The sequence below is a fragment of the Chryseobacterium salivictor genome (assembly GCF_004359195.1).
Taxonomy (GTDB): Bacteria; Bacteroidota; Bacteroidia; order Flavobacteriales; family Weeksellaceae; genus Kaistella; species Kaistella salivictor.
Window position 1 is genome coordinate 403700 of sequence record NZ_CP037954.1, and the last position, 115343, is coordinate 519042.

Sequence of the window (115343 nt, forward strand, 5' to 3'; positions counted from 1 at the left end):
AAATTTAAAAAATCAAATTATCCTCGCCTCTCTAATGCTAATCGTCGCCAACGGAATGACGACCGTCGCCGAAAAACATTTGACCAGCAGTTTGGCCTCGCTCATCAGCTCCACTTCTCCACTTCTGGTGTTTATTTTGAGTCTGTTTTTCAGTTTACAAAAATTTACTTTTCGAGGTTTAATTGGCGTGCTTTTAGGATTTTCGGGAATCTTGCTGATTTTCAAAAACGGCCTGCAGGATTTACTCAACGCAGAATATAGAATGGGAATCATTTACATGTTTTTTGCCATTTTCGGTTGGGCATTTGGAACGATCTTCTCAAAAAAAATGAATCATCAGCCGCAGAATATATCGCTCAATCTTTTTTATCAGTTTAGTTTCGCCGGTATTGTTCAGATTATTTTCGGATTTCTTTTGTCGGAAAACATCAATATTTACAGCTGGACGTTGAAGAGTTTGTCTGCTACGGTTTATCTCGCCCTGTTTGGTTCTGTGATTGCTTTTTTTGCATTTCATTTCGCATTAAAAAGAATTTCACCGATCCAGATTTCGATCCTTTCTTACGTGAATACGATTATTGCGATTTTTCTGGGTTGGCTGGTTTTAAACGAGCCTATTTCACTTCAGTTCATTGTCGCGGCAGCACTGATTATCACCGGAGTTTTCATCACCAATTACAAACCGGGAATGTTTAAAAAAGCCTGATTCCTGTTTAATTGGACGCCTTTCCATCTGAAATCATTCTCAGCTTTGTCGAAGGAATTCCTTTTTTTTTGAAGTCACATTTCACGTTACAAAAGAAAGAGTTCCGTTCAAAATCGTCGCATATTCTTATAAAACAACGTTTCATTTTAGTAAAAAAGAGCTTTTTTGAATCGAAAAAATCAGACAGAATATTTTAAGGAAAGGTCCTTCAGATAATTATCAACCTTCATTAAATGGGTACCGAACCACGAAAACGCTTCGCCGTCAACTAAGATGATTTCTTTTGTCGGCATTTCTTTCTGAAGTTCATCGATATGTTTTTGCTGAAATGGAAATGGTTCCGAAGAGAGAAAAATAAGATCTGCTTCCTTCAGTTCTTCCACCGAAATTTCGGGATATCTTTTTCTGTTTTTAAATAAATTTTCAAATCCCGATTTCTGTAAAACTTCATTAATAAAAGTATCAGAACCTACGGTCATATATGGATTTTTCCAAATTAAATAGGCGATTTTTTTCGGCAAAGAAACTTTAATATCATTAAAAACAGAATTGATTTTCTGATTAAAATTTTGTGCAGAAATCTCTTTATTTAAAAGGCTTCCGAGCTCAGAAATGAAATTTTGATTGTCTTCTAAAGTTTCGATATCGGTGACCCAAACTTTAAAATATTTCATCAGTTCTTCAACTTGAAGTTTTTCATTTTCTTCTTTATTGGCAATGATTAAATCAGGTTGCAGTGATTTAATTTTTTCAATATTTAAATTTTTAGTTCCACCGATAATTTCCACATTTCTCACCAGATTCAGAGGATGAATGCAGAATTTTGTGCGCCCGATAACTTCATCAGCCGTTAAGCCAAAATCAAATAATGTTTCGGTAATACTGGGAACCAGCGAAATGATTTTCATGAAAGTTAAAGTAATTTACCCGCCAGAAACATTCCGGCGACGGTGAAGTAGATAATCAAACCCGTTACATCGACCAATGTCGCTACGAAAGGTGCAGAAGAAGTCGCAGGATCGAGTTTGAATTTTTTCAAAACAAATGGAATCATCGACCCCGAAAGGGTTCCCCACAATATTATTAATAAGAGGGAAACCGCGATACTGAACGCAATATAAATCCAGTGTTCGCCGTAATCATACAAACCTGTTTCCTGCCAGATCATGATTCTGATAAAACCGATAACTCCCAGAATTCCCCCGAGGAAAACTCCGGAGACAATTTCTTTCCGCATGACGTACCACCAGTCTTTCAAACCGATTTCCTGGAGCGCCATGGCACGGATGATCAAGGTTGCCGCCTGAGAACCGGAGTTCCCGCCACTGGAAATAATTAAGGGTACAAATAAAGCAAGCACCACTGCTTTTTCGATTTCATGTTCGAAAAATCCCATGGCCGACGCCGTTAACATTTCAGAAAAGAAAAGAATCACCAGCCAGGTTCCTCTTTTTTTGATCATCTCCGTCCATGAAGTTTGGGTATAAGGCATATCGAGCGCATCAACACCCCCGAATCTCTGAATATCTTCGGTATTTTGTGCTTCGATCTGATCCAAAATATCATCGATGGTTACGATCCCCACCAGAACGCCACTTTCTGTGACAATCGGCAAAGCAGACCGGTCATATTTTTCGAAATAGGTGACCGCATCTTCTTTTGTAGTGGTGGTGGTAATGGCAACAAAGTGATTATCCGTAATTTCTGAAATCAGCGTATCTTCTTCTGCCAATAACAGGGAACCGATTGCGATATCGTCTACCAGGCGGTTTCTTTCATCAACCACATAAAGATGGTTCATGGTTTCTACCTTTTTACCTACTTTTTTTATCTGTTGAAAACATCTTTTTACCGTCCATTCTTTCCGGATCTGAATATAATATGGCGTCATCAGACGCGCAATGGAATCTACGTGATACCCCAAAAGCTTCAGTGCAATTCTTCTTTCCTGAGGGTTAAGATGATTGATGGAATATCTGATCAGTTCATCAGGAAAGTCCTCTAAAAGCGCGGTTCTGTCATCCGGACTCATGGCGTTCAGAATCTCAGAAACCTCCTCACTGCCGATTCCGCGAATGGTTTCTTCCTGGAAATCCGGATCCAAATGTGAGAATACATCTGCTTTGTATTCCTTCGGAACTTTTAGAAATGCCAAAAGACGCTCATCAGCACGAAGTTGGCTGAGCGTTTCTGCAATATCCTGCGGATTAAAAATAAGATCCTGAGTTTCCAAAGAGGGTATTTATTAAGATGTGCAAAAGTAACGAAAATAAAAAAGATAGGGAATTAAAAAAAATGTGTTTTTGAGAATTAATGGGTATTTCCATCCATTAACAATTCAATTCAAACAAAATGGATAATATCGGCAAACGGTTATCATTCCAGCTGATCGCAAGTAAAACTTAAAAAAAATTTCTTACCAACGCGCTGACCTTCTCTTTCCAGCAATTCTATTCACAGTATTTTTAAAAAACAGTAAAACATTCAATGCCAAACCCTTAATTAAGTTTCGTTAGTTAAAAACAATAATTCTTGTTTTCACGCTTGTTGTGAGTTCAAATTTTCGCATTAAATCTTAAAAAATTTAACTTTCCTTTACAATACTTTCAGAGACAAATTTCCTAAATTTACGTCATGAAAACCTTTGGCAGAGATTTACTCACAAAAATACAGCAGGCAAAACTTCAGGGTGAAGCAGCGCACGAAATTTATTCACCTCCCTATCGGCCGCTTTATTCTTACGATGAAATTTTAACAAAAAATCCAAAATTCGCGGCTGTCAATATTTTATTATATTTAAAAAATAACGAATGGTATCTGCCACTCATCGTGCGCAGCGAAAATGAACGTGACCGGCACAGTGGTCAAATTTCTTTACCCGGCGGAAAAAAAGAAGATTTTGATGCTGATTTTGGAGCAACTGCCAAACGCGAAACTTCAGAAGAAGTAGGAATTGAGGAACATTATATTAGAATTATCCGCGAGCTTTCGCCCATTTATATTCCACCGAGCAATTTTTACGTGAAAGCGTTTGTTTCTTACACCAGGAAAAATCCCGAGTTTATTCTTCAGCAAAGTGAAGCAGTTGAATTAATTGAATTTCCGATCTCCTCTATATTAAATCTGGATAACGAACCGGAAATGAGAATCTTACCAAGTTCCCGCGGTGTGAAAGTTCCGGTAATTGATTTCCACGGTTATATCATCTGGGGCGCGACTTCGATGATATTAAGCGAGTTTAGTCAGTTGCTGAAAAATTTGTAAATTCGCGGACTATGTTAATTAGATAATGGCCAAGAAAAATATTTTCACGGATGCCTTTGGTAATCTGTATTTCCTGAAAAGACTGATTATTTTCGTCTTAGGAATGATTTCCTACAGAAGGTTCAATGGTTTTAATAAACTGAAGATTTCCGGTACTGAAAACCTGGTTGATCTTCCGGATTCCAATGTCCTTTTCGTCTCAAATCACCAGACGTATTTTGCAGATGTTGCTGCGATGTATCACGCTTTTTGTGCGGTAAACAATGGTTATTTAAACTCCATTAAAAATCCGATTTATCTGCTCAATCCAAAAGTAGATTTCTATTACGTTGCGGCTGAAGAAACCATGAATAAAGGTTTGATGACCAAACTCTTTAAACTGGCAGGCGCGGTTACGGTAAAAAGAACATGGCGGGCAGAAGGGCACAACGTGAACAGAATGGTGGATTTAACTGAGGTAGAAAATATCATGAAAGCCCTGGACAATGGCTGGGTAATTACCTTTCCACAGGGCACAACTTCAGCTTTTGCACAAGGTAGGAAAGGAACAGCTAAACTGGTTAAAAACCAAAAACCAATTGTGATCCCCATAAAAATAAACGGTTTTCGCCGTGCATTCGACAAGAAAGGTTTGCGGGTAAAAGTGACAGGCTGTACACCAACGATGGAATTCAAACCTGCTCTGGATATTGATTATGAGAAGGACGACTCGAGAACCATTATGCATAAAATCATGGTGGCGATAGAGCAAACCGAGGATTTCAACGTTCTGCATGATTACGATGAAGAGCGCAAAGCGCAGAAAAACGAAGTTAAAGTTAATACTGGTTTATTATGAAAAAAATGATTTTTGTCTTTCTACTGATTATTGCAGTAGGATGCAGCAGCAGCGATCAAAACAAATATTCTGATTTCGACTACAGTTTTGCGCGAAGTGGCGGCATCTCGCCAATTTATGAAAACTTACTTATTAAAGGGAATAAAGTTCATTATTCATTTGAAGGACAGGGAAAGAATATTAAAAAAAACTTTACCATTTCTAATGAAGATTTGATAACAATAGAAAACACACTTACTGAAAATAAGTTTACCAAAATTCAGGAGGATTACAAAAAATTATACGATAATATTTCTGTTGAAATCAATATTAAAAAAGGAAATAATGCAGGTAATAAAAGCGATGCTTCTTTAATTATGCAAAAAAACCAACAGCATTGGGAAAAAATCGTCAGCGCTTTTCAGCAGATCATCAACAAGAATATCAAAACCGAATCCTAACAACAATTCGCCCCTACTGATGGAAAATCTCTTCGAGGAATCAAAAAACAAAACAAGAGTTCTCATTCTAAGTACCCAACCTTCTGTAGCCAGATTATTACGGGAAGTACTCCAGTTCCACGGAAAAGATTTTGACTTTTATGCAGAAAACGGTGTTTTCACCAATTCAAATAATGATTTTGTTATCGTTGAAACTTCAGATCTTGCAAAAGCAACTTTATTTAAACCGAATATCGTTCTGATCAGTTCTGAAATATCCGGTGAGGAGGTAATTTCTGTTTTGGAAAACATTATTCCGGGCGGTATTTTGGTCTACGATGCAAGCCTAGCTGAAACCGTAGAAAAATCATTGAACTTTTTCAGAAAATTAGAATATTCGGGAACCAATTTTTCAAAATCCAATTCTCATTTTACTTTGCAGACCAATATTGGGGCAATTCCCATTTCGTCTTCTGATGAAAATTTAATTAAAAATATAGACGGTATCAAATTACTTTCTCAACAGTTTGGCGTGATGGAAGAGGATTTCTACGAACCGGTGATGAATTTTGAATAGAATGCCAGGAATGCACGAATAAGAAATCTGCAGAATCTCTACCATAAACTTCCAATTACTGTAGCAAGAAAATTCGTGAATCCGTGGCAAATAATTAAAATAAGAAGCCACAAATGCACGAATAAGAAATCTGCAGAATCTCTACCATAAACCTCCAATTACTGCGGCAAAAAAATTCGTGAATTCATGGGAAATAATTAAAATAAAAAGCCACGAATTCACGAACAAAAAATATGCAACGTTTCCAGCATGAGCGTCCACAAAAAAATTCGTGAAGCCGTGGCTAAAAATTAAAAGAAATTCGTGAATCCGCGGCAAGAAAAAATTCATTAATTTTATCAATCTAAAATTGTAAAAAAATGAGTTATCAGAAATCCGGGAAAATTCCCGCGAAAAGACATACGGTTTTCAAATCACCGGATAATCACTTTTACTACGAGCAGTTGTTCGGGACTGAAGGATTTCACGGTATTTCCTCTCTCTTATATCATATTCACCGGCCAACACAGATTAAATCAATCAGCGAACCGAAAGATGTAAGTCCGAAAATTGCGGTTGCCAAAAACGTTACTCCACGGATGTTTAAAGGAATGAACGTTGCTCCGGAAAATGATTTCCTGGAAAGCCGAAAGATCTTATTGGTCAACAACGACCTCAAGCTGGGACTTGCAAAACCGAAAAAATCAACCGATTATTTTTATAAAAATGCTGAATGTGACGAACTTCTTTTTATTCACGAAGGAAGCGGAACACTGAAAACTTTTCTGGGAAACCTTGATTTTTCTTATGGTGATTATTTAATTATTCCAAGAGGAACCATCTACTCCATCGAGTTTAAAGATGAAAAAAACACGCTTCTTTTCATCGAAAGTCACTCGCCGATCTATACGCCAAAGCGCTACCGAAATGAGTTCGGCCAAATGCTGGAACACGCGCCTTTTTGCGAGAGAGATATGATCGCGCCTACTTTTGTAGAACCGATTGACGAAAAAGGAGAATTTTTAATTAAAGTAAAAAAAGAAGATCAAATCTGGGATTTCATTTATGCCACGCATCCATTTGATATTGTCGGTTGGGACGGTTATTTTTATCCTTATAAATTCAATATCAAAAACTTCGAGCCGATTACGGGTCGCGTACATTTGCCGCCACCGATTCATCAGAATTTCGAAGCGCACAATTTCGTGGTTTGTTCGTTCGTTGCCAGAATGTACGATTATCATCCACTGGCCATTCCGGCACCGTATAATCATTCCAATATCGATTCGGATGAAGTTCTGTTTTACACCGAAGGAGACTTTATGAGCCGCAATCATATTGATTTAATGGACTTCACCCTTCATCCGGGCGGAGTTGTGCACGGCCCACATCCCGGCGCGATGGAACGCAGCATCGGCAAAAAATCCACCGAAGAATTTGCCGTAATGGTTGATCCGTTCCGACCTTTTAAAATTACCCAAGAAGCGATGAAAGTAGAAGATCCTTCTTACAAAACTTCCTGGCTTGAGGATGAAGATCATCATTTATATGATCGCAGCCAGGAATAATTTTTCTTATGACTTTTATCAAAACTGATTTTGCTCATTTCAAATCTGAAATGAAAGAATTACTTTTGAGAAGTAAACAACAGCAATTAAAAAAATAAAAATATGGTTCAGTATGTAAGCGCCGAAGAAGCAGTTTCATTAATTAAAAGTGGTGACCGGATATTTTCTCACGGCAGCGCCTGCACGCCCAATCTTTTGATCAGCGAACTGGCCAATCAGGCTGGCCGGCTAAGGGATATAGAATTCGTTTCGATTACGCAACAGGGAAATGTGGAAGTAGCGAAACCTCAATATAAAGACAGTTTCTATATCAATTCACTTTTCGTTTCGACGCCCGTTCGGGAAGCGGTAAATTCTGACCGGGGCGATTTCGTACCTGTTTTTTTAAGTGAAATCCCTCTACTTTTTAAGAGAGGAATACTGTCGCTGGATGTTGCGATGGTAACTGTTTCTCCACCAGATGCTCACGGATACTGCACTTTGGGAACCTCGGTAGATGTGGCAAGAAGTGCCGTAGATACTGCAAAAATAATCATCGCACAGGTAAACCCGAGAATGCCGAGAACTCACGGTGACGGGATGATTCATTATTCGAAAATCCACCGAATGGTATGGCACGAAGAAGAGTTACTAACCATCGATTACGGCGCAAAAGTAGGTGCCGATGAAATGCTGATTGGCAAAAATGTGGCAGAATTAATTGATGACAGATCCACTTTGCAAATGGGAATCGGAACTATTCCTGATGCTGTTCTTAAATGTCTTCATAACCATAAAGATCTGGGAATTCACACCGAAATGATTAGTGATGGGATTGTAGATTTGGTCACAAATGATATCATTACTAATAAATTTAAAGGAACCCATTGTAACAGAACAATTACCAGTTTCGCCTTTGGAACAAGAAAATTGTACGATTATATCGATGACAACCCATCCTTTGAATTTATGGATGTGGAGCATGTGAATTATCCGATCAACATCATGAAAAACAAAAAAATGGTTGCGATTAATTCCGCCATTGAAATTGATTTAACAGGGCAGGTTTGTGCAGATTCTATTGGCACCTATCAGTTTAGTGGGATCGGCGGTCAAATGGATTTCATGCGTGGTGCAGCACTTTCTGATGGTGGCAAACCAATTATTGCCATTTCTTCAAGGACCAAAAAAGGAATCCCGAGAATTGCTCCTTTCCTTAAACAAGGCGCAGGAGTGGTAACTACCAGAGGACACATACATTATGTAGTAACCGAATATGGCGTCGCTTACCTATATGGTAAAAATTTACGTCAAAGAGCAAAAGCATTAATTGAAATCGCCCATCCTGATGACAGAGAAATGCTTGACGCAGCAGCTTTTGAAAGATTTAAAGTATTGATTTAAAAAAAATAAACCCTTATAAATCCTCTCTAAAATTGAAGATTTATTGTTCATCGTAGTTTTATGCTGAATCATGGTTTTTTTGAAAAAAATTATTAAATAATCACTGATGTATCCGTATCAGCTAAAGAATACTATATTTGTGAAACAAAAACATCTGATTTGGAAAAAATCTATAACGCAATAAAAGGAGACATCAGGAGTCATCCTGAGGTTAATTCATCACTTTTGGGAATAGTTGATGACTGGAAAAGAAGCCAGTATGTTATTCTGGCAGATCTTATCTCCAAACATCTGGCTAAGTCTCCGATATTAACTGAGGAGAAAAGACTAAGTCTGGGAACTACGATTTCACCGATTACCTTACAGCGCTTCTATGAAAACGAATATCAGATAAAGACGCATAATGATCTGCGATTTATCAAAACACTGGATAAACTTTGCATCTTTCTGGGCAAAACTGATCTGAATGATTATATTCATAAAAATTTTCAAAAAGACGACAGTGCACCAAATGATGACGGCAATACTTATCTATCTGATAAAGAATTGGTCACTAAGTTCTGCCAGTTTCAGTTTGATGCGCTGAAACATTTGCCCGCAATCAATGTGGCGGAATTTTCAACGATAGTCTGTAAAGATTCACCCATATTAGAACGCACCACTCAATATCTTCAGGAAAAAGGAAATAAGAATCTGGTTTTTGTTACCGAAAATAACCGTTCAAACTACGAGATTTTTCAAATCACTAAAATCTCAGAAGATCCGGAACTTAAAGTAATTAAAACACGGGAATTTTGGAATTTGGTTTTTAAAGATGATAAAGAAAACAGCTACGTTGTCCATCATTTGAATACGCAGTTTTATTTTATAAAAAACCTTGATAACCATTGGAAAATCTGGGACAATTTCAATCCCGATTATGGCAATATTTTAAAAATAAACTAAGCCTCAGAACTGGGCTTAGTTTAAATCATTTGTGTTCTTAGAATCGTCGAGGCTCTACGCTTAGTATTGCAAATATATGTTGAATGATCAGGAAATTTTAGACTTAAAAAAACTTAAAAAAACATATCAGTATTTGCATTTTATTTCACACCGTTTTAGTACTCCTGAAATTTTTGTACTTTGCAATATCTAAAAAAGAATAAAATGTCAACACTTACATTTGCCGAGAAGATCGCTCAAGCAGAGAATTTCCTGCCGATTAACGGAACAGATTATATCGAATTTTATGTCGGAAATGCCAAGCAGGCAGCCCATTTTTACAAAACAGCTTTTGGTTTTCAGTCGTTAGCTTATGCCGGACCGGAAACAGGGATCAGAGACCGTGCTTCTTATGTTTTGCAACAGGGCAAAATTCGACTCGTACTAACTTCCGGACTCAATTCTGATTCCCCGATTTGTGAACATCAGAAAAAACATGGCGATGGCGTAAAAGTTCTCGCGCTTTGGGTAGATGATGCTTATTCGGCTTTCGAAGAAACCACCAAACGCGGCGCCAAACCTTATCTGGAACCGACTACGCTCACCGATGAAAACGGCGAAGTAAGAATGTCCGGAATCTACACTTATGGTGAAACCGTTCACATGTTTGTAGAACGTAAAAATTATACCGGTGAATTTATGCCGGGTTTCCAAAAATGGGAAAGTGATTATGCGCCAGCTGATGTAGGGCTTTTATATGTAGATCATTGCGTTGGAAATGTCGGCTGGGACAGAATGCTTCCGGTCGTAAAATGGTACGAAGAGGTGATGGGATTTGTGAATATTCTAAGTTTTGACGACAAACAAATCAACACCGAATATTCTGCCCTGATGTCTAAAGTAATGAGCAACGGAAACGGTTTTGCAAAATTCCCGATCAATGAACCTGCGGAAGGAAAGAAAAAATCTCAGGTAGAAGAATATCTGGATTTTTACGAAGACGAAGGTGTTCAGCATATCGCAGTGGCCACCAAAGACATCATCAAAACGGTTGTAGAATTAAAAGCAAGAGGAATCGAATTTCTTTCTGCTCCTCCAGAAGCGTATTACGAAATGGTTCCCGAAAGAGTTGGCCATATCGATGAAGATTTAAAGAGACTTCAGGAACTGGGAATATTAATCGATCATGACGAAGAAGGTTATTTACTTCAGATTTTCACCAAACCGGTGGAAGACCGCCCTACCCTTTTCTTCGAAATTATCGAAAGACATGGCGCGCAAAGTTTCGGTGCCGGAAATTTCAAAGCCCTATTTGAAGCCCTGGAAAGAGAACAGGAAAAAAGAGGAAATCTTTAAAATATTAATCTAAAATTGCCGCTAACTTCAAATTAAAATTTACCATGAAAAAAATATTTTTCATTATTCTGTTTTCCTTGTCAGCATTGGGAGTGAAAGCACAGTATGGTTCCATCAACGCAATTTTAGACCGGCTCGAAGAAAAAAGAGGCATCAACCGAAATCTGGAAAACGTAAATATCAACGATATCAAATTTGTTTTGATTAAAGATTTCGATGATCATACCGAAAGGAATTTTATCATTATTAAAGGGAATCTGGCCACCTATGTAGAAATTTTCGATGATAAGAAAACCGGGGAATCCTCAGTCAATGTTTTCTCCGGTGATATTGTCCGGTCTACTCACCAGATTATTTCGCTTCGGGCAGATCGGTTAGAAGACAGAAAAATCCCAATTCCGGTGACCAAAACTTTTTTAATGACCGAACAGAAAAAAATTCTTTACCTCATCGACATCAACTCTAAGGAAAGATGGATCGAGGAAAGAGCCATTAACAAAAAATAAACTGCAAACAAAATAAGGTTCAAAACAGCAATGTAAATTCATTCTTTTGAACCTTTTCTTTAAATATAATTAATATGAAATCATTTATCAAATATCCCGAAAACTCAGACTTTTCGATCTATAACATTCCCTTTGGTGTCGGAGTTTTCAACAAAGAATACATTGCCTGTTGCTCCCGGATCGGTGATCAGGTAATTGATCTGGCCACTTTGTACGATTACGGTTTTTTTGATGAAATCGAAGGTATTGACGAAAATGTGTTCGAGGCCTTTACTTTAAATGAATTTATTGCACTGGGAAAACCGGTGACCAAAGCTGTACGTTTAAAACTCCAGGAAATATTGGGAGAGAATTCTAAACTGGCGGGCGATAAGAAAACGATTGAAGAGTGTTTTTATGATTTTGATAAAGTACAGATGATGATGCCGGTTCACGTTCCCAATTATACCGATTTCTACAGCAGCATTGAACACGCCACCAATGTTGGAAAAATGTTTCGTGATCCGGAAAACGCATTGCTTCCGAACTGGAAACATCTTCCGGTTGGCTATCACGGCCGGGCTTCATCTATCGTGGTTTCCGGCACAGAATTTCACCGTCCGAAAGGTCAGACGAAACCTGCCGGCGCGGAAAATCCAATTTTTGGTCCCTGTAAACAACTCGATTTTGAACTGGAAATGGCATTCATCGTAAATAAAAATACCGAAATGGGCGACAGTATTTCGACTGCCGAAGCCGAAGATGCCATTTTCGGATTGGTCCTGTTTAATGACTGGTCCGCCAGAGATATTCAAAGTTGGGAATATGTTCCGCTTGGACCTTTTTTAGGTAAAAATTTCTGCTCTACAATTTCGCCCTGGGTGGTTACTTTAGAAGCTTTAAAACCCTTTAAAACTGATTCTCCTAAACAGGAACCGGAAGTTTTAGATTATCTGAAATTTGAAGGACTGCAAAATTTTGACATCCATCTTCAGGTTTATATTCAACCGGAAAACGGAAAAGAAAATTTGATTTCTAAAAGCAATTACAAATTCATGTACTGGAATATGCTGCAACAACTGGCGCATCACACTGTGAATGGCTGTAATGTAGAGGTTGGTGATCTCTACGCATCAGGAACCATTTCGGGCAGCGAAAGGAGCTCTTTCGGCTCCATGCTGGAATTAACGTGGCGGGGAACGGAACCTTTAAAATTATCAGACGGCACAGAACGTCAATTCATCAATGATAATGACACGGTAATTATGAGAGGTTATGCGGAAAAAGAAGGAATGCGCGTTGGTTTTGGCGAGGTTAGAGGGAAAGTGTTGGCGGCTAAAATGTAAACCATAAAGTATTTTTGTAACACATTAGTTTACTTTTAAAGAACCTACTCTAGTAAACATTGGATCACATAAGATTGAAAAATCAAAGATTTTTATAATGGAAATTACGCAAACTTATATTAACGAACTAACGTATAAAATTACTGAAGCTTGTATCGAAGTTCATAAAATACTTGGTCCTGGACTTTACGAAAACATTTATCATCAATGTCTCAAAAAAGAATTGCATTTATTAAATATAGAATACAAATCAGAGTTGACAATTCCATTCAATTATAAAGGAGAACCTATTGATTGTTTGGTTAAATGCGATTTCTTAATCGAAGATCTTATTGTTTTGGAATTAAAGGCAGTAACTGAGTTTTTTAATATCCACAGAGCACAAACAATGAACTACATGAATTTATTGAAAGTACCTAAAGCAATCTTGGTTAATTTTAATGTAACTAATTTGTATCATGAAGGTCATGAAACATATATAAGTTCACACTTTAAAAAACTTCCAAAAAGTTGATCAATAAATTTTTGATTTTTCCCCAGCTAATGTGTACTAAATATTTTCCAAGTGATACACTAAAACTAATGTGACTAATGTGTTAAAAAAAAATATCATTGTAATAAAATATGAAAACAATATCTCCTCAGGATTTAAACAACTTTCAATTGCAAACGCTGCTGCAGACAGCGATTGCTCCACGGCCGATCGCTTTGGCTTCAACGGTTGATCAACAGGGAAACGTGAATTTAAGTCCTTTCAGTTTCTTTAATATGTTCAGTTCTAATCCGCCGATTGTGATTTTTTCGCCGGCGCGGAGAGTTCGGGACAATACCACGAAACATACTTTGGAAAATGTTTTGGAAGTTCCTGAAGTTGTGATTGGAATTGTAAATTATAAAATTGTTCAGCAGATTTCACTCGCTTCTACGGAATATGAGAAAGAAGTCAACGAGTTTGTAAAATCGGGCCTGACCATGCAAGACGCAGATCTGGTAAAGCCAAAACTGATTGCAGAATGCCCCGTCAACCTGGAATGTAAAGTTATAGAAATTAAACATTTAGGAGCTGAAGGAGGTGCCGGAAACTTAGTCATCTGCGAAGTAATAAAAATTCATGTTCGGGAAGAATACCTGAATGAAGACGGGAATCTTGACCAAAAGAAATTGGATCTCGTCGCAAGATTGGGTGGAAACTGGTATTCCAGAAATAATGAAAATAATTTGTTCGAAGTTCCAAAACCTTTAGTAACCAAAGGAATTGGCTTTGACAGATTACCTGATGAAATCAAGTTCAGCATTGTTTTCACGGGAAATGATTTGGGAATGCTCGCCAATACCGAAGATTTACCGGAGGGCAATTTCACGTCTGATGAAGAAATTCACCGTGAGGCACAGAAACTTCTTCACCACAATAAAATTGCGGAAGCGTGGAAAATATTGAAATGTAACTAAGGATTTAAAAAGAAAACTCAGATCTTTTTAATTGTTTTTTAAACAAAATTGCTGAAAAAGAGATCGCTCTACCCACTTTAAAACCTGGTTTTTATCTCGTGAAAGTGCTCACTGATAAAGGATCAAATTATACCACAAAAATCATTAAAGAATAATTCCTAAAATAAAAAATCCTGCTTCAATTTTCGAAGCAGGATTTTTTTTCTTCTATTAAGAAGATTCTATACCAATTCATTTTCAAAAAATGAAAAACCTGTATTAATCGTTTTCATCTTTGATGCTTAAATCTTTGTTCAGATCCGGATTTAATTTCAGCGCTTTCCTGTTTTGATTATTTCTCAGTTTGATGTTTAAAACTTCGACCAATAAACTGAACGCAAGACAGGAATAAATGATATTTTTACTCACATGCTGATGAATTCCTTCTGCCACCAACATTACCCCAATCACCACCAAAAAGGCAAGCGCCAACATTTGTAAACTTGGATATTTATTGATAACCGCAGAAATAGGACCGGCGAAAGCCATCATAATCCCAATGGAAATAACCACCGCAATGATCATCAACATCACATTATCTACCAAACCAATCGCGGTAAGAATAGAGTCGAGCGAGAAAACCATGTCGATTAAAATAATCTGAATAATCACCATGGTCATCAGGGAAGAACCTGCAGATTTTGGTTTGTGATTTTCATCGTGAAGCTGCATTTTCCCATGGATTTCAAAGGTGCTTTTTCCAATCAGGAAAATCCCTCCGAGCAATAGGATTAAATCTTTCCAACTTAGTGCCAATGCGATATCAGTTCCCGGTTCTTCTAAAAACGGTAACGTTAAGATCGGTTCTTTCAAACCGATGATCCAGTTGATCATTAATAATAATCCTACCCGGAACACCATCGCAAATGTCAACCCGATATTTCTGGCAAATTTTTGTCTGGCTTTAGGTAATTTATCAGAAATGATAGAAATAAAGATAATATTATCAACCCCGAGAATAATCTCTAGAAAAGTAAGGGTTAATAAACTGATCCAGATTTGCGGTTGACTAAAATCTGGAAATTCGAGCACTGACAGTAACATCATAAATTAAATTTTGGTCGGTAAAAATAAAGCATTTCTGAATTTATCTAATATTAATTTTTGTTTACATTAAAATTTCAAAATGGCTCCTGATAAATTGAATCATTTTTGAGCTTGCTTTCTCTAAATCTTCCGGCAGCTTATTTTCTGTCCAGGGTTCTTTGGCGCCGAAAGTATGGTTCGCATTTTCTAAAAGTACAAGTTCTGAAGTTTTACACCATTCATTCAGCAGAAATGCTTCTTTGTCTTTCACAGCCTCATCATCGGTTCCCTGAATAATAAGGAAGGGTTTTTCTAAATGTTGCGCAGCATATTGAATATCAAATCTTCTTTCATTTTTCTCAAAATCCTCAAAAAACTGAAAATAATGCGGCATTTGCTGATGCGTTCTTTTGTTTTCGGAGTACATCACTCCCTCTCTTTTCCAGTCTTCAAAACGTTCTTTCGTCGGGAACCGGTATTTAAAATTGCTGACACCGGCTAAAGTGATCAGGATTTTTATGCGTTCATCTTCAAATGTTTTAATAACGGTAATTCCGCCACCACGACTGTGACCGATGATGCAGATTTTTTCATTATCGATTTTCAGATGGTTATAAAAATGATTCAAAACCTCATCAAAGTCTGACATTTCTTTAGAAAAGTTATTATGTCCGAAAGCTTCTAAATCTGCAAAGTCTTTGGGCTGCGCGATTGTTGTTCCATTGTGCGAAAAATTAAATTTAACAAAGAAAAAACCTGCTTCCGCCAATTTCTTGGCCATCAAATCCCAGGCACCCCAATCTTTATATCCTTTGTAACCGTGGGCGAAAATAATGAGCGGTAATTTCTCAGCATCTTCCGGGTAATAGGCGTCCGCTAAAAAATCATGGGTCTCAGCGTTTTTGATGATGATATTTTTTTCGATATTGAGTTTCATTTGAATATGTTTTATGTTCTTTAAAGTTACGGATTAAAAACAAAAATCCTTTTACCTGATTAGAGTGAAAGGACTTCAAATTCAATAACAAAACTAAATTTTGATGTTAATTATAAATATTTAATAGACCTGAACCATCTGGTTGGTGGAATTACGGGAGACTTTTTCTATAATATCCGCGAAATTGGTTTCATTGGGACGCGGCATATTTGCATTGAAAATTTTACCGTCAGGATCCACCACCATAAATCTGGGAATACCTTCTACACCAAGCTGTTGTAAAGCTTTTGCATCAGATAGCCACCATTGTTTCACATTAGACCGTGTGTTCTTTAAGTCCAGTTTCCATTTATTTTGGTCCTGGTCTAAACTTATGGCCAGAAAAACTAGGTTATTATTATATTTATTTTTTTTGGCTTGATAGGCAAAAACGGGAGAAGTTTCTTTACAGGGCGCACACCATGTTGCCCAGAAATCAATGACGACAAATTTTCCTTTGAATTGAGACATATTGACTTTCTTTCCATCGGTGTCTTTAAAAGCCAAAGCTGGAAACGCTTTTCCTTTTTGTTGATTGTTGACAATTTCTAAGTTTTTCGCTACAAAATTTTTAAACTTGAGATTTTTAATACCTTCAATATTTTCCTGAAATATTAAATTCCTCTTAGCTTCATCATTCTCCATCTTTATCATTTTAATGATCTGGGTACTTAAAAGTTGATCTTTCGCACTGCCTGAAGTCATTGCTGCTAATTTAGCAAATAGGATACTGTCTGAATTTGCACTTCCTTCTTTTGGCAATAATTCTTTCAATTTCCAGGATTTATAAGTATCGGTGGCATATAGTAAAGGACTGGGTTTTCGAATAATATTTTCTAATTCAGTGATGAAGGACGGTTCAGGCGCAAACTTTTTATCGGTAAAGGAGGTTATTTTTTGATAATCATAAAGAGCAGATAGCATTTTTGTCGCTTTTTTCTGTAGTTGGTATTCCTTAAAATCACTTGTAAGATAGATATTCTCGGCTGTTCTAAAATCTTTTAAATCCTTTAATTCATTCTTCCATTGTTTCTGCGCTTCCTTATAAAATAATGATGGATTATCGCTATACAATTTATCAGCTACAATATAATCGTAAAAAGAAGAATTATACTTTTCCATTTTCCTGAAGAGATCTTCGGCTTTTCTCGTGCCCTTTACTACAACAACTGATTGTTTATCATCCATTTTTATATCGAAATGTAAATTGTCGCCTTTAGAAAACACAAAGGGATAAGATTTACCTTCATAGCTGATGGCATATTGAGCGAAGGGAATTTCTTCTTTAGTATTCCAGGTAAACTCACCGTTTATCACTGGGATCTGAACAATTTTATCGCCGAATTCTTCAGAAGTTATGGTAACATTTTTAATCGGTTTTGGAGATTGGATTGAACCACTAATTACAGAATGATCTTTAAATTTTTGTGGATAAATAGGCTTTGTTATGAAATAATACATACTCACAAACACGATTATTCCAATTACTGTAGAAACTTTCGCTTTGCTGCTATTCAGAAAAGCATTTTTAAATCCCCTTCGACTGTACCAAAAATATCCGATAATGAAAAACAATAATGTCCAAAATAAACTCAGATATTCCGTATAGTTAAAAAAATGATTGAGCTGAAAAGAATCTTTAAATTTCAAACCCGTTTGTACAGCATTATAAGGAATAAAATCATACGTTTCCTGTCGAACAAATGCCACAACATTGATCACAAATCCCAAAAATCCAATGGCAAAAGGCCAGATAAAACCAGTAATGATAGTCGAAAGCATTAACTGGAAAGAAATGATACACAGACTTAAAATGAAGATTCTCGCGAATGTCTGAAACTGCCAATAAAAATCTACGCCTATCTGCAGCTCTTTCTGCGGGAAAATAAATAGGGTGAGATTTGAAAATAATGCGGATGATATAAAATAAACCACAAACATGATTAAACTTAATAGCGTGAGGACTAAAAATTTAGCGCTATAGATATTTAATTTTGAAACTGGCTGTGTTTCCAGGAAGGTCCAGCCGTTATTTTTATGATCGGTCTGGGTAATTCTGGTTGCCGAAATAATGATAAACAACAGCATAAAGAAACCGCCAAATTGCCCAATGGATTCCTTAATATCCTTGGTGGCGGCCTTAGTTAACAAACCATCGTAAAGGCGTGCATTCTCGCTAAAAACACCAATAGTAAAAAATAATGCAGGAAGAAACAGCGCAAAAACAATTGCAATTGTGACTAACCCTAAACCTTTGATTTTCAGCCATTCTGCTTTGAAAACCATTGCTAAAGTAGATCTTTTCTTCATCTTTCTAATTTTGTTTTGAAATTTCCATGAACCATTCTTCTAAACCTCCTGCAGGAGAGATCTGATGAATCTCTGCGCCATGATCAACTAAAATTTTATTGATGTCAGAGATCTGCTTGGGTGAATTGGTTACGATTTCACAATCCGTCTCATTTTTAAATTCTACCTGATAATTTTCTGCTAAAAGCGCTTCAAAGTTTTTGGCATTTTTCAAGCTGAATTTTGTTTTCTGAAATCGGTAGAGTTCATTAAGATCCTCTTTACTGCCTTGAAATTTTATCTCCCCATTTGAAATGATCCCAATGTGTGTTACCATTTTTTCGATTTCTAAAAGCAAGTGACTTGAAATAAAAACTGTGACGCCATATTCCTTATTTAATTTAATCAATAGTTCCCGAACTTCCTTCATTCCATTCGGATCCAATCCATTTACGGGCTCATCTAAAACCAGCAGTTCAGGATCGCTGATTAAAGCCAAACCAATTGCTAATCTTTGTTTCATCCCCAGAGAATATTTTTTCATTTTTATATTTCTCGCCTCTGTCAGTCCAACCAATTCTAAAATCTCATCGATTCTACTAATGTTCAAGTTCCTCAAAATACATACGATCATTAAATTATCATAGCCGGAAAGATGATCGTAAAAAGCGGGATAATCGATGAGGGAACCAATTTTATTAAAACCTTCCGGATACAAATTTGAAACTAACGTATCAAACACTTTTACAGAATTTGCATCATCATTAAAAAGTCCCATTATCAGTCGCATCGTTGTGGATTTTCCAGCACCGTTGGAACCCAGAAAACCATAGATCGATCCTTTCGGTACCATTAAATTGACATCTTTTAATATCGGTTTATTTTTATCGAAGCCAAAGTTCAAATTTTTAATTTCAATTATATTGTCGATCATTTCTAATTTATTAAAATGTTTCTGAATTAATAACCCAGGAAGACTTAACCTTTACTTCATTATTTAATTGGTAATTAAATTCCTCAAAACGTTACATAATTTAAAAAAATAAAGGTTATAAATTGTAATAAAACTGATGTTTTAACAAAAATAATGACGATATTATTTTTAATTAAAAAAAAAACCCTTTCGTCCTTTTTAAAGGCTGAAAGGGTTCAAAATATGTCTGTTATCCTATTTTACCAGATCTTTATTCTTTCTTCCGGTGCTTTATATAAATCATCACCCGGCTTGATGTCGAACGCTTTGTAGAATGAATCCTGGTTTACCAAAGGTGCAAACGCCCGGAAATACCCTGGCGAGTGAGGGTCGGTTTTCACCTGATTCACCATATATTGCTCTGTAGATTTGGTTCTCCAAACCGTGGCCCAACTCATAAAGAATCTTTGATCCTGTGTAAATCCACTGATTAATCCCGGATTTCCATGATCTTTCAAATACATTTGAAGAGCGGTATAAGCAACTGCTACTCCACCCAAATCACCGATGTTTTCGCCGCTGGTAAATTTACCGTTAACGAAACTTCCTTTCACCGGTTCGTATTTATCATATTGCGCAGCAAGTTGCCCCACTTTTGCATCGAAATTTTTACGGTCTGCGTCTGTCCACCAATTATTCAAATTTCCATCTCCGTCAAATCTTGAACCGGAATCATCGAAACCGTGGCCGATCTCGTGACCGATCACCGCACCAATTCCCCCGAAGTTAACGGCAGGATCTGCTTTGAAGTTGAAGAAAGGCGGCTGAAGAATGGCTGCCGGGAACACGATTTCGTTGTTAGAACCACTGTAATAAGCGTTCACGGTTTGCGGCGACATTCCCCATTCCGTTTTATCAACTGGTTTTCCAACTTTAGCTAAATTCTTTGCATAAGACCATTCGGTGATGTTCTGTAAGTTTTTATAATACGTTCCACCTTCGGCCGGGCCGGTCAGTTGCAGTTGAGAATAATCTTTCCAGGTATCTGGATAAGCGATTTTCACAGAGAATTTTGATAATTTTTCTTGTGCTTTAACTTTCGTTTCGGGAGACATCCAGTCATTGTCTGCAATATGCTGCTGGAATGACTTTTTCAAATAACCGATATAGGTTTCCATCTGCTGTTTCGCTTCAGCCGGGAAATATTGGTCTACATACAATTTACCGAAAGCTTCGCCCAAGACTCCATTAATAACGCCTAAACCTCTTTTGTTCATCGCTCTCTGCTCCTGCTGACCCTGAAGATATTTAGAATAGAAATTAAAATTCAGATCATCCAACTGCTTGTCAAGATTACCTGCGTTACCGGCAATCATTCTGGCTTTCATATATTCTTTGATCAGCGGAAGGTTTTTATCGGTCATCCAGGAATCCATATTCTGGTAATATTTCAGCTCGCTTACGATGACTTTATCCGTTTTCACACCGGCCTCGGTCAGGTATTTCGGCAAGTTAACATTCTTCACCAATTTTGAAAGTTCAGGCAATGTTTTAGGATTATAACGAAGATTGGCATCGCGGTTCTGCTCGTTGGTCAAAAGATCTTTCGCAAGTTTCTTTTCGAAATTCACAACGTTCTGTGCCGTTTGATCTGCGTTTTTCTGACCAATAATGGTAAACAACTGCGCAAGGTAATTTTTATATTCCGCCAAAGTTTTGGTATTCGCGTCGTTGTCTTTTTGATAATAGTCACGGCCTAAACCTAATGATGCGCCACCAAAGTAAACAGCGTTCATCACGGAGTTTTTCATATCCGGACTTACCCGCCAGGCGTAGAAAGGATTATCTCCGGTTTTGGTTGCTTCTGTTAAATAGCTTTGTAATTGTGCAACTGTTTTGATTTGATCAATCTTTTGTAAATCACCTTTAACCGGATTAATTCCGTCGGCATTTCTCTTGTTCCAATCCATAAATGTTCCGTACAGGTTTTGGATTTTCTGACCTTCGGAACCCGGCGCGAATTTGTCAGCCAGGATTTTATCTAAAATTCCTAAAGAAGCATTGTCAACATCTTCTCTTAAAGCGTTGAAGCTTCCCCAGCTTGTTTTATCAGAAGGGATTTCGGCAGTTTTCATCCAGTTTCCATTGACATAATTAAAGAAATTATCCTGTGGACGAACCGTGGTATCCATATAGGAAAGATTGATTCCCTCGTCTTTGGTTGGTACTGGCTTTACATCAGTAGTTACTGTCGTTTCTGTTTCTGTAGTTGCAACTTTCGCAGTTGAACAGGAATTCAGTAAAACAACTCCCGTAAAAGCGAGGGCTGCGATGGTAATTCTTTTCATAAGACTTTATTGATTATTATTAAGATTATTTCAAAGATAATGATTATTTATTGTTTATAAATGCTTTTATGACTCAATTTGTTATTACGCCAAAAGATTGGAACGACCATCTTTTTTTCGGACGGTTAGCGCAGTAACAAAAAAAGATACAGTGGAAAAGCCCGGCCTGATCATAAAGCATTAAGAGCAACCGAAGCGCTTTTAACACTGGCATGAAAAGGGTTACGCCATTAAAAAAATCACTCAAAATAAATGGAGTGATTTTTCTAAAATAATTTACTGTTGGATTACCAGATTTTCACTCTGTCTTCTGGTTTTTTATAAAGTTGATCTCCTTCTTTCACATTAAAAGCTTTGTAGAAAGCATCAGTGTTTACGAGTGGACCGAATGCACGGTACAACCCGGGCGAATGCTCATTGGTTTTGATCTGATTAATCAGAGCGGCTTCTTTCTGAAGGGTTCTCCAAACCGTTGCCCAACTCATAAAGAATCTTTGCTCCTGTGAATAGCCACTGATCAATCCTGGATTTCCGTGGTCTTTTAAATACATCTGCAAAGCATCGTAAGAAATATTTACACCACCTAAATCTGCGATATTTTCACCATTGGTAAAAGTTCCGTTCACGAAAGTTCCTTTAACAGGTTCATATTTGTCATATTGCGCTGCGAGAGCTTTCGTGGCTTTCTCGAAATTGGCTTTATCTTCTGGCGTCCACCAGTCTACCAAATTCCCATCTGCATCGAACTGTGCTCCAGAATCATCAAAACCGTGGGTGATTTCGTGACCGATAACCGCTCCGATTCCGCCGAAATTAATGGCTGCATCTGCTTTTGGATTAAAGAAAGGCGGCTGTAAAATCGCGGCCGGAAAAACGATTTCGTTGTTTACCGGATTGTAATATGCATTCACCGTCTGAGGCGTCATTCCCCATTCGGTACGGTCAACCGGCTTGCCTACTTTCTCGAGTTCTCTGTCATATTGCCAGGAAGTTAAATTCTGTAGATTTCCGTATAAAGTGCCACCGGTATCTTTAGGATTAATAGCCAGTTTAGAATAGTCTTTCCACTTGTCTGGATAAGCTACTTTTACGGTAAATTTATTCAGTTTGTTTAAAGCTTTTTCTTTGGTAATGGGAGACATCCAGCCTAAATTCGTGATATGCTCAGCGAAACTCTTTTTCAAATAACCGATCAGTTCTACCATCTGAGCTTTTGCTTCAGCCGGGAAATATTTGTCAACATACAACTTTCCGAATGCTTCACCCAGAGAGCTGTTGATCAATTCGAACCCTCTTTTATCCTGCGCTCGCTGAACATCCTGACCTCTTAAATATTTACCGTAGAAATTAAATTTCATATCATCTAAATCTTTCGAAAGATAACTCGCGCTTCCCGAAAGAAGATGAAATTTCATATAATCTTTAATTAAAGGAAGATTTTTCGCATTGATGAATTGATCTAAATTTTGGTAATATTTTAATTCCCCGATAATCGCTTTATCCGTATTTACCCCAACTTCTGTCAAATATTTTGGCAGGTTTACATTTTTCACCAACTTTGACAGTTCCGGCATTGTTCGCGGATTATACTGTAAGGTGGCATCGCGGATTTGCTCATTGGTCAGATAAGTCTGAGCGATACTTTTCTCGAAATTAACAATATTATTTGCAGTTGCCCCGGAGTTTTTATATCCTAAAACATTTAACATCGAAGAAACATAATCTGTATATTTTGCCAGCGTTTCTGTATTTTTTGGATTTACCTTCTGATAATAATCTCTTCCTAGCCCAAGGCTGGCGTCTCCTAAATAGACTGCGTTCATTTTCGAATCTTTCAAATCTGAAAACACAGCCCAAGAGTAAAAAGGATTTTCTCCGTTTTTAGTCGCTTCAATCAAATAATTCTGTAAATCTGCAAGTGATTTAATGCCATCTATTTTTGCTAAATCGGCTTTGATAGGTGAAATTCCGTCCGCATTTCTTTTGGCCATATCCATGTAAGTGCCGTACAAATCCTGGATTTTTTTACCCTCGCTTCCGGGCGCAAATTTATCATTCAGCAAAGAATGAAGGATCGTCATCGAATTATTATCCGTGTCTTCCGCCAGTTTATTAAATGAACCCCAGGTCGATTTATCTGCAGGAATTACTGCAGTTTTCATCCAGCTTCCGTTCACAAAATTATAGAAATCATCCTGCGGACGGACGGACTTATCAAACGTGGTGAAATCTAAACCGTTTTCCGGCGTTTCTTTTACAGTTTCCACCGCCGGCTCAGCGGGCTGTACCGGATTTGCCACTTTAGAAGCACATGAATTCAGGGCGATTACTCCGGCAAAAGCCAGAATACCGATGTTTATATTTTTCATAAGGAAATCCTTTTTTATTTAGTCTGATGTTTTTTTTATTTGTTACAACATTCTGTAAATAAAAAAAGTCATTCTTAATTGAATGACTTTAGGTTATCTATTTAAAGGTGATCTTGCCGCCAATCACATTTTTAAATTTGCGGTCGTCTGGGTCGCCATAAACATCGATGATTCCGCCAGCTCTTGTGGTTGCATTTACGGATTCACTAGCAAACACTTCAGCAATTCCACCGGCATTTGCGGCAACGGTTGCGCTTTGAGATTCTACATTTTGACCATTAAATTTACCACCGGAATTCACCACGATATCCTGATGGTCCGCTTTTCCGGAAACTTTAATTTCTCCGCCGGAATTGGTTTTGATATTCAGTTTTCCGGTATCAATTCCTAAAATAATTCTTGAACCTTCATTGGCGGTTAAACTCAACATTTTCGATTTCAAAGTTTCGGTTGAACTGATTGAAGATCCCTGGCTGGCCTGCAAATCGTTGAGCGTTTGATAATACACTTTGACAGAAACCTGATTTCCCTGCAATATTCTGACCGGAGCCATTCTTATTTTCAGCTCGCCGTTTTTGTTCACCGTTTCTACATCGGCACTTTCGGCTTCTACTTTATTTTGATTCGATGGAATAATCACCACATTGATTTTATCATATACTTTCAGTGATGAAAATTCTCCTACATTTCTTGTCACCTGCGCAAAAGAATATTGCATCACAAACATCATCAAGCCCACAGCTATCTTTTTCATAATTTCTAATTTATTGGAGTAAAGATAACGCTTTGCGACAGAATTTATTTTAAATTTCTCCTAAAATTTTGCTTTAATAATTTAAATCATGTGACTAACTTTACTACACATGAAAAATTAATTTTAAAAAACACGTTGATTTTCAGAGAAATGAAAGCATTACCAATAAGTCTATTTTAATTTGAAAAATATTTTGAATTTACCTGCGAAACACTATCTTTGATTCCGGTTTTTCCCAATATACTATCACCCCAAGCACTTTAAACTAAATGAAGCAATATCCGATCCCCGATAATGAAAGAGAACGTATCGAAAAATTAGAATTTTTGGATTTGTTGGATTTGGAAAAAGATCCAGAGTTGAATGTTTTTGCAGAGGGAGCAAGTCTTATCGCAGATTGCCCGGTTTCCTTGATCTCTATTATGGCAAAGGATTCGCAGCATATAAACAGTTGTGTAGGCCTTCAGCTAGATTGTGTAAACCGTCAGGATACGGTGTGCCAATATGTGATTGCTAACAAGGAAATATTAATTATTAGTGACACCCTTCTGGACGAGCGGTCTTCTCATAACGCGTTGATTATAGAAGCAGGAATCCGTTTCTATCTGGGAATTCCACTGATCGATGATGAAGGGTTTGCTTTGGGAACGCTTTGCGTGATCGACTACCAGCCAAAAAAACTTTCCGAAAACCAGATCATCACGCTTCAAAAAATGGCTGAAGCCGTAACAAAACTTTTAATTAACAAAAAAAAGAATATTCAAGCCGATTATTTTCAACAGATTTTTGATATTACCAATAATTTAGTTTGTGTACTCCATTCGGATTTTAAACTGAAAGACCTGAACCCTGCTTTTGAAGAAGCTTTTGAAATCAAAAAAGAAAGTACGCTTCATCAGTCTTTGGTAACTATTTTAGGAGAAAACAATACCGAACTCAAAACGCTGGCGGAAACTTTCCCCAGAAAAGATGAAGTATTATGCACCACCTCCACTGTTACTGATCTGCAAAAAACGATAACCGTGGAATGGTCCTTCAAACAAAACCATTCTGATATTTTTTGTTTTGGCCGGAACATCACCTCTCAGATAGAAGAAAATCAGAAACTCGAAAACGCTGAAAAAAGGTTTAGAAATTTTTTCCAGAATGCGATCGGACTCATGAGCCTGCACGATTTAGAGGGGAACATATTGGGTGTTAACCAAAAAGGCCGTGAACTGCTTGATTATTCCGAAGAGGAGATCAAAGGTTTGAATTTAAAGGATCTTGTTCCGCAGGCAAACTGGCCATCACTGAATGATTACCTAACCAGAATTGCGTCGAATAAGAAAGACATAGGAAATATGCTTCTGCAGAAAAAAGGTGGCGAAGAAGTAATCTGGATGTACCACAACATACTGGAAACTGATGAAGAAGGTAACCCCTATGTCATGAGCACCGCCCTGAATGTCACTGAAAAAATGGCTTTGGAAAAAGATTTAATTTATACCAAAAAAATACTTGAGCAGACCGGTGATGTTGCGCAGGTAGGAGGATGGGAATTAAACCTGCGAAAAAACACCATTTACTGGTCACAATCTGTGAAGGAGATTCATAAAGTACAGCCGGATTTTACCCCTACATTTGAGAATGCCACAGAATTCTACCATGGAGAAAATAATGAAAAACTTAATTTTTCACTTCAGCAGGCGATACAAAAAGGAATACCTTATGACCAGGAACTTCAGCTTCTGCGGGCAGACGGTGTGCTGATTTGGGTAAGAGTTAAAGGAGTTCCGGAATTCGACAATGGCGTCTGCACCAAAGTCTTTGGGATTATTCAGGATATTGATGCAACCAAAAGAACCTATCTGGAACTGGCAGAAAAGGAAGCGATGCTGCGGTCTTTTATTAAATACACGCCTGTGTCTGTAGCAATGTTCGACCGAAAACTCAATTATCTGTCTGTAAGCAAATCCTGGGAAAAAGAGTTTTACATGAATGATTCCGAAATCATCGGCGAGCACATGTTCACGATCTCTCCTAATATCCCGGAAGAAAGATCCAAAATATATTTTGATGCCTTAAAAGGTAAAGCTTATAAAAATGAAAACTTAGAGATTAAAGTTGCCGGCAGTGACGAATTGAAAAATTACAATATAGAAGTAAGTCCCTGGTATCTTTCAGAAGGAAACATTGGTGGCGTAATCGTTTCGGCACAAAATATTACCGATTATATTAAAGTAAATGAGGATCTAAAAAAGGCAAAAGAAATAGCAGATATCGCCAGCAAAGCCAAGTCCGAATTTTTATCCAATATGAGTCACGAAATCCGAACGCCGCTCAATGGAGTTATTGGATTTTCAGATCTGTTACTCAAAACTCCGCTTAATGAAATGCAGACTCAGTACCTCAATTACATCAATGAGTCAGGCGAAAGTTTGCTTAATATCATCAATGATATCCTTGATTTTTCTAAAATAGAATCAGGGAAAATGGAACTGTTGGAAGACAAATCCAATATCTATGACCTGGTAAGTCAGGTGGTGAATGTCATTCTTTATCAGTCACAGAGAAAAAACATAGAACTGCTTCTGAATATAGAACAGGGACTGCCAAAAACGCTGTGGCTGGATGAATCCAGAATCAAACAAGTCTTAATCAACCTTCTCGGCAATGCCGTTAAATTTACAGACCACGGAGAAATCGAACTCAAAGTGGAGAAGCTGAATATAGAAAACGAAAATCTCACGTTGCGTTTCGCAGTGAGGGATACCGGAATTGGTATACCTGCCGAAAAACAAACCCGCATTTTTGATGCTTTTATGCAGGAAGACAGTTCCGTAAGTAAAAAATATGGCGGTACCGGATTGGGACTTACCATTTCCAATAATATTTTAAAATACATGGACAGTCACCTGTCGCTTTCCAGTGAACCACAAAAAGGTTCTGTGTTTTATTTCGACATCACCGTTCCTTATGAAACTGAAAGTTTTGGTGATGAAGAGGATTTAAATATAAATAATGCACTGATTGTAGATGATAACGAAAACAACCGTATCATTCTGCAACATATGCTGGCCTACAAAAACATCAACTCAACATTAGCTGCCAATGGAATGGAAGCGCTTCAGATTTTAATGAAAGGAGAACGCTTTGACGTTATATTAATGGATTATCACATGCCGGTAATTTCCGGTTTGGAAACCATCCAAAAAATAAAGGAGCTATTCCACCAGCAGGATGAACTTTCGCCGCTAATTGTATTGCATACCTCCTCGGAAGAACACGAAGTGATCAATTCTTTCCGGCAGGATGACAAATCTTTCTGTCTGTTAAAACCGATTAAATCAGATGAACTTTACACTACATTGAAGCGCGCTGTTAAAGATCAGGTTAAGCAAACTGAAGAACTCAATGGTCCGTCCGAAAATAAGCAGTCTCTGTTTCCAGATTCATTAAATGTTCTTCTGGTTGATGACAATCCTGTGAATATGGTATTGAACAATAAGATCATGCAGTCCCTTATTCCGCAAGCACATTTAACGGAAATGGCAGATGGTATGCAAGCACTGAATGCCTGCAAAAACAATAGCTTCGATCTTATCCTTATGGATGTTCAGATGCCTGTGATGGACGGAATAGAGGCGACAAAACACATCCGTTTATTACCTCAGTATAAAGAAGTTCCTATCATTGGCGTTACGGCAGGAAATATTTTGGGTGAAAAAGAAAAATGCCTCGCCGCAGGAATGGACGATTTCTTACCTAAACCTTTAAGACAGGCCGACCTTTTAGAAAAACTGATTCAAAATGTCGCTCTTCATGAAAATGAACAAACTGCCAAAATGGTAAACCGCGATCAATATCTTGATGTCAGTTTACTGAATGAACAGGTTGGCGAAGATCAGGAGTTCCGAATAATGTTCTTAAATTTGGTCCTGCAGGAACTCACTCTTTCTCAGGAAAGATTAAAAAATGCAATCATAGAGGGTAATATTGATGATATTAAAAAGATACTGCACAAACTGAAAGGAACTTCCGGAACCGCCGGCCTGTTTAAACTCGCAGAAACTTCTGCAAACTGGGAAAACAAAATAGAAACATCTGGAGATTGCCAGTCACTGGAGAAAGAGATGAAAACTGAAATAGCAATTGGGCTGGATTTAATGAAAGGACTGCTAAATTAAAAAAGAAAGATATGGTAATTCTAATCGCCGAAGACGACGAATTGATTCTAAAAACAATTGAACATAAATTACTCAAAGATGGATATAAAGTTATTTTAAGCCGGAATGGTAAAGAAGCCATCGACCATATACAAAACACAGACATAAACCTTATCATCACGGATATAATGATGCCTTTTGCCTCGGGAATAGAAATCCTTTCGGCCATTAAATCAACAGGGAAAAAAATACCCGTTATTATGCTTTCGAGTATGGGGCAGGAAGAAGTGGTTCTGAATGCTTTTGATTTGGGCGCCTCTGATTTCATCGTGAAACCTTTCAGTCCCAATGAATTGATGTTGAGAACCAAAAGATTGATTTCAAAATAGAAGACTAATGCTGTTTCTAGACATTTCACTCCATTTTCTTTTCGATACATTTCTGGGAATATTGTTAATCGTTTTCTTGTTAATTGCCGGGGTACTGTACTACAGTTTTTACCTCTTCAAAAAACTCATCGATCTTATATACTGGTCAAAGGAAATAGATTACAAAGTGTCGCAGGCAATTGTTCACGGCAGTGATGAAGGAGAACAAAAAGACAGCGGCACTTTCAGTCAATATTCTAATAACTCTTCTTTCCGCGATTTATTTTTAGAAAAACTGGTCGACTCAGAAAAGAAATTTTCGGGAACAGCACAGAACGAAATCAATAAACTTTTTCAGGATTATAATCTTGAAAAAGAGGCCTTGAAAAAATTAGATTCAAAAAAAACTCACCTTATTGCAGGCGGCATACAGGAACTTACCTCCATGCGGGTAGAAGCGGCAGTTACAAAAATAAATTCTTTTTTAACCCATCCTTCGCCTCTTGTTTATCAGGAAGCGCAATATGCGATGGTCGGTTTTAAAGGTTTCAACGGCCTGCAGTTTTTGAATACCGTTTCAAATAAAATTTCGGAATGGCAACAATTGCGCTTGCTTATTTCGATCCCACACATTCCTAAAAATTGCGATGATACCGTAAATAGTTGGTTACAAAGTGAAAACAATTCCGTCATTATCTTTACGCTTCGGTTAGCGAGAAAATTTCAGATGTTATCATTTTATTCTCCAATTCTACATTTACTGAACCATTCTTCAGAGCAGATCAGAATACAGGCAGTACAAACCTTACAGTCCCTGGAAAACCCTTCTACTGTAAATGATCTTACCGCATCTTATGCGAATCAGACAACAGACGTTCAGGTTGAAATCATAAAGGCTTTAAAAATGGCAAAAGACCAAAGTTCTACAGATTTTTTAAAAACACAACTGATTGAGCATCCTTTTCCAAAGTTAAAAATCTTCGCGGCCGAAGCTCTTTTCGCGCTCGGCCAGGAATCTTTTTTAATCAGTCTGGCAGAAGACGGATCTGCTCCGGAGCAAATTATCCAAATTATTAAACACTCAATGCAGGAAAGGATATGTTAGCGTTTTCACAGATCATTTATGAACTTATCATCTGGCTGTTCCTATTGTATGGAACAGCGGTATTTCTCGTTTACGGATGGATCGGAATTTATGCGCTCGGTGCTGTTATCCGATACAAAAAAGAGAATACTTTTACCGATTACAGCATTATCGCATCTAACCCGAATGCGCTCACTTTCAGCGTTATTGCTCCCGCTTATAACGAAGGCATGACCATCGTAGAGAATGTAAGATCTCTTTTGTCTCTCTATTATCATAACCTGGAAATCATCATTGTAAATGATGGAAGCAAAGACGATTCGATATTAAAACTGATTGAGGCTTATGAACTTGAAGCAGTCTCTTTTTTTGTACAGGGTGAAATAGAAACCAATAAGATCCGCGAAGTTTATAAAAGCAAAAACCCCGCCTTCAAAAAATTAATTATCGTAGACAAAGACAATGGCGGTAAAGCAGATGCGCTGAACGTCGGAGTCAATATATCTTCCGGTGAGTATCTTGTCTGTATCGACGTAGACTGTATTCTGGAACAGGACGCGATCTTGAAATTAGCAAAACCTTTTCTGGAACAAACCGATAAAAAATTGATTGCCTGTGGTGGAATCATCCGTCTGGCCAATAACTGTAAAATAGAAAATGGCAAAGTCACCGACATTAATATTCCCAAAACACTGTTAGGAAGAACCCAGGCTTTAGAATATATCAGAGCTTTTGTCTTAGGGCGAATGGCCTGGTCACGCGCTTCAGGATTAATTTTAATTTCAGGGGCTTTCGGTGTTTTTGACCGAAAAATAGTTCTCGCCTGTGGAGGTTACGACCGGAAAACCGTTGGCGAAGATATGGAGTTGGTGGTCCGTATGCGAAAGTATATGGAAGAACAAAACGAACCCTACGAAGTTATCACCATTCCCGATCCTTTGTGCTGGACCGAAGCACCGGAAACAAAGGATATTCTAAAAAAACAGCGAAACCGCTGGATGCGTGGCACCATGGAGACGCTGTGGAAGCACCGTAAATTAATGTTTAATCCAAAATATGGAAAACTGGGAATGATCAGTCTTCCCTACTGGTTTTTTTTTGAATTCCTGGGCCCGCTGGTTGAATTTTTAGGTTATGTTATTTTTATTGTTTTTTTGATTTTAGGAATTATCAACTGGCCTTTCTTTATTATTTTATTCGCTTTGGTTATTTCATCAGGATTTCTTTTTTCGATCTATGGTATTTTGGTAGATCTCTTAAGTCACCAGGTTTATGCTAAAAGGAAAGATTTCCTCGCCTTAATCGGTACCGCCCTTTTAGAACCGTTCTATTTTCATCCTCTGGTGGTTAAAGCAGGAGTGAGCGGGTTTATCGATTATTTTAAAAAATCCCACACTTGGGGCGAAATGACGAGACAGGGCTTTCATCAGAACCATCAGAATTTACCGTTCAAAAAGCGGGTGTGGGCAAAGCTCCAGCTTGGGCTTCATCAGTGGGGCCTATTTGCAGGTGTCTTTTTACTGCTGTTTTCAGTGGGAACCGTTTCAGAGTGGATTTGGTACCGACATACTTTTCAAACGCTGAACAGTCCAATGCTCGGCGAACATCTTTTACTGAATAATCTGATATTTGTATTAAAATTGATAATGGGTTCTGGGCTCATTTATTTAATTTTAAATTTCCTGAAAGAAAGCTGGGCGAAAACTTTAATCGTCCTCACCTTCACCCTCGTCATTGTCACCCACTACCTTTTATTCATTTATTTTTCAGAATCTCATAATTTATTAGGTGCCGATATTCTGTATTACAGTAAAGCTGAAATGAAGCAGATTTTAGAGGCAAGCGGAATGCTCAGTTATAAAAACTTTGCCTTACTGGGAATTTTAGTTACCCTCTCTTTCATTCCTTTCTGGTTCGCTTCTAAATCCTCTTTTAAACCCAAATATGTTGGCGCAGTATTTTTAGGTCTCGGAGCAATCAGTTTTTCTGTCCCTAATGATATGCTGCTGTCAGATCATTCAAAAGGTTTAAATGAATTTGATCAGAACGCCGCGAAAAGCAAATGGGCTTATTTTTTAAATTCTAACATCGATAACTTCATCAGTGAACATCCGGAATTAATTGCTTTTGGTGGTGATTCAAATAATTTTGAAATCAATTCGGGGATGCTCGACAAATCGTTCCCATTTTGGCGAAAAGAAAATACCCCGGACTTTTTAGGCTCGTATCTGAACAAATCTGAAAAAGTACCGAATCTTGTTTTCGTCCTCGTCGAAGGTTTAGGGCATGCCTACAGTTCGCCGAACGGCTATGTCGGGAACTTCACGCCTTTCATCGATTCACTCGCAGGCAAAAGCCTTTATTGGGAAAATAATTTAAGTTCCACCGGCAGAACATTTGGCGTTCTACCTACGATTACAGGTTCATTACCTTTCGGAAAAAACGGCTTTTTGGAAATAGAAAAAACGCCCGACCATTTCAATCTGTACACTGTTTTAAAATCAAACGGATTTGAAACAGGTTTTTTCTATGGCGGCAACAGTGCTTTTGACCGTATAAAAGAATTTCTGGAATACAGCAAAGTCGATAATATAATAGATCAGTTTTCATATGATGCACCCTATCAAAAATTGCCGGCGAGCGTGGGCGGCGAAAGTTGGGGCTATGAGGATCAGGCTGTTTTCGGAAAAATGCTGCAGGTTCAGAAACCATTGGTAAAACCGTATTTCGATATTATTCTTACTTTATCAACGCATAATCCGTTTTTAATTAATAATGCTCCTTATTACGAGAAGTTGTTTACGCAACGGGTGAATTCAAATCAACTGTCAAACAAGCAGAAAAGATGGGCGCTGGATAACAAAAAGCAGTTGGTTTCAGTATTAAATCTGGATGATGCATTACATGATTTTTTTAAAAGTTACCGAAAACGCGAAGATTTTAATAATACCATTTTTGTGATCACCGGTGACCACAGTATGCCGGAAATCACGCTGGAATCGAAAATAGACCGCTACCATGTTCCTTTGTTGGTGTATTCTCCTCTGCTAAAGGAGTCCAAACATTTTAGAAATATCGTAAGCCATTTTGATGTGGCACCTTCGATTCTGGCCTATTACAGAGAAAATTATACTATTTCGACTCCGTCTACTGTTACCTGGGTGGGCAGAGGTCTTTCAGAAAAACCAAGAACTGACCAATTGAGGATTCCATTAATGCAGAGTAAAAATCAACTGATCGACTACGTTTACGGAAAATATCACCTGCAAAATAACCAACTTTTACTTTTAAATAATCTGCAGGAAAATGGTATAAATAACCAAGCAGCTTTTAACAAAGCCAACGGGAGTTTCAAAGAGTTCAAAAATATGAATTCTCAGTTTTACAGCACTAAAAAGCTGATGCCGGATTCCGTGATCTCCAGCTTCATGAAAAAAACCCGATCGAACTTTTAAAACTTTTTGGTATATCCAAGAGAAAAATCATACTGATTTCCCTTTGTTTTAGGCAAATATTCTGTATTGTAATACATCGCAGAAATAGAGAACAGGTTTGTTTTTTGCACCGCAAAATTATATTCTCCGCCAATTTTGAAAGTTTTCAGTTTGTAGATTTCGTTTTCCAATAAATTGCTGAGATAACTTTCTGGGCTGATGCCGGTTCCGATTTGAAAAGCAAAATAATCCGTAGCTCCTGTGGTATAATAGCGAACCGTCCCCGTATAAGACTGAGAAATATTATCATTATCCGGCGTAATATAGGTCCTTAAATTAAACCAGAAATTCTTGTAATATTTTCCTACAGATGCCGTATACATCCAAATATTATTACTAAAATAAAGTTGTCTGTAGCCTACTTCAGCTTCATAACTTTTGGGAAGATTCGCATTTAAAGAAACACCGCTTCTAAATTTCGGAAAGATTCCGACGTCATTGGAATAGCCCGCGCCTACATACAGATAAAACATTTTCGATAACTTCGGATAAGCCTCAAGTTCAAACTGAGTGCCGCTTGATGCAAATTTATTGGCGTAATTCCCTTTCAGAATAACCGACCCGATTGGCGTAACCCTTTTATAGCTGAGTCCTACAATATGCCAGTCATCATCAAACTGTTTATCAAAATGAGAAAAATTATAGGCAATACCCATGGCATTTTTAGAAGTAAAATCATTTATTTTAATGGAAAGAGCTCTGGCTTCTGTATTTTTGGGATTAATTCGTATAAGAGTATTGACAGCCTTCTCAGCGTCTGCGTAATTCGAATTATTAAAATCCACTTTCCCCTTCAACAATAAAAGCGCTTCGGATTGAGGATGGTACTCCAGTCCTTTATTCAGGATTTCAATTGCTTTATCATTTTGGTCGTTCCAATATTCCAGAGAAGCGTATGCTATAAAAAAATCTTCATCACGAACTTCTTTTTTCTCAAGTCCATCAAACACAGCTCTTGCTGAACTTAAATCATTAGTCCACGTGTAAAGACGGCCTAAGAAAACAGAAATGTCGGTATAATCCGGTGCCTTTTCCAGCGCTTCCTTTGTGAGTTTAATAGCGGCGGTATAATCTTTCTGCTCAAAAGCAGCGTTCCGCGCTTCACTGAACAATTCATCAGCACTTAAATTTTGCTGGCTGTACAGTGCAAAAGGAAATAACAATACCATTAAAAAACCAAGACAATTTTTCATCAAATTTCAAATAAAGGGTAAAAGATATTTTATATAAATTCAGGAAACAAATATATTGAACTTTTATTTAGTTATGCTTAATAACAAAAAGTGAAACTTCTATTTTTCATTACCCGAAATAGTCTGATGCCGACAATCTGAAGAGAATAATTCTCATTCAGGGGCAATAAAAAAGGTAAACCCTTTTTTTTAACCTGGAAATAACCGGAAAATATTGGCTTAATTTTCGCTTTTAATCTCTAAACTTTTAATGAAAAATCCAACTTTTATTCGCCTCACCGATAAAGGAATATACTGCATTCCGGGTAAATTCTACATTGATCCCTGGAAACCCGTTGATCTGGCCGTAATTTCTCACGGGCACGGTGACCACGCACGTTGGGGAATGAAAAAATATTTGTGTCATCGGTTTACGAAGCCCATTTTAAAACATAGAATTGGGGAAGATATTGAAATTCAAACGGTGGAATATGGAGAAGAAACTATTATTAATGGAGTAAAAATTTCCTTACATCCTGCCGGACATATCATCGGATCGGCGCAGATCAGAATGGAGTACAAAGGTTATGTGATTGTCTTTTCCGGAGATTATAAAACAGACGACGACGGATTGTCAACGCCATTTGAATTGGTGAAATGCAATGAATTTATCACCGAAAGCACTTTTGGACTACCAATTTACAACTGGTTAAAACCGCAGGAATATTCAGAATTAATGCAAACCTGGGTTCAGCAAAATCGCGAAAACGGTAAAACGTCTGTCTTCATTGGTTATTCTTTAGGAAAAGCCCAACGGATTATGAAATCGATAGAAGGCAGAGGAAAGATTTTCGTTCATCAGTCGATCGGTAAACTGAATGAGGGAATGGAATCGGTCGGGATCGATTTACCCGAATATGAAACGCTGAATTTTCAGGAGAGTTTAAAATCAACCAACGGCGAAATCGTGATTTTACCGCCCGCATTATTTGATTCCAACATCATAAAAAAAATACCGAATCGTGCCACCGCGATCTGTTCCGGCTGGATGCAGGTTCGGGGTTCCAGAAGGTGGCGCTCTGCGGATGCCGGATTTGCAATTTCCGATCACGCAGACTGGAACGGATTAATTGAAACCGTGAAAGCCACCGAAGCCGAAAAAGTTTATGTCACCCACGGACAAACCGCCGTATTTTCTAAATATTTAAATGAAATCGGAATCAATGCCGTAGAATTAAAAACCATTTTCGGAGATGAAGAAACCACCGAAAAAGAACTGATAGAAACTAAATGAAAGATTTTGCCCAACTCATCAATGCGCTCGACAGCACCAACAAAACAACCGCGAAAGTAGAGGCGATGGTTTCTTACCTGAACACCGCAGATGCCAATGACAAGTTATGGTTCCTAGCTTTATTTACCGGCAAAAGACCGAAAAGACCGGTAAACACTAATCTTTTAAAACAATGGGCTTTAGAAATCACACTGCTTCCGGAGTGGCTTTTTATAGAATCGTATGCTGCCGTAGGCGATCTGGGCGAAACATTATCACTAATCCTTCCCAACGCAGAAAACCAAATCGATAAACCGTTAACACAATGGATGACCGAATTGACTGCCTTAAAAGACCAAACCGATGATGAAAAGAAAAAGTATGTCCTGGAATCCTGGAACGGTTTGAATCATGTGGAACGATTCATCTTTAACAAATTAATTGGCGGAAGTTTTCGAATCGGAGTTTCTAAAAAACTGTTAATCAATGCACTGTCTAAATATTCCGGTATTGAAACCAATATTCTGATGCACAGCATTATGGGAAAATGGAAAATCGAAGATAAGAATTTTGACGATTTAATTCTGGGAACCCATATCAATCCTGATGCTTCCAAACCTTATCCTTTTTGTCTGGCGTATCCTTTAGAAAAAGAAATTCAGGAACTGGGCGACCGGAAAAACTGGCAGGCAGAATTTAAATGGGACGGCATCCGCGGGCAGTTCATCAAGCGAAATGAAGAAATATTTATTTGGTCCCGCGGTGAAGAATTAGTCACAGAACAGTTTCCCGAAATTGTTTCCGCGTTAAAAGAAGTGGAAGGTAATTTTGTAATCGATGGTGAAATTCTCGTGGTAAAAGACGACAGAGTTCTTAATTTTAATGAACTGCAGAAACGCCTGAACCGAAAAACAATTCCTAAAAAAATGCTGGAGGAACTTCCTTGTCATATTTTTGTTTATGATATTTTGGAACTGGAATTTGAGGATCTGAGAGAAAGGTCTTTGTCTGAAAGACGATTGCTTTTAGAAAGTTTACTTGTAGATGCTCCACTCAAAAACATTAAAATATCAGAGATTATTACAACCGGCACTTGGGAAGAATTAGCCCAAATCAGAGAAAACTCCCGGGACAATAATTCTGAGGGTTTAATGTTAAAAGAAACAAATTCGCGATACCACGCCGGCAGAAAAAAAGGCGACTGGTGGAAATGGAAAGTCAGTCCGCTCACGATTGATGCGGTATTAATTTATGCTCAAAAAGGGTCCGGCCGCCGAAGCAGCTACTATACTGATTATACTTTTGCAGTAAAAAATGATGATAAACTCGTCACCATTGCGAAAGCTTATTCAGGTTTGACGGACAAAGAAATTATGGAAGTCAGCAAGTTTGTGAACAAAAACGCGATCGAAAAATTCGGGCCCGTCCGAACCGTAAAACCTGAACTGGTTTTTGAAATCGCTTTCGAAGGAATCGGTTTCAGCAGCCGGCATAAAAGTGGCGTGGCATTGCGCTTCCCGCGAATCGTTCGTTGGCGGCGGGACAAAACAGCCGATCAAATTGATGACCTCGAGGAAATTAAAAAACTGATTACTTAATTTTTAAAACTACGAAAGATCTCATAATTTTTTAATGATAATTTTGTTAAAGCAAGACGTACGGCACCATAAAAAAAAAAGATTTTCCCTTTATTTTAATCGTGAAATATAAGAGTGAAACTGGTGTTTGAAAATATATTTAAATTCTGAATGACCGAAAAATTTAAAAATTCCACAGGTTTCCAGATCATCGAAAAATGGATGGAAGACAAAGACCGGGAACCATTTGGTTTTCAGTCTGAAACATGGTATAAATTTTCCCAGAATTATTCGGGAATGGTGATCGCGCCAACAGGTTTTGGAAAAACATTCTCGGTTTTTTTAGCCGTCGTCATCGATTATATGAACAATCCGGACCACTACAAATCCGGCATGAAACTGTTGTGGATCACTCCACTGCGCGCTTTAGCAAAAGATATTGCGAAAGCGATGAGTGAAGCTCTGGAAGAAATCGGATTAGACTGGGAAGTTGCTGTGAGAAATGGTGATACACCTAAAGAAATCCGGGCGAAGCAGACCAAAAAAACGCCTGATATTTTAATCATAACGCCCGAAAGTCTGCATCTGCTTTTAGCACAAAAACAACACCCGAAATTTTTTAAAAATCTTCAGTGCATTGTTGTTGATGAATGGCACGAGCTGCTCAGTTCGAAACGCGGCGTGATGACCGAACTCGCCGTTTCAAGGATATTTAGTTATCAGAACAAAATAAAAATCTGGGGAATCACAGCAACCATCGGAAATCTGGACGAAGCCATGGAAGTCCTTATTCCCTACCCGATTAAAAAAACTAAAATTGTTGCCAAAGAAAAAAAGAAAATCGAAATCAAATCTGTTTTCCCCGATGATGTCGAAGTTTTGCCTTGGGCAGGACATTTAGGAACCAAACTCGCTGATAAAATAATTCCCATTATTCTGGAAAGTCAAACAACTTTGGTGTTTACCAATACCCGAAGTCAGGCCGAAATGTGGTATCAGGTTTTGCTGAATGAACATCCCGATTTTGCGGGACAGATCGCGATTCATCACAGTTCCGTGGATAAAGATATCCGGATCTGGATTGAAGAAAATTTATCTTCAGGATATTTAAAAGCCGTCATCTCCACCTCATCGCTGGATTTGGGCGTAGATTTCAAACCCGTTGACACCGTTATTCAGATCGGCTCCAGTAAAGGAATTGCAAGATTTTTACAACGTGCCGGACGAAGCGGACATTCGCCTTTCGAAACTTCAAAAATCTATTTTGTTCCAACCCATTCTTTAGAACTTATTGAAGTTGCGGCTTTGAAGGAAGCCGTGAAACAAAATAAAATCGAACCGCGCGAACCTCTGGTTTTATGTTATGATGTTTTACTTCAATTTGTTTTAACACTCGCAGTTGGAGATGGTTTTGATGAAAAAGAAACCTTCAGCCAAATTACTCAGACGAATGCTTTTAAAGAGTTGTCACCTGAAGAATGGAACTGGATTTTAACGTTCATTACGGTTGGCGGAAAATTAAAAAACTACGAAGAATATCATAAAGTTGTAATTGAAAACGGTCTGTATAAAGTTATTTCACGCAGAATTGCAATGCTGCACCGGATGAATATTGGCGCGATTGTAAGCGATTCCATGTTGAAAGTAAAGTTTTTCGGCGGCGGATATATCGGCATGATCGAAGAGTATTTTATTTCTAAATTAAATAAAAATGATAAGTTCGTTTTGGCCGGAAGAGTTCTTGAAGTTTCCCACGTCAAAGAAATGACCGTGTACGTTCGGAACTCCAGTGGAAAAGGAATCGTCCCGAGTTATTTGGGCGGAAGATTACCTTTATCCTCCTATTTGAGCGGTTTTCTGAGACAAAAACTTTCAGAATCTCTCAACGCGAAATCTTCTGAAAAAGAACTGCGGTTTTTGCATCCGCTTCTGGTCAGCCAACAGGAAAACTCACATATTCCAAGCGAAAACGAGTTTCTGGTCGAACGCATCAAAACCCGCGAAGGCCATCATCTGTTTATGTATCCGTTTGAAGGCAGATTGATTCACGAAGTGATGTCGGCCTTGGTTGCCTATCGAATTTCCAGGATTTCACCCATTTCTTTTTCAATTGCGATGAATGATTATGGTTTTGAATTATTTTCGAAAATCGAAATTCCGTTGAGTGAAGAAAATATTTCAGAAATATTATCCAAAGAACATTTAATCCGCGATGTAATGGCGTCAGTCAATTCAACGGAAATGGCCAGGCGGAAGTTTCGGGATATCGCAGTAATTTCTGGAATGGTCATCAGGACGTATCCGGGACAGCAGAAAAATAATAAAAATTTACAGTCATCTTCAGGTTTAATATTTAATGTGCTGGAGGATTACGATCCCGAAAATTTATTATTTAAGCAGGCATATTCCGAAGTTTTTTTTCAGCAGATCGATGAAGCGAGATTGGTCGAGGCCTTTGACCGTATTCATAAAAGTGAGATTATTATTAAAAATTCAAATACCTTTACTCCCTTAAGTTTTCCTATTAAAGTTGACAGTCTGCGCCAAAGTTTGAGCAGCGAAGATCTGAAAGCCCGTATTCTGAGAATGAAAATGGAAGCCATGAAAAAGAAAATGAAAAAATGAATCTGCAGACTATAGAAAAAACCGTTCAGAAAGAAACCCTCATTTTTACCAATCAGCGTGCCCTTTTTTGGACGGAAAATAAAGCTTTAATTATCAGCGATTTACATTTAGGAAAAACCGCTTATTTTAGAAAAAACGGCATCCCGGTTCCGTCGGATATTTTAGAAGATGATCTGGAAAGACTGGATTTTTTAATTCAACATTTTGAAGCAGAGCAACTTATCGTTGTCGGTGATTTTTTGCACGCCGGAAAAAACGCAGATTTCAAAATATTTGAAGAATGGCGAAAGTTAAATATTACCCTGAAAATTATTTTAATTAAAGGAAATCATGATATAAAAAATGCTGACTTTTTACTTGATTTAAACATCCACATCATTGAAAATTCTCTTTACACCGAACCTTTTACTTTTATTCATATCCCGGAAAATACAGAAAATCAGTTTTCAATTTCCGGACATCTTCATCCCGGCGTTACGGTAAAACTGGAAAAGCGAAAATCTGTAAGATTGCCGTGTTTTCGGCTTTCAGAAAATCAGTTAATTCTTCCGGCTTTCAGTAAATTTACCGGCCTGGACACTCAGTCCTGTCAGGATTTTGAATGTATTGCCTTTACGGAAGATTTGATTTTTGAACTTTAGAGTCAAGTTCAAAATGCTAAATTTTAAAAGCCCAAAAAAACAAAACTTTCAGTTTTCTATCTATAATTTTAAATGACTGAAAAATAGAGCCGTTTACTTTGTAATTAATTAAAATTTCTAATATGGCGCGCGAATTAAAATCTCAACCAAATCCTGTAAAACTCGCTGTGATACAAAATTGACGAAATCATTTCGTTCGAAATGGGGAAGATGCAAACGGGTGGTCTTTTCGAAATCATTAACCCGAATCGAGTAAAAAGCAATTCCGATTTCATTACTGAATTCATCAGAATTCGGCCCGGCAACTCCGGTGGTAGAAAGCGAAATATTTGTTTTGAAAAGCTTTTGAGCACCCAAACTCATTTCCCGTGCAACTTCTTCAGAAACCACTGTTTTCTCCTGAATCGTTTTTTCAGAAACGCCCAGAATTTCTATTTTTTTGTGATAATCGTAAGCGATAATTCCACCAAGGAAATAAGTAGAACTTCCTGAAATTGAAGTGAGTAATTTTGAAAGTTCGCCGCCGGTACAACTTTCAGCTGTAGAAACCGTGAGCTTTTTTTCATCTAAAATTTCTTTTAAAATTTCCTGAATATCGTCACCGTTCCAGGAAATGACATGATTACCGATTAAAGGATTTAATTTCTGAACTTCCTCTTCAATCCGCAGTTCGAGTTCTTTCTGATTTTTACCCTGAGCAGTTAAGCGCAATTTAATTCGGTTTCCCACGGGAAGATATGAAAGCGAAATATCCTTTGGTAAAGCCAATTCCCAACTTTCAATTTGTTCAGATAATACACTTTCAGGAATTCCGACCACAGAAATAGTGTGCGTTACAATGTAATTCAAACTCCATTTTTCGGCGAGAAAAGGAATGATTTTATGTTTAATCAAAGGTTTTACCTCGAACGGAACTCCGGGCATACAAATGGCAATCTTTCCATTTTCCTGAATCATCTGACAGGGCGCGCTTCCGTTCTCGTTTTGAAAAATAAAGGCTTTGCTTAAGACTTCGGCCTGTGGTTTATTGAGTTCTAAAAGATGGGCACGGTTTCTTTTCTCAAATAACCTCCGCAAATGGTCGTAAGTTTCGGGATCCAGAATGATTTCATCATTAAAGAATTCTTTAAAAGCGGTTTTGGTTTTATCGTCTTTGGTAGGGCCCAAACCGCCTGTCGTAATCACCAAATCTGCCATTTCAAAAGCTGATTTCAGGTTTCTTTTAATGCTTTCTATTTCATCGGAAACCGTTAAAATCTGCACCACCGGAATTCCGATTTTCTTGAGTTCGGCTGCGATGAAATTAGAATTGGTATCGACTGTATTTCCCGACAAAATTTCGTCGCCTATGGTGATGAGAACTGCTTTCATATCAAATTTTAAGACGATAAAATTACTGAATTATATTCCAGCCACCGAAATAAAATCCAGTATTTTTTGGATGCCGAATCTGCAGCCCGGCTTGAATGAAACTCATTTTTTAGCTAAGAACCAGCCATGAAAAAAATAGCGGGAATGGAAGACGAAAAATGCTGCCATAAAAAATCAAAATAGATCCTGCTTTGTCAATGGTTTGGCTAAAATAAAAAATATTACTCATCCTGTTCCACCCAAATCAAATTTCCTGTTTGATAACCCAATTTTTTAGCTTTCTCCAAAAACCTTTCTCTGTAGGAAACGGGAATGGTTTTCTCCCGTGAAAGAATCCACAAATAATCGAGATTGTTGCCAGCTACTAAGGCATATTTGTAATCCTCATCGATATCGATGATGTTATAGCCTGCCCAAATTGGTTTAAAAAAAGAAACTTTCAACCTCGCCACATTTTCATTTTCTACGAATTTGGCTTCGCCGATACTTTCTTTCCATTTATTTTTCACGTAGTCATAACCTCTATTATCCACTTTGATATTGCCGTTGTCTTTCATGGAATAGGTTGCGGTGACGTTCTTCATATTCCTCTCAAAACGGTAATCGAAACGGGCTATCTCATACCATTTTCCCAAATATTTTTTAGCGTTAAAATTTTGGACGGCAGTTGCTCCTTTAGGAATTCCCACAGAACAGGAATGTAGAAATGCGACACCCAAAATCCCAAGCGCAACGGGGATTGCGAGTTTATTTAAATTTTTCATACTTTTTATTTAACGGCCAAACCTGAAATATTCGGCCAGATGATGTGTTTTTTTTCTCAGAAAATCAGAAACCATTTTCATTCCGGTTACAGAAAAAGTGATGCCATTTCCGCCGAAACCAAGAACGAAATAAGAATTTTTAAATTTTGGATGTTCACCGATATACGGTAATCCGTCTTTGGTTTCCCCGAAAGTTCCTGCCCAAACGAAATCGGTATCAAAGGGCTGATCCGGTAAAACACTGTTATAGATTTTAATAATTTCTTTTTGCTTTTTGCTCAAAAATTGATCCCGCTTTTCCGGATTTTGAAAATCTTCATCGCCGCCGCCCATGAGAATTCTGCCGTCATCAGTAGATCTCATATAAAGATACGGATCATCGGTATTCCAAAACAGGGTTTTCGAAAAGTTTTTGTTTTTAATCTGTCCCATTTCAGAAACCATCGCAAATGTACTTTTAAGCTGTACAAAATCTTCTTTGATGAGATTTTTACTTTCGTAACCGATACAGTAAATAATTTTCCTGGCTTTGATTTTAAAACCGCTTGCTAATTTCACTTCATTATAATTCGGGTGATATTCAACAGATTTCATTTCGGTTTTATCGAAAATTTTCAATCCTTTCGCTGCATTGTACTGCAAAAGTTCATGAGCCAAATTAAAGGCATCAACGCTTGCTCCCTGTTTTGATAAAATCCCGCCATGCGTTTTTTTCAAACCAAACTGATCTGCAATCTCGTCGGGATCAAGCCATTTCACTTTAAATCCTGCTTCTTTTCTGGCCTCAAATTCTTTCTTTAGCCAGGAAACATGTTTTTTCTTCGAAGCGAAATACAGTGACTCTTTCCGCTTAAAACCTGCTTTTGATTTTATTTTTTTTGAAATCTTCTCCAGTTCATCGATGGAAACTGAGCACGCCTGATAACTTGCTAATGCTGCCTCATTTCCGATTTCGTCTTTCAATTTATAAAGTGGAATATCGATTTCGTATTGCAACATTGATGTGGTTGCAGAAGTGCTTCCATTGCAGATTTCGCGTTTGTCGATCAGAATGGTTTTGTAGCCTTCTTCCGTCATCTGATGAGCGATTAAACTTCCTGTAATTCCTGCGCCGATGATAAGAATCTCACATTTTTCATCTTGTTTTAAAGAAGGATAGGAAGAAAGCAGTCCGTTCTTCACCAGCCAAAAAGGTTCATTTGATTTTAAATCCATACTCATTATTTTGAATTGCTGAAAATCAAAAACTAAGCCGCAGTATTAAATCCACAATAAAAGCCTTCTTATTTTATCAAATCATCTTATTTAATAAAACTTTAACATGCTAAAGTTTTAATTACTGCGTTTTGGTTTGCTTTTTGAATGGATATGAGCACCGCAAAAAAATTGATTTAATCTTTTTCACAGGAATCAATTTTATTTAATCCTTAAAAATTCGATAATATGTCTACCGAAAACTTAAATCAAAAAGAAGCAATTGAAAAACTGAAAAAACTTTCTGAAAGTGCGCGAATATGTATGTTCTGCACCGATTTAGATTCTCATCCCAATTCCTGCCGTCCCATGAGTTTACGGGAAACTGATGATCAGGGAAACCTATGGTTTATCAGCAGTGATCAGAGTCATAAGAACTTTGAAATTCAAAAAGACAATCGGGTTCAACTATATTTTATGAACAACAGTGATTCTGAATATCTTTCTATTTTGGGGAAAGCATTTATTTATAAAGATAAAGAAACTATTGAAGAAAAATGGAGTGCAATGGCAAATGCCTGGTTCGATGGAAAAGACGATCCGAATGTGTCTGTCATCAGAGTTACTCCAGATGAAACCTATTATTGGGAACCGAAAGTTGGAAAATTTGTTTCAATGCTTCATTTTGCAACCGCGGCCATTTCAGGTCAGAAATCTGATAATGATGATGGAAGGGAAGGAACATTACACATTTAATATTAACTCATTAAAATATAAATTATGAAACCAGACTTAGGAATTACGCAAAAAAACTTAACCGCCGTTCACAAAATTTTAAATGGTGTCTTGGCTGACGGAAATATTCTTTACATCAAACTAAGAAAATTTCATTGGAATTTATCCGGTGATAATTTCATGGAACTGCATCTTTTGTTCGAAGACCAGTACACTCAAGTGGGTGAAGCAGTAGACGAAGTTGCAGAGAGAATCAGTACTTTGGGCGGCACTGCAATCGGAACCTCGATTGAATTCGCGAAAGAATCCCAGTTGAAGGAAACTCCTGGAAAAGTGCCTGACACTCAGGGAATGCTGAAAGAACTAGTGGCTGATCACGAAACAATCGTCAAATCATTACGCGACAATTTAGATAAAGTAGAAGAAGATCATAATGATGCAGGAACTGCTGATTTCTTAAATGGATTGATGCAGGAGCACGAAAAAATGGCCTGGAAACTGAGAAAATATTTCAAAGAATCATAAAATTCGTCTTTGAGCTAAAACCATCAAATTCTGCATGATGTTTTACTGTTATTATAAATTTAAGATAACAAACTGAAACAAAAAGTACAGCTGAAAAAAAATCAGCTGTACTTTTTTATATGGAATGTAAATATTATATCTGGTTTAATCTGGACAAACGAATAATTAATCCCACAACATAAAAATTTCCCTTCCGGAAATGAAAGGGAAAAAACATTATTAAGAATTGAAATACTATTTAAAAATTTTAGCTAAAAAAGTTTTCATGGCTTCCCAGGATTTCTTGTCGACTTCTTTATTGTAAGCGACTTTCAGATTGAATTTCTCGCCAATTGCGGTAGACGCAGGATTGGTAAATGAATGAATGGCATTTGGATAATCGATGAACTGATAATCTATTTTGGCAGAATCCATTTGTTTTTTGAAAGCTGCAATTTCTTTGGCGGGAACATAAGTATCTGCCTCGCCGTTTAAAACTAAAATTTTTACCTCATTATTTTTCGGTTTGATTCCGGTCATTAAATTTCCATGAAAAGAAACAGCACCTTTCAGTTCGTCTTCCAAACGTGCCATATTTAAAGCTTGCGCTCCACCAAAGCAATATCCGATTACGGCAATTTTATCATAATTGGCATTGGGGAATTTCAGAAGCTGCGCCTTTGCCTTATCAAATTTCAATTTTGCATCGATAGGAATTTTATAGAATTCTCCTGATAATTTTGCGGCTTCTTCGGGATTATCAACGGTTTTTCCATCGCCGTAATAATCCACGGCCATTGCAAAATAGCCTAATTCTGCCAGTTGTTTAGCCCGGTTTTTTACATAATCAGTTACGCCCCACCATTCCGGAAGAACCATCACAACAGGTCTCACCTCGTTTGCGTCCCCTAAATATGCAACAAATGACTGATAACTTTTGCCGTCAATGTCATAAGTTACTTCTTCTGTAGTCATTTTTCCGGTGGTCGATTTCACAGAATTTAAACCATTTCTTACATTGTCTTTTTTCTCCTTACAGGAAAAAATAAAAAGCAGCAAAACAATTACCGCAGAAATTTTGAGTATTTTCATGATTAAAATATTAATAATTTGAATGATTAAAGGTAAGAATTCTAAAGTTCAAATAATAAAAAACGCAACGGTATCGCTGCGTTTTTTAATAGTATTAAAGTTGATTTTTTAATGAATATGTTTTTCGGCATGGTAAGAACTTCTCACCAATGGCGAACTTTCTACGTGACGGAATCCCAGACTTCGGGCAAAATCACCGAATTCATTAAACTCTTCCGGAGTAACAAATTTTTTCACGGGCAAATGTTTCTTTGTCGGCTGCAGATATTGACCGATGGTAATGACATCCACATTGGCATTTCTTATGTCTTCGATGGTTTGGAAAACCTCAGCATTTTCTTCACCTAAACCAAGCATTAAACCGGTTTTCGTTCTTTTTTGCCCAGCTTCTTTTAAGTAAGAAAGAACTTCTAAACTTCTTTCATATTTCGCCTGAATCCTCACTTCTCTGGTTAATCTTTTCACGGTTTCCATATTATGGGAAATCACTTCCGGATGAACTTCAATTAAACGATCGATATGTTTGGTGATTCCCTGAAAATCCGGAATCAACGTTTCCATGGTTGTTCCGGGAGAAATCCGGCGCACAGCGTGTACTGTTTCTGCCCAAAGAATGGAGCCCATATCTTTCAAATCGTCACGATCTACAGAAGTTAAAACGGCATGTTTAATTTTCATCAACTTGATAGACCGCGCAACTTTTTCCGGTTCATCCCAATTCACATCCAAAGGTTTCCCTGTTTTTACACCGCAAAACCCACAACTTCTGGTACAGATATTTCCCAGAATCATAAAAGTCGCAGTTCCTTCACCCCAGCATTCACCCATGTTTGGACAGCTTCCACTTTGGCAAATGGTGTTGAGTTTATATTTATCAACCAAGGTTCTGAGTTCTCGGTAATTTTTTCCTGTAGGAAGTTTTACGCGAATCCATTTTGGTTTTTGTATCGTTGTATCGGTAAGTATTTCGTTCATTTTAAAGATAAAAAGCAAATTTACAAATTTCTTTCTCTATGGAATGAAATCCGTGGTTGATATATCGGATTTGGGATAAATGCCAAAGATTAAAATCGGTCGTTTTTGAAAACACCGAATCAATCATCAGACTCTTTATTTTTGAGCAATTCTGCGAGTAATTTTTTAGCGCGCATAATCCTTACTTTGGTATTGGCAACGGTAATATTCTGTTCTTCAGCGATTTCTTTAATGCTTTTTTCTTCAAAGAACCGAAGCTGAATAATATCCTTGTAATTAGAATCCAGACTTTCGATGATGGATAAGATTTGTTTTTGATCTTCTTCAGAAATCAGAAGTTCTTCCGGTGAAAGCGCCAGATGATTTTTGAATCCATCGAAATTATCGGTAGAATCTTCATTTTCACGGGCTTTTTTTCGCCAGTAATCGATGATAGAATTTTGCGCAATGGTTAGAATCCATGTTTTAAACTGAAAGTTTGGATCAAATAAATCCAGCTTTGCCAATACTTTGGAAAATACAGAAACCGTAAGTTCATCAGCGACATATTCGTCCTGTACTTTTTTCATTACAAAACTGAACACATCTACCCAAAACAGATTGATGAGTTGGGTTTGTGCTTTCTGATTTTTATTTTTCGCAAAAGCAATCAGGGTTAAAAGATCTGTGTTTTTCATGAATGAAACAAAGATAAGGAATTGCAGAATTAACTTAAGTAGAATCGGCGCTAAATTAGTTTGATAAATTTACTTTAAAATCTTATCTTGCATGACTATAATAAAATGCAAAATTGAATATAGAGCAATCATAAATTTTAATAAAAATAAATAGAAAATGGATAAGACGAATAAGAAATATAAGAAGGAACTTCTCGCATCATTAGAGGGATTGGCGAAAACTGAACATGTTCTATTAGAAACAATGACTAATTTAATGTTGCTGAAAGAACTGAAAGAAAATCAAATCGAATTTAAAAAAGGAGACACTTTTTCTTTTGAAGACAATATCTTTGATTACAGTGATGATAAAAACGTCAGAAGAATCGCAAAACTTCGCAAAAAAATTCTAAAAACCATGCAGAAACTGGTTGAAAACAACGATTTCAAAGATAAAGAAATCGAATTTCTAGCATAGGATTATTTTAAAAATAAAAAACGGCTTCAATAGAATTGAGGCCGTTTTTTTATTAAAATTTAGAAAAGTATAGTCGTGATCTGTAAAGTTTAATTTAATTAATACTTAAAAAAATAAAAAAACATCTGCTTTAATAAGGAAGTCCACTGAAATAGGTGATTAAATAATAGGCACCCCAACCCACGATCAAAATCATAATAATCCACATCCAGACAGGAATGGTCTGCGGAGTTTCACTTCCTTCGATGACGAAACTTTTTTGATTTCCTTTGTCGTACGCATTGATCATTAAAGGAAGAATACCATCAACGACATCGTCTTCGTTAAGTCCTTCAACACTGATCGAGGGGCCGTTTTTAACGGTGAAATTTATTTTCCGAATTCCTTCCCGGCCCGTTGGCGACTTGCTCACTATTTTCAAAACATGATCCCCATCGGTTAATTTCGAGGTATCAAAATCAAATACAATCGGCGTTTTCAGTTCTGCCAAAGGTTTTGCATCGTCATCAATAAAGAGGAAAACGGAACTTCTATCTTTAGTCATCTTCTGATTTTTATGGGATTAATTTAAAATAGAATTCTTAATATGATCTTGCTCTTTTTCCCCGGGTTTTACCAAATACTTTAAAGAATAAATAAAAGTAAATAGGGTAAGAACTGCGATCACAGCGACGATTATCCAGTCAAAATCACCACGGGGTCCTACTCCGTGGGTAAAGTCTCTGGTTACTTTTGGCTGTTGAAGTTTACAGGCTTCACATGCTAACGCGAAATTTACCATTAGTAAAAAAAAGACAACTGCGCTATTTCTAATATTTTTCATCGGTTTCATTTAATGTTATTTAATAAGTGAAAAGCAATTAATATATCCATTTACTTGAGCTGATCCATCACTGCTTTTACCTGCTCTAAAGTCACCGGTTTCGCATTATTTCCCCATGAAGATCTTTCATGATTCATAATCGCGGTCACCATTTCCGGCGTAAAGTTGGCATTTTTTCCAACCGCAGGCATTGGCCCATATCCCGGTCTTCCGGTATAACCGGTCATAATAATCGTCACGTAAACTGAAATATCGTCCCCTGTCACAATCGGACTTCCCTTTAAAGGTGGGAAAGCTCCCGGCAATCCTTCGCCCGTAGCCTGGTGACAACTTGCGCAGTTCGCAGTGAATAGTTCTCCGCCATCTGGCAAAGCACTTGCACCACCACCAGCCGATTTCTTTACTTCTTTTTTATAAAGAAATTCCTGCGGTTTGATACCTTCCGGTAATTTTGTCTGTTTCAAACTTAATAAGTATGCAACGAGTTGAAGTGCTTTCTTCGTAGGAACGATTTTTTTAAATTTATTTTTAAGAAATTCCGGCGGCACCTTAACTTCAATATCGCCTTTGTCTAAATAATCTTTTTCTTCAAAAAGAAATGAAAAAGAAGGCATTATTGATTCATTCACTACCGCTCTGGGCTGGTACAAATGAAGCAATTGCCAATCGCTGCTCGGTTGTCTTTCGCCAATAGCAGTTAAATCCGGACCGGTTCTTTCTGATCCTAATAAATTGGCCGTATTTCTCCAAAAATCCATCCGGTGGTTGCCGGCATAATCTGCAGGAATACTTGGCCTGCTTCCGAACACTTTATCCATTTCAACTTCTCTAACTTGCTGCGTATGGCAGGCAATACAGCCATTTTCTACGTAGATGGCTTTTCCGGCAAGCTCATCTTTGGTTAAAGGTTTTGCATCGGGAAGAGGTTTATAAATTTGCTGATTGGTAAAAGCAGGTAAAATCGCGATCTGTAACGTAAGGAACAGAAACAGGATCAGGGCTGACCAAAACAAAGTTTTATGATTATTTAAAAATTCCATTATTCCAATTTATTTTGTGGGGAAGTATACTGTCTTTTTAAGCTGTCTTTTGGCTTCCAAAATTTCTGCGGGCGTTCTTGGGATGATGATCTCTTGTTTTCGGTTGACCATCTTATAAAAATTATAGGCAAAAACAAAGTGCGAAATCCACATCATTGTACCACCTATTGCACGCCACAACCAGTACGGAGCCATCAATACCACACTTTGAATAAATGGTTTACTGTCCATCCAAAGCAATCCTTTCTGTGTGGAACCGATCATCAATGAAAAGGTATAAAACAGCAATCCGATTAAGGCCAACCAAAAGTGAATACCGACCATCGTTTTGGGTGGTTCTTTTCCGGTAATTCTTGGAACTAAAGTATAAATAAATGCCCAAAGCATAAAGGTGATAATCCCATACATCGTTAAATGCGAGTGAGCGACTGTGAAATCGGTAAAGTGCCAAATTAAATTCGTAAACCGGAATGCTTCTACAGTTCCCTGCATTGAGCCCGTGAAGTAGAAGACAATACCTATGAGATAAAATGGAAGCGTATAAGAAGTTTTCACCTGATGCCAGGCTCCATTAAAAGTAAGTAAAAAGTTGGCCGTTCCCGCCACCACAGGAATCACCATACCGACACTCGCCACAATAGCAACCGTCTGCATCCACCACGGAATGGCACTGAAAATAAAGTGGTGACTTCCGATCAAAGTATAAAATATAATTTGGGTCCAAAAGGCCAGGATTCCCAAACTGTAAGAATAGATCGGTTTATTAAGCTGCTGGGGAAGAAAATAATACATCAAACCCAAAGTTAAAAACATAAACCACATCCCTACTCCCTGGTGCATATAATAACCCTGAATGATTGTTTCTGCCAGTCCATCTTGCCACAAAGGAATATAAGCCACAACCAAAATAACAATAACGTACATCATTGCGGCAATAATATACCAGTTGGAAACATAGATTTCTCTGGTAACACGTTTCGCTACGGTCGTCAGAAAATTATAAAGTGAAAGAACAATTCCTGCAGCAAAAACCGCCATTATCGGCCAGATATATTCCCGGTATTCACCACCGCCATTATTAATTCCAGCCATTAATGAAACTGTTCCCGTCAATACTGCAATGTTCATGAGGATTAATGTATACCACCCGATTTTAAGACTGTGAATTTCTATATTACTCACCCGTGGAATTACATAATAAGAAAGTCCCACCATAGCAAAAGATGCCCAGCCCCAAAAAACCATATTGGTGTGCACAGGACGAAGCCGCCCAAAACTTAACCAGCTGACATGATCTGCATCCGGCGCAACAAATTTAATCCCCAGATATTCGCCGACTGTAGTCCCAAAAAGCAACCAGAAAACAGCAAAACCGAGAAAATAAAGAATCAGTTTTGCCAATTCCGGAGAAATATATTTCTGTGGGACAAAACTTTTTTTATGCGGAATAACCCTCAACTCTTCGATCGCGTTGATATTATGGATAATTCCCTTTTCGTCTGAAGGAGGAATTTTACCGGAGAGTTCATTGTGGGGAAGTTGATAAGCCTCCTCGATTTTTCTTTTTTCGTAGAACGCAAGTTCTTCGGGAGAAAGGTTTTCTAATTTTTTATTGAATTCAAACAGCTTACGCCGGTTACGCAGGTCTTTGTACGTAGCATAAGTCTTCACGACAGCGATCAGCAAACCAACAAGTACCGGTATTAAAATCAGCAGTACCGTAATCTGAATTCCCGATTCCCCAAATATTGAATTATTCATATGGAAATATTAAAAGATAAAATTGTCCTTTATTGTAGTAAAAAAAAGCTACCGTTTCAAAAACGTTATTCCATCAGAAACCTCTTCAGCCAGTAATTTTAAAGAAGTATTACTTAAGGTTTCTCTCATTTCCTCCCGAATCTTTCTAAAATTGAAATGCATTGGGCAAGGTTTCTGTCCATCACATCTTCTAAGACCGAGAGTACAGTTTTCAAAAATCCCGTCACCATCAATCGCGAGCACAATGCTTAAGAGTGATATTGTATTTAAATGTTCTTCCGTTATAAAAAAACCACCGGTAGGACCTTTTAAGGAAGAAAGTATTTCGGTTTTAGTTAATTTCTGTAAAATCTTCGCCATAAATGCAGGCGGAGAATCGGTATGTTTTGCAACTTCTATTAAACTTACTTTATGATTATTGCGGGAATGTTTAGCGACATAAATGGCTGCACGAATTCCATATTCACATGATTTTGAAAACATATCTTTCTAAGTAACAACAAATATAGAAAAAAAAATAATAAAAGACAACACCGTCTTCTATTATTTTCCTTTGTATTTGAAAATAAATGGAATTTTAATTTAAGCCATCAAAGGAATATGAATATTCATTTTGAATTCTTTATTGATGGCTTCAATAAAATGAGCGGATAAAAGCGGAGATGCTTTTTCGATATTCTGATGGACAAAGAAATACAGATTTTCCAAACCTTCTTTTTCCCAAACTTTAATGCGGTCTATCCAATCATCGAGTCGCGTGTAATCGCTGTCTGCATTGGCTCCGACGTATCTGATAAAGGCAGTCGGCGTGGTGAGACGCATGTGCAGCATATCTCTTCTGCCCGCCGTATCTACGATGATATTGGTAACAGCATACTTTTCAAAAAGATCCATTGTTTTGTTGAAAATTTCTTCATCTGCAAACCATTCACTATTTCTTAATTCCACCGCAAGCGGAACTTCTTTTGGCCAGTCCTGCACAAATTTTTCCAACCGCTCATAATCTTTTGGTTTAAAATTATCATGAAGCTGAAGGAAAACCATTCCCAGTTTTTCATCAAAATTTAAAACAGAGGTCGCAAACTGAGTCACAACATCGGTGATATTTAACAATCTTCTGTAATGAGAAACCGTATTTGGGATTTTCGGAAAGAACTTAAAACCTGGCGGCGTTTTCTCTTTCCAGATCAATACCTGCTCCGGTGAGGGCATTCCGTAAAAAGTAGCATTCAGCTCAATTGAATTAAACTGTGTAGAATAATAGGTTAATTCGTCTTTTGTTCCTTTTGGATAAAATCCTTTCAAATCAGTTTTGTTCCATTTGGCACATCCGATAAAAACATTGAATTTTTTGGATGTATTGTCCTTTAAAATTTCTTTTGTTCTCGGATGATCTTTGGGAAGGGTAAAATCAATTTGCGATGGGTCTTCAACTTGTCCGAATTTCATAGTGATTATAATTTGAGGTTTAAAGTTATGGAATTTTGAATTTATCCGGTCATCATTAAACCAATTTTACTTAAAAAACCACAGAAATAATTCCGTGGTTTTTCTTTATTCTTTTGTCTTTACTCTTTTAGCTAAATTACGCTTCACAACTTGAGCACGTCACAAAATTCACCATCATTTCCTTAGAAACAGAAGAACTTCTTTGATAATATAAAGATTTTACTCCTTTTTTCCAGGCTTCGATGTACAGGTAATTCACATCTTTCACCGGCATGGTCGATGGAATTTGCAAGTTCAGTGATTGTGCCTGATCGATGTACTGTTGTCTTTGTGCCGCCTGAGAAATAATTTCCATTGGGGAAATCTCTCTAAATGTTTTAAATACTGCTTTTTCTTCATCACTCAATTCCGCGATATTCTGAACAGAACCGTGATTCAACATAATGGTTCTCCATGTATCTTCGTTGTCTATTCCTTTTTCCTGAAGTAATTTTGCGAGGTATTTATTTTTACGCATAAAGTTTCCTTTCGCCAAACCTGCTTTATAATAATTGGAAGCAAACGGCTCGATTCCCGGTGAAGTCTGTCCTAAAATAGCAGAACTGGAAGTGGTAGGTGCAATCGCCATGGTGGTGGTATTTCTTAAACCATAACCTTTCAACAATTCCGGTTCTCCGTAAATATTGGCCAGTTCCTGAGACGCGACCACCGACTGCTCTTTAATTTGTCTGAAAGCTTTTGCATTAAACTGAGTAGCCTCAAAACTTTCAAACGGAATCCTATTTTTCTGCAGATAAGAATGATATCCAAGAACTCCCAAACCAAGCGCTCTGTGACGCAAAGCAAAAGTTCTGGCGCCATTTAAATAATAATTCCCTTCTGTCTTTTCAATAAATTCAGACAAAACCGCATCTAAGAAATAGATTGCCAATTTCACGGCATCGGTATCTTTCCACTCGTCGTACAATTCTAAGTTCATCGACGAAAGACAGCAGATAAAAGATTCTGCTTCGCTGGAAGGCAGCATGATTTCAGAACACAAGTTACTCGCATTCACGGTCATTCCTAAATCTTTATAAACCTGAGGTTTGTTTCTGTTCACATTATCGGTAAAGAAAATATACGGTAAACCTTTCTGCTGGCGACTTTCAAGAACCCGCGCCCAGATTTTACGTTTGTCCATATCACCATCGATCATATCCTGCATCCAATAATCAGGTACACAAATTCCGGTGAATAAATTCTGGATCGGACTTCCAATATCTTTAATCGATAAAAATTCTTCAATATCTCCGTGGTCCACATCCAGATACGCGGCAAAAGCACCACGGCGAACGCCACCTTGAGAAACCACATCCATCGCAGTATCATACAATTTCATAAAAGAAACGGCACCCGAAGATTTTCCGTTATCGGTTACGGCGGTTCCCCGATTTCTCAATTCCCCGAAATAGCCGGAAGTTCCGCCACCAATTTTGGTCTGCATGATTACTTCGCCTAATTTATGCGTAATTCCTTCGATATTATCAGGAACATGAACATTGAAACAGGAAATCGGCAACCCTCTTTCCGTTCCCATATTGGCCCAAACCGGTGAGGAAAAACTGATCCACCCTTTTCTGATCATTTCTTCGAAAGCAGGTTGCAATTCAGGTTTATAAAGTCTTTTCGCAGCAGCAGAAGTAATTCTGAGGATTGCACCGTCAACAGTTTCTCCTTTTAATAAATATCCCCGGTTCAACATTTGCTCCGACTCTTCGTTCAGCCACCAAATTTTGTTTTGTTCTTCCATAATTCTCTTTCTCTAAAAATGTACTGCGTACAAATGTGTTTTTTATTATTTTTTTTGAAGCATGAAATGTTTGCTTCTTATTAAATTCAGTCCCGTTTTCTCTCGTTTTTAAAACAAGACCGTTTCAATCGGGGCTAATTAATTTTCTATCTTTTTCTTTTGTTCAGCGCTGTTAGAGCTTGAAGCTCTAACAGCGTTTATGCGCAAATAAGTTTTGGCTAAAGCAATAGCATCTTCCTTTATTTAAACGGGCAAAAGCCCGTTCCTGTTGATCAATGATTTATCTTAAATCTTTGGCATTTTCACTTTTCTTCTTTTGAAACACCAAACTCATTTTACATTCCCACCCGCGCCCCGACTTGAACGGAAATCCTTTTTGTGAAGCAAAGCGGAACAAAAAGATTGGGAGTGGAAGGCGGATTAAGGCGCCCAAATAAAAGTATTAGAACAAATCGTTCTCGGTAATACTCTTATCGTGCTTGGTATAATCAACCGGTCTTTTGGCGAAAAAATCATCCATCGAATTGGCGAAAACTTCTTCTTCAAACCAAACCATCGGACGGTATTGCTCCGGTGTTATATTGTAACGGGTTTTCATATTGATCTTCTTCAAACTGTCATCCACACGGAATTTCATGAAGTTCAACAAGTTTTCTTTGCTGACGTTATCGATTTCGCCCATTTCGAAAATCCAGTCCAGAATTTCTTCTTCTACATTGATTGAATGATCGACCAAAGTATAAATATCTTCGATATCGGAATCAGTTAATAAATCCGGTTGTTCCTGACGGATCTTGTTGATCAGATAAATCCCGGCATTGGCGTGAATCTGCTCATCTACGGAAGTCCAGGCGATAATATTGGACACATTTTTCATATACCCTTTGAATCTCGTAAACGACAAAATGATGGCAAACTGCGAGAACAAAGAAACGTTTTCTATTAAAATACTGAACAGCAATAAAGACGATACATATTCTTTCTGCGAGGTAGAATTTGCGTGTTTTAAAACATTGGAAAGAAAATCAATTCTTTTTTTAATGGCAGGAATTTCGATAACCTGGTTAAAAGCATCGTTATATCCTAAAACTTCGAGCAAACGGGAATAGGCTTCGGAATGGCGGAATTCGCATTCGGCAAAGGTAGCGCCCAATCCGTTGAGTTCCGGTTTCGGCATATGACTGTAGAGATTCCCCCAGAAAGTTTTTACAGAAACCTCGATTTGAGCAATGGCCAAAAGCGCATTTTTAATCGCGTTTTTTTCATGGGGTTCTAACTGAGAGTGGAAATCCTGAACATCAGCGGTAAAATCTACTTCGGAATGCACCCAAAATGACTTGTTTATCGCCTCCACAAACTGTAAGATTTCAGGATACTCAAATGGTTTATATCCAATTCTTTTATCAAAAATTCCCATAGTAAAACTTAATTTTTAGAGCACTTCTCCTGGAAAAGTGAATTATATAACGAAATGATTATTAGCTATTTGCAAAATGAACAAACGCGAAAGCAGCATATTTCTCCTTTAATGCGTTCCGTACAAAAATAGGAAATGAAACCTTAAGAAGAAAGCTACAATCATTAATTAACTGACTACAAGGGGTAAAAGTTTTCCACAATCACACAGACCTTGCGTTCCCATTGCCTTTACTTAACTAAGCTAACCCGATTACGTGATTAAGTGAAAAAAAATATCAAACAAAATTCTATAAAACACCTAATTAAGGGAATCAATGACTAAACACGCTATTTCCGAATTATGATATCATTCTATTTAAATACAATAAATTGACGAGAAAAAAACGCTTTTGGTTGTAATATATTTTACTTTTGAAACCAAAAAAGAAAGTGTCTCAATACCTCAAATAGCGCTCTGAGATTTTGATATTCGCAACCCAAGCTCGGACAGGAGTCCGTGAGAAAACTACAAAAAAAGCCGTTTCATTGAGTTATGAGACGGCTTCTTGTTTTTACTTTTATTTGTATTAAAAAAAAGCACTTGTAATCCTTAAAAATATTTTAAAAATTACCGTACCAGGTTACTACTTCCAAAAGCTCCAGACGGCTCCATTGTAGCAAGCAACCTGTTTTGCTCCGGAGAGATACACCATCATTCCTGGCGAAGGACTTACAATGTCAGTGTAAGTATTTACGGTGGGCAAAATCATAGCTTTATTTGCATCAGACAAAATCAGAATACCGTTGGCTGTTTCTGCCGCAGGATTAGATCCGATGACTACTTTCGCACTTGGTTGTTCTGATTCAAAAGCAGGCGTGGCGGGTACAACACCTGAATTTACAATTGTCAGGTCTTTCCAGGAACCGGTTAATTTCACCTTGATTTTTTTATCCGCAGCATCAAAAATAATAGTTCCAGGAACTGCTGCTGTTACGGAAGCAGCTGCATCTACATAGGGTAAAATTATTCCTTTATTTTCGTTCCCAAATTCCAGAGACACTGAAGTATTGGTTGGTGATGTCTTGCCTGTTCCAATGATGACCTGGCCATAAGTTAAAGTTGAAAACAAAACCAATGCTATAAATGTTGTATTTTTCATGTTTGTGTTTTTTATTATTAGTTTGTGCATGTTTGTGTTTCGAGGCAGGTCCAAGCCGTTCCTTTATAGATTTTCAAACAGCCCTGACCAACATTTTCGTCGGTATCAAATACCAGCATCCCTTCTACTGGGTTAGCAATGGTTGTTTCGGGTGAAACCATTCTATTAATTACAAAACCTTTGGTTTTTGCTTCCAGGGCGGTATGCGCACCAGACCGAATCATTGGCCAGTTACCATCCTGAGCACCTGCACGCTGCAGCGCGGTAATACCATGATTGGTTGACAATCCTATACCTGCAGCTGCTGGTTTGTAACATGCACAGGCAGGATCCCCAGCAGGATACACCGTTACAGTTACCGTTTGGTTACCGGAAATATCATAACCCAATGTAGATGTATAATATACTTTAAGATTAAAGACGTAAATACCCGCAGTAGCAAAAGTAAGTGTCTGTGTTGCACTTGTAGATCCTGTAGTAGGAAGCGGTGGAGTAAAACCGCCAGTGGGACCACTTACCAAAGTCCAGAGATAATTTTTATCAGCAAGCGAGTCAGCGGTAGGTATAAAACCGGTATAGGTCCCAGATAAAGTGACAGAAGTTGCAGCACTTCCTAAACAAACTGAGTTAGGGGTTGCAGAAGGTATAGCGTTAATACTTCCTCCATTAGAATTTAATTGCCAAAAATTATAGGTAGAATTTGAACCGCCACAAACAGCAAAATTTAACTCCGTTGTTCCGTCTACAAACTTAATTTGTTTATTTCCGGTACAATTTCCCAACTCTGACCTTTCTGGCTGAATTAGATTAGTTCCTGTATTACTAGTTGCCCCGTTATAGTTCGTTAAAATTAGACTTGAACCTAATCTAAGCTTAAGTGCCGTATTATTTTGGGAAAAGTTTATTATACCACCCAAAACATATACATCCTGATTGGTTCCTAAGAGAGCCAATGTTGCCATATTCGTAAATAAGGTAATTATTCCTTTATCAGTCGTTAAATTCGTTACTGGCAAATTAGCAAGAACATATAAATCTCCAAAATAATAAGTTTGCGTACCGCTAACCGTTACATTGGTTCCCGGTGCTATAAATACTTTGTAAGTCCCCTGTGCAGTTGTGGTCGTATTCTGTCCCGGATATTGGGTCGCAGCTGCCCACCCTGTAGAAGTGTAAACATTCCAGGTTGTGGTAGCAGTCCAGGCGCCTGTAACAGCAACTGATTTATAATCACCTATTTGTGGTGCCGGAGCCGATTGGGCTGAAGACATACCAGCCATGGCTAATACTAAAAAGAATATAATCCTAAGTTTCATAATTATTTGTGTTTTAAAAAATGAATAAAAAGTGTTATCTCGATAAATAACATAACGAGGTATAAATTTTTTTCAAAACTTTTATTGGCAAGATATTACGAAGAGAAAATTGAAAAGGATACATTCCCTGACAATAGAAAATTATTTTAACAATTCCGTCATTTAAATTTCTGGAATTAATTAAAACTATTAACTATATAAATAATACGCTGAAGTATAAATTTTTTTCAAAATTTCTATTTGTAATAAATTACGAAGCAGAAAAAAGAAGTGAAAAAAATTTATCCGTAAGAAGAAGTGGGTAATTTAATTAATTTCATCATTTTGTTGTGTTATTTGTGTGTTTGTGTCTTTACGATCGTAAAATTAATATATTTTTCTGACATACACCGATTTAAATGCTAATTTATTTGAAAAATAATTTTCTGTGGAACAAATCACCTAAAGGAAATTGAAAATAATCAGTAGCATTCTGCCTTATCATTTATTAAAGGATCACCTAATATTAAAGGATTATTCTCAGTGATGTAACAATTAAAATAAATATCCTACCTATTAAAAAATAAATCTCCACTTGATGTTAGTAATTAAGGATCTCAATAAATCATACGACACCGGAAAGAGCAAACTTCATGTTCTGAAAGGAATTAATCTTTCGATTGATGAAGGAGAATTTGTTTCGATTATGGGAAGTTCGGGTTCTGGAAAATCTACTTTATTAAATATAATTGGGATTTTAGATGAGAAAGATTCCGGAATTTACAACCTCGACGGGATTCCGATTGAGGATCTATCCGAAATAAGAGCCGCAGAATACCGGAGTAAATTCCTCGGTTTCATCTTCCAGTCGTTTAATTTGATCGGTTACAAAACCGCCCTGGAAAATGTAGCCCTCCCACTCTACTATCAAGATGTTCCGCGAAAACTGCGCAACCAAAGAGCCATGGAATATCTGGAAAAAGTAGGATTGGCAGACTGGGCGACCCATATGCCGAATGAACTTTCGGGCGGACAAAAACAAAGAGTCGCCATCGCCCGCGCTTTAATTACGGATCCAAAAGTAATTTTGGCTGATGAACCCACAGGAGCTCTGGACTCTAAAACAACCTATGATATTATGAAGCTTCTTCAGGAAATTAACCGTGAGGGAAAAACAATCATTGTGGTTACCCACGAACCAGACGTTGCTGCAGAAACCAAAAGAAACGTTATCCTGAAAGATGGCATTATCGAAAGTGACAAATTTATTACCCAAAGGGTTTTACAATAAATGATGAGTAATTGGCAATGAGCAATTGGCGAATAGTGAATTTAAGAAATAAAATTAGAGTTAAAAATTATGTTTGATCTTGACCGCTGGAGAGAAATATTCGAATCGATTCGCAGTAACATATTGCGAACGGTGCTTTCCGGGTTTACGGTCGCCCTGGGTTTATATATTTTCATCGTCCTTTTTGGCATTGGAACCGGTTTGCAAAACGCCTTTACCAAAGGTTTTGCCCGGGACGCAACCAACCTGATCACTATTTTCACCAGAAAAACAACCATCGCTTACGGCGGTTTACAATCTGACCGGCAAATCATTCTTAAAAATGATGATTACGAGAAAATCACCACCGAGCAACCAGAAAGATTAGAAAGTGCAACGCCAAGATATTCCGCAAACATGACTGTGAAATACGGTAAAGAAAGCGGGAATTATCAGATCAGTGGCGCGAATCCTGATGAGATTATCATCGAAAACCGTAAAGTGACTGAAGGCCGGTACCTCAACCCTTTGGATCTAAACCGCAAACAGAATGTTGCCGTGATTGGCAGAATGGTTCAGCGCGATTTAATAAAAAACGGAAGTCCCATTGGAAAAGACTTAGATATTAATGGCAGCATATTTAAAATCGTGGGTGTTTTTTCTGATGACGGAGGCGATTTCGACGAACGAATGATCACCATTCCCATCACCACGCTGCAGCAACTGAAAAAAGGTTCAGATACCGTAAGCACTATTTTCCTGACTTACAATACCAACCTTACTCCAGACCAGGCCATTAAATATGGTGAACAACTGGAAAAAGAATTAAAAGCCAAACATAAAGTTTCTCCCGATGACGAGAATGGTGTTGTTGTAAGAAATAATGCTAAAAATATGGGTCAAACTTTTCAGTTTTTATTCATCATTACGCTCATTGTTGGTTTTATTGGTATGGGAACACTCCTCGCCGGAATTATTGGAATCAGCAATATCATGGTTTATATTGTTAAAGAAAGAACGCAGGAAATAGGGGTTAGAAAAGCCATCGGAGCCAAACCAAGCAGTATCGTCAGTTTGATTATGCAGGAAAGCATTGTCATCACTGTAATTTCCGGTTTGATAGGTGTTGGTCTGGGAATTCTCACTTTGCATTTAATCGGCGACAGTTTAGAAAAATATTTCATAGTAGATCCCTCTGTTGGTTGGGGGTTAGTGATCGTGGCCTTTATCAGTTTAGTCATTTCAGGGCTGATCGCAGGATTTGTACCTGCCTATCGGGCCAGTAGAATTAAACCGATTGAAGCGTTGAGAAGCGAATAAGTAATTAGCTTTAATGTCAATGGGAATTTTGAATAGTGAATAGTGAATAGTGAATAGTGAATAGTGAAATTAGCTGTTAATAATTCCTCCAAAGAAATCCACCATAAAAATTGACCCGAATAAATTGACCGGCGAAGCCGAAATTAACTGGAACAGATTGACCAAAAAACAAAGTTTTTTATATGAACATCATTTTCAAAATAGATACCTGGCAAGAAATTTATTATTCCCTGAAGAATAATAAGCTTCGAACGTTTCTAACCATGATTGGCGTGGGCTGGGGAATGTTTCTTTTTGTTGCTCTTCTGGGTGCGGCGAAAGGGATGGAAAATGGCTTTGATAAAGTGTTTTCAGGCTTTGCAACCAACTCTATTTTCCTGTGGGCACAGAATACCTCGATTCCTTATGATGGATTTCCGAAAGGCAGAAAAATGGATCTGCATTTAAGCGATCTTGATTTGCTTCCCCAAAAAATTCCGGCCATTGATTATATTTCCCCTCAAAGTACCCGTGGAAACTTCGGCACCCCGGGTGAAGCTTTTTCCAGAAACGGAAAAAATGCAACTTACACATTAACCGGTGATTTTCCGGTAGGAAATAAAATTTCTGAAAAAAAACTCATCTTCGGAAGGTATATTAACGATGCCGACATCTCCGGAAATAAAAATGTAGCCGTCATTGGTGAAGAAATCTATAAAAACTTTTTCGATGCCAAAAAAAATGAAAACCCTATCGGACAGTCAGTTAATATAAAAGGTATATTCTTTAACGTCATCGGTGTTTTCCGGGTAAAAAAAGGAGGAGGTATGGAAAATGACCAATCCGCTTTTATTCCTTTTACGACGTTTTCTAAAATGTATAACAATGGCGACAAAGTGGGATTCTTCGCGATTGTAAGCAAACCAAATGCAGATTTGAAAATTGTTGAAGATCAGGTAAAAGCTGAACTCAAAAAAAAATACAATGTCTCGCCGGAAGACACCAACGCTTTCGGAAGCTTTAACCTCGGAAAAGAATTTGCCAAACTGACCGGCTTTCTTACAGGTATGCAGCTGCTGACCATTACGGTGGGCACTTTAACCATTTTAGCCGGCGTAATTGCCATTTCGAACATCCTATTAATTACAGTAAAAGAAAGAACGAAAGAAATCGGTATCCGTCGTGCTTTGGGCGCAAAACCGGCAGAAGTGCGAAATCAAATTCTGTTAGAAAGCGTGGTGATTACTTTATCATCAGGACTTTTGGGATTTATGCTGGGCATTTTTCTGCTGATGATTCTCAATGCGGTGACCAAAGGCCAGGATTCTTTTCCTTTTTATAATCCGACGGTGAATTATGGACAGGTTTTCGGCGCGATGGCAATTATGGTTATTTTAGGTTTAATTGTCGGAATGATTCCGGCACAAAGAGCGGTGAAGATCCGACCGATTGAAGCACTGAGGTCGGAGTAGGGAGTTTTTGAGTAATTGGGTAATTGGGTAATTGGGTGATTGGGTTTTGTACTACAAAGCTTTCAGTTTAAAACTAATTAATACCGGATAATCACCTGATTTTGTAAATAAAACGAAATCGCGACCCGGCCTGAATGAAGCTCTTTTTGCGAGGAGGCACGACGAACAAAAAAGCGGGAATGGAGGACGGAAACAGTCGCCCAAAAAAATATTAAAAAATAAACGAAGTATATGAAAAAGAAGTTCACTTTAAAAAAAGCAATTTATATCCTCTTAGGATTAGTTTTCGCGGTGGCATTGATTTCGGGAATTAGCTATCTGATTTCGTCGAACACCAAAGAAAGCGAGGCATTCCTAACCAAGAAACCATTTGTTCAAAATATGGACGACAAGGTAATGGCGACCGGAAAAATTGTACCGCGGGAAGAAATTGAAATCAAACCGAATATCTCTGGAATTATCGATAAAATCCTGGTGACGGAAGGTGACAAAGTAACCGCCGGACAGCTGGTTGCAACGATAAGAATCGTCCCGAGTATACAAAATGTGAACGCAGCGCAACAGGAAATTAATAATGCGAATCTGCAGATCAACAATGCTCAGGTGAATGTGTCGCAGCAACAAAAGCAGTTTGCCATGCAGGAAAGGCTGTATTCCCAAGGGGTGATTTCTAAACAGGAATATATTTCGGCTCAGCAGCAGCTGCAGTCGACACAGCAGGTGTTGAAAAATGCGCAGCAGCAAAGACAGACTGCCCTGAAAAACCTGCAAATCGCAAAAACCGGAGCGACGCCGGAATTGGCAGGTCTGGCAACGACACAAATCAGATCTAAAGCCAACGGAACCGTATTGGAAGTTCCTGTAAAAGTCGGCAGCCAGGTCATCGAAGCCAACTCCTTTAATGCCGGAAGTACGATTTGCTCGATTGCAGATTTGAATTCTCTCATTTTCCAGGGCACGATTGATGAAGCACAAGCCGGAAAATTAAAAGAAGGTTTGGAGATGAACGTGGTAATTGGTGCTTTGCAAAACAAATCTTTCCCGGGACGCGTAACGATGATTGCACCGAAAGGAAAAGAGGAAAACGGAACGATTAAATTTCCCATTGAAGCCGATGTTTTTAATAAAACCAATGAATATATCCGCGCGGGATTTTCAGCAAACGGCGAAATTATACTGAGTTCGCAGAAAAACGCTTTGCTTTTGGATGAATCTTTAATTCAATATGATAAAGTGAACGGCAAAGACAATTCTTTTGTAGAAGTGAAACAGCCTGACGGAAAATTTAAAAAAGTAAATGTAAAACTCGGCGCAAGCGATGGAATAAATGTTCAGATCTTATCCGGCATCAACAAAGATGCTGAAGTAAAAGTCTGGAATCCGTCTGATAAAGACAAAGAAGCTTTGAAGGAAAAGAAAGGTAAATAAACAACAATCTTAGTTCTATAACAGATAATCCCGGAAATTTCCGGGATTTTTTTTTATTCTGGATTTGTCCGGAAAGTTGTTTTAATATTTTTAAATAAAAAAAAATAGGTAAGATTATTTAATGAATAAATAGGAACGATATTTTCCTGATAAAAATTTTCATAACAATTTTTAATTATTCTTTCGATAAAAGACCTATAAAAAAAAGGGTGTTGTCTCTCTTCAACTTAGGTGGTTTCCCCCAATAGTTCGGCCCACATTATGTTCATCTTTGCTTTAAGAAAAACAGAACATTTTATTTGACCGCAAATGAAATGTAAATAAATTACAGTTATGAAAACCTTTAATTACGATATCGACGACTGCTTTAATGCTGCCTGTAATTCTTTGGGCAGAGAAATGGGAATTTCTTCAAAACCAAATTCGCATTTAAGATCAGATAAAAAATTCTTTGTAAAGAAAAAAAAGAAAATATCTTTATATGAAAAAGTAGAATTTGCTATATTACTAATTTTCGCAAAACTCTTTATTTAAAACTATTTTTTTCCAAATTATCGATTTATAGTCCCTGTTTTTTTTACAAAATAAGGGACTATATTTTTGATTTGGCTTTTCTGAGCAATAATCCCAGGTTTAAGAATAAAAGAAGCAATCCTAAAGTCATCCAGATCGCTGTTTTGATATTGTCGAATTTGAGTTGTTCTATATGCGTTTTTGCAATTTCTGCCAACTTAGAACTCTGAACAATATAATTTTGAACCTCAATAATCTGATCTTCATTTTTATTTGGCACTGAATGCTGGGAGAAATAAACCATATTTTTCTTTCCCATATAGGCGGCAATCCAATACTGATCGGAGGAATCCATTTTCAAATAATCGATTCTATAATAATTGTTTCTGATATTTCCGACGTGTCTGGTTTCGTACCGCAAATCGGGATCAGCATGGTTGTTTACTTTGATAATATAAAAGTCCAGAGGGAAAGGCAATTTGTTGACCACCTGAACGGTCATAGAATCCTTTACAAAGTGATCTACACTTTTCTGAATGAAATAATAAGAGAAAACAATGATGGCAATCCCGACAACTGTCATTCGAAAAGCCTTCGCCCAAATACTGAACCTGCCGGTTTTAATCACCGAAAAAAACAAGCCAAAGGAAAGCAATACTGCAAGCAGAAAAAACAAATAAAACATGGCGTAAAGATAAATAAAATTAACAAGTACCCGTCGAAAATTTAAAAGTGCAGCATCTTAGTCTACATTCCATTCCCGGTAGAACTGTTCCAGGAAATTCAGCATAAAATCATGTCGTTCTTCCGCTATTTTTTTTCCGGTGCCGGTATTCATCAAATCTTTTAACAGCAACAATTTCTCATAAAAATGATTGATGGTGGTTCCGTTCGATTTTTTATAATCTTCTTTCGTCATATCCAGTTTTGGATGGATATCCGGATGATACATTATATTATTTTTAAAGCCACCATAATTAAAAGTCCTTGCAATTCCAATAGCGCCAATGGCATCAATGCGGTCGGCATCCTGAACAATTTGCAATTCGACGGGCAAAATATCCGGCATCTCTTCTCTGTTTTTAAAGGAAATATTTTTAATAATGAATAAAACCGGTTCGATTATTTCAGCCGAAACATTTTGACCTTCCAGAAATTCGCGGGATATTTTCAGCGCCAAAGTTTCATCCCCGTCGTGAAATTTCGGATCTGCAATATCATGAAGCAAAGCAGAAAGTTCAACAACTTCCAGATTACAGGTTTCTGCAGCAGCAATTTTTTGCGATAATTTCCAAACTCTTTCGATATGAAACCAATCGTGACCTGCTTCGGCACCTTCTAATTTTTCTTTAACAAAAGCAACCGTATTCTGAATTAAATTTTGGGACATTCTTCTTTTTTTAAAATTATTGGGAAACTTCTACAAACTGAAAAACCTGTTTACTTTTAGGATTATAAATAAGCGTGCTGCTGTTCGGGAATCTTTTCAGTTTGTAATATTCAATGCTTTTATCATTTTTCAGATCTTCTAAAAAAGTCATATCGATGGTATTTGCGGGTAGAAATTTCTCTACAAAACTCAGTTTATCAATGAAACTTTTACCATCAATTTTTTTGACCACTTGATCAGATTTCTCTTCGCTTGAAGTTTCCTGTTGCTCCAAAAAAGGAATCAACAGTTCTTTATCAGCTTTATACTTAAAAAAATAAGCGGGCGATCCGTTCGGAAAACTGAATTTCTTTCCTTTAAAATCCGAAATCATGGCGCGATCTCCCTGAGGAAATACTTCCTGAAACTGGGCATTCTCCGCACCGGTCATCGAATTTATAGAATTACTGACGGTTTCATGAACTGCATTTTGTGCTTTTTGTTTAACACTTTCTGTTGTTTTATTAATGGTTTCAGTGATTGTTTCTTCGATTTTCGAGCAGGAAGTCCATGCGAATAATGGAAGAATGATGACAATATATTTTTTCATTTTTAAATTTTAAAATTAATTTTCTTTAAAGGAACTGATGAGTTTATCAAGGTTAAGACTCCGTGCAGAAGCATCAAAAATTTCCCTATAGGAGCCGTGAAGACTGATGAGTTCGTCGTGCGTTCCACTTTCTACAACCTGTCCTTTTTTCATGACATAAATACAGTCCGAATCTAAAATCTGCGATAAAGAATGTGAAATAATAACGACGGTTCTGCCTTCTTTAATGGCATCCAGCGAATTTTTTATCTGTTCCGTAGCGACCGCATCCAGACTTGCAGTTGGCTCGTCGAGAAAAATGATCGGCGGATCTTTCAGAAACAGTCTGGCAATGGCAATACGCTGCTGCTGCCCACCCGACAGCTGTGTTGCATCGTGATTATACTGTTGCGGTAAATCGACGATCTGATCGTGGAGATACGCTTTTTTGGCAGCAGTTTCTATTTCTTCAAAAGTGGCGTTCATATTTCCGTACCGAATATTGTCTTCAATACTTCCCTGAAAAATATGGTTCTTCTGCAAAACCAAACCGATATCGTTTCGTAATGAAGTATTATTGAAATCATTTAAATCCACCTCATCCAAAAAAATATGTCCCGAATCCGGAAAATAAAATTTGCACAAAAGATTTATGACCGTTGATTTCCCGGCACCACTCAAACCGACCAGCGCCGTAGTTTTTCCATTTTCTATGGTCATAGAAACATTATGCAGAGCTTTCGTTCCGTTAGGATAAGTGAAATCGACATTCTGTAACTGAAATTTTCCTTTGATATTTTCTTCAATGAAAGTTCCGTTCGGTTCGGTTTCGTCTTCTGCATTCAAAATATCGAAATATCCTTCCGCATAAATCATCGCATCATTCATATCATCATAAATCCGGTGAAGCTGCCGAATGGGCGCAGAAACATTATTAAATAAAAGAATATGCAGCATAATCGCCCCGATGGTCATCTGCTGATCGAGTACCAGATAAACAGTCAGCAGAATAATTAAAACGACCCCGATCTGCTCGATAAAAGTTTTTAAACCGTCATAAATAAAATTGGTTCTTCGGGTAAACATCTGGCTGTCCATCAACTGCATCTGCAAATCGTACTGTTTTTTTCCTTCAAACTTTTCACGAACGAAACTCTTGATCACCATAATCGAATTGATCAGATTTAAAAGTCCGGAAGTTTTTTGCTCCCGCTGATTGCGCAACTGCCGGCGGACACCTGATAATTTTTTTGCCTGTAAAGAACTTATCACAAAATAAACAGGAACCACAATCGTAGAAACTAAACCTACATATACATTTTGCATATACATAATCACCAACGCAATCAGCGCATTGGAGAACATGGGCAAAATATCGATAAAGAAATTCTGAACCAATTTGGTTAAACTTTCAATTCCACGATCAATTCTTTGTTGAAGTTTTCCGGATTCGTGGTTTTCATCATTATAAAAGGCAACGCTGTAAGTCAATATTTTGTCAATGGCTGTTTGGGCAAGAACCGAACTTGTGTTAATTCTGATTTTTTCCCCGTAGAATTTCTGGCCAAACTGAATGAAAATATTCATGATTTCTTTCCCAAGTAAAATGGCGGATATGATAACCAAAACATGAATTCCTTCGTCCATCGGATTTGGAAGCAGCGAAAGTTTGGTGACTTCGTCAACGGTATATTTTAAAACCAAAGGATTCACCTGCGCCATCAGGGCACCGATAAATGTCAGAAATAAAGTGCCGTACATCATCAGCCGGTAAGGTTTGATGAAAGGAACCAACTGCTGATAAATATTATAAAGCGTAATCGTTCTGTTGAATGGTTTGGGCATCGTTTAAAATAGAAAAAATTGGAAATATTCTAACTTACAAAAAACCGACCACGATCAATTGATAAAAATGAAAGCGATAAAAAAGAAAAAACAATCCTTTACAATTCAAAAGTGAAACTGGTCAAATAATGCAATTCGGGTTTGCTGACCAGTTTTGAATTTGATTCTGCTTCTTCCAAAGAATAATTGCTGTTGATTTCTTTCTTTTGAAAAAGAAAAGAATTATTAGAATTTTTGTCTACCACTTCATTAAAGATATGTTCAATTTCAGAATTCGCTAACGATGCAAAACTGATGTCTTCAAAACCGTACATCAACCGCAGATTATCGGTATTCTGAAAATTTTCATCTACAAAATGTTGAAACTGATTTTTTGAATCAAAATTTCCGGCCCAGATATTATAGACAAAAGATTTTTTCTTCGGTTTATTTAAAATATCCTGATAGACGAAGTTTTCGCCAAGATAAGCATCCCGAACCTGTGGATCATTGGCCAAATCATGCGGAAGTCCTTCTTTCAAAATTCTTCCTTCAAACATAATATAGGTTTTATGCGTAATCGCTAAAGTCTGCTGTACGTTGTGATCTGTAATTAAAATGCCGATATTTTTATCCACCAAACTTCTCACAATTTTCTGGATATCTTCCACGGCAATCGGGTCTACGCCCGCAAAAGGTTCATCGAGTAAAATAAAATTCGGGTTGGTCGCCAGACAACGGGCGATTTCCGTTCTTCTTCTTTCACCACCGGATAAAAGATCACCACGGTTTTTGCGAACATGCTGCAAAGAAAACTCTTCGATGAGTTCGTCGCATTTGATTTGTTGCTCCCGCTTTGAAAGTTTGGTCAACTGCAGAACGCCCAAGATATTATCTTCTACCGAAAGTTTTCTAAAAATCGATGCTTCCTGCGCCAGATAACCAATTCCTTTTTGAGCCCTGCGGTACATTGCATCGCTGGTAATTTCTTTATTGTCCAGGAAAATTTTACCAGAAGTTGGTTTTACCAAACCCACGATCATATAAAAACTGGTGGTTTTCCCGGCTCCGTTGGGACCGAGAAGCCCTACGATTTCACCTTGCCGGACTTCGACAGAAACCCCTTTTACCACTTTTTTCGGGCCGTATTCTTTAATTAAATTTTCTCCGCGTAGAATCATGGAGCAAATATAATAAATTAGATGCAAGATTGGGTGAAAACCTCAGCCGCTGAAACCGATAATTGAATGTTTGTCTCTGAATTTCTTTAATTTTCAATTTAAAAAAATTATCTTCGCTTTTTAGAAAAATCATCAGATTTGAGTGCCAAAGAAAAGGAATTTGCGAAACTAATTAAGGATAATCAAGGTTTGATTATCAAGGTTTCCCGGCTTTACACTAATACTTTGGAAGATGAGCAGGATCTTTTTCAGGAAATCGTGTTACAACTATGGCGTTCTTACGACTCATTCAAAGGACAGTCGAAAATCTCTACCTGGATGTACCGCGTGGCTCTGAATACCGCCATCACGCTTTTCAGAAAAAAAACAAAGTCCCCGCAAACCGATGAACTGATGGATTATCACCACAGCGATTTTGTGGAAATTGACGATGAAAAACAACAGCACATTTCGACCCTTTATAAAGTCATCAAAATGCTGCCAACGGTAGAACGGGCAATCGTAACCATGTATCTGGATGATTTGCCCTACCGCGACATTGCAGGAAACTTAGGGATTACAGAAGTGAATGCAAGGGTAAAGATGAATCGGTTGAAAAAAACTTTAAAACAACTAATGGAAAAACATGCCTGAATTTGATTTAGATAATTTCAAAAAAACATGGCAACAGGAACCTGTCCGGCCAAAATATGACAGCAAAGATATAGAATCGATGCTGAATAAATCGTCCCGTAATTATGTGAAATATATCCTCTGGATCAGTTTAGCTGAATTTATCATTATTCTTTTGGCCAACATGTACTATTCTTTTTTGGGAGACGACACCTCGGATTTAATGAGCGTTTTGGGCAAATTAGGAATCGATCATTCTGAGGGTTTTGAAACAACAATATCGCATCTTTATTTTGTTTTAAAAATGGTCAGTTTAGCTCTCACAGGAATTTTCGTGTATTTATTCTATCAAAATTACCGAAAAATAAAAATCGAATCGAATCTTAAAAAACTGATTCTCCAGATTATTAAATTCAAAAAAACGGTTCAACTGTTTATCGTTGCCAATATCGGCTTGGTAATCTTATTTACGCTAATTTTAGGAGTATTCACGATAACTGTTTTGGTTGAACAAAATGTTGAATTAACAAATCCTACATTAACTGGTTTTATCACAGGATTAATCCTAACCATGGGAATCAGCGTTGTTTTAATCTGGATCTATTACCGCATCGTTTACGGATTCATCCTCCGAAGACTAGGGAAAAACCTGAAGCAGCTGCAAAACATAGAAGAGGAGAATTAATAAAAATCTCCTCTTCTTTTCCTGTTCTTTATTGTGAAATTTTACAGTTCTTTTCTCAACCGCGCTACCGGAATATTCAGCTGCTCACGGTATTTTGCAATCGTACGTCTGGCGATATTATATCCTTTTTCTTTCAAAAGGCCAACCAGTGCATCATCTGTATGAGGTTTTCTTTTGTTCTCATTTTCGATCACTTCCATCAGATGGGTTTTGATTTCTTTGGTAGAAACTTCTTCACCGTCATCATTCGTCAACGAATCTGAAAAGAGACTTTTTAAATAAACGATTCCATTCGGTGTATCGGCGTATTTGCTTTTTACCACACGGGAAATTGTAGAAATATCGAAACCTGTAATATCTGCCACATCTTTCAGAATCATCGGTTTCAGTGACTTATCATCCGCAGTAATGAAATATTCTTTCTGTAACTGAACGATGGCAGAAATCGTTTGCAGTAAAGTATTCTGGCGCTGATTAATCGCATCAATATACCATTTCGCGGCATCTAATTTCTGTTTAATAAAAAGCGCTGCCTGCTTATGTTCCGCCGATTTTTTATCGTGGGAATAGGTGGTTAAAATATCTTTGTACTCATCTGAAACCCTCAAAGACGGAGCGTTTTTACTGTTCAAAGAAGGAATAACGTCCACGCCTCGCGGTCCGTTATCTTTAACGGTAATTAAAAAATCCGGAATAATTTCATTATTAATGGTAATGGTCTGCGTATCATAGTTCCCGCCCACTTTCGGAGACAATTTTGAAATCACTTCCAAAGCAGCTTTTAGATCGTCTTCTTCAATATCGTATTTCTGGATAATCTTATTGTAATGCTTATTGGTTAATGCATCAAACTGATTTCTCAGGATATTCCCCGCTAAAATTACAGCTTTATCTGCACTTACTTTTTTCTCAATCTGCAGGAGAAGGCATTCCTGTAAACCTCTGGCTCCCACTCCCGGTGGATCTAATTTCTGAACGTAATTTTCTAAAATTTCAGTTACTCTTTCTGTAGTTGTAATCAAACCTTGTGAAAAGGCCAAATCATCTACCAACTGCTTTACTTCTCTACGAAGATAGCCGTCGTTATCGAGGTTTCCGATGATATATTCTGCAATTTTCAAATCATCACCATCTACATTTGCCAAACGGATTTGCTCTAAAAGGTAATCGTACAAAGATTCACCTTCCGTTAAAAGGGATTGATTATCAAACTCTTCATCGTCAGCAGAATAATTATTAGCGGATGATTTGTAGGCCGGTTCGTCATCGAAAATATAGTCATTCACATCGAAATCGGTGTCGATACTTTCATTGCCTTCATCTTCAAATTTCTCATCGAGCGAAGCATAGTCCTCTTCTTTATTTTCTTCCTGCACCTTTTCCAAAGCAGGATTCTCTTCGAGCTCGCGCTCTAATTCTTCTTCAAATTCCAGCGTGTGAAGTTGAATCAACTTCATCAACTGAATTTGTTGCGGGGCCAATTTCTGGCCGAGTCTCATTTGAAGATTTTGTTTCAACATATTTTTGTGCTTTTATTTATCTGTTTTTCTTTTTATGATATGCTTAAATTTCATCTTGAGTCTCGTGTTAATGCTTCATCGAATTCCTCAATATCACTATTGGCGAATTTTTAAAAGCATAATAACATCTATTTTAAAGATAAAATTAAAAAAATTTCCTTAAAACTCTGCACTATTAGGCGTTCTTGGGAAAGGAATTACATCTCTGATGTTGGTCATTCCCGTTACGAAAAGTACCAGTCTTTCTAATCCCAATCCGAAACCTGCGTGCGGCACAGAACCGAATTTTCTGGTATCCAGATACCACCAAAGTTCCTCCTCATCTACATTCATGTCTTTCATTTTGGCTTTCAATACATCGAATTTATCTTCTCGCTGAGAACCTCCGATGATCTCACCAATGCCCGGGAATAAAACATCCATCGCTGCAACAGTTTTGCCGTCTTCATTCAGTTTCATGTAAAACGCTTTGATATCTTTCGGATAATCAAACAAAACGACAGGACTTTCAAAATGCTTTTCTACCAGGAAACGTTCGTGCTCACTTTGCAAATCTGCGCCCCATTCATCAATAGGAAACTGGAATTTACCTTTTTTATTTTCTTTGGAATTTTTCAGGATATCAATCGCTTCGGTATAAGAAACCCGTTTGAATCTTTTCTGAATTACGTTTTGCAGTTTCTCGATTAATCCTTCGGAAGCTCTGTCTTTCTCAGGCTTTTGTTTTTGTTCTTCTGCAAATCTTTTGTCTAAAAACTCCAGATCATCTTTGCAATTTTCCAAAACATAATTAATGACGTATTTTAAGAAATCTTCTGCAAGATCGATATTATCTTCTAAATTATTAAAAGCAACTTCAGGTTCTACCATCCAGAATTCTGCAAGGTGACGCGTAGTGTTTGAATTTTCTGCACGGAAAGTTGGTCCGAAAGTATACACTCTTCCCAAGCCCATCATGGCCGTTTCTACACTTAACTGACCGGAAACCGTTAAATTGGTTTTCTTGCCGAAAAAATCCTGTGCGAAATCGACCGCACCGTTTTCATCACGTGGAATTTCATTCAGATCGAAATTGGTAACGCCAAACATTTCTCCGGCTCCTTCTGCATCTGCACCGGTAATAATCGGCGTGTTCATATAGAAAAACTGGTTCTGATTAAAGAACTGATGAATCGCAAAACTCACCGAACTTCTCACTCTGAAAACCGCACTGAATAAGTTCGTACGGAAACGCAAATGCGCCTGTTCACGCAAAACTTCCAATGAATGTTTCTTTGGCTGAAGGATTGTTTTGTCTCTTTCTTCGGTAAAGTTATCTCCTAAGATGATAATCTTTTTAGCAATGATTTCGATATTTTGTCCCGCTCCCTGACTTTCTACAACCTCACCGACAATTTTCAATGAAGCCGCGTTGCTGATGTTTTTAAGAATGTTTTCATCAAACTGTTCAAAGTCGACAACCACCTGTAAATTGTTGATCGTGGAACCGTCATTCAAAGCGATAAACCGGTTGGAGCGGAATGCTCTTACCCAGCCCTGCACGGTGATGTCATGATGAATCAGTTTTTTATAATCTCCTAATAATTCTTTAATAGTCGTTCTCATTCGTAAGTATTCAATTTTAATGTGTCCTGCGAACCGGCTAGATTCAGCATTCCATAATCCTATAGATGCAAACTTACTAAAAATTGGCGTAAAATTTGCTCTTAGGCAAAAATTATCATAAAAAAAACGCTTGTTAAAAAGCGTTTAAATTCATTGGGCTGGATATAAGATTGCTTTATCAAGCTCGATTGGATTATTATATTTCCGAAGATAATCTTGTTTTTTTAGAGAAATTACATCTGTAATTTCTTCAATTTTCTACTTTCATTGATGGGAAATGCATCATAAATATAATGAAATCAGTTTTAATATAACCTCCCAAAATATCGAATTAGCAACCTAACTGATAAGCAATGAAATTTATTTTGAAATCCCAGTTGCGAACCGACTTGAGTGGAGCTCCTTTTGGGCAACGCAGTGGGGGCAAAAAAGCGGGAATCCTTCGACAAACTCAGGATAAACTCAGGCGGAAATTGTCGCCAAAAAAAATTAAAGAATTAACTTTCGAAGACATAAAAAATAAGATTTACTCGTCTTTCTTAGACGGCACCAGGAAAACATCCATCAAACCTTCTGGCAAAGACATTTTCAGAAACTTCTCTTCGCGGTTTAATTCAATAATCCAGTCTTTGATAATCGGAATAACGATTTGTTTCCCCGCTAAAGTAAGCACGAAATAATGCTGACCGGTTTGGTCATTGACCGACTCGATAATACCGCAGGATTTACCGTCTTCTTCGCGGATTTCAAAACCTATAACTTCGTGGTAATAAAATTTGTTACCTGTCAATTTCGGCAAACCGGAAAGCGGAAGATAAACATCTTTACCCACCACCTGATCCACGAGTGCTTCGGTAGAATTTTTGAAAGAAACAATCAGCGTTTCGCCTTTGCTCCAAGACTGTCTGGCAATAAAAAAAGGCACCAATAATCCGTTGATATCTACAAATACGGTGTCTAATTTAGAGTACATTTCAGGCTGGTCTGTATCTAATTTCAGGAATACATTTCCGTGTAATCCGTGTCTTCGGGTAATTTTTCCTAAAAAATAGCAATCTTCTTTTTTCATGGTACAAATATAAAGTGTTTTAAAATAACAGAGACGTCAAAAATGACGTCTCCATAATTCTTAAAGTAAGAAATTTTATTAAGCCTGAGTTTCTTCAGTTCCTTCTGCTTCTGCAGTTGGTTCTTCAGTAACTTCCGGAGCTGCTTCTTCTACAACTGGTGCATTAGCCGCTTCTTCAGCTGCTTTTGCTTCAGCGATTTTAGCATCAGCTTCAGCTTTTGCGTCGTCAACTAATTTCTGTGCAGCAGCTAATCTATCTTGGTTTACTTTCGCTTCAGCTTCTAAAGCTGCTTTTTTAGCATCTTCTTTAGATTTTGCCAAACCGTCTTTTTTACCAACAACTTTTTGCTCTTTTTCTTCTAACCACGCTGCGAACTTTTTATCAGCTTCAGCCTGATCGAAAGCACCTTTCGCTACTCCACCCTGCAAGTGTCTTTTGTAAAGCACCCCTTTGTAAGAAAGGATTGCACGAGCCGTATCGGTAGGTTGCGCTCCGTTCCCTAACCATTTTACTGCTGCATCTACATTAAGTTCAATTACCGCTGGATTGGTGATTGGATTGTAAGTACCAATTTTTTCGATGAATTTACCATCTCTACTTGCTCTTGCATCGGCAACTACGATGTGATAAAAAGGTTTTCCTTTTTTACCGTGTCTCTGTAATCTAATTTTTACTGACATAAATGTTTGAATTTGTGGGAACTCGTCCCGATTAATTAAGGTTGCAAAGATAATGAAATATTCTCATTCACCAGTCCTAATATTTAAATAATTACAGCCTAAGAATCTTTTTTTTCAGGAGTCGGGAACCTGCTTTCCGCTGTATCTTTTATTCCGCTCAAGCTCCATAAAAGGATGCCGCTGCAATCAGGACTATGAAGGACGTTTCGAAAGAAATTTAGGTTCTAAACTGAGATTTACACCCTTAGAAAAAATAGTAAAATGCAATTTAACTGTAAGATCAAAGAAGACAATTCTTTTCTCTTCAGAACATTTCATTATTAAATTTATACTTCGTGTACTTTTAATTCTCTACTGAAAGAATACCATAATCAAAGCCAGAATAAACCCAATTCCGGCGTAGATCATTCCTCTTCGGAAGGCTTTTGATTTGAAATTAAACATCCAGAATGAGGAGATCACAAAGAAAAACAAGACAAGTCCAAAAACCGTATTCAAAGAAGCATAACGGTGTGTGGAGGTTGATTTATGCAACTGATTAAATTTCTCCAACACGATCGGCAACTGCATTTTAGTATATTTCGCCTCACCGCTTTTGAGATTATAAGTTCCCTGTTCAAAAATTTTAAGATCACCTTCGCCTGGCTGGAACTCAATATTTTTCATTTTGATTTCCTTCGCGAGTTCTTTTTCCGTCATATTGGGTTTCAATACGATTTCGGTTTTATTTTCTTTTTTCAGGAAATTGGTATCACGGTAAATTAACAATACTCCACTGATGGAATATACAGCCATAATCCCCGCTGCGAAATAACCTAGATAACGGTGTGTGATCCGCATGAATGACTTGGTGTCCTTAATTGCTGCCATAGTTTTCTGTTTTTGTTTTTTTGTTTTTTTGTTTTTTTACTTTTAAATAACAGAAGTGGAAACCGAAATCCCCACCGCTGTTGCTATGAATTTAAGATGATATGAATGTTTTTTTTAATTAGAGCTTATAAGTTAAAGTCACGTAGAAATTTCTTGGCGTAATCGGGTTTACCGAGTAATTTTCGTGCACATTGTAATTCACGGTGTCAAACAGATTTCCAACTTTTCCCATGATGGAAAACTTCTTCCAGTCATATCCGGCAGATAAAGATGCGGTGACATAATCATCCACTTTGAATAATCTGGAAACGCCGTCTCTTGCATCATTGGTGGCTTTTGTATCATTCCAGCCGGCAAGTCTGTCTCCTACGAAGTAAACACTTGCGCCTAATTTTAATCCTCTCACATACTGATTAAAGGTATAGAAAACGGATGCGTTTGCTGTGGTAGCAGGCGTTCTCACGAGCCGCTGGTTTTCAACATATCCGAAATCTGCGGGCGTATCCAGATAAACTGAATGGTTGTAAGATGCTCCCGCGATTATTGACAAGTTCGGATAAGGATTTCCTGTAATATCTAATTCTACACCCTGACTACGCATTTTCCCCGCGAATTCTTTAATTGCTGTATCCGAATTTACAGTTCCATCTGCTTTATAATCTGCAGTTTGATAGAAATTTCTATTTTCAATCTGATAAACGGAAAGATTTAAAGCGACTGCGTTATTCCAGAAATTATGTTTCATTCCCACTTCAAACTGGTCGATTAATGAAGGTTTCAGAGAATTCCCATTGATATCCCGTCCCGTATTGGCGGAGAAGGAATTGGTATACGTTGCAAAAAGTGATAAGTTATTATTCGGCATATAAACCAAACCTGCTTTTGGAGAAAAAGCCCTATCCACAGTTCCTGGGCCGGCAGTAATTTTTCCATCGGCAAAATTCACTTTCTCAGATTCTTTATTTTCAATGTATGACCATCTTAAACCGGCCAAAACTTTAAATTGATCTGAAAGTTCAATATAATCCTGAGCATAAATTCCGAATCTTTGGGTTGGAATTCTGTTTCTGTCCTTTTTGATGGCGTCTGGCATCGCTCCTGAAGTCCAGGTTGCAGGATCATCTAAATAAACAGTACCGTTTGCCGCACCATTGGTTCCGTATAAATAAGAGGTTCCGAAAGTTTTTCCGTTTTTGGGATCAAGATAAGTATAAGAATCAGCCATCCCGTAGTCTCCATCGGTACCCACCAAAATTTTGTGCGTAACCCTTCCGGTTTTTACTTCACCATTAAGATTCACTTGTAATGAAGTATAATTCTGTTCATTATAAGTTCTGTTCAACGGTCTTTTCCAGTTCAATCGGTCTGCCGCATCGTAACTCCACTGCACTCTTTCTGTTGAAAAATAATCTTTCGTATAATTCTGATAGGAAGCCGCCGCGTTTAAAGTCCAGACATCATTAAACTGGTGATTAAAAGTTATTCCCGTTGTGGCCTGCTGTACATTTTGAAATTGCCAGTCGGCACCAACAAATGCATTTCTTGGCAATAAAGTGTTTAAGGAGTAAGAATCATCTTTACTGATAATAGAACCCACTCCGAAATCCGGTGTAAAATCATTTTTCAGATAATCTGCTTCTACAATCAACTGAGAATTTTCTCCAATATTAAATAAAAAAGAAGGATTGAAATAATATTTTGAAGAAGAAACCACATCTCTAAAACTGTCAGCCGTTTCATAAGCACCATTGACTCTGAAAGCAACTTTATCATTTAACGGCCCGTAAAAATCGACAGTAGGTTTATAAGTATTCCAGCTTCCGGCACTCAATCCGACACTTCCGCCAAAATCGAATCTCGGTTTTTTCGTAATTAAATTGACTACGCCGCCCGCTGCGACATTCCCGTACAACATGGCGTTTCCACCTTTCAATACCTCTACTCTTTCCAACCCCGAAACTTCAGGAAAAACACCGCTGTTTACCCGGGCTCCATTTTTGAAAATATTATCGTTCCCGAAATTAAATCCCCGTCCGCCAAAACTGTCCTGAGAATTCCCTCTGGAAGAAGTAATGTACAATCCATTCACATTCTGAAGAACATCGCTCAGCTGTTTTGCCTGTTGCTGCTCAATAATTTCATGGGTAACAATTGCCACGGGTTGTGGGTTTTCCATCATCGTCAAATTGGATTTCGACGACATTGGTCTTGCTTTATTTGGATTCCCTGTTTTGTGCAGGTTGATATCTTCTATCTGTTGAATTCTGATGGTATCGCTTATTGGGTCAAATTTCATCTGCGCACTTAGTGTCGCGACAATCATTAAAGCTCCAAGTGAAATAATCTGTTTTTTCATAAGACGTTTTTATTTAGACTGAATTAAAATAACAGCGCAAAAGTAAAAAACAGTTTACTATTAGACAAGGCTATTTGTAATTATTCTAAATAAACTTTATGACAAATGCTTAAATCACTGAAAATGAGTAAAATTAAAGACCGTGATTTTTATCATGTTCGTCTCATTAGCAGAAACCCTGCGAGAACGAACACTATATTGATAACGAAATACGTGAGTCCATTCGGCGCGGTTGCTGTCCCGAACAGCACCACTGCATTTCCTAAAACAGCAATAATGGTGATGATTTTTTTTAAGAAGGAATTTGTAGTGAAGACTTTCTTGTTAAATAATTGAAATAAACCCAGAAATAAAGCCCCATTTACCAAATAAATAAAAATAATAGGAATGGCAGAAAGATCAAAGTTGCTCTCCGTAAAATAAGGATGCGTGTTGTTAATATAATAGACGAAGAGGTAAAAAACAATAATTAATGTTCCAAAAACTGCACTGTTAACAGGCATTTTCGTTTTCTCATTCACTTTATTTAAATTTAGAAATTTCTTCGACTTTTCTAAATTTGCAAATTGATAAGGAACGCGAATTGTCGCTAAAAGCAAACCATTAGAAGTTCCTAAAACAGAAATAATAATGAAAAGCTGCATTAATATCGCCCCAGAATTCGACGCAGTTTTCCGTGCAAACTCTGTGATATAAGTGTCTTTTAACTGAATAATTTCATCGCCACTCATCCGGAAAACAATTCCCAAATAATAAGCGATATAAATCACCATCACCGAAATGGTTCCAATAATTAAAGCTTTCGGCAGATTTTTCCTTGAATTTTTAATTTCCCCAGAAATCTGCGTGGCAATATACCAACCGTCAAATGCAAATGAAATAGGAATGAAGCTCGCCGCCACCAAAAGAATAAACGATTGATTTTGCAAACCACTTCCAACCTGAGTAAAGGTATTCACTTCGCTTACCTCTCCTTTAAATAAACTTAAAATTCCAAGGGAAGCAATAAATATTAAAGGCAAAACTTTCAACACCGTGGTCATCTGCTGAAAAACTCCACTGCTTTTCGGTCGGAAAATATTAATAAAAAAGAAGATGACTAAATTAACAAAACCTATCAGCGCAAAATGCAGAGGCGTAGGTTCAAAACTCATGAACTCTGCCAGTAAATGCGCGATATAAATTCCTGAAACGGTGAATAGAACGGCTGTAAGGGCAGGATAAAACAAACTCATGTACATCCAACCCACAAAATAACTTGCCGTTTCGCCGAATCTGTAGTTCACGTAATTCAGAATCCCCCCATCTTTCGGTAAAAGTTCTGCATAATTCGCCATTGAAATTCCCGCGAACACCACGCTGACTCCCACAATGATAAAACCTAAAAGCCCGGCCAAAACATTTCCCTGTGCTGCCAATAAAACATCGTCTACTTTAAAGAAAATGCCGGAACCAATCACTTGGCCAATCACCATCGAAATGGCGGTAAACAATCCGTATTTGGCTTCCAGTTTTTGGTCGTTGCTCATTTTTATAAAAATTTAACACAAAGAAAGCAAAAGCTTTTTAGTTATTAAATAAAAAGCACAAGATCCCGAAAAAAAGTATTATTTTTTTTTTTGCCACAAATTCACGAATTTCTTTACAAAATGCTTTTTACTGCCTTAAAAAAACCGCGAATCTAAGATTAACTTTATCCATTTATAAAGAAAAACTCGTGCATTCGTGGCTTCTTCTTTCAAATAGTCCGCGATTTTTCCGTATTATTTTTTTGCCACAAATTCACGAATTTCTTTGCAACATGTTATTACTGTTTGTAAAAAATCCGCGAATTTTAAATAAACTGAAGCAATTTGAAATGAAAAACTCGTGCAGTCGTGGCGCTTATTACCCAAAAAAAGGAATGGGCAAAAACCCATTCCTTTTGATGATTTAAAATCTTTACTAATCCAAGTAATTAATCCTGAAGTTCCAACCAACGCATTTCTAAAGCCTGAAGCTTCTCTGCAATGGTTTCTAAATCTTTCGAATAGACCGCGATTTTTCCGTAATCTGTTTCGTTATTTAATTTCTCCAGAATTTCTGCCCTCTGTTTTTCTAACTTGGGGATTTCTTTATCAATCTCTTTTAGCTCCTGCTGCTCTTTGAATGATAATTTCCTGGTGACCACTGTTGGCGATGAAACCACAGTCTCTATTTTTTTAGGAGTTTCAACCACCGGAGCAACAACTTTTTTGTTCTGTTCCTGAGATTTCTTTTCACGATATTCTGAGAAATTACCCACAAAATCTTTGATGATTCCGTCGCCTTCAAAAGCCAGAACGTGATCTACAATACGGTCCATAAAATACCTGTCGTGAGAAACAATTATTAGACTTCCCTGAAATTGCAACAGGAAATTCTCTAAAACCGTCAAAGTTGGTAAATCCAAATCATTGGTCGGCTCATCGAAAATCAGGAAGTTCGGATTCTGATACAAGACATACATCAAATGCAGGCGTCTTTTTTCACCACCAGAAAGTTTAGAAATCGGCGAATACTGCGTTTGGTCGTCAAATAAAAACAAACGTAAAAACTGCGAGGCAGAAATCGTCCGTCCGTTTGCCAACGGGAAATTTTCTGAAATATCTTTAATAAAGTCGATCACTCTTTGATCTTCTTTATACTTTAAACCTTTTTGCGAAAAATAACCGAATTTAATGGTTTCACCGGTTTCAATAGACCCGGAATCATAAGGTTCCAAACCTTGAATAATATTTAAAAGCGTCGATTTTCCGGCTCCGTTTTTTCCAACGATCCCCACTTTTTCCCCTCGTTGAAATTGGTAAGAGAAATCTTTCAGCAATAAATTATCACCGTAACTTTTGCCGATATCATGTAATTCAAGAATTTTTGTTCCGAGCCGTTTCATCTCAAAATCAAGCTCGAGTTTTTCTTTTCTGGTGTCGGTTTTCGCTACTTTTTCGGTTTCGTAAAAATCGCTTTGGCGTGATTTAGATTTCGTCGTTCTCGCTTTTGGCTGACGGCGCATCCACTCCAATTCCTTTCTGTAAAGGTTTTGTGCTTTGTCGATCGTAGAATTCATATTGTCTTCGCGGATGATTTTATTCTCCAGATACGTTCCGTAACTCCCGTTATGAACATACATATTAAAATCTTCAATTTCCCAAATAATATCACAAACCGCATCCAGGAAATACCGGTCGTGCGTTACCAGAAGTAAAGTCACCATCGCTTTTGAGAGATAATTCTCCAGCCATTCCACCATATCCACATCCAGGTGGTTGGTCGGCTCATCCATAATCAATAAAGTATGGCGGTGCTGCGCGCGCGTTTCTACCAGAAGTTTTGCCAGGGCAACTCTTTTAATTTGACCACCGGAAAGGGTTTTCATTTTCGAAGTCAAATCCGTGATTTTTAACTGGCTGAGAATCTGGCTCATTTCATTTTCCAAATCCCAGGCTTCGTGAACTTCCATTTCATTCAGCGCTTTATCCATATCATCCGGATTTTCGGAGATCAAAGCGTGATGGTAATTTTTCAACGCCATAATCGGCGCAGAATCCAAAGTCATCATGAATTCTTCAACATTCAGTTCGCCTTCAAAATCGATTTCCTGATCAAATAAAACGACCTGAATATCTTTGTTAATGGTAACTGTTCCTGAATCGGCGATTTCTTTACCCATCAAAATTTTGAGCAAAGTCGATTTTCCGGAGCCGTTTTTGGCAACGATGGCAATTTTATCACCTTCATTAATATGGAAAGTGATGTCTTTGAAAAGTGTTTTTACCCCGTAAGATTTCGTAAGGTTTTCGGCTGAAATGTAATTCATTATGTATTTGGACTGAGTGATTTTTGAAAGGTGCAAAAGTACGGAAATTAGATGAGAGATTTTTAGATGAGAGATAAAAGACTTCTTTGCGCTTTGTTTTTAATCAAAAGAGAGCACTTTTAATTTCTAAAATTTAGTTAAAGTCACCGACTTTAACAATTCTTTAGCACAATCCTACAAATAATTTTAGAATATTTGCCAAAATTAATTTATGAAAAAAGCATCTTTACTTTTTATTCTCCTTTTTGGATTTTTAATAAATGCACAAATTATCTCCGGAACCATTTTTTCTAAAGAAGACCGGCAACCCATTCCTTACGCGAAAATTGGAATCGAAAACGAAAATACCGGAACCATCGCCGATGAAAACGGCCATTTTAAAATTGATTTAACCAACATCGACATAAATAAAGCTTTAAAAATTGAAGTTGGTGGTTTTGAAAAATATGCAGTTTCAGTGGCTCATTTTTTAAAAGAAAAGCAACGCCCGATTTTCCTAACTGAAAAAGTAAAAGATATTCAGGAAGTAGTCATTAATCCTAAAAAATATATTAGAAAAAACTGGGGAATCAACACGAAAACCCAAAGTATACAGATCGGTCATATTCCTTCAAAAAGTGAAGAAGATCTTTCAAAAGAAGTTGCCATGCTTTTTAAAACCAATAAAAAGGCAAAAATTGAAAAAATCAACATCAATATTTCTAATTTCAAAACTGACAAACCGGTCTTTATAAGGTTTACTGTTTACGATAAAAATCTGAATTCAATTCTTATTGAAGATCTACACGACGAAATCACTTCAGATAAAATCGTTGATAACACTTATAGTTACGATGTTTCTAAAAACAACATCTGGGTAAATAATCATTTCTATATCGGAATTCAGTTGCTGAATCGTTTCGAAGGTGCTTTTTATATGAGTGGCGCGCTGATGGGAAACAAAACCATTTACAGAAATTATTTAGGCGAATGGAAAAAGGTTCCGATGGTAAGCCCGGCAATCAACATCGATGTGAAAGTTCAAAAATAATTCATAGTTTTAATCTCAATATTTGCAGAATACCTTATTTTTACATCGTAACAAATTTTATAAAATGAAAAAAACTTCACTGATATTACTCGTGTTTTTCAGCATCATCACTTTTGGACAGGGAATGAAATTCGAGGAAAACAAAACCTTTAAAGATCTTTTGGCACTTGCCAAGAAAGAAAACCGACTTCTTTTTTTAGACGCTTACACCACGTGGTGCGGTCCCTGCAAAATGATGGCAAAAAACGTTTTTCCACAGGCTTCCGTTGGAGAATTTTACAATGCCAATTTCATCAATTCTAAAATTGATATGGAAAAAGGCGAAGGAATCGATATTGCGAAAAAGTATAATGTGCGAGCCTATCCTACCTATCTTTTCATCAATGGAGACGGCGAACTGATTCATCGTGTGACTTCTTATTACGACCCCGAAGATTTCATCAATGTCGGGAAAGATGCCGTAGATCCTTCAAAACAAATGGGCGCGCTTAAAAAGAAATTTGAAGCTGGCGAAAAAGATCCGGAATTTCTGAAAAATTTCATCAAAGTGTATGCTTACACAGATCCTGTTTTGGCATCGAAAGTAGCCAAAACCTACTTTGACGGTAAAAAAGCAAATCTTTTGACTCAGGAAGATTTATCTTATCTTTTTTCATTGACGAAAGACAGCAACTCTCCCCTTTTTCCCGAATTTATCTCCCGTAAAGACGAATTACTGAAACTGATGCCGGAAGAAAATTACAACAGAACTGTTAATAATTTTAAACTGAACGCGATTTTCAATACTTCTTTTGACCAAACCACAAAAATTCTTGATGAGAAAAAATTTATCACAGAAGCTAAAAAAATAATGTCTGAAGAGAAAGCGAATTCCCTGTTATTGAAAGCAAAAATGAAAATTGCTGCTTCTGCCAAAGATACCGCTGCTTATCAAAAATACGCTGTAGCCTACTACAAAGACGGAGCATCTGCGGAATTTACCTGGGATGAACTCAACTCTGTTTCCTGGTACTTTTTTGAAAATATCACAGACAAAACCGCTTTAGGGAAAGCGATTCTTTGGGCAAAGCAATCGGTAAAACTGAATGAGGGTTACGCCAATACCGATACGCTCGCAAATCTTTATTTAAAGACCGGAGACAAGGTGAATGCCAAAATATGGGCAGCAAAAGCCATTGAACTGGCCAAAAAAGAAGGGGAAGATTATGCAGAAACGCAGGCTTTATTAAATCAACTTAAATAGACCATTTCATTATATTTATATACCGAAGAGGATGCCCAAAAGCATCCTTTTTTGTTAATCTAAAGTCAACCTTTTCAGCGACCACAGATTCCCGTTGAAAACATTCAGATCTACTTTGGTATTGATTCCGTATACGATTCCGTTTTCGGTGAACTGCCAGATTTTCCAGTCAGCATCGGGTGACGGTTGTGGCACATCGTTATAATTCGCCAGCCACATCGGATAATCATCAAACTCGCCTTTCAGAAAATCTTTGTGATAATGGTAATAAGTGTAAATAATCGGTTTCACGCCGTACGCTTCTTCGACTATCCGGCACCAAATCTTCAGATCTTCAATTAATTTCTTGGTCGATTTTTTCCGCGGAATTTTTTCAATATCTAAAATCGGTGGTAGGTCTCCGGATTCCAGTTTCACATTGTCGAGAAAATTATTGGCCTGCATTACAGGATCTTCATCGGCTCTGTAAAAATGATATGCTCCCCGGATGAGTTCATGTTTTTTCGAAAGCTGCCAAAACTCATCAAAATGTTTATCAGCAGATCTGTTGCCCATCGTCGCCCGCAGAACCACAAATTTTATAGGAATAGCGCGGTTCCCGATACTTAAACTGTCCCAGGTAATATCTTCTTTTTTTTGGTAATGAGAAACATCCATCCCAAAAGTTTTATCGGCGTAATCACCGATAATCCTGTTGATTCTGTTTTCTTCCCTTTCAGAATTCGACAGTTTTTTATGTTCGAACTTATTGAAATACATCGCATAATAAAACGCGATTTTCTGCTTTAAATAAAAGCCGGTTCCGAATAATGCCAAAGCCAAAAAAAGCAATAAAATTTCCCGGCGCAGAAGAAAATGTCTCCTGCGTTTTTTATGAATTTTCCGGGTGGTTCTTCTTTTAACAGTTCTCTTGGCCATGGGTTTGCAAAAATAGATTTTTTAGGGTAAAAAAAACGATGAAAAAATGCAGGTGGAAAAGTTTCGACTCAAATCCTCCTTAAGAACTTTTACAACCTTAGCTTTTAAAACATTAATTGAATTAAAAATAAAATGAACAGAAAGGATTATTTAGAAAAATAGTAACTTCTCATCAAATTAAATTTATGAAAAAAATTCTGCAGATTTCCACCTTGTTTTTTATCCCATTTCTATACGGACAACAAGTTTCGGATTATCAATATATTTATGTTCCGGAAAAATTCAGTGATACCGAAGTCAACAAATTCGGTTTGAATGATTTGCTGAAACTCAAATTAAAACAGAAAAAATTCACAGTAATTACCGAATCCAAAGAAAAATGGCCTGCAGAATTATTACAAAACCCTTGTCACATTCTAACAGCAGAACTATTGAACAGCAGTAATATGTTCAAAAACAGACTTAAGATTGAATTTAAAGACTGTCAAACTACAACAATCAGTTCTTTGGAAGGAAAATCTTCTATCAAGGAATTTGAACCCGGAATGCGAGACGCGTTAGAAGATGCCGCGAAAAAAGTGCCGGTTTCAATGCCTGTTGAGAAATCGATGGTGACTGAAAAAGTAGAACCTGCAAAAATAAATCAGAAATCAGAAATTGTCAAGAAAGATTTGCCGCTCGTTTCAGAAAGTAAAAACATTAAAGTGGTACCGGCTCCAAAAGAAGGCGCGACCGCGGGACAAAAAGCAGAAGTTTACAGTAACGGAACTTTATCGGTGAACAGAATTTTGCTAGCCAATGGAGAATTTATTTTAGTTCATCCAAATAATTCGGTTCCGTATGCCACCTTCAAACCTTCCACTAAAAAAGACGTTTATCGGGTTCAACTCGCTGATGGAACGGCAACTTTGGGTTATTTTGAAAACGGCGAAATCATCGTAGAATTAGATAATTCAGACGGAAGTTTCAGAAAAGAGGTCTTTTCAAAAAAGTAATCTTTAATTCGGATTAAAATACTCCCAAACCACTTTCCCTTTCGATTTTCCCAGAATTTCTTCCAGAGTCTCTAAATTCGATTCTTTAATTCTCTTGACTGATTTCAGTTTCTGAAGCAACATTTCAATCGTCTTTTCACCCACTCCGGGAATTTCATCGAGTTCGGATTTGATGGTTGAATTTTTGCGTCTGGTTCGGTGATGTTTCACGCCAAAACGATGCGATTCGTCCCGAACTCTTTGCAGTATTTTTAAAGTTTCAGATTTTTTATCGAGATATAACGGAATAGAATCTTCGGGGAAATAGATTTCTTCCAAGCGTTTTGCAATTCCGATGATGGTGATTTTTCCGTACAGACCGAGCAGCTTCAAACTTTTTACAGCAGACGAAAGCTGGCCTTTTCCACCATCAATTAAAATAAGCTGCGGCAAAGGTTCTGCTTCTTCTAAAAGCCTTTTGTACCGCCGGTAAATCACTTCTTCCATCGTCTTATAATCGTCCGGACCTACCACCGTTTTAGGATGGAAAATACGATAATCGGCTTTGCTGGGTTTTCCATCTTTAAAAACGACGCAAGCGGAAACGGGATTTGTTCCCTGAATATTCGAGTTGTCAAAACCTTCAATATGTCGCGGTTCCACAGGCATCCGAAGCAGTTTCTGCATCTCTGCCATGATTCGGTTGGTATGTCTTTCGGGATCTACGATTTGAACCTGTTTCAGTTTTTCAACACGGTATTCTTTGGCATTTTTTTCAGACAGTTCCACGATTCTTTTCTTATCCCCGACTTTAGGAACAATCAGTTTCACGTTAGGAATTTCTAATGTTAAATGAAAAGGAATCAGAATTTCTTTAGAATCAGAATTAAATTTCTGGCGAATCTCAATCATCGCTTCTTCCAGCATATCTTCGTCAGATTCCTCCAGAATTTTCTTTATTTCTGTGGTGAAACTCTGGATAATATTTCCGTTCTGAATTTTAAAATAATTAATGTAGGCCGCAGTTTCATCGCTCGTCATCCCAAAAACATCTACATCATCAATGTTTGGATTGACCACCGTGTGCTTGTGCTGAAAATCTTCCAGCAAATCGATTTTCTCCTTTATTGTCTGAGCATTTTCAAATTCCAAATTTTTAGCAAAAGCTATCATCTGATTGGTCAGATATTCTTTCGCCGTCCGGAAATCACCTTTAATAATTCCGCGTATCGCATCAATTTTTCTATCATAACTTTCTTTCAATTCCAGCATTTCGCAGGGACCTTCGCAGTTTTTGATATGATATTCCAGGCAAACCCTATATTTTCCTTCCGCAATTTTTTTGGGTGAAAGGTTCAGATTACAGGTCCGGATTTTATAGAGGTGTTTGATGGTATCGAGCAAAACCTTGGCTGGGCGGACTTTCGCATAAGGTCCGAAATATTCTGAACCATCTTTAATTTTCGTCCGCGTTAAAAAAACACGCGGAAAATCTTCATTTTTAATGCAGATCCAGGGATAGGTTTTGTCATCTTTGAGCATGACATTGTAAAACGGCTGATGTTCTTTAATTAAATTATTTTCCAACAAAAGCGCGTCGTATTCGCTATTCACGACGGTAGTTTCCAGCCGGAATATTTTGGCGACCATAATTTTCGTACGGTAACCCGGCTGATTTTTATTAAAGTAAGAAAGTACTCTTTTCTTTAAATTCTTCGCTTTTCCAACGTAGAGTAAATTACCTTTTTTATCATAATACCGATAAACTCCGGGATCGGATGGCAAAGTTTTCAGTTGAAGTTCAAGATCAGCATTCATGATACAAAAATAGGGATTTGCTTCGTAAAAAAGAACCGCTAAAAATAAAACCAGCCTGCCGAAATGGACAGACTGGTTTAAAATTAAATTTTAAAAGATCACGGCTTTACATTTTCAGGAATCTCGAGAGCGATTATTTCATTTTTATAATCAGCCAGCTGAAGTTCCACCGTTTTTATATTCTTTTTGAAAAAAGGAGTTTCTGCAAATAATTTTTCGTAATAATTCACGCCTTCGATCAAATTGGTTTTAAAGGTTTTCCATTTTTTAACCTGAGCATTGGTGAAACTGTCGGAGAATTCCTCGATTTCATTTTTCAGATAATCTACATACATTTTCAGTTCATTGACGAAAATATTCGGACGGTTCTGCTCCGGCATTACGTTTTCGTTTCCGTAAATATGTTTCACCATATCAGAAAGCGAAACTTCTTTGTCGAAATAAGCAAGATTAGGTCCGGGACAAACCACGACTCCCTGCTTTTCTCCTTTAATCTGGATTTCGCTTTCGAGATAAGACGAATTCACCAAACCAACACATAGGCAGGATTTCTCTGTGATTTTTGATTTTCTTTTGTCGTATTCTTTTAAAGATATTTCCTCTTTAACCTCCTCTAAATCATTCAGTTTTACGGTTTGATATTTTCGGGAAGCGGTACAAATTCCTTCGGGTCCAAATTCTTTGCTTAAAGCCAAATACTTTTTCGGGCAAGAACTTCCGGCTTTTTCTTTATTAATTTTTTCCTGTTTGAAAAACTCATTCGTACTTCCTTTAATCGTATTAAAAGGAATCCCGAGCGGAGAAATATTGCTTAAATAAAAATCTTCTTCTTTAGATTTTGCTAACAGTTCCCGCGTTTCTCTGTCCACAGAAGTCGCTTCGGGAACAAGTAAAAAAGGCGATCCCCAACCGATGCTGTCAACTTGGTAATTCTCCAGCAAAAACTCGTGTTCTTCGGCGGTCCCCACTCCACCCTGAACGGTGATTTTCATTTCTAATGGTTCACTCGGACAAGGAATTTCCTTTTGAGTCAAAGCATTTACCATCAATTCATGAGCAGACGAAATCAGATCGTTTTTCTTTTGTTTGAACTCTTCCATAATCGGTCCCAGCAATAAACCATCTGTTGCAAAGGCGTGACCTCCACAATTCAAGCCCGATTCTACCCGATATTCCGAAACCCAAAGCCCTTTTTTTGCCAGGAAATTCCCCTGAATCATCGCAGACCGGAAATCACTTACTTTCAAAATAATTTTCTTTTTGAGTTCTCCTTTTACATTTGGAAAAAAATCGGGGAAAGATTCAAAATAACTGTATAATCTCGGATTCATTCCTGCAGAAAGTACAATGGAAGACGAAAGTTTACTGTTGGCAAAACCTCTCAAAGAAACGTGCGCATCATTATAAATGACTGGCAACTGCTCCCCTTTTACGAAATTATCCTTGTCTACTTTGGTCATGATATTCACATCAATACTTCCGGGAGAAAGGTGACTTTCTAAAAATTTCCGAACATTTTCGGTGAAATTTTCCTTTTGATCAGCGAGGTTCTCCAGTCCCTTTTTAAGTTCAGATTTGTTGGGAAGAATATCGATGTACTGACTAAGTGCTTCCTTGCTTTTACTTAATTCCTGCTTGAAATTTTCGAATTTCATATTCACCACATCGTGAACCATATCCAGGTAAGCGGTGATTCTTTTGGCACGGTAATCTTCAATCTTATTGGAAATTCCGGTATAGCTGAAATTATTTCTTTTGTGATAAAGACAGTTCATTTTCTCGATAATCTCGTCATCGATAATTGAAATTACAGACGAAATTCCGTATTGTGCAACTCGAATCGGACTGTCGATTGTATATGCCAATCCCATTACCGGAATGTGAAAATTGTGCGCGGGTTTTTTCTTATTCATATTTTTTATTGGTCCTTTTATTAATTAGATAATTTTAAACACCCATCAAAATTAGAATTAAATTTTTAATTATGTATCGGATAGCAACTTTAATAATACGCTGATTGTATGACTTTTGTCAGCAAATAAAAAAGCTCCGAACTATTCCTGCAGATTGTTAAAAAATTGTATTTTTAGACAAAATCTAATTAATGAAAATTTACGGCGTAGATACTTTTACAATTACCGATGTAATGGCGATTTTAGACAACCCTAAAAAAGCAAAACTCAACAAAGAAGCCAAACAGAAAATTCTGAAATCTCAGCAAAACGTGCAGAAAATCGTAGCTTCTGACCGAACGGTTTATGGAATCAATACAGGTTTTGGTCCGCTTTGCGATGTGAAAATTTCGGAAGAAGAAACAGCTCAACTTCAGTATAATTTAATTATTTCGCATGCAGTAGGCGTTGGAAAACCAATTGCCAAGGATTATTCGAAAGTGATGATGATTGCAAAAATTCATGCGTTGTCAAAAGGATTTTCAGGCGTTTCTCTGGAAGTGATTGAGCGATTGATTCTGATGCTTGAAAATGATATTATTCCGGTGGTGCCTGAGCAAGGTTCTGTAGGCGCTTCCGGAGATTTGGCTCCGCTGGCGCATTTGGTTTTACCGCTTTTAGGTTTGGGAAAAGTTTGGCAAAAAGATGAAATTCAAGAGACTGGAAAAGTTCTGAAAAAGCATGGTTTAAAACCGTTGCAACTCGGTCCGAAAGAAGGATTGGGTCTAATTAACGGTACCCAGTTTATTTTAGCACATGCTATTTTAGGTTTGCATCGATTTGAATATTTACTCGACCTGGCAGATTTAACGGCGGCTGTAAGTTTGGAAGCTTATCGCGGTTCGGCAAGTCCGTTTAAAAAGGAACTTCATGATATCCGTCCGTTTGACGGCAGCCGGAAAGTGGCATCAAGGATGCGGAAATTTTTAAAAGATTCTGACAATTTAAAAAGTCATGAATTTTGTGACCGTGTTCAGGATCCTTATTCTATGCGTTGTGTTCCTCAGGTTCATGGGGCGAGCAGAAATTCTTTTGAACATTTAAAAAATTTAGCAGAAACCGAATTGAATTCGGTGACGGATAATCCGATTGTATTAAGTGCGGAAGAGTCGATTTCAGGTGGTAATTTTCACGGACAGTTATTGGCTTTACCATTGGATTACGCCACTTTAGCTGTAGCGGAACTGGGAAATATTTCTGACCGAAGAAGTTATCTTTTACTGGAAGGAAAATATGGTTTACCAAGATTATTAACGGAAAGTTCAGGATTAAATTCCGGCTTTATGATTCCACAATACACTTCTGCTGCGTTGGTTACGGAGAATAAAACCTTGTGTTTTCCGGCTTCGGCAGATTCTATTCCAACGAGTTTGGGACAGGAAGACCACGTTTCTATGGGAAGTATTTCCGGTAGAAAATTCAATCAGGTTTTGGGGAATTTAGAAAATATTCTTGCTGTAGAATTAATGTTTGGAGCGCAGGGATTAGAATTCCGGCGACCGGCAAAATGCGGAAAGTTTGTAGAAAACGCCTATTCATTAATCCGGACGAAAGTAGCCAAATTAGAAGAAGACCGACTGATCGGCGAAGATATGTTGGCAATCGCAGAGTTAATCAGAGAAAGAAAGTTTGAGGTGAATTAAGTCTGACTTCAAATAAAATGAAGTTGTTTAAAAAAAGCAATTTACCACATCATTTTAAGACAAAAATTTCAAAATAAAAAATTCCATCAAAATTAATTGATGGAATTTTTATTTATTATTGAAAAATATAACTTAAGCCCAGGCTAAGCACCTGTTCCGATTTCTTTTTTGCAATATTGGGATCAGATCCCGGTTCATTCATTAAACCTTTGTAGGTATTGCTCAATCCAAGATCATATCTTGCAGCGATTTCAAGTTGCCGCTTCAATGAATAACCCACGCCGAAACCCAAAGCAAAATTAAAACTGTTTGCCTTTCCGTTTACGCCTGGGTAAGCAGACAGTTCGTCAACAGCATAATATGGCTTACTTGGATCGGTGACTTTCTGATTCACCAAAAAATTAAATTTCGGTCCGGCCATTGCAAAAAACTCGGACTCGGCTTCAGAAAAATACGCTTTAAAATAAATAGGAACACTGATATAGTTGTTGGCATAAACTGCATCGTACCCAATTTTTCCTTTCGCATCTTTATCCTTTCCGGTTTCACCGGCTCCCAGATATTCAACCTGAGGCTGAATGTAAAACTGGTTATTACTGTCTACAGGGATCATTGCCAAAACCCCACCATAACCAGAAAATCTGGGACCTGATGGATTATGGGCATTACTTATCCTCGAATAAGTTCCTCCTGCGGTAATTCCGAATCGCGTGCTGCTGAAATCAATTTGAGCTGATAAAACGGCAGCTGCACATAGTGCTGAACTGAGTAATAATTTTTTCATATTGTGTTTTTTAAAATCTGTTTTGTACTTGCGTTCATACAAAGATATAAAAAAATGCAACCAACAAAAAAGCGTCTTGCAAAAATTACAAGACGCTTTATATTATTAAGGAAAATTATCCTAAAACTTTGGCCACCGTAGCGCCGATCTCCGCTGGAGAATCTACTACGTGAATTCCGTTTTCTCTCATAATGGCCATTTTTGCCTGAGCAGTATCATCATCACCACCAACGATTGCACCTGCATGACCCATTGTTCTACCTTTAGGAGCAGTTTGTCCCGCGATAAATCCAACAACCGGTTTTTTAGAACCACTTTCTTTGTACCATCTTGCAGCTTCAGCTTCTAAGTTACCACCGATTTCACCAATCATCACTACTGCTTCAGTTTCCGGGTCATTGATGAATAATTCCAACGCTTCTTTTGTCGTTGTTCCGATAATCGGGTCACCACCAATTCCGATTGCTGTAGAAACACCGTAACCGGCTTTTACCACCTGGTCTGCTGCTTCGTAAGTTAAAGTTCCTGATTTAGAAACGATTCCTATTTTTCCTTTTTTGAAAACGAAACCAGGCATAATTCCTATTTTGGCTTCATCAGAAGTAATAATTCCCGGGCAGTTTGGCCCAATCAATCTGCTATCTTTGTCAGCAAGGTATGCTTTCACTTTCACCATATCTGCAACCGGAATTCCTTCGGTAATACATACGATTACTTTGATTCCTGCTTCTGCTGCTTCCATAATCGCATCTGCAGCAAATGCCGGCGGCACGAAAATAATACTCACATTAGCTCCGGCTTTTTCTACCGCATCTGCAACCGTATTAAAAACCGGTTTTCCCAAATGCTCAGAACCTCCTTTTCCTGGGGTAACTCCACCTACGACATTTGTTCCGTATTCGATCATTTGCCCTGCATGGAAAGTTCCTTCATTTCCGGTAAATCCCTGTACGATTACTTTAGAATCTTTGTTTACTAATACTGACATTTTTTATTTTTTAAATTTATTATTCAATTAATGATTACAAAATTACTTAATAATATTTGAACTTGCTGGCATCTATAGCCGTTATTTCAACTTCTTAAGCTTCACTTCCTTTCTTAAATACTGCCGGAATTCTTCCGCAATGGGTCCGAAATAAGTTCCTTTTTGCAAATCCCTGTTTACACCGCATTTTGCTAAAAGAACCGTTCCGCTTTCTACACGGACACCTGAGGCCATCCCCACCTGTCCCCAAATGGTGACTTCATCTTCGATGATGCAGCATCCTGCAATGCCTGTTTGGGAAGCAATGAGGCATTTTTTTCCGATAATGGTGTCGTGTCCGATCTGGATTTGATTGTCTAAAACAGAACCTTCGCCAATCACCGTAGCATCGGTAACTCCTCTGTCGATGGTACAGCCGTTTCCTATTTCTACATTATTTTCTATAATGACATTTCCGACTGAAATTAACCGGTCAAAATTTCCGTTAAATTTTCTGTAATAAAAGGCATCACCGCCCACAACTGTATTGGACTGAATGATGACGTTATCGCCAATTACCGTTCGGTCGCCAATCACAACATTCGGAAAGATGATACAGTCGTTTCCGATTTTCACATTATTACCAATGACTACAGAAGAATGAATTTGCGTGCGTTCTCCTACTTCCAGTTCATGCAGCGTTTCGCCGAAGTTGGTAATTTTTGTAAAATGGGTATTGATTTTATTAAAATCCCTGAACGGATCATCAGAAACGAGCAGTGCTTTTCCGGCTGGGCACTCTACTTCCTTATCGATAAGAATAATGGTTGCCGCAGAATGGAGTGCTTTATCATAATATTTCGGATGATTTACAAAAACAATTTCTCCACTTTTCACCCTATGAATTTCATTGGTTCCTAAAACCGGAAAATTTTCGTCGCCAATCATTTTAGCGCCAATAATTTCTGAGATTGATTTCAGGGTTTGTGGTTTTGTAAAAGTCATCGGTCGGTTTTATTAAAATTATTTCACTCTTTCCAAGTAAGATCCATCTTCGGTATTTACTTTAATTTTATCACCAGCTTCGATGAACAATGGCACCATTACTCTGGCTCCTGTTTCTACGATGGCATTTTTCAATGCGTTGGTTGCAGTATTTCCTTTCACTCCCGGATCTGCTTCAATTACTTCCAAATAAACTGTTGGTGGGATTTCGGCTGACAAAGGAGATTCGTCGCTGTCTTTTAAAATGATGGTTACTTCTTCGCCTGCCTTCATAAACTGAGCGTTTTCAATCATTTCTTTATCAAGATAGATCTGCGAAAAATCTTCATTATTCATAAAGTGATATCCATTATCATCTTCATACAGATATTGGAATTTTCTGGTAATTACCTTGACCTCATCGATTTTGTGACCTGCCGAAAAAGTATTGTCTAAGACTTTACCATTGGTAACCGACTTCATTTTTGTTCTTACGAAAGCTGGACCTTTACCTGGTTTCACGTGTAAAAAATCAATAATTTTGAAAATATCGTTACTGAATTCGATACACATTCCTTTTTTAATATCGTTGCTTGTTGCCATATATTATGTTATTATAATCACAGGATTACGTCCTGTTCTTTCCCTTCGGGACTTGTTGTTTTTTTATTGGTAATAGTCAGCGGATTATCTCCTGTTCTTTATTAAATGATCCCTTTGGGGATTTATGAAAATCGATATTATTCTTTACCGGTCCCATATCCTTTTACGATTCCGCGTGGTGAATTTCTGATGAACTCAAGAATTTCATCGCGCTCTGCGGTAGGCAGCATTTCCTTTTCTATATAACTTGAAGCTTGAGAAACATTCATTTTCATTTGATAAACAGCGCGGTAAATTTTCTGAATTTCAAAAATTTTATCATTGGTAAACCCTCTTCTTCTAAGACCCACGGAATTAATTCCAGCGTAATTCATTGGTTCACGCGCCACTTTAACATAAGGAGGAATGTCTTTTCTCACTAAAGTTCCTCCTGAAATCATGACATGTTTGCCAATTTTACCAAATTGATGTACGGCCGAAAGTCCTCCCATAACGGTATAATCGCCCACCTCTACATGACCTGCAAGCGCAGAGCCGTTTACAATGATAACATGATCACCCAAAACGCAATCGTGGGCAATATGAACAGTAGCCATGATCAAACAATCTTCACCAATTTTGGTATAACCAAGGGCTTTTGTTCCTCTGTTGATGGTCACACATTCTCTAACGGTTGTTCTGTCGCCGATAATCACCTGCGTTTCTTCACCGTCGAATTTCAAATCCTGTGGAATTGCGGAAATTACAGTGCCCGGAAAAATCCTACAATTTTTGCCGATTCTGGCTCCATCCATGATGGTCACATTCGACCCAATCCAAGTTCCTTCGCCAATTTCCACATCACCGGCAATCGTTGTAAACGGTTCTACGGTAACGTTTTTGCCTATTTTTGCACGCTGGTCTACGGCAGCTAATTGATGTACCATTTAATCCGGTTTGTTTTTTGCCACCTGGGCCATCAGCTCTGCTTCTACCACAACGCTGTCGCCGACATATCCGTATCCTTGCATGTGCACAATTCCCCGTCTGATAGGTGAAATCAATTCTATTTTAAATACCATCGTATCTCCCGGCACTACTTTTTTCTTGAACTTTACTTTATCCATTTTAATAAAATAAGTCGAGTAATTTTCGGGATCGGGTACGCTTGCCAGAACCAAAATACCTCCGGTCTGGGCTAAAGCTTCTACTTGTAAAACGCCTGGCATCACAGGTTCTTTCGGAAAATGCCCAACGAAAAACGGTTCGTTCATCGTTACATTTTTTAAACCGACCACGTGAGAATCTGAAAGTTCTAAAATCTTGTCAATTAATAAAAACGGTGGTCTGTGCGGCATCAATTTCATAATTCCATTGATGTCGTAAACCGGTTCTTTATAAATATCGATATCGGGAACATTTTTCTTTTTCTGCAGTTTCCACTGTCTGTTTAATTTCTTTGCAAACTGTGTATTGACGAAATGTCCCGGTTTGTTTGCAATAACTTTTCCTTTGATTTTAACACCAACCAGAGCCAAATCGCCTATCACATCGAGTAATTTATGACGTGCTGCTTCGTTAGGATAATTTAAGGTAAGATTGTCTAAAATTCCATTCGGACGGATTGAAACTTCATCTTTTCCGAACGCTTTTTTCAGTCTCTCTGCTGTTTCAGGAGTAAGTTCTTTATCAACATAGACGATGGCGTTTGAAATGTCACCACCTTTAATTAAGCCGGCATCCAAAAGCATTTCCAGCTCGTGTAAAAAGCTGAAAGTTCTTGCTGATGATATTTCGGTTTTGAATTCTGAAATATCCTTTAAAGTGGCGTTTTGGGTTCCCAATACTTTGGTTCCAAAATCGACCATGGTTGTTACTTCATACGTATCGGAGGGAATAATTGTAATTTCTGAACCGGTTGCAGGATCACTGTAACTCAGCACCTCTTTTACAATCAGATATTCTCTTGCTGCAGATTGTTCGATGATCCCTGCTTTCTCGATTGCTTCCACGAAAAATTTAGAAGATCCATCTAAAATTGGTGGTTCTGCACTGTCCATTTCCAAGATGACATTATCGATATCACATCCTACCAAAGCAGCAAGCAAATGCTCGCAGGTATGTATTCTGACGCCCAATTTTTCCAGAGTTGTTCCTCTTTCAGTGGTGGTAACATAGTTGACATCTGCTTCGATATGAGGATTCCCCTCAAGATCGGTTCTTACGAAAACGAAACCTGTATTTTCTTTTGCAGGTTTCATGGTAAGGGTTACTTCCCGACCAGTATGAAGGCCGATTCCGGAGAGAGAGATCTCTTCGTTTAAGGTTTTTTGTTTATCACTCATTAGTTTTATCTTTTGAGTTGAGCTCAAGATTATTTATTCGTTTAACAATATCGGTGAAATTTCTGAAATGCACATAGTTTCTTCGGTATTCGCCTGCGTTGATGGCAGGGGAGCCGTACAGAATTTCGCCGTCTTTGGTGTTAGAATTCACACCACTTTGTGCCTGTATTTTTACTTGATTACCAATCTGAATATGTCCCACAATACCGACTTGACCGCCGATTTGATTCCAGTCGCCAATTACTGTAGAACCTGCAATTCCGGCTTGTGCGGCAATTACATTATTCTGGCCAATTTTTACATTATGAGCGATTTGGATTAAGTTATCGATTTTGGTACCTTTCCCAATAACCGTCGATCCGATAGTTCCTCTGTCAATGCTACAGTTAGAACCAATTTCTACATGATCTTCTAAAATAACATTTCCTAACTGCGGAATTTTCTGATAGCCATCTTTCGTCGGTTGAAAACCAAAACCATCTGAACCGATTACCGTATTGGAATGAATGATGCAGTTATCGCCAATCACACAATAATCGTAAACTCTTACACCACTGTATAAGACACAGTTTTTACCAATCTTTACATTTTTACCGATAAATACCTGCGGATAAATTTGGGAACCATCTCCTATTTTTACCTTTTCAGAGACGCAGGTAAAAGCGCCTACATATACATTCTCGCCTACCGAGGCAGACTCGTGAAACACCGCTCCATCTTCAATTCCAGATTTACGCCCCTGCATTTCCTGATACAGATTCATTAAAACCTGAAACGCCAGATAAGCATCTTCTACAGCAATAATAGTGGGTTGATAAGTTTTTTCGGTTAATAGTTTCTCAGAAACAATTAGAACTGAGCATTTCGATCGATCAATATGCTCTGCAAATCTTTCTTGCGCGACGAAAGAAAGATGGCCTTCTTCTCCACTTTCTATAGGCGATACGCCCGTGATGAGCGCATGCTCATCCCCTATGATTCGTCCGTTAATAAAATTTGCAATCTGCGATGCGGTAAATTCCATATCCTGCAAAGATAACAAATTCCCAAATATTGCAAATCATTTAGGTGACAAAAAACGGCTTTAAATTTCTCGGGGAAATGATAAAATATACTTGGTATTCAGTTGATTGATAAAGGAGGACAGAATTTGATTCTCAGAATGGTCAAGCTTGGTTTTTTCGCCATCTTTTTGCAGTAAATAAATCGGCTGATGCTCTGCATTATACGGCAGAAGATTTCTGGCTATCTGATCTACAAGTTCTGAACCGATATCTTGTCCAAATTTTAGATTTGTTCTGGCGATTTTATCTTCAATAAATTCTTTATCGAAAGGTTTGGAAGACATCAGTGTTTTGGGAAATTTTCTTTGAATAACACAATTACACAGATAAGACAAAACAACATCATCACTTTTTGTCCAGAATTTAATGGCTTGAATTACATCATTATCATCAAGTTCTGTAAAACGCTGAATGTCTTCTCCGGTCGCTTTTTCAAACTCATTTTTGTGTAGGAAATAAGCCAAGTTCTCTGAAGCTGGAAGTTTTTTGCCCTGAGAAACCAGAAATTTTGCCCGTGCTAAAATTTTCACCAAAAGATATTCTGCCAATGCAGACGTTTTATGATAATACACCTGCCAATACATAAACATTCTTGCCGTCAGAAAATTTTCGATGGAATAAATCCCCTTTGCATCGATCACCAGTTCGTCTTCAGAAACATTCATCATCGAAATAATTCTCTGGGTATTTACATTTCCCTCTACGACTCCGGTATAGAAGCTGTCGCGCTTTAAATAATCAAGACGGTCGACATCCAACTGGGAGGAAATCAGCTGATTAAAGAATTTTCTCTGGTATTTTCCCTGAAACATTTCTATCGCCATCGAAAGTTCACCATTGAACTCCTCATTCATTTTATTCATCAGCAACAGCGACAGTTTCTCGTGATGCCAGTCATCCATCAGCATATTTTCTAAAGCGTGCGAAAACGGACCGTGCCCAATATCATGGAGAAGAATGGCCAGCATTGCGGCTTTTTCTTCTTCTTTAGAGATTGTAACACCTTTCAATTTCAAAGTTTCCAACGCGGTAAACATCAAATGCATTGCGCCTAAAGCATGATGAAATCTGGTATGTGTTGCACCGGGAAAAATTAAATTCAATAAACCGGTCTGCGAAATCCGCCGTAATCTTTGAAAATAAGGATGCTCGATCACATCAAAAAGAATTTCGTGGGGAATATTGATAAATCCGTGTACCGGATCATTGATTATTTTAAATTTATTGGTCATAATAGAAACTTCGATCTGCAAATTTACGATTTAGTTTTAAGGTAAGTGCTTCGGTGTCGGTTATGAATTATTCACATCAAGCATTTATCAATTATGATTAAATTTAACGCAACTTTAACTTGATATTACAGAAAAGTTGGCAGTTTTTGGTTGTATTTTTGATGGCAGTTAGATAATAGAATTGCGAGTATCAATACTCCTTTCTGTAACAATAAACAAATTAAGAAATAGATGTCAAAAATTATTTGGATAGATGATGAAGTAGATTTACTAAAACCTCATATTGTATTTTTAGAAAACAAAGGCTACAAAGTTTCACCGGTGAATAACGTGAATGAAGCGCTGGAAATGATTGAAAAAGAAAATTTTCAATTGGCTTTGCTGGATGAAAACATGCCTGGGATTTCTGGATTGGAGGCGATTCCGATGATTAAGAATATCGACTCTGCCATTAAAATCGTAATGGTTACCAAAAATGAAGAAGAACTGATCATGGAACAGGCCATTGGTTCACAGATTGCAGATTATATTTTGAAACCGGTAAATCCGAATCAGATTTTACTTTCATTAAAAAAGAATTTGCAGGAGGAAACCTTAATCGAGCAAAAAACCATACTCGAATACCAGCAGGAATTCCGAAATCTCTCGATGGAGCTGTCTTATTTGAAAACCTATCAGGAATGGGCAGAATATTATAAGAAAATCCTGAACTGGGAAATTAAATTTGATAAAGTTTTCGACAATGAGTTTTCAGATTTGCTGCAATCTCAAAAAGAGGAAGCCAATATTCAGTTCGGAAAGTTCATTGAAAAAAATTATGAACATTGGTTGAATTCATCTGATAAACCGATGATGAGCCATACGTTGTTTAAAGACAAAATAAAGCCGGAAGTAGAAAAAGATAAGGTTCTTTTATTAATGATTGATAATCTGCGCTATGATCAGTGGAAAGTCATCGAGCCGCTATTTACCAAATTTTATCAGAAAACATCTGAAGATTATTATTACAGCATTCTCCCCACGGCAACACAGTACGCGAGAAATGCTTTCTTCGCCGGATTAATGCCGTCAGAAATTGAAAAGAGATTTCCGCAATATTGGATCAATGATAACGAAGACGGCAATAAAAATGAGCATGAACGCGATTTTTTAGAAGATCAGATGAAACGCCTCGGTTTATCCGGAAAGTCTATGAAGTATTTGAAAATATTAAATGCAGATTTTGAACGCAAAATTTTAGAAGATTTCAACCAGCATAAAAACAACGATTTGTTGGTCATTGTCTATAATTTCATCGATATATTATCTCATGCAAAAACAGACAACGTCATTGTCAATCAACTGATCAGAGATGACAAGACCTTCCGATCACTGACGTATAACTGGTTTGAAAACTCTTCATTATTAAAGATTATTAAACAGGCCGCAGAAAATGGTTTCAAACTCGTCATCACGACTGACCACGGAACTATTTATGTGAAGAAACCCAGTAAAGTGGTTGGCGACAGAGAAACTTCAACAAATATCCGGTATAAAACGGGCAGAAGTTTAACCTACGAAAACAATGATGTATGGGCAATTTCCAATCCCGAGAAATTATTTTTACCGAAAGGAAATTTAAGTTCCAAATACATCTTTGCAAAGAATAATACTTTTTTGGCTTATCCGAAAAATTATAATCATTTTGTAAACTATTACAAAGAAACCTATCAACATGGCGGGATTTCTTTGGAGGAATGCATTATTCCGATCAGCATATTAGAACCCAAATAGTTTTTTTCATAGTTTATTTGATTTTGGGCTCTAGGGCGGAGAGAATCTTAGATTCTTTCCGCTTTTTTATTGACCACCATTTTCACGCGCAAAAATCTTTTTAAAAAATGATCTAAAATTTCCGTTATTTTTTAAACAAATTCATCTGAGACAAATCATGATAGGCAAGCCCTTTGATTCCTTTTTCAATTAATTTATTTTCAGTTTCCTGCAAACTGGTATAATCCGGAAAATCATCAATCTCGAATACCCAGCGGTAATTATTTTTTAAAATTTTCCTGATGGCTTCTGTTTTGTCCATCTTTTTTTCTAAACTCAAATGGTCGTAGGCCATAATATAGGTTGTGATATTATTTCTGCTCAAGTTTTTTGCCACCTCAATTGGTAAATGCATCGGAACACTTGTGCTCAGATCCATGCCGTTTTCTGCACACCATTTTTTCGCCTGGGTGTATAACTTGATTTGCCTCTTCGAATAAACCTTTATATTTTCATGGTAATCATCAAAAGTATGTGGCTCAATATCCAGATGGATTCCGGCAAATCCTAGATCTCTACCTTCGATCATTACTTTTTCTAAGTGGGTAAATCCATCATCTTCTTCCAGATAAGAATTTTCTCCGATTAGAAAATCGACTTTAATTCCATTTTGTGAAGCAAGAATTTTAAAAGAACGCAGTTTTGCCAAATCCATTGTCGGATTCACAGAAAGAAAAAGTGTTTTGATATTCCATTCCTTCAGTAAAGCCATTAAATAAGCATTGCTTTTCTGATTAAAAAAAGAAGTCCATAAATAACTATCGCCTCCCTGCCTTTTTTCTAGCTGGGTGTGCAACAAATCTTCACCGCTTTTCGTAGATCGAAAGTGTTCTGAAAGAGTTCCCAAATTAAACAAGAGCATCAAAATCAAGCCTTTTACCATAATGATTCTGTAACAAACAGGCCTCAAAGGTATATAAATATAAAGTAAAAACACTTGGATAAACCCGTGATAAAGCAATCAATTTTTTTTGGAATCTCTGTATTTTCTTTGATTAACTCATTTTCGTTACTAGTTACAAATCGTAATTTGTATTTTTGGGCATTAAATAATTTTATGAAAATCATCTCTTATAATGTCAATGGAATTCGGGCGGCTTTTACCAAAGATTTTTTAGGCTGGCTGAATGTTGCTGATCCTGATGTCATCTGCATCCAGGAAAGCAAAGCAGGCAACGACCAAATCGATATCGAAAGTTTAGAAAAAAACGGTTATTTCAGTTACTGGCATTCTGCCCAGAAAAAAGGCTATTCCGGCGTTGGAATCGCTTCAAAAATCAAACCCAAGCACATTGAATATGGCTGCGGTATTGAAGACTATGATTCTGAAGGCAGAATTATGCGCGCAGATTTCGAAGGTTTTTCGGTGATTTCTGTATATGTCCCGTCTGCATCGAATATCGAAAGACTCGATTTTAAAATGAAGTTCTGTTACGATTTCCTGACCTATATTAAAGAATTAAAAAAAACAATCCCTAACTTGGTTATATGCGGAGATTTCAATATCTGTCATCACGCTATTGACATTCACAATCCTGAAGGTTTAAAGAACACTTCCGGATTCCTGCCGATGGAAAGAGAATGGATGACTCTGTTCATCGAAGAATGCGAGCTAATCGACAGCTTCAGGTTTTTCAATGATCAACCCGATAATTATTCCTGGTGGAGTTACCGACAAAATTCCAGAGCAAGAAATAAAGGGTGGAGATTAGATTATAATTTCGTGTCTTACTCATTGAAGAAGAAGCTTTCACGTGCTGCGATTTTAAAAGAAGCCGTTCATTCTGATCATTGTCCGGTTCTGGTAGAATTGTCGTTGAATTAATTTACATTCTTTTTGTCGAATAAACTGAGCGGGCTTTTGTAGTGCTACAGGCCAAAAAAATTATCCTGATTTAGATTTTAATACCTGGAGATTAAAAAATTTCATAAATCGTTTTCAGAATTTTCTGATCCATTTCAGTAAAAGGAACTTTTCTCCGAGCCATGGCCAAATCTGCGACTTCATACGCTTTTTCCAGTTTGAATTTCTCATCGCCTTTCATTCCGCCCCAAGAAAAACTCTCGATTAGGTTTGGCGGAAAGCCGCTTTTGAAAATATTGGCAGCAACTCCTACCACTGTTCCGGTATTAAACTGTGTATTGATCGCCGATTTCGAATGATCACCCATAATCAAACCTACAAATTGCAATCCGGTATTCACAAATTTTTTCGCTTTGTAATTCCACAGTTTTACTATAGCGTAATTATTTTTAAGATTCGAAGAATTGGTATCTGCACCGAGATTGCACCATTCGCCAATGACCGAATTACCAATGAACCCGTCATGACCTTTATTGGTATATCCAAAAATGACGACATTATTCACTTCACCACCGACTTTGCAATGCGGACCAACCGTTGTCGCACCGTAAATTTTTGCTCCTAAATTAAATTTCGATTCTTCACACAATGCGATTGGGCCACGAAGATTGCAACCTTCCATCACTTCTGCATTTTTACCGATGTAGATTTTTCCGGTTTTGGTATTTAAGGTTGAGAACTCAACTTCTGCTCCTTCTTCAATGAACAAATCTTTTTTGTCACCTAAGAAACCATTGGTTTCAGAAAGAGGTGCCGAAACTCGCCCTTTTGTAAGAAGTTCAAAATCAAAATCGATTGCTTTTTCATTAAATGAAAACAAATCGGTTGGTTGATTAAAAAACAAAACTTCTTCCTCAATATCAGTCATTTTATTAATGTGACTTAAGGCAAAATTATCCATATTAATTCTGACTGCGAGTAATTCATCTTTGTAAACCAACGCTTCTCCCAATTGCAAGTCTTTAATTTGGTTTAAAAGATTTTCGCTGGGCAGAAAATTAGGAACAATGAAAAGGCTTTCTTTCAGGTCGTATTTTTTAAACTTTTCCTGCAAATAATCTTCTGTGAGATAAGAAACATCTGCGGAACCCAACAGCTTTTGCCATCTTTCCGAAAAAGTCAAAATCCCGCAACGCATTTCTGCGACAGGCCTGGTAAAAGTAAGCGGTAAAAAATCTTCCCAAAACTGGGCGTCTGAAAATACGAGTTGCATATCGGCTTAAGTTTAAAGTTCTATTTTTATCAAAAATTAATAGTTTGACAAAGTGAATCAAATTTACACTAAAAAAAGTCTTTCAAAAAACTTGAAAGACTTTAATTATCATTAAAATTCGAAAATTACTTCGCGAATTTTTTGTACTTGTTCATGAATTTGTCAACTCTACCTGCGGTATCAACTAATTTCACTTTTCCGGTATAGAAAGGGTGAGAAGTTGAAGAGATTTCCATTTTGATCAATGGGTAAGTTGAACCTTCATATTCAATTGTATCTTTTGTATCTGCAGTAGATTTGCAAAGAAACATCTCGTCGTTACTCATATCTTTGAAAACAACAAGTCTATAATTTTCTGGGTGGATTCCGTTTTTCATAACTTATTTTATTATTAATAATTAAAGCTTTGCTTTCGAAATAGTAATGGTATTTCTCTGCTAAATTTTAGACCGCAAAAGTACAAATAATTTTCTTATCTCCAAATAGTATATCAACTTAATTAATAATTTTTATGTTCAACAATTTTAATTAAATTTGAAACCTACATCTATTCCTACATAAATGAACAAATTTAAACTTATTCTTGCTTTTTCTTTTTGGATTCTTTTAACGGCAATAAGCTGTAACAGAGACGATATCAACTTTGAATCCCCCACTCAGCTGCTTCGTTTTTCGCAAGACACCCTTTTCCTGGATACTGTTTATAATCAGGTCCGGTCGGAAACTTACGCTGTGAAAATTTATAACAACGAAGACAAAGACGTTATGATTCCGAAAATCTCTCTTGAAAAAGGAGCCGGCTCTTTATACCGAATCAATGTTGATGGCAAAGCGGGGACAGATTTCAGTAATATTCCTTTGCGGAAAAAAGACAGTCTGTATATTTTTGTAGAAATTGCACCGATTGCCAACGCACCGGAAGCGATTGCCGAGGATCGTATTAATTTTCAAACGCCGGCCGGAAATCAACATGTGACTTTGTTTTCGGTCGTTCAGGATGCTGAATTTTATATTGAAAGTAAAACCAATCCAAATATTTTAAATTCAAATACATTGTGGACCGGCAATAAGGCGAAAATCATTTTCGGAGATTTGACTTTGGCGGAAGGAAAAACTTTAAATATTGAAAAAGGAACTAAAATTTATTTTCACAAAAACAGTGGACTGAAGATTTCTAAAAATGCCAAACTGAATATTAATGGTGATTTAGGAGAAGAAGTCATTTTCCGTGGCGACCGAAATGATACGCGCTACGACACGATTCCTAAAAACTGGCAGGGAATTTCTATGGATCCTAATTCTACTTTAACAATGAATTACACGAAAGTTTTCGGTGGAACCGTTGGTTTAGAAATGAATCAAACAACTGCAACGATTGACAATTCCATTTTTCACACGCATCAGGAATTTGGAATTATGGCGATCAACTCGGTTGTTACTGCTAAAAACTTAGTGATGAATAATTGTGGGAATGCCGACTTTGCCATTTTTAAAGGCGGAACCTATAATATCACCCACTCTACTTTGGCGAATTACTGGAGCCTAAATTCAGCGCTTCAGGGACTTGGATTGTACGCCACCAATGAGTATGATAACGGAACTTCTGTTGAACAGGGAGCATTAAATTTAAATGTTAAAAACTCGATTATTTATACCGATAATGATAACGCAGTTCTTTTTAAGCCAACAGCCGGACAGACTTTTAATTACAGCTTCCAGACTTCATTACTGAAATACGGAAGTACCGCAAATTATACTTTGGATGCCGGTTCGGTTAAGAATCAAGATCCCAAATTCCAAAATTATTTTACCCAAAAAATGAATCTGAGACTGAAAGCTGATTCTCCTGCAAAAGGAAAAGGAAATATGGCGGCAGCTGCGACGGCGCCTTTGGATATTGTGAAAATTTCCCGATTGGTCAATCCAAGTATGGGCGCTTATCAATAATTCAGTTCTGCCCAAATAAAAGAAATATGGAAATAATTAAACTCCAGGAAGAAGTCGATCAATGGATAAAAACCATCGGCGTCCGGTATTTTAACGAACTTACGAATATGGCGATGCTTACTGAGGAAGTGGGTGAAGTTGCGCGGATTATTGCCAGAAGATATGGTGAACAAAGTGAAAAAGAATCTGATAAAGTGAAAGATCTCGGTGAAGAATTAGCGGATGTTTTATTTGTCACTTTATGCCTGGCGAATCAAACCGGAACTAACCTGCAGGAAGCGTTTGACAGGAAAATGAAAGTTAAAACTGACCGCGACAAAGACCGTCATCAGAAAAACGAAAAACTGAAATAAGAATCAAAAAATTCAGAATTTAATCAGACAAAAGTATCAATATGAGGCTGGAAAAATCAACCTTAAAAGACAATGAAACGATTAAAATAAGCGGTTCGAAAAGTATTTCGAATCGTCTTTTAATTTTAAGCTATCTTTTTAAAAACCTGAAAATTGAAAACCTTTCTAATTCTCAGGACACTCAACTTTTACACAGAGCTCTGGAAAGCAATGCTGACCTCGTCGACATTCATCATGCCGGAACGGCGATGCGGTTCCTCACCTCCTACTTTGCAATTCAGGAAGGAAAGACGACTGTTTTGACGGGATCTGAGCGGATGAAAGAGAGACCGATTCAATTCCTGGTCGATGCTTTACGGGATTTGGGAGCCGATATTTCTTATCTAGAAAAAGAAGGTTTTCCTCCATTAAAGATTAACGGAAAAAAACTGGAAAAAAGTTCGGTAGCAATTCCTGCGAATATTTCAAGTCAGTTTATTTCTTCCTTAATGTTGATCGGATCGAAATTAGAAAACGGCCTGGAAATTAATCTGGTTGGAAAAATTACATCGCGGCCTTATCTGGAAATGACTTTAAAAATCCTTCGAAACATTGGGATTTTAACGCAATGGGAAGGCCAGGTGATTCAGATTTTCCCAAATATTCACAGCGATAAAAGTTCGCAGATTATCAAATGTATTTGTGAAAGCGACTGGAGTTCTGCTTCCTATTTTTATTCTTTGGCGGCCATCGGCAGAAAGTCCATTAACCTTAAAAGTTTCCGGCCACACTCGCTTCAGGGCGATTCTGTAATCAAGGAAATTTACTGGAAGTTTTTCGGAGTCAACACGATTTCTCAAGGTTCGGAAAGTAAGATTTCACTAATGCCGGAAAGTTCATTTGTTTTTCCGGAACACATTTCTCTGGACATGAATGACTGCCCGGACATTGCGCAAACGCTTTGTGTCACGGCAACGGCATTACAAATCCCTTTTGAAATCACCGGATTATCAACTTTAAAAGTAAAAGAAACCGACCGTCTGGTCGCTTTAAAAAATGAACTTTTCAAAATCGGTTGTATTTCTGAAATCACCGACGATTCCATTTACTCGGTAAAATTCTTTGAGGCGAATGAAAATATTTCGATTGAAACCTATAACGATCACCGGATGGCCATGAGTTTTGCACCGTTTTGCCTCATCACGCCGCTAACAATTGAAAATGAACAAGTGGTCGAAAAATCCTATCCGCAGTTTTGGGATGATTTCGCCCAGGTTCTTGATCAATATTAAATTACAAAAATGACAATACTTATCACCGGAACTTCTGCCGGAATTGGTTTTACCCTGGCTAACTATCTCGGCAAGAAAGGACATACCGTTTACGGACTGAGCAGAAAAAGTGCGGACTCTACCTATTTCAAAACAATTGCGACCGACATTACAGACAATACTCAGGTTCAGAATGCAATTGCCGAAATATTAAAAACAGAATCCAGAATCGATATTCTCATCAATAATGCAGGAATGGGAATGGTGGGCGCAGTTGAAGATTCTTCACAGGAGGAAATCCTGAAATTATTTAACTTAAATTTAGTTGGTTCCGTACAGATGATGACCGCTGTGCTGCCGACAATGCGGGCGCAAAAATTGGGAAAAATCATTAATATTTCCAGTATCGGCAGTGAAATGGGATTGCCGTTCCGTGGATTTTATTCGGCTTCAAAATCGGCTTTAGATAAAGTGACAGAAGCAATCCGCTACGAAGTTTCTCCCTGGAATATTCAGGTTTGTGTTTTGCATTTAGGAGACATTAAAACAAATATTGCTGAAAACAGAGTAAAAACCAAAGTTTCTGAACCGTATCAATCTACTTTTACTAAAGTATATTCTCTAATGAATTCTCACGTAGACGATGGAACAGAGCCACTTGAAGTCGCAGCGTATATTGAAAAACTTTTAAATAAAAAATCATGGAAAGCTCATTTTTATTTTGGGAAATTCGGACAGAAGATTGGGATTCCGCTAAAATGGATTCTGCCGCAGAACTTTTATGAGAATTTAATGAGGAAATACAACAAAATGGATTAATTTGTATTAAAAATCAAAGTGTCCTGGCTAAAAGATTTTGAGCCGATTTCCCCGTAAAGAACATAAAAGAGTTTACTGATAAAAATAAGCCCAAACCTAATAATAAGGAACAGGATTTAATAAAATCCCGAAATTTCCTGAATCAATAATTCAGTCTTAAAAACCCACGTTTCAATTTTTTTGAACGTGGGTTTTTTGCGTTATTTATCTTTAATTAAAAAAGTTCGCGAGCAATTTTTTTAATATTATCGCTTTTTCCCATCGAGTAAAAATGCAAGACCGGAACACCGAAATCCAATAATTCACGACATTGATTGATCGTCCATTCGATTCCGATTTGCTTTACAGCGGCATTATCCTTTGCATTCTCTACGGCGGAAATCAAATCTTCCGGCAAATCAATTTTAAAAACCTGTGGCAAAAGTTGCAGCTGTTTCTTCGTTGCAATGGGCTTAATTCCCGGAATAATCGGAACATTAATGCCGATTTCCCGGGCACTTTTTACAAAATCAATAAATTTTTTATTATCGAAAAACATCTGGGAAACGACATAATCCGCACCGGCATCTACTTTTTGTTTCAGCCATTTTAAGTCGTAATTCATCGACGGCGCTTCGATATGTTTTTCGGGATACCCCGCAACGCCAATACAGAATTTGTTGTTTCCGTCACAGATTTTTTCATCATGAAGATATTTCCCGCGTCCCAAATCGTTCATTTGTCGAACCAAATCCACTGCATTTTTATGACCGCCTTCGGTTGGTTCGAAATACTGTTGTCCTTTCATCGCATCGCCTCTTAAAGCCATAATATTTTCGATTCCCAGATACATACAGTCGACCAAAAGATACTCTGTTTCCTCTTTAGTAAAGCCGCCGCACAAAACGTGCGGAACGGTATCTACATTATATTTATGCTGAATTGCCGCGCAGATCCCCAAAGTTCCCGGCCGCATTCTGGTAATTTTCCGCTCCATCAAACCGTTGCCTTTATCGAGATAAATATACTCTTCCCGCGAAGTTGTGACGTCGATGAATGGAGGTTTGAATTCCATTAAAGGATCGATGTTTTTATAGAGATCTTCGATACCTGTTCCTTTGGTGGGCGGCACAATTTCGATGGAAAACAAGGTTTTACCTTTGGCGTTATTGATATGTTCTGTAATTTTCATTTTGTCAATGTTAGAGAAGCGAAGCACTATTTGCTCATAGTTGTTTTTGTGTTATTTATGACCGAGGATTTACGCTGGCAAAAAAGGATGCAAATCCCATCGGTTCCAGAGCGCTGTTAGAGCTTGAAGCTCTAACAGCGCTTTACGCATATCCCGATTATTCCGCAAGATTCGGACTCAACCATTTTCTTGCGAATTCCAAATCGATTCTTTTTCTTTCAGCATAATTTTTCAACTGGTCCTCTTTAATTTTTCCAACGCCGAAATATTTAGCTTCCGGATTGGCGAAATAATAACCCGAAACTGCGGCTGTTGGAAACATGGCTAAACTTTCAGTCAATTCCAATCCGATATTTTCTTTTACTTTTAATAAATTCCAGATCGTGGTTTTTTCCAAATGATCGGGACAGGCAGGATAACCGGGAGCCGGACGTATTCCTGAATATTTCTCTGCGATAAGATCCTCATTTTCTAAATTTTCATCTTTCGAATAACCCCAGAATTCCGTTCGAACTTTATGATGCAGAAATTCGGCAAACGCTTCTGCCAAACGATCGGCTAATGCCTTAACCATAATGGCATTATAATCGTCGCCATCATCGTAATATTTCTGCGCCAATTCTTCGGTTCCAAATCCTGTCGTCACCGCAAAAGCGCCCACATAATCTTTTTTACCGGAAGATTCCGGCGCGATAAAATCACTTAAAGCCAAATATTTTTTCCCTGCAGATTTCTTCAGTTGCTGTCTTAAAGTTCGGAATTGTGAGATTTCATTTCCATCTTTATCATAAAGCAAAATATCATCCTCTTCGTTTGAATTTGCCGGGAAAATTCCAAAAATCCCTTTCGCGGTAAATAATTTTTCATCCAAAATTTTATTTAATAAAACTTTGGCTTCTTTATACAATTCGGTTGCTTGTTCACCCACAAACTCATCAGTTAAAATCTGAGGAAATTTCCCGTGGAGTTCCCAACTTCTGAAAAAAGGAGTCCAATCCATAAAATCTAATAATTCTCTTAAATCTTGATTTTCTATAATATAGATTCCTAAAGTTTTAGGTTTTACGGGTTCTTCGTTTTTCCAGTCGATCGTGAACTTTTGTTTTCTGGCGTCTTCGATAGAAACATATTCTTTTTCAATTTGCCGGTTCAAAAATTTCTCTCGGAAATCTTCATAATCAACTTTTAAATCTGCTTTATACTGTTCATTATTATGATCCAAAAGTTGCGAAACTACGCCCACTGCCCGGGAAGCGTCATTGACATGAATAACTGTGTTTCCATATTTGGGGAAGATTTTCACGGCAGTATGCGCTTTTGAAGTGGTGGCACCACCTATTAACAATGGAAAATTCAGATTTTTTCTTTGCAGTTCTTCCGCGACGTGAACCATTTCGTCTAAACTCGGTGTAATCAATCCGCTCAAACCGATCACATCAACATTGTGGTCAATCGCTGCCTGAATAATTTTCTCCGCCGGAACCATGACACCCAAATCGATGATTTCATAATTGTTGCAGCCTAAAACTACGCTCACAATATTTTTTCCAATATCGTGGACATCGCCTTTTACAGTCGCCATCAAAATTTTGCCATTGGGTTTTTGCTTTTCATCTTTTTCCGCTTCAATAAAAGGCTGCAAATAAGCAACGGCTTTTTTCATTACCCGCGCGGATTTTACGACTTGCGGCAAAAACATTTTTCCGCTTCCGAAAAGATCGCCGACAACACCCATTCCGTTCATAAGATTAATTTCAATAACACCTAAAGGTCTTTTAGAAATAATTCTTGCTTCTTCAACGTCTTCAATAATGAATCGATCAATTCCTTTTACCAAAGCGTGGGTGATTCTATTTTGTAATGGTTCTTTCCGCCATTCTAATTCTTCTACAAATTCTTTTTTAGTAGATTTTACCCGCTCGGAATAATCTAAAAGTCGCTCGGTTGCGTCGTCTCTTCTGTCGAGCATCACATCTTCTACCAACTCCAGCAACTCTTTCGGAATTTCGTCATACACTTCTAACATCGATGGATTCACAATTCCAATATTCATTCCGGCTCTGATTGCATGATAAAGAAAAACGGAATGCATCGCTTCCCGTACATTATCATTTCCACGGAAAGAAAACGAAACATTGGAAACGCCTCCACTCACCGAAACATTTGCCAAATTTCCTCGAACCCATTTTGTAGCCTCAATGAAATCCAAAGCGTTTCTGCGGTGTTCTTCCATTCCCGTTGCGACGGGGAAAATATTGAGATCGAAAATAATATCCTCGGATGGAAACCCCACTTGGTTCACTAGAATATCGTAGGATCGTTTGCAAATTTCTATTCTTCGGTCGTAATTATCGGCTTGTCCATTTTCGTCGAAAGCCATTACAATTACTGCAGCGCCGTATCTTTTTATCGTCTTTGCATGGCTGATAAATTCCTTTTCTCCTTCTTTTAAACTGATGGAATTCACCACACATTTTCCCTGAACGACCTGTAATCCGGCTTCCAGAATTTCCCATTTTGAGGAATCGATCATCATCGGAATCCGGGAAATATCCGGTTCGGAAGCAATTAAATTCAGGAATTTCACCATTGCCATTTTTCCGTCGAGCAATCCATCATCAAAATTAACATCGAGGATTTGTGCGCCGCCATCCACCTGATCGCGGGCAATATTAAGTGCTTCTGAATAGTTTCCTTCTTTAATGAGTCGAAGAAATTTCTTAGAACCAGCGACATTGGTTCGTTCTCCAACATTAATAAAATTGGATTCCGGCGTTATAATTAAAGGTTCGAGACCTGAGAGTTTTAGATATTTCATAATATTTTAATGTAACAATATAAAAGTGTAGCAATGTAACGATGAAGACCATGATTGGTAAATTGTTACATCACTAAACTGGTACATTTTTTAAACGCGGTACGTAATCCTTCACCAAATCAGCGATGGCTTTGATATGTGGAGGTGTTGTTCCGCAGCAACCGCCAATAATATTGATGAGACCTTTTTCGGCATATTCGCGAATCTGTTCTGCCATAAATTCCGGGCTTTCATCGTATTGACCGAAAGCATTGGGTAATCCTGCATTGGGATAAGCAGAAATATAGAAGTCGGAATTTTTGGATAAAGTTTCCAAATAAGGCGTTAATTGTTTTGCTCCCAAAGCGCAGTTTAATCCAACACTCAATAAATTTAAATGAGAAACAGAAATTAAAAATGCTTCTGCGGTCTGTCCGCTCAAAGTTCGTCCCGAAGCGTCAGTAATCGTTCCCGAAACCATGATTGGAATTTTAATATTTCTTTCTTCCTGAATTTCATCAATCGC

Annotated in this window: 97 protein-coding genes and 1 pseudogene (2 of these 98 running past the window's edge); 42 read left to right on the plus strand and 56 right to left on the minus strand. The window is 37.6% G+C overall.

The window, feature by feature from the left end; translation table 11 throughout:
* On the plus strand, window positions 1-706 hold the 3' portion of the coding sequence (locus tag NBC122_RS01935; protein WP_133438755.1) for a DMT family transporter. Its footprint begins 194 nt before the window's first position; 706 of the gene's 900 nt are visible here — the last part of the coding sequence; its start codon lies off the left edge, out of view; its stop codon occupies window positions 704-706.
* Between the two features lie 179 nt (window positions 707-885).
* Here NBC122_RS01935 and NBC122_RS01940 read toward each other — a convergent pair whose 3' ends face one another.
* Both NBC122_RS01940 and mgtE read right to left on the minus strand, forming a co-directional pair.
* On the minus strand, window positions 886-1614 hold the full coding sequence (locus tag NBC122_RS01940) for an ABC transporter substrate-binding protein (RefSeq protein ID WP_133438756.1): 729 nt from the start codon (window positions 1612-1614) through the stop codon (window positions 886-888).
* A gap of 5 nt (window positions 1615-1619) precedes the next feature.
* Window positions 1620-2939: a magnesium transporter gene (gene mgtE, locus NBC122_RS01945; RefSeq protein WP_133438757.1), complete on the minus strand. Its 1320-nt coding sequence runs from the start codon at window positions 2937-2939 to the stop codon at window positions 1620-1622.
* A 401-nt stretch (window positions 2940-3340) separates the two neighbouring features.
* Here mgtE and NBC122_RS01950 point away from each other — a divergent pair, with 401 nt between their 5' ends.
* From NBC122_RS01950 to NBC122_RS14715, 13 genes are all read left to right on the plus strand, one after another.
* Window positions 3341-3970, plus strand: a complete 630-nt coding sequence (locus tag NBC122_RS01950) for an NUDIX hydrolase (RefSeq protein WP_133438758.1) — start codon at window positions 3341-3343, stop codon at window positions 3968-3970.
* A 25-nt stretch (window positions 3971-3995) separates the two neighbouring features.
* Entirely contained in the window at window positions 3996-4808 is an 813-nt protein-coding gene (locus NBC122_RS01955) for a lysophospholipid acyltransferase family protein (RefSeq protein WP_133438759.1), read from the plus strand.
* The gene (locus NBC122_RS01960) at window positions 4805-5248 is read left to right on the plus strand and encodes a hypothetical protein (protein ID WP_133438760.1); all 444 of its coding nucleotides are present in this window, start codon (window positions 4805-4807) and stop codon (window positions 5246-5248) included. Before NBC122_RS01955 ends, NBC122_RS01960 begins: the two co-directional genes overlap by 4 nt.
* A gap of 19 nt (window positions 5249-5267) precedes the next feature.
* A complete protein-coding gene (locus NBC122_RS01965) occupies window positions 5268-5804 on the plus strand; it encodes a hypothetical protein (RefSeq protein ID WP_133438761.1) in 537 nt (178 codons plus the stop codon).
* A 359-nt stretch (window positions 5805-6163) separates the two neighbouring features.
* Window positions 6164-7351, plus strand: coding sequence for a homogentisate 1,2-dioxygenase (locus NBC122_RS01970; RefSeq protein ID WP_133438762.1), 1188 nt, complete (start codon window positions 6164-6166; stop codon window positions 7349-7351).
* 102 nt (window positions 7352-7453) lie between these two features.
* Window positions 7454-8734 carry an acetyl-CoA hydrolase/transferase family protein gene (locus tag NBC122_RS01975; protein WP_133438763.1) on the plus strand — a complete coding sequence of 427 codons (1281 nt, stop codon included), beginning with the start codon at window positions 7454-7456 and terminating at the stop codon, window positions 8732-8734.
* Window positions 8735-8893: 159 nt separating this feature from the next.
* A complete protein-coding gene (locus NBC122_RS01980; RefSeq protein ID WP_133438764.1) occupies window positions 8894-9679 on the plus strand; it encodes a hypothetical protein in 786 nt (261 codons plus the stop codon).
* A 204-nt stretch (window positions 9680-9883) separates the two neighbouring features.
* Window positions 9884-11014, plus strand: a complete 1131-nt coding sequence (hppD, locus tag NBC122_RS01985; protein ID WP_133438765.1) for a 4-hydroxyphenylpyruvate dioxygenase — start codon at window positions 9884-9886, stop codon at window positions 11012-11014.
* 44 nt (window positions 11015-11058) lie between these two features.
* A complete protein-coding gene (locus NBC122_RS01990; RefSeq protein WP_133438766.1) occupies window positions 11059-11520 on the plus strand; it encodes a hypothetical protein in 462 nt (153 codons plus the stop codon).
* A gap of 74 nt (window positions 11521-11594) precedes the next feature.
* Window positions 11595-12845, plus strand: a complete 1251-nt coding sequence (fahA, locus tag NBC122_RS01995) for a fumarylacetoacetase (RefSeq protein ID WP_133438767.1) — start codon at window positions 11595-11597, stop codon at window positions 12843-12845.
* A gap of 97 nt (window positions 12846-12942) precedes the next feature.
* Window positions 12943-13359 carry a GxxExxY protein gene (locus tag NBC122_RS02000; protein ID WP_133438768.1) on the plus strand — a complete coding sequence of 139 codons (417 nt, stop codon included), beginning with the start codon at window positions 12943-12945 and terminating at the stop codon, window positions 13357-13359.
* A gap of 110 nt (window positions 13360-13469) precedes the next feature.
* On the plus strand, window positions 13470-14294 hold the full coding sequence (locus NBC122_RS02005) for a flavin reductase family protein (RefSeq protein ID WP_133438769.1): 825 nt from the start codon (window positions 13470-13472) through the stop codon (window positions 14292-14294).
* A gap of 62 nt (window positions 14295-14356) precedes the next feature.
* On the plus strand, window positions 14357-14449 hold the full coding sequence (locus tag NBC122_RS14715) for a T9SS type A sorting domain-containing protein (protein WP_373456882.1): 93 nt from the start codon (window positions 14357-14359) through the stop codon (window positions 14447-14449).
* A gap of 103 nt (window positions 14450-14552) precedes the next feature.
* Here the strand turns inward: NBC122_RS14715 and NBC122_RS02015 are convergent, their stop codons facing one another.
* The 7 genes from NBC122_RS02015 to NBC122_RS02045 form a co-directional block, all read right to left on the minus strand.
* Complete coding sequence (locus NBC122_RS02015) at window positions 14553-15380, minus strand: TerC family protein (RefSeq protein WP_133438770.1); 828 nt, start codon at window positions 15378-15380, stop codon at window positions 14553-14555.
* A gap of 61 nt (window positions 15381-15441) precedes the next feature.
* On the minus strand, window positions 15442-16296 hold the full coding sequence (locus tag NBC122_RS02020) for an alpha/beta hydrolase family protein (RefSeq protein ID WP_133438771.1): 855 nt from the start codon (window positions 16294-16296) through the stop codon (window positions 15442-15444).
* 120 nt (window positions 16297-16416) lie between these two features.
* Window positions 16417-18645 carry a thioredoxin-like domain-containing protein gene (locus NBC122_RS02025; protein ID WP_133438772.1) on the minus strand — a complete coding sequence of 743 codons (2229 nt, stop codon included), beginning with the start codon at window positions 18643-18645 and terminating at the stop codon, window positions 16417-16419.
* Window positions 18646-18649: 4 nt separating this feature from the next.
* Window positions 18650-19558 (minus strand): ABC transporter ATP-binding protein, encoded by a 909-nt coding sequence (locus tag NBC122_RS02030; protein ID WP_246012419.1) that lies wholly within the window; start codon window positions 19556-19558, stop codon window positions 18650-18652.
* 239 nt (window positions 19559-19797) lie between these two features.
* Window positions 19798-21885 carry a M13 family metallopeptidase gene (locus tag NBC122_RS02035; protein ID WP_133438773.1) on the minus strand — a complete coding sequence of 696 codons (2088 nt, stop codon included), beginning with the start codon at window positions 21883-21885 and terminating at the stop codon, window positions 19798-19800.
* Between the two features lie 287 nt (window positions 21886-22172).
* Complete coding sequence (locus tag NBC122_RS02040; protein ID WP_133438774.1) at window positions 22173-24254, minus strand: M13 family metallopeptidase; 2082 nt, start codon at window positions 24252-24254, stop codon at window positions 22173-22175.
* Window positions 24255-24351: 97 nt separating this feature from the next.
* The gene (locus NBC122_RS02045) at window positions 24352-25008 is read right to left on the minus strand and encodes a head GIN domain-containing protein (RefSeq protein WP_133438775.1); all 657 of its coding nucleotides are present in this window, start codon (window positions 25006-25008) and stop codon (window positions 24352-24354) included.
* Between the two features lie 269 nt (window positions 25009-25277).
* On the opposite strand from NBC122_RS02045, the gene NBC122_RS02050 reads away from it, so the two are divergent.
* The 4 genes from NBC122_RS02050 to NBC122_RS02065 are packed head-to-tail and all read left to right on the plus strand — an operon-like array spanning window position 25278 to window position 34063.
* Window positions 25278-29177, plus strand: a complete 3900-nt coding sequence (locus NBC122_RS02050) for a response regulator (RefSeq protein WP_133438776.1) — start codon at window positions 25278-25280, stop codon at window positions 29175-29177.
* A gap of 11 nt (window positions 29178-29188) precedes the next feature.
* Complete coding sequence (locus tag NBC122_RS02055) at window positions 29189-29545, plus strand: response regulator transcription factor (RefSeq protein ID WP_133438777.1); 357 nt, start codon at window positions 29189-29191, stop codon at window positions 29543-29545.
* Between the two features lie 7 nt (window positions 29546-29552).
* A complete protein-coding gene (locus NBC122_RS02060; protein WP_133438778.1) occupies window positions 29553-30629 on the plus strand; it encodes a HEAT repeat domain-containing protein in 1077 nt (358 codons plus the stop codon).
* Window positions 30623-34063, plus strand: a complete 3441-nt coding sequence (locus tag NBC122_RS02065; RefSeq protein WP_133438779.1) for a sulfatase-like hydrolase/transferase — start codon at window positions 30623-30625, stop codon at window positions 34061-34063. Before NBC122_RS02060 ends, NBC122_RS02065 begins: the two co-directional genes overlap by 7 nt.
* On the opposite strand, the gene NBC122_RS02070 is transcribed toward NBC122_RS02065, so the two are convergent.
* Window positions 34060-35295, minus strand: coding sequence for a YaiO family outer membrane beta-barrel protein (locus tag NBC122_RS02070; RefSeq protein WP_133438780.1), 1236 nt, complete (start codon window positions 35293-35295; stop codon window positions 34060-34062). The genes NBC122_RS02065 and NBC122_RS02070 overlap by 4 nt on opposite strands.
* Before the next feature lie 250 nt (window positions 35296-35545).
* On the opposite strand from NBC122_RS02070, the gene NBC122_RS02075 reads away from it, so the two are divergent.
* The 4 genes from NBC122_RS02075 to pdeM all read left to right on the plus strand — a co-directional run bounded on the left by NBC122_RS02075 (window position 35546) and on the right by pdeM (window position 41390).
* The gene (locus tag NBC122_RS02075; protein WP_133438781.1) at window positions 35546-36568 is read left to right on the plus strand and encodes a ligase-associated DNA damage response exonuclease; all 1023 of its coding nucleotides are present in this window, start codon (window positions 35546-35548) and stop codon (window positions 36566-36568) included.
* Entirely contained in the window at window positions 36565-38145 is a 1581-nt protein-coding gene (locus NBC122_RS02080; protein WP_133438782.1) for an ATP-dependent DNA ligase, read from the plus strand. The genes NBC122_RS02075 and NBC122_RS02080 overlap by 4 nt, the downstream gene beginning before the upstream one ends.
* Before the next feature lie 150 nt (window positions 38146-38295).
* Window positions 38296-40749 (plus strand): ligase-associated DNA damage response DEXH box helicase, encoded by a 2454-nt coding sequence (locus tag NBC122_RS02085; protein WP_133438783.1) that lies wholly within the window; start codon window positions 38296-38298, stop codon window positions 40747-40749.
* Complete coding sequence (pdeM, locus tag NBC122_RS02090) at window positions 40746-41390, plus strand: ligase-associated DNA damage response endonuclease PdeM (protein WP_133438784.1); 645 nt, start codon at window positions 40746-40748, stop codon at window positions 41388-41390. Before NBC122_RS02085 ends, pdeM begins: the two co-directional genes overlap by 4 nt.
* Before the next feature lie 117 nt (window positions 41391-41507).
* On the opposite strand, the gene NBC122_RS02095 is transcribed toward pdeM, so the two are convergent.
* The 3 genes from NBC122_RS02095 to NBC122_RS02105 form a co-directional block, all read right to left on the minus strand.
* On the minus strand, window positions 41508-42761 hold the full coding sequence (locus NBC122_RS02095; RefSeq protein WP_133438785.1) for a CinA family nicotinamide mononucleotide deamidase-related protein: 1254 nt from the start codon (window positions 42759-42761) through the stop codon (window positions 41508-41510).
* Between the two features lie 221 nt (window positions 42762-42982).
* The gene (locus NBC122_RS02100; protein ID WP_133438786.1) at window positions 42983-43525 is read right to left on the minus strand and encodes a lipocalin family protein; all 543 of its coding nucleotides are present in this window, start codon (window positions 43523-43525) and stop codon (window positions 42983-42985) included.
* Between the two features lie 9 nt (window positions 43526-43534).
* Window positions 43535-44740: an NAD(P)/FAD-dependent oxidoreductase gene (locus tag NBC122_RS02105; RefSeq protein WP_133438787.1), complete on the minus strand. Its 1206-nt coding sequence runs from the start codon at window positions 44738-44740 to the stop codon at window positions 43535-43537.
* 228 nt (window positions 44741-44968) lie between these two features.
* Here NBC122_RS02105 and NBC122_RS02110 point away from each other — a divergent pair, with 228 nt between their 5' ends.
* Window positions 44969-45475 carry a pyridoxamine 5'-phosphate oxidase family protein gene (locus NBC122_RS02110; protein WP_133438788.1) on the plus strand — a complete coding sequence of 169 codons (507 nt, stop codon included), beginning with the start codon at window positions 44969-44971 and terminating at the stop codon, window positions 45473-45475.
* 24 nt (window positions 45476-45499) lie between these two features.
* Entirely contained in the window at window positions 45500-45979 is a 480-nt protein-coding gene (locus tag NBC122_RS02115; RefSeq protein WP_133438789.1) for a Dps family protein, read from the plus strand.
* Window positions 45980-46213: 234 nt separating this feature from the next.
* Here NBC122_RS02115 and NBC122_RS02120 read toward each other — a convergent pair whose 3' ends face one another.
* From NBC122_RS02120 to NBC122_RS02130, 3 genes are all read right to left on the minus strand, one after another.
* A complete protein-coding gene (locus tag NBC122_RS02120) occupies window positions 46214-47050 on the minus strand; it encodes a dienelactone hydrolase family protein (protein ID WP_133438790.1) in 837 nt (278 codons plus the stop codon).
* 108 nt (window positions 47051-47158) lie between these two features.
* On the minus strand, window positions 47159-48025 hold the full coding sequence (gene lipA, locus NBC122_RS02125) for a lipoyl synthase (protein WP_133438791.1): 867 nt from the start codon (window positions 48023-48025) through the stop codon (window positions 47159-47161).
* 119 nt (window positions 48026-48144) lie between these two features.
* The gene (locus NBC122_RS02130) at window positions 48145-48702 is read right to left on the minus strand and encodes an RNA polymerase sigma factor (RefSeq protein WP_133438792.1); all 558 of its coding nucleotides are present in this window, start codon (window positions 48700-48702) and stop codon (window positions 48145-48147) included.
* A gap of 157 nt (window positions 48703-48859) precedes the next feature.
* Between NBC122_RS02130 and NBC122_RS02135 the strand changes: the two genes are divergently transcribed.
* Entirely contained in the window at window positions 48860-49159 is a 300-nt protein-coding gene (locus NBC122_RS02135; RefSeq protein ID WP_133438793.1) for a hypothetical protein, read from the plus strand.
* 130 nt (window positions 49160-49289) lie between these two features.
* Here NBC122_RS02135 and NBC122_RS02140 read toward each other — a convergent pair whose 3' ends face one another.
* The 10 genes from NBC122_RS02140 to NBC122_RS02185 form a co-directional block, all read right to left on the minus strand.
* Window positions 49290-49703 carry a cytochrome C gene (locus tag NBC122_RS02140; RefSeq protein ID WP_133438794.1) on the minus strand — a complete coding sequence of 138 codons (414 nt, stop codon included), beginning with the start codon at window positions 49701-49703 and terminating at the stop codon, window positions 49290-49292.
* Window positions 49704-49721: 18 nt separating this feature from the next.
* A complete protein-coding gene (locus NBC122_RS02145; RefSeq protein ID WP_133438795.1) occupies window positions 49722-49982 on the minus strand; it encodes a hypothetical protein in 261 nt (86 codons plus the stop codon).
* Between the two features lie 50 nt (window positions 49983-50032).
* Window positions 50033-51022, minus strand: coding sequence for a cytochrome c (locus NBC122_RS02150; RefSeq protein ID WP_133438796.1), 990 nt, complete (start codon window positions 51020-51022; stop codon window positions 50033-50035).
* A 9-nt stretch (window positions 51023-51031) separates the two neighbouring features.
* Entirely contained in the window at window positions 51032-52783 is a 1752-nt protein-coding gene (locus NBC122_RS02155; RefSeq protein ID WP_133438797.1) for a cbb3-type cytochrome c oxidase subunit I, read from the minus strand.
* A 48-nt stretch (window positions 52784-52831) separates the two neighbouring features.
* Window positions 52832-53266: an RrF2 family transcriptional regulator gene (locus NBC122_RS02160; RefSeq protein ID WP_133438798.1), complete on the minus strand. Its 435-nt coding sequence runs from the start codon at window positions 53264-53266 to the stop codon at window positions 52832-52834.
* Between the two features lie 99 nt (window positions 53267-53365).
* Complete coding sequence (locus NBC122_RS02165) at window positions 53366-54232, minus strand: DUF72 domain-containing protein (protein ID WP_133438799.1); 867 nt, start codon at window positions 54230-54232, stop codon at window positions 53366-53368.
* Window positions 54233-54368: 136 nt separating this feature from the next.
* Window positions 54369-56024, minus strand: coding sequence for a ribonucleoside-diphosphate reductase subunit alpha (locus NBC122_RS02170; RefSeq protein WP_133438800.1), 1656 nt, complete (start codon window positions 56022-56024; stop codon window positions 54369-54371).
* 442 nt (window positions 56025-56466) lie between these two features.
* Window positions 56467-57441 carry a ribonucleotide-diphosphate reductase subunit beta gene (locus NBC122_RS02175; RefSeq protein WP_133438801.1) on the minus strand — a complete coding sequence of 325 codons (975 nt, stop codon included), beginning with the start codon at window positions 57439-57441 and terminating at the stop codon, window positions 56467-56469.
* 625 nt (window positions 57442-58066) lie between these two features.
* On the minus strand, window positions 58067-58582 hold the full coding sequence (locus NBC122_RS02180; RefSeq protein ID WP_133438802.1) for a hypothetical protein: 516 nt from the start codon (window positions 58580-58582) through the stop codon (window positions 58067-58069).
* A 17-nt stretch (window positions 58583-58599) separates the two neighbouring features.
* A complete protein-coding gene (locus NBC122_RS02185; protein WP_133438803.1) occupies window positions 58600-59898 on the minus strand; it encodes a hypothetical protein in 1299 nt (432 codons plus the stop codon).
* 577 nt (window positions 59899-60475) lie between these two features.
* Here NBC122_RS02185 and NBC122_RS02190 point away from each other — a divergent pair.
* The 5 genes from NBC122_RS02190 to NBC122_RS02210 all read left to right on the plus strand — a co-directional run bounded on the left by NBC122_RS02190 (window position 60476) and on the right by NBC122_RS02210 (window position 65880).
* A complete protein-coding gene (locus NBC122_RS02190; RefSeq protein ID WP_133438804.1) occupies window positions 60476-61168 on the plus strand; it encodes an ABC transporter ATP-binding protein in 693 nt (230 codons plus the stop codon).
* Window positions 61169-61237: 69 nt separating this feature from the next.
* Complete coding sequence (locus NBC122_RS02195; RefSeq protein WP_133438805.1) at window positions 61238-62467, plus strand: ABC transporter permease; 1230 nt, start codon at window positions 61238-61240, stop codon at window positions 62465-62467.
* A gap of 182 nt (window positions 62468-62649) precedes the next feature.
* Complete coding sequence (locus tag NBC122_RS02200) at window positions 62650-63918, plus strand: ABC transporter permease (protein WP_133438806.1); 1269 nt, start codon at window positions 62650-62652, stop codon at window positions 63916-63918.
* Window positions 63919-64149: 231 nt separating this feature from the next.
* The gene (locus NBC122_RS02205; protein WP_133438807.1) at window positions 64150-65346 is read left to right on the plus strand and encodes an efflux RND transporter periplasmic adaptor subunit; all 1197 of its coding nucleotides are present in this window, start codon (window positions 64150-64152) and stop codon (window positions 65344-65346) included.
* Between the two features lie 333 nt (window positions 65347-65679).
* On the plus strand, window positions 65680-65880 hold the full coding sequence (locus NBC122_RS02210) for a hypothetical protein (protein ID WP_133438808.1): 201 nt from the start codon (window positions 65680-65682) through the stop codon (window positions 65878-65880).
* A gap of 58 nt (window positions 65881-65938) precedes the next feature.
* On the opposite strand, the gene NBC122_RS02215 is transcribed toward NBC122_RS02210, so the two are convergent.
* From NBC122_RS02215 to lptB, 5 genes and pseudogenes are all read right to left on the minus strand, one after another.
* Entirely contained in the window at window positions 65939-66544 is a 606-nt protein-coding gene (locus NBC122_RS02215; protein ID WP_133438809.1) for a hypothetical protein, read from the minus strand.
* A gap of 57 nt (window positions 66545-66601) precedes the next feature.
* The gene (locus NBC122_RS02220) at window positions 66602-67249 is read right to left on the minus strand and encodes an HD domain-containing protein (protein WP_133438810.1); all 648 of its coding nucleotides are present in this window, start codon (window positions 67247-67249) and stop codon (window positions 66602-66604) included.
* A gap of 16 nt (window positions 67250-67265) precedes the next feature.
* On the minus strand, window positions 67266-67838 hold the full coding sequence (locus NBC122_RS02225; RefSeq protein ID WP_133438811.1) for a hypothetical protein: 573 nt from the start codon (window positions 67836-67838) through the stop codon (window positions 67266-67268).
* Window positions 67839-67853: 15 nt separating this feature from the next.
* Window positions 67854-69581: an ABC transporter ATP-binding protein gene (locus NBC122_RS02230; RefSeq protein WP_133441034.1), complete on the minus strand. Its 1728-nt coding sequence runs from the start codon at window positions 69579-69581 to the stop codon at window positions 67854-67856.
* Window positions 69582-70096: 515 nt separating this feature from the next.
* A pseudogene (lptB, locus tag NBC122_RS02235) lies at window positions 70097-70822 on the minus strand (LPS export ABC transporter ATP-binding protein); the annotation flags it as partial.
* 138 nt (window positions 70823-70960) lie between these two features.
* On the opposite strand from lptB, the gene NBC122_RS02240 reads away from it, so the two are divergent.
* Both NBC122_RS02240 and NBC122_RS02245 read left to right on the plus strand, forming a co-directional pair.
* Window positions 70961-71455, plus strand: coding sequence for an RNA polymerase sigma factor (locus NBC122_RS02240; RefSeq protein ID WP_133438813.1), 495 nt, complete (start codon window positions 70961-70963; stop codon window positions 71453-71455).
* Complete coding sequence (locus NBC122_RS02245; RefSeq protein WP_133438814.1) at window positions 71448-72119, plus strand: beta-carotene 15,15'-monooxygenase; 672 nt, start codon at window positions 71448-71450, stop codon at window positions 72117-72119. The genes NBC122_RS02240 and NBC122_RS02245 overlap by 8 nt, the downstream gene beginning before the upstream one ends.
* 41 nt (window positions 72120-72160) lie before the next feature.
* Here NBC122_RS02245 and rpoN read toward each other — a convergent pair whose 3' ends face one another.
* The 8 genes from rpoN to NBC122_RS02285 all read right to left on the minus strand — a co-directional run bounded on the left by rpoN (window position 72161) and on the right by NBC122_RS02285 (window position 84055).
* Complete coding sequence (gene rpoN, locus NBC122_RS02250; protein WP_133438815.1) at window positions 72161-73639, minus strand: RNA polymerase factor sigma-54; 1479 nt, start codon at window positions 73637-73639, stop codon at window positions 72161-72163.
* Window positions 73640-73798: 159 nt separating this feature from the next.
* Window positions 73799-75244, minus strand: coding sequence for an asparagine--tRNA ligase (gene asnS, locus NBC122_RS02255; protein ID WP_133438816.1), 1446 nt, complete (start codon window positions 75242-75244; stop codon window positions 73799-73801).
* A 526-nt stretch (window positions 75245-75770) separates the two neighbouring features.
* The gene (gene rimM / locus NBC122_RS02260; protein WP_133438817.1) at window positions 75771-76313 is read right to left on the minus strand and encodes a ribosome maturation factor RimM; all 543 of its coding nucleotides are present in this window, start codon (window positions 76311-76313) and stop codon (window positions 75771-75773) included.
* A gap of 78 nt (window positions 76314-76391) precedes the next feature.
* Window positions 76392-76994 carry a 30S ribosomal protein S16 gene (locus tag NBC122_RS02265; protein ID WP_133438818.1) on the minus strand — a complete coding sequence of 201 codons (603 nt, stop codon included), beginning with the start codon at window positions 76992-76994 and terminating at the stop codon, window positions 76392-76394.
* Between the two features lie 351 nt (window positions 76995-77345).
* A complete protein-coding gene (locus NBC122_RS02270; protein WP_133438819.1) occupies window positions 77346-77864 on the minus strand; it encodes a hypothetical protein in 519 nt (172 codons plus the stop codon).
* Window positions 77865-77982: 118 nt separating this feature from the next.
* Window positions 77983-80220: a TonB-dependent siderophore receptor gene (locus NBC122_RS02275; protein ID WP_133438820.1), complete on the minus strand. Its 2238-nt coding sequence runs from the start codon at window positions 80218-80220 to the stop codon at window positions 77983-77985.
* Window positions 80221-80372: 152 nt separating this feature from the next.
* Window positions 80373-81749 carry an APC family permease gene (locus NBC122_RS02280; protein ID WP_133438821.1) on the minus strand — a complete coding sequence of 459 codons (1377 nt, stop codon included), beginning with the start codon at window positions 81747-81749 and terminating at the stop codon, window positions 80373-80375.
* Between the two features lie 428 nt (window positions 81750-82177).
* Window positions 82178-84055: an ABC-F family ATP-binding cassette domain-containing protein gene (locus NBC122_RS02285; RefSeq protein WP_133438822.1), complete on the minus strand. Its 1878-nt coding sequence runs from the start codon at window positions 84053-84055 to the stop codon at window positions 82178-82180.
* A gap of 211 nt (window positions 84056-84266) precedes the next feature.
* Between NBC122_RS02285 and NBC122_RS02290 the strand changes: the two genes are divergently transcribed.
* Both NBC122_RS02290 and NBC122_RS02295 read left to right on the plus strand, forming a co-directional pair.
* On the plus strand, window positions 84267-85085 hold the full coding sequence (locus NBC122_RS02290) for a carboxypeptidase-like regulatory domain-containing protein (protein ID WP_133438823.1): 819 nt from the start codon (window positions 84267-84269) through the stop codon (window positions 85083-85085).
* A gap of 64 nt (window positions 85086-85149) precedes the next feature.
* The gene (locus tag NBC122_RS02295; protein ID WP_133438824.1) at window positions 85150-86328 is read left to right on the plus strand and encodes a thioredoxin family protein; all 1179 of its coding nucleotides are present in this window, start codon (window positions 85150-85152) and stop codon (window positions 86326-86328) included.
* Between the two features lie 54 nt (window positions 86329-86382).
* On the opposite strand, the gene NBC122_RS02300 is transcribed toward NBC122_RS02295, so the two are convergent.
* Window positions 86383-87246 carry a glycoside hydrolase family 25 protein gene (locus NBC122_RS02300; RefSeq protein ID WP_165983179.1) on the minus strand — a complete coding sequence of 288 codons (864 nt, stop codon included), beginning with the start codon at window positions 87244-87246 and terminating at the stop codon, window positions 86383-86385.
* Between the two features lie 185 nt (window positions 87247-87431).
* Between NBC122_RS02300 and NBC122_RS02305 the strand changes: the two genes are divergently transcribed.
* The gene (locus NBC122_RS02305; protein ID WP_133438825.1) at window positions 87432-88241 is read left to right on the plus strand and encodes a hypothetical protein; all 810 of its coding nucleotides are present in this window, start codon (window positions 87432-87434) and stop codon (window positions 88239-88241) included.
* Window positions 88242-88244: 3 nt separating this feature from the next.
* Here NBC122_RS02305 and uvrC read toward each other — a convergent pair whose 3' ends face one another.
* Entirely contained in the window at window positions 88245-90038 is a 1794-nt protein-coding gene (uvrC, locus tag NBC122_RS02310) for an excinuclease ABC subunit UvrC (RefSeq protein ID WP_133438826.1), read from the minus strand.
* Window positions 90039-90136: 98 nt separating this feature from the next.
* Window positions 90137-91951, minus strand: a complete 1815-nt coding sequence (locus NBC122_RS02315; protein ID WP_133438827.1) for a hypothetical protein — start codon at window positions 91949-91951, stop codon at window positions 90137-90139.
* Between the two features lie 191 nt (window positions 91952-92142).
* Here NBC122_RS02315 and hutH point away from each other — a divergent pair, with 191 nt between their 5' ends.
* A complete protein-coding gene (hutH, locus tag NBC122_RS02320) occupies window positions 92143-93633 on the plus strand; it encodes a histidine ammonia-lyase (RefSeq protein ID WP_133438828.1) in 1491 nt (496 codons plus the stop codon).
* A 115-nt stretch (window positions 93634-93748) separates the two neighbouring features.
* Here the strand turns inward: hutH and NBC122_RS02325 are convergent, their stop codons facing one another.
* The 8 genes from NBC122_RS02325 to NBC122_RS02360 all read right to left on the minus strand — a co-directional run bounded on the left by NBC122_RS02325 (window position 93749) and on the right by NBC122_RS02360 (window position 101591).
* Complete coding sequence (locus NBC122_RS02325) at window positions 93749-94417, minus strand: porin family protein (RefSeq protein WP_133438829.1); 669 nt, start codon at window positions 94415-94417, stop codon at window positions 93749-93751.
* 115 nt (window positions 94418-94532) lie between these two features.
* Window positions 94533-95405 (minus strand): succinate--CoA ligase subunit alpha, encoded by an 873-nt coding sequence (gene sucD, locus NBC122_RS02330; protein ID WP_133438830.1) that lies wholly within the window; start codon window positions 95403-95405, stop codon window positions 94533-94535.
* 81 nt (window positions 95406-95486) lie between these two features.
* On the minus strand, window positions 95487-96389 hold the full coding sequence (locus NBC122_RS02335; RefSeq protein WP_133438831.1) for an LpxD N-terminal domain-containing protein: 903 nt from the start codon (window positions 96387-96389) through the stop codon (window positions 95487-95489).
* Between the two features lie 18 nt (window positions 96390-96407).
* On the minus strand, window positions 96408-96971 hold the full coding sequence (efp, locus tag NBC122_RS02340; RefSeq protein WP_133438832.1) for an elongation factor P: 564 nt from the start codon (window positions 96969-96971) through the stop codon (window positions 96408-96410).
* Window positions 96972-97108: 137 nt separating this feature from the next.
* The gene (gene lpxA, locus NBC122_RS02345) at window positions 97109-97897 is read right to left on the minus strand and encodes an acyl-ACP--UDP-N-acetylglucosamine O-acyltransferase (RefSeq protein ID WP_133438833.1); all 789 of its coding nucleotides are present in this window, start codon (window positions 97895-97897) and stop codon (window positions 97109-97111) included.
* Entirely contained in the window at window positions 97898-99295 is a 1398-nt protein-coding gene (locus NBC122_RS02350) for a bifunctional UDP-3-O-[3-hydroxymyristoyl] N-acetylglucosamine deacetylase/3-hydroxyacyl-ACP dehydratase (RefSeq protein ID WP_133438834.1), read from the minus strand.
* Complete coding sequence (lpxD, locus tag NBC122_RS02355; RefSeq protein WP_133438835.1) at window positions 99288-100319, minus strand: UDP-3-O-(3-hydroxymyristoyl)glucosamine N-acyltransferase; 1032 nt, start codon at window positions 100317-100319, stop codon at window positions 99288-99290. The genes NBC122_RS02350 and lpxD overlap by 8 nt, the downstream gene beginning before the upstream one ends.
* Before the next feature lie 60 nt (window positions 100320-100379).
* Window positions 100380-101591, minus strand: coding sequence for an HD domain-containing protein (locus NBC122_RS02360; RefSeq protein WP_133438836.1), 1212 nt, complete (start codon window positions 101589-101591; stop codon window positions 100380-100382).
* A gap of 231 nt (window positions 101592-101822) precedes the next feature.
* Here NBC122_RS02360 and porX point away from each other — a divergent pair, with 231 nt between their 5' ends.
* Window positions 101823-103364 (plus strand): T9SS response regulator signal transducer PorX, encoded by a 1542-nt coding sequence (porX, locus tag NBC122_RS02365; protein WP_133438837.1) that lies wholly within the window; start codon window positions 101823-101825, stop codon window positions 103362-103364.
* A gap of 124 nt (window positions 103365-103488) precedes the next feature.
* Here porX and NBC122_RS02370 read toward each other — a convergent pair whose 3' ends face one another.
* The gene (locus tag NBC122_RS02370) at window positions 103489-104286 is read right to left on the minus strand and encodes a hypothetical protein (RefSeq protein ID WP_165983180.1); all 798 of its coding nucleotides are present in this window, start codon (window positions 104284-104286) and stop codon (window positions 103489-103491) included.
* A gap of 174 nt (window positions 104287-104460) precedes the next feature.
* Here NBC122_RS02370 and NBC122_RS02375 point away from each other — a divergent pair, with 174 nt between their 5' ends.
* On the plus strand, window positions 104461-105228 hold the full coding sequence (locus NBC122_RS02375) for an exodeoxyribonuclease III (protein WP_133438839.1): 768 nt from the start codon (window positions 104461-104463) through the stop codon (window positions 105226-105228).
* A gap of 91 nt (window positions 105229-105319) precedes the next feature.
* On the opposite strand, the gene NBC122_RS02380 is transcribed toward NBC122_RS02375, so the two are convergent.
* The gene (locus NBC122_RS02380; RefSeq protein WP_133438840.1) at window positions 105320-106480 is read right to left on the minus strand and encodes a GlmU family protein; all 1161 of its coding nucleotides are present in this window, start codon (window positions 106478-106480) and stop codon (window positions 105320-105322) included.
* A 125-nt stretch (window positions 106481-106605) separates the two neighbouring features.
* On the minus strand, window positions 106606-106857 hold the full coding sequence (locus NBC122_RS02385) for a type B 50S ribosomal protein L31 (RefSeq protein ID WP_133438841.1): 252 nt from the start codon (window positions 106855-106857) through the stop codon (window positions 106606-106608).
* 184 nt (window positions 106858-107041) lie between these two features.
* On the opposite strand from NBC122_RS02385, the gene NBC122_RS02390 reads away from it, so the two are divergent.
* The 4 genes from NBC122_RS02390 to NBC122_RS02405 are packed head-to-tail and all read left to right on the plus strand — an operon-like array spanning window position 107042 to window position 110849.
* The gene (locus tag NBC122_RS02390) at window positions 107042-108427 is read left to right on the plus strand and encodes a hypothetical protein (RefSeq protein ID WP_133438842.1); all 1386 of its coding nucleotides are present in this window, start codon (window positions 107042-107044) and stop codon (window positions 108425-108427) included.
* A 26-nt stretch (window positions 108428-108453) separates the two neighbouring features.
* Window positions 108454-108780, plus strand: coding sequence for a nucleotide pyrophosphohydrolase (locus NBC122_RS02395; RefSeq protein ID WP_133438843.1), 327 nt, complete (start codon window positions 108454-108456; stop codon window positions 108778-108780).
* A 41-nt stretch (window positions 108781-108821) separates the two neighbouring features.
* Window positions 108822-110051, plus strand: a complete 1230-nt coding sequence (locus NBC122_RS02400) for a 3-phosphoshikimate 1-carboxyvinyltransferase (RefSeq protein ID WP_133438844.1) — start codon at window positions 108822-108824, stop codon at window positions 110049-110051.
* 9 nt (window positions 110052-110060) lie between these two features.
* On the plus strand, window positions 110061-110849 hold the full coding sequence (locus NBC122_RS02405) for an SDR family oxidoreductase (protein ID WP_185145774.1): 789 nt from the start codon (window positions 110061-110063) through the stop codon (window positions 110847-110849).
* A 214-nt stretch (window positions 110850-111063) separates the two neighbouring features.
* Here NBC122_RS02405 and metF read toward each other — a convergent pair whose 3' ends face one another.
* The 3 genes from metF to NBC122_RS02420 all read right to left on the minus strand — a co-directional run.
* A complete protein-coding gene (gene metF / locus NBC122_RS02410; RefSeq protein ID WP_133438846.1) occupies window positions 111064-112020 on the minus strand; it encodes a methylenetetrahydrofolate reductase [NAD(P)H] in 957 nt (318 codons plus the stop codon).
* Between the two features lie 157 nt (window positions 112021-112177).
* Entirely contained in the window at window positions 112178-114838 is a 2661-nt protein-coding gene (gene metH, locus NBC122_RS02415) for a methionine synthase (RefSeq protein ID WP_133438847.1), read from the minus strand.
* Window positions 114839-114911: 73 nt separating this feature from the next.
* Window positions 114912-115343 carry the 3' portion of a homocysteine S-methyltransferase family protein gene (locus NBC122_RS02420; RefSeq protein WP_133438848.1) on the minus strand. It continues 579 nt past the right edge of the window, so 432 of the gene's 1011 nt are visible here — the last part of the coding sequence; the start codon falls outside the window, past its right edge; its stop codon occupies window positions 114912-114914.

What these genes read in the sequence shown, in the direction of transcription:
- NBC122_RS01940 (WP_133438756.1), bottom strand. Translation starts at nt 1,614, where the DNA reads ATGAAAATCATTTCGCTGGTTCCCAGTATTACCGAAACATTATTTGAT.
- NBC122_RS01950 (WP_133438758.1), top strand. Translation starts at nt 3,341, where the DNA reads ATGAAAACCTTTGGCAGAGATTTACTCACAAAAATACAGCAGGCAAAA.
- NBC122_RS01955 (WP_133438759.1), top strand. Translation starts at nt 3,996, where the DNA reads ATGGCCAAGAAAAATATTTTCACGGATGCCTTTGGTAATCTGTATTTC.
- NBC122_RS01960 (WP_133438760.1), top strand. Translation starts at nt 4,805, where the DNA reads ATGAAAAAAATGATTTTTGTCTTTCTACTGATTATTGCAGTAGGATGC.
- NBC122_RS01965 (WP_133438761.1), top strand. Translation starts at nt 5,268, where the DNA reads ATGGAAAATCTCTTCGAGGAATCAAAAAACAAAACAAGAGTTCTCATT.
- NBC122_RS01970 (WP_133438762.1), top strand. Translation starts at nt 6,164, where the DNA reads ATGAGTTATCAGAAATCCGGGAAAATTCCCGCGAAAAGACATACGGTT.
- NBC122_RS01975 (WP_133438763.1), top strand. Translation starts at nt 7,454, where the DNA reads ATGGTTCAGTATGTAAGCGCCGAAGAAGCAGTTTCATTAATTAAAAGT.
- hppD (WP_133438765.1), top strand. Translation starts at nt 9,884, where the DNA reads ATGTCAACACTTACATTTGCCGAGAAGATCGCTCAAGCAGAGAATTTC.
- NBC122_RS01990 (WP_133438766.1), top strand. Translation starts at nt 11,059, where the DNA reads ATGAAAAAAATATTTTTCATTATTCTGTTTTCCTTGTCAGCATTGGGA.
- fahA (WP_133438767.1), top strand. Translation starts at nt 11,595, where the DNA reads ATGAAATCATTTATCAAATATCCCGAAAACTCAGACTTTTCGATCTAT.
- NBC122_RS02000 (WP_133438768.1), top strand. Translation starts at nt 12,943, where the DNA reads ATGGAAATTACGCAAACTTATATTAACGAACTAACGTATAAAATTACT.
- NBC122_RS02005 (WP_133438769.1), top strand. Translation starts at nt 13,470, where the DNA reads ATGAAAACAATATCTCCTCAGGATTTAAACAACTTTCAATTGCAAACG.
- NBC122_RS02015 (WP_133438770.1), bottom strand. Translation starts at nt 15,380, where the DNA reads ATGATGTTACTGTCAGTGCTCGAATTTCCAGATTTTAGTCAACCGCAA.
- NBC122_RS02020 (WP_133438771.1), bottom strand. Translation starts at nt 16,296, where the DNA reads ATGAAACTCAATATCGAAAAAAATATCATCATCAAAAACGCTGAGACC.
- NBC122_RS02025 (WP_133438772.1), bottom strand. Translation starts at nt 18,645, where the DNA reads ATGAAGAAAAGATCTACTTTAGCAATGGTTTTCAAAGCAGAATGGCTG.
- NBC122_RS02030 (WP_246012419.1), bottom strand. Translation starts at nt 19,558, where the DNA reads ATGATCGACAATATAATTGAAATTAAAAATTTGAACTTTGGCTTCGAT.
- NBC122_RS02035 (WP_133438773.1), bottom strand. Translation starts at nt 21,885, where the DNA reads ATGAAAAGAATTACCATCGCAGCCCTCGCTTTTACGGGAGTTGTTTTA.
- NBC122_RS02040 (WP_133438774.1), bottom strand. Translation starts at nt 24,254, where the DNA reads ATGAAAAATATAAACATCGGTATTCTGGCTTTTGCCGGAGTAATCGCC.
- NBC122_RS02045 (WP_133438775.1), bottom strand. Translation starts at nt 25,008, where the DNA reads ATGAAAAAGATAGCTGTGGGCTTGATGATGTTTGTGATGCAATATTCT.
- NBC122_RS02050 (WP_133438776.1), top strand. Translation starts at nt 25,278, where the DNA reads ATGAAGCAATATCCGATCCCCGATAATGAAAGAGAACGTATCGAAAAA.
- NBC122_RS02055 (WP_133438777.1), top strand. Translation starts at nt 29,189, where the DNA reads ATGGTAATTCTAATCGCCGAAGACGACGAATTGATTCTAAAAACAATT.
- NBC122_RS02060 (WP_133438778.1), top strand. Translation starts at nt 29,553, where the DNA reads ATGCTGTTTCTAGACATTTCACTCCATTTTCTTTTCGATACATTTCTG.
- NBC122_RS02065 (WP_133438779.1), top strand. Translation starts at nt 30,623, where the DNA reads ATGTTAGCGTTTTCACAGATCATTTATGAACTTATCATCTGGCTGTTC.
- NBC122_RS02070 (WP_133438780.1), bottom strand. Translation starts at nt 35,295, where the DNA reads ATGAAAAATTGTCTTGGTTTTTTAATGGTATTGTTATTTCCTTTTGCA.
- NBC122_RS02075 (WP_133438781.1), top strand. Translation starts at nt 35,546, where the DNA reads ATGAAAAATCCAACTTTTATTCGCCTCACCGATAAAGGAATATACTGC.
- NBC122_RS02080 (WP_133438782.1), top strand. Translation starts at nt 36,565, where the DNA reads ATGAAAGATTTTGCCCAACTCATCAATGCGCTCGACAGCACCAACAAA.
- NBC122_RS02085 (WP_133438783.1), top strand. Translation starts at nt 38,296, where the DNA reads ATGACCGAAAAATTTAAAAATTCCACAGGTTTCCAGATCATCGAAAAA.
- pdeM (WP_133438784.1), top strand. Translation starts at nt 40,746, where the DNA reads ATGAATCTGCAGACTATAGAAAAAACCGTTCAGAAAGAAACCCTCATT.
- NBC122_RS02095 (WP_133438785.1), bottom strand. Translation starts at nt 42,761, where the DNA reads ATGAAAGCAGTTCTCATCACCATAGGCGACGAAATTTTGTCGGGAAAT.
- NBC122_RS02100 (WP_133438786.1), bottom strand. Translation starts at nt 43,525, where the DNA reads ATGAAAAATTTAAATAAACTCGCAATCCCCGTTGCGCTTGGGATTTTG.
- NBC122_RS02105 (WP_133438787.1), bottom strand. Translation starts at nt 44,740, where the DNA reads ATGGATTTAAAATCAAATGAACCTTTTTGGCTGGTGAAGAACGGACTG.
- NBC122_RS02110 (WP_133438788.1), top strand. Translation starts at nt 44,969, where the DNA reads ATGTCTACCGAAAACTTAAATCAAAAAGAAGCAATTGAAAAACTGAAA.
- NBC122_RS02115 (WP_133438789.1), top strand. Translation starts at nt 45,500, where the DNA reads ATGAAACCAGACTTAGGAATTACGCAAAAAAACTTAACCGCCGTTCAC.
- NBC122_RS02120 (WP_133438790.1), bottom strand. Translation starts at nt 47,050, where the DNA reads ATGAAAATACTCAAAATTTCTGCGGTAATTGTTTTGCTGCTTTTTATT.
- lipA (WP_133438791.1), bottom strand. Translation starts at nt 48,025, where the DNA reads ATGAACGAAATACTTACCGATACAACGATACAAAAACCAAAATGGATT.
- NBC122_RS02130 (WP_133438792.1), bottom strand. Translation starts at nt 48,702, where the DNA reads ATGAAAAACACAGATCTTTTAACCCTGATTGCTTTTGCGAAAAATAAA.
- NBC122_RS02135 (WP_133438793.1), top strand. Translation starts at nt 48,860, where the DNA reads ATGGATAAGACGAATAAGAAATATAAGAAGGAACTTCTCGCATCATTA.
- NBC122_RS02140 (WP_133438794.1), bottom strand. Translation starts at nt 49,703, where the DNA reads ATGACTAAAGATAGAAGTTCCGTTTTCCTCTTTATTGATGACGATGCA.
- NBC122_RS02145 (WP_133438795.1), bottom strand. Translation starts at nt 49,982, where the DNA reads ATGAAAAATATTAGAAATAGCGCAGTTGTCTTTTTTTTACTAATGGTA.
- NBC122_RS02150 (WP_133438796.1), bottom strand. Translation starts at nt 51,022, where the DNA reads ATGGAATTTTTAAATAATCATAAAACTTTGTTTTGGTCAGCCCTGATC.
- NBC122_RS02155 (WP_133438797.1), bottom strand. Translation starts at nt 52,783, where the DNA reads ATGAATAATTCAATATTTGGGGAATCGGGAATTCAGATTACGGTACTG.
- NBC122_RS02160 (WP_133438798.1), bottom strand. Translation starts at nt 53,266, where the DNA reads ATGTTTTCAAAATCATGTGAATATGGAATTCGTGCAGCCATTTATGTC.
- NBC122_RS02165 (WP_133438799.1), bottom strand. Translation starts at nt 54,232, where the DNA reads ATGAAATTCGGACAAGTTGAAGACCCATCGCAAATTGATTTTACCCTT.
- NBC122_RS02170 (WP_133438800.1), bottom strand. Translation starts at nt 56,024, where the DNA reads ATGGAAGAACAAAACAAAATTTGGTGGCTGAACGAAGAGTCGGAGCAA.
- NBC122_RS02175 (WP_133438801.1), bottom strand. Translation starts at nt 57,441, where the DNA reads ATGGGAATTTTTGATAAAAGAATTGGATATAAACCATTTGAGTATCCT.
- NBC122_RS02180 (WP_133438802.1), bottom strand. Translation starts at nt 58,582, where the DNA reads ATGAAAAATACAACATTTATAGCATTGGTTTTGTTTTCAACTTTAACT.
- NBC122_RS02185 (WP_133438803.1), bottom strand. Translation starts at nt 59,898, where the DNA reads ATGAAACTTAGGATTATATTCTTTTTAGTATTAGCCATGGCTGGTATG.
- NBC122_RS02190 (WP_133438804.1), top strand. Translation starts at nt 60,476, where the DNA reads ATGTTAGTAATTAAGGATCTCAATAAATCATACGACACCGGAAAGAGC.
- NBC122_RS02195 (WP_133438805.1), top strand. Translation starts at nt 61,238, where the DNA reads ATGTTTGATCTTGACCGCTGGAGAGAAATATTCGAATCGATTCGCAGT.
- NBC122_RS02200 (WP_133438806.1), top strand. Translation starts at nt 62,650, where the DNA reads ATGAACATCATTTTCAAAATAGATACCTGGCAAGAAATTTATTATTCC.
- NBC122_RS02205 (WP_133438807.1), top strand. Translation starts at nt 64,150, where the DNA reads ATGAAAAAGAAGTTCACTTTAAAAAAAGCAATTTATATCCTCTTAGGA.
- NBC122_RS02210 (WP_133438808.1), top strand. Translation starts at nt 65,680, where the DNA reads ATGAAAACCTTTAATTACGATATCGACGACTGCTTTAATGCTGCCTGT.
- NBC122_RS02215 (WP_133438809.1), bottom strand. Translation starts at nt 66,544, where the DNA reads ATGTTTTATTTGTTTTTTCTGCTTGCAGTATTGCTTTCCTTTGGCTTG.
- NBC122_RS02220 (WP_133438810.1), bottom strand. Translation starts at nt 67,249, where the DNA reads ATGTCCCAAAATTTAATTCAGAATACGGTTGCTTTTGTTAAAGAAAAA.
- NBC122_RS02225 (WP_133438811.1), bottom strand. Translation starts at nt 67,838, where the DNA reads ATGAAAAAATATATTGTCATCATTCTTCCATTATTCGCATGGACTTCC.
- NBC122_RS02230 (WP_133441034.1), bottom strand. Translation starts at nt 69,581, where the DNA reads ATGATGTACGGCACTTTATTTCTGACATTTATCGGTGCCCTGATGGCG.
- NBC122_RS02245 (WP_133438814.1), top strand. Translation starts at nt 71,448, where the DNA reads ATGCCTGAATTTGATTTAGATAATTTCAAAAAAACATGGCAACAGGAA.
- rpoN (WP_133438815.1), bottom strand. Translation starts at nt 73,639, where the DNA reads ATGTTGAAACAAAATCTTCAAATGAGACTCGGCCAGAAATTGGCCCCG.
- asnS (WP_133438816.1), bottom strand. Translation starts at nt 75,244, where the DNA reads ATGAGAACGACTATTAAAGAATTATTAGGAGATTATAAAAAACTGATT.
- rimM (WP_133438817.1), bottom strand. Translation starts at nt 76,313, where the DNA reads ATGAAAAAAGAAGATTGCTATTTTTTAGGAAAAATTACCCGAAGACAC.
- NBC122_RS02265 (WP_133438818.1), bottom strand. Translation starts at nt 76,994, where the DNA reads ATGTCAGTAAAAATTAGATTACAGAGACACGGTAAAAAAGGAAAACCT.
- NBC122_RS02270 (WP_133438819.1), bottom strand. Translation starts at nt 77,864, where the DNA reads ATGGCAGCAATTAAGGACACCAAGTCATTCATGCGGATCACACACCGT.
- NBC122_RS02275 (WP_133438820.1), bottom strand. Translation starts at nt 80,220, where the DNA reads ATGAAAAAACAGATTATTTCACTTGGAGCTTTAATGATTGTCGCGACA.
- NBC122_RS02280 (WP_133438821.1), bottom strand. Translation starts at nt 81,749, where the DNA reads ATGAGCAACGACCAAAAACTGGAAGCCAAATACGGATTGTTTACCGCC.
- NBC122_RS02285 (WP_133438822.1), bottom strand. Translation starts at nt 84,055, where the DNA reads ATGAATTACATTTCAGCCGAAAACCTTACGAAATCTTACGGGGTAAAA.
- NBC122_RS02290 (WP_133438823.1), top strand. Translation starts at nt 84,267, where the DNA reads ATGAAAAAAGCATCTTTACTTTTTATTCTCCTTTTTGGATTTTTAATA.
- NBC122_RS02295 (WP_133438824.1), top strand. Translation starts at nt 85,150, where the DNA reads ATGAAAAAAACTTCACTGATATTACTCGTGTTTTTCAGCATCATCACT.
- NBC122_RS02300 (WP_165983179.1), bottom strand. Translation starts at nt 87,246, where the DNA reads ATGGCCAAGAGAACTGTTAAAAGAAGAACCACCCGGAAAATTCATAAA.
- NBC122_RS02305 (WP_133438825.1), top strand. Translation starts at nt 87,432, where the DNA reads ATGAAAAAAATTCTGCAGATTTCCACCTTGTTTTTTATCCCATTTCTA.
- uvrC (WP_133438826.1), bottom strand. Translation starts at nt 90,038, where the DNA reads ATGAATGCTGATCTTGAACTTCAACTGAAAACTTTGCCATCCGATCCC.
- NBC122_RS02315 (WP_133438827.1), bottom strand. Translation starts at nt 91,951, where the DNA reads ATGAATAAGAAAAAACCCGCGCACAATTTTCACATTCCGGTAATGGGA.
- hutH (WP_133438828.1), top strand. Translation starts at nt 92,143, where the DNA reads ATGAAAATTTACGGCGTAGATACTTTTACAATTACCGATGTAATGGCG.
- NBC122_RS02325 (WP_133438829.1), bottom strand. Translation starts at nt 94,417, where the DNA reads ATGAAAAAATTATTACTCAGTTCAGCACTATGTGCAGCTGCCGTTTTA.
- sucD (WP_133438830.1), bottom strand. Translation starts at nt 95,405, where the DNA reads ATGTCAGTATTAGTAAACAAAGATTCTAAAGTAATCGTACAGGGATTT.
- NBC122_RS02335 (WP_133438831.1), bottom strand. Translation starts at nt 96,389, where the DNA reads ATGACTTTTACAAAACCACAAACCCTGAAATCAATCTCAGAAATTATT.
- efp (WP_133438832.1), bottom strand. Translation starts at nt 96,971, where the DNA reads ATGGCAACAAGCAACGATATTAAAAAAGGAATGTGTATCGAATTCAGT.
- lpxA (WP_133438833.1), bottom strand. Translation starts at nt 97,897, where the DNA reads ATGGTACATCAATTAGCTGCCGTAGACCAGCGTGCAAAAATAGGCAAA.
- NBC122_RS02350 (WP_133438834.1), bottom strand. Translation starts at nt 99,295, where the DNA reads ATGAGTGATAAACAAAAAACCTTAAACGAAGAGATCTCTCTCTCCGGA.
- lpxD (WP_133438835.1), bottom strand. Translation starts at nt 100,319, where the DNA reads ATGGAATTTACCGCATCGCAGATTGCAAATTTTATTAACGGACGAATC.
- NBC122_RS02360 (WP_133438836.1), bottom strand. Translation starts at nt 101,591, where the DNA reads ATGACCAATAAATTTAAAATAATCAATGATCCGGTACACGGATTTATC.
- porX (WP_133438837.1), top strand. Translation starts at nt 101,823, where the DNA reads ATGTCAAAAATTATTTGGATAGATGATGAAGTAGATTTACTAAAACCT.
- NBC122_RS02370 (WP_165983180.1), bottom strand. Translation starts at nt 104,286, where the DNA reads ATGGTAAAAGGCTTGATTTTGATGCTCTTGTTTAATTTGGGAACTCTT.
- NBC122_RS02375 (WP_133438839.1), top strand. Translation starts at nt 104,461, where the DNA reads ATGAAAATCATCTCTTATAATGTCAATGGAATTCGGGCGGCTTTTACC.
- NBC122_RS02380 (WP_133438840.1), bottom strand. Translation starts at nt 106,480, where the DNA reads ATGCAACTCGTATTTTCAGACGCCCAGTTTTGGGAAGATTTTTTACCG.
- NBC122_RS02385 (WP_133438841.1), bottom strand. Translation starts at nt 106,857, where the DNA reads ATGAAAAACGGAATCCACCCAGAAAATTATAGACTTGTTGTTTTCAAA.
- NBC122_RS02390 (WP_133438842.1), top strand. Translation starts at nt 107,042, where the DNA reads ATGAACAAATTTAAACTTATTCTTGCTTTTTCTTTTTGGATTCTTTTA.
- NBC122_RS02395 (WP_133438843.1), top strand. Translation starts at nt 108,454, where the DNA reads ATGGAAATAATTAAACTCCAGGAAGAAGTCGATCAATGGATAAAAACC.
- NBC122_RS02400 (WP_133438844.1), top strand. Translation starts at nt 108,822, where the DNA reads ATGAGGCTGGAAAAATCAACCTTAAAAGACAATGAAACGATTAAAATA.
- NBC122_RS02405 (WP_185145774.1), top strand. Translation starts at nt 110,061, where the DNA reads ATGACAATACTTATCACCGGAACTTCTGCCGGAATTGGTTTTACCCTG.
- metF (WP_133438846.1), bottom strand. Translation starts at nt 112,020, where the DNA reads ATGAAAATTACAGAACATATCAATAACGCCAAAGGTAAAACCTTGTTT.
- metH (WP_133438847.1), bottom strand. Translation starts at nt 114,838, where the DNA reads ATGAAATATCTAAAACTCTCAGGTCTCGAACCTTTAATTATAACGCCG.